Source organism: Synechococcus sp. NOUM97013, from assembly GCF_014279815.1.
Taxonomy (GTDB): domain Bacteria; phylum Cyanobacteriota; class Cyanobacteriia; order PCC-6307; family Cyanobiaceae; genus Synechococcus_C.
On sequence record NZ_CP047941.1, the window covers coordinates 113019 to 225436 of the forward strand.

102 protein-coding genes, 1 tRNA gene, 1 other RNA gene, 1 pseudogene and 1 riboswitch (2 of these 106 cut by a window edge) are annotated in these 112418 nt (G+C 62.1%); of the genes and pseudogenes, 61 read left to right on the forward strand and 44 right to left on the reverse strand.

From position 1 onward, the window contains the following. Together SynNOUM97013_RS00530 and SynNOUM97013_RS00535 are read left to right on the forward strand one after the other, a co-directional pair. A protein-coding gene (locus SynNOUM97013_RS00530) for an ABC transporter ATP-binding protein (protein WP_255442848.1) crosses the window boundary here: on the forward strand, positions 1–601 show its 3' portion. It extends 206 nt beyond the left edge of the window; the window shows 601 of its 807 coding nt (coding positions 207–807); its start codon lies off the left edge, out of view; the stop codon is at positions 599–601. Next, positions 601–1422, forward strand: a complete 822-nt coding sequence (locus SynNOUM97013_RS00535; protein ID WP_186480338.1) for an ABC transporter permease — start codon at positions 601–603, stop codon at positions 1420–1422. Before SynNOUM97013_RS00530 ends, SynNOUM97013_RS00535 begins: the two co-directional genes overlap by 1 nt. Before the next feature lie 45 nt (positions 1423–1467). Here SynNOUM97013_RS00535 and epsC read toward each other — a convergent pair whose 3' ends face one another. After that, positions 1468–2211: a serine O-acetyltransferase EpsC gene (epsC, locus tag SynNOUM97013_RS00540; RefSeq protein WP_186480339.1), complete on the reverse strand. Its 744-nt coding sequence runs from the start codon at positions 2209–2211 to the stop codon at positions 1468–1470. 55 nt (positions 2212–2266) lie between these two features. Beyond that, positions 2267–3256, reverse strand: coding sequence for a GntR family transcriptional regulator (locus tag SynNOUM97013_RS00545; protein ID WP_186480340.1), 990 nt, complete (start codon positions 3254–3256; stop codon positions 2267–2269). A 79-nt stretch (positions 3257–3335) separates the two neighbouring features. Between SynNOUM97013_RS00545 and SynNOUM97013_RS00550 the strand changes: the two genes are divergently transcribed. Further along, positions 3336–4145 carry a dienelactone hydrolase family protein gene (locus SynNOUM97013_RS00550; protein ID WP_186480341.1) on the forward strand — a complete coding sequence of 270 codons (810 nt, stop codon included), beginning with the start codon at positions 3336–3338 and terminating at the stop codon, positions 4143–4145. 8 nt (positions 4146–4153) lie between these two features. On the opposite strand, the gene infC is transcribed toward SynNOUM97013_RS00550, so the two are convergent. Together infC and miaA are read right to left on the reverse strand one after the other, a co-directional pair. Beyond that, positions 4154–4810, reverse strand: a complete 657-nt coding sequence (infC, locus tag SynNOUM97013_RS00555) for a translation initiation factor IF-3 (protein WP_186480342.1) — start codon at positions 4808–4810, stop codon at positions 4154–4156. A 53-nt stretch (positions 4811–4863) separates the two neighbouring features. Then, positions 4864–5796 (reverse strand): tRNA (adenosine(37)-N6)-dimethylallyltransferase MiaA, encoded by a 933-nt coding sequence (miaA, locus tag SynNOUM97013_RS00560; protein ID WP_186480343.1) that lies wholly within the window; start codon positions 5794–5796, stop codon positions 4864–4866. A 116-nt stretch (positions 5797–5912) separates the two neighbouring features. On the opposite strand from miaA, the gene gyrB reads away from it, so the two are divergent. The 4 genes from gyrB to SynNOUM97013_RS00580 are packed head-to-tail and all read left to right on the forward strand — an operon-like array spanning position 5913 to position 9012. After that, a complete protein-coding gene (gyrB, locus tag SynNOUM97013_RS00565; RefSeq protein WP_186480344.1) occupies positions 5913–7880 on the forward strand; it encodes a DNA topoisomerase (ATP-hydrolyzing) subunit B in 1968 nt (655 codons plus the stop codon). Continuing rightward, the gene (locus tag SynNOUM97013_RS00570; protein WP_186480345.1) at positions 7880–8218 is read left to right on the forward strand and encodes an SH3 domain-containing protein; all 339 of its coding nucleotides are present in this window, start codon (positions 7880–7882) and stop codon (positions 8216–8218) included. Before gyrB ends, SynNOUM97013_RS00570 begins: the two co-directional genes overlap by 1 nt. After that, entirely contained in the window at positions 8211–8630 is a 420-nt protein-coding gene (locus SynNOUM97013_RS00575) for a CrcB family protein (RefSeq protein ID WP_186480346.1), read from the forward strand. The genes SynNOUM97013_RS00570 and SynNOUM97013_RS00575 overlap by 8 nt, the downstream gene beginning before the upstream one ends. After that, entirely contained in the window at positions 8623–9012 is a 390-nt protein-coding gene (locus tag SynNOUM97013_RS00580; RefSeq protein WP_186480347.1) for a CrcB family protein, read from the forward strand. Before SynNOUM97013_RS00575 ends, SynNOUM97013_RS00580 begins: the two co-directional genes overlap by 8 nt. Here the strand turns inward: SynNOUM97013_RS00580 and SynNOUM97013_RS00585 are convergent. Continuing rightward, a complete protein-coding gene (locus SynNOUM97013_RS00585; protein WP_186480348.1) occupies positions 9002–9481 on the reverse strand; it encodes a glutathione peroxidase in 480 nt (159 codons plus the stop codon). The two genes, SynNOUM97013_RS00580 and SynNOUM97013_RS00585, sit on opposite strands and share 11 nt — an antisense overlap. A gap of 110 nt (positions 9482–9591) precedes the next feature. Here SynNOUM97013_RS00585 and SynNOUM97013_RS00590 point away from each other — a divergent pair, with 110 nt between their 5' ends. The 3 genes from SynNOUM97013_RS00590 to SynNOUM97013_RS00600 all read left to right on the forward strand — a co-directional run bounded on the left by SynNOUM97013_RS00590 (position 9592) and on the right by SynNOUM97013_RS00600 (position 13455). After that, positions 9592–10668 (forward strand): acyltransferase family protein, encoded by a 1077-nt coding sequence (locus SynNOUM97013_RS00590; protein WP_370586485.1) that lies wholly within the window; start codon positions 9592–9594, stop codon positions 10666–10668. Between the two features lie 188 nt (positions 10669–10856). Beyond that, positions 10857–12302, forward strand: coding sequence for a magnesium transporter (gene mgtE, locus SynNOUM97013_RS00595; RefSeq protein ID WP_186481329.1), 1446 nt, complete (start codon positions 10857–10859; stop codon positions 12300–12302). A 52-nt stretch (positions 12303–12354) separates the two neighbouring features. Continuing rightward, complete coding sequence (locus tag SynNOUM97013_RS00600) at positions 12355–13455, forward strand: RpoD/SigA family RNA polymerase sigma factor (protein ID WP_255442852.1); 1101 nt, start codon at positions 12355–12357, stop codon at positions 13453–13455. A gap of 17 nt (positions 13456–13472) precedes the next feature. Here SynNOUM97013_RS00600 and SynNOUM97013_RS00605 read toward each other — a convergent pair whose 3' ends face one another. Genes SynNOUM97013_RS00605 through SynNOUM97013_RS00615 form a run of 3 tightly spaced genes read right to left on the reverse strand, consistent with a single transcriptional unit; the run spans position 13473 to position 18875 of the window. Continuing rightward, complete coding sequence (locus tag SynNOUM97013_RS00605; RefSeq protein WP_186480350.1) at positions 13473–14471, reverse strand: alpha/beta fold hydrolase; 999 nt, start codon at positions 14469–14471, stop codon at positions 13473–13475. Continuing rightward, a complete protein-coding gene (locus tag SynNOUM97013_RS00610; RefSeq protein ID WP_186480351.1) occupies positions 14434–17724 on the reverse strand; it encodes an efflux RND transporter permease subunit in 3291 nt (1096 codons plus the stop codon). The genes SynNOUM97013_RS00605 and SynNOUM97013_RS00610 overlap by 38 nt, the downstream gene beginning before the upstream one ends. An 8-nt stretch (positions 17725–17732) precedes the next feature. Then, on the reverse strand, positions 17733–18875 hold the full coding sequence (locus tag SynNOUM97013_RS00615; RefSeq protein ID WP_255442853.1) for an efflux RND transporter periplasmic adaptor subunit: 1143 nt from the start codon (positions 18873–18875) through the stop codon (positions 17733–17735). Between the two features lie 384 nt (positions 18876–19259). On the opposite strand from SynNOUM97013_RS00615, the gene SynNOUM97013_RS00620 reads away from it, so the two are divergent. The 3 genes from SynNOUM97013_RS00620 to SynNOUM97013_RS00630 all read left to right on the forward strand — a co-directional run bounded on the left by SynNOUM97013_RS00620 (position 19260) and on the right by SynNOUM97013_RS00630 (position 21860). Next, the gene (locus tag SynNOUM97013_RS00620) at positions 19260–19532 is read left to right on the forward strand and encodes a DUF2811 domain-containing protein (protein WP_370586434.1); all 273 of its coding nucleotides are present in this window, start codon (positions 19260–19262) and stop codon (positions 19530–19532) included. Between the two features lie 50 nt (positions 19533–19582). Continuing rightward, positions 19583–20731: an 8-oxo-dGTP diphosphatase MutT gene (mutT, locus tag SynNOUM97013_RS00625; protein ID WP_255442854.1), complete on the forward strand. Its 1149-nt coding sequence runs from the start codon at positions 19583–19585 to the stop codon at positions 20729–20731. 85 nt (positions 20732–20816) lie between these two features. Beyond that, positions 20817–21860 carry a carbohydrate kinase gene (locus SynNOUM97013_RS00630; RefSeq protein WP_186480354.1) on the forward strand — a complete coding sequence of 348 codons (1044 nt, stop codon included), beginning with the start codon at positions 20817–20819 and terminating at the stop codon, positions 21858–21860. 14 nt (positions 21861–21874) lie between these two features. Here the strand turns inward: SynNOUM97013_RS00630 and SynNOUM97013_RS00635 are convergent, their stop codons facing one another. Then, the gene (locus tag SynNOUM97013_RS00635) at positions 21875–22822 is read right to left on the reverse strand and encodes a carbohydrate kinase family protein (RefSeq protein WP_186480355.1); all 948 of its coding nucleotides are present in this window, start codon (positions 22820–22822) and stop codon (positions 21875–21877) included. Positions 22823–22824: 2 nt separating this feature from the next. Then, positions 22825–23307 carry a tRNA (adenosine(37)-N6)-threonylcarbamoyltransferase complex ATPase subunit type 1 TsaE gene (gene tsaE, locus SynNOUM97013_RS00640; protein ID WP_255442855.1) on the reverse strand — a complete coding sequence of 161 codons (483 nt, stop codon included), beginning with the start codon at positions 23305–23307 and terminating at the stop codon, positions 22825–22827. A gap of 24 nt (positions 23308–23331) precedes the next feature. On the opposite strand from tsaE, the gene ahcY reads away from it, so the two are divergent. The 4 genes from ahcY (at position 23332) to SynNOUM97013_RS00660 (ending at position 26146) form a co-directional block, all read left to right on the forward strand. Next, positions 23332–24762, forward strand: a complete 1431-nt coding sequence (ahcY, locus tag SynNOUM97013_RS00645) for an adenosylhomocysteinase (protein ID WP_186480356.1) — start codon at positions 23332–23334, stop codon at positions 24760–24762. A 64-nt stretch (positions 24763–24826) separates the two neighbouring features. Further along, positions 24827–25129, forward strand: coding sequence for a hypothetical protein (locus tag SynNOUM97013_RS00650; protein WP_186480357.1), 303 nt, complete (start codon positions 24827–24829; stop codon positions 25127–25129). Positions 25130–25131: 2 nt separating this feature from the next. After that, the gene (locus SynNOUM97013_RS00655) at positions 25132–25434 is read left to right on the forward strand and encodes a hypothetical protein (protein WP_186480358.1); all 303 of its coding nucleotides are present in this window, start codon (positions 25132–25134) and stop codon (positions 25432–25434) included. A 52-nt stretch (positions 25435–25486) separates the two neighbouring features. Beyond that, a complete protein-coding gene (locus tag SynNOUM97013_RS00660) occupies positions 25487–26146 on the forward strand; it encodes a DedA family protein (RefSeq protein ID WP_186480359.1) in 660 nt (219 codons plus the stop codon). Positions 26147–26225: 79 nt separating this feature from the next. Here the strand turns inward: SynNOUM97013_RS00660 and SynNOUM97013_RS00665 are convergent, their stop codons facing one another. Continuing rightward, positions 26226–26621: a single-stranded DNA-binding protein gene (locus SynNOUM97013_RS00665; RefSeq protein ID WP_186480360.1), complete on the reverse strand. Its 396-nt coding sequence runs from the start codon at positions 26619–26621 to the stop codon at positions 26226–26228. 153 nt (positions 26622–26774) lie between these two features. Between SynNOUM97013_RS00665 and SynNOUM97013_RS00670 the strand changes: the two genes are divergently transcribed. The 7 genes from SynNOUM97013_RS00670 (at position 26775) to SynNOUM97013_RS00700 (ending at position 33231) form a co-directional block, all read left to right on the forward strand. Continuing rightward, on the forward strand, positions 26775–27827 hold the full coding sequence (locus tag SynNOUM97013_RS00670; RefSeq protein WP_304623136.1) for a rod shape-determining protein: 1053 nt from the start codon (positions 26775–26777) through the stop codon (positions 27825–27827). A gap of 5 nt (positions 27828–27832) precedes the next feature. Then, positions 27833–28576 (forward strand): rod shape-determining protein MreC, encoded by a 744-nt coding sequence (gene mreC, locus SynNOUM97013_RS00675; RefSeq protein WP_186480362.1) that lies wholly within the window; start codon positions 27833–27835, stop codon positions 28574–28576. A gap of 3 nt (positions 28577–28579) precedes the next feature. Continuing rightward, positions 28580–29083, forward strand: a complete 504-nt coding sequence (locus SynNOUM97013_RS00680) for a rod shape-determining protein MreD (RefSeq protein ID WP_186480363.1) — start codon at positions 28580–28582, stop codon at positions 29081–29083. Between the two features lie 10 nt (positions 29084–29093). Further along, positions 29094–30401, forward strand: coding sequence for a sugar ABC transporter substrate-binding protein (locus SynNOUM97013_RS00685; protein ID WP_186480364.1), 1308 nt, complete (start codon positions 29094–29096; stop codon positions 30399–30401). A 123-nt stretch (positions 30402–30524) separates the two neighbouring features. Then, on the forward strand, positions 30525–31331 hold the full coding sequence (gene rpaB, locus SynNOUM97013_RS00690) for a response regulator transcription factor RpaB (protein ID WP_255442857.1): 807 nt from the start codon (positions 30525–30527) through the stop codon (positions 31329–31331). An 88-nt stretch (positions 31332–31419) separates the two neighbouring features. Continuing rightward, positions 31420–32889 carry a lysine--tRNA ligase gene (gene lysS / locus SynNOUM97013_RS00695; protein WP_186480365.1) on the forward strand — a complete coding sequence of 490 codons (1470 nt, stop codon included), beginning with the start codon at positions 31420–31422 and terminating at the stop codon, positions 32887–32889. Between the two features lie 78 nt (positions 32890–32967). Continuing rightward, positions 32968–33231 carry a hypothetical protein gene (locus tag SynNOUM97013_RS00700; RefSeq protein ID WP_006042532.1) on the forward strand — a complete coding sequence of 88 codons (264 nt, stop codon included), beginning with the start codon at positions 32968–32970 and terminating at the stop codon, positions 33229–33231. A gap of 9 nt (positions 33232–33240) precedes the next feature. Here SynNOUM97013_RS00700 and SynNOUM97013_RS00705 read toward each other — a convergent pair whose 3' ends face one another. From SynNOUM97013_RS00705 to egtB, 4 genes are read right to left on the reverse strand one after another with little or no spacing between them, the layout of a single operon-like run. Further along, a complete protein-coding gene (locus SynNOUM97013_RS00705; protein WP_186480366.1) occupies positions 33241–33726 on the reverse strand; it encodes a hercynine metabolism protein in 486 nt (161 codons plus the stop codon). Further along, positions 33726–33968: a hercynine metabolism small protein gene (locus SynNOUM97013_RS00710; RefSeq protein ID WP_186480367.1), complete on the reverse strand. Its 243-nt coding sequence runs from the start codon at positions 33966–33968 to the stop codon at positions 33726–33728. Before SynNOUM97013_RS00710 ends, SynNOUM97013_RS00705 begins: the two co-directional genes overlap by 1 nt. A gap of 25 nt (positions 33969–33993) precedes the next feature. Beyond that, entirely contained in the window at positions 33994–34965 is a 972-nt protein-coding gene (egtD, locus tag SynNOUM97013_RS00715) for an L-histidine N(alpha)-methyltransferase (RefSeq protein WP_255442858.1), read from the reverse strand. 2 nt (positions 34966–34967) lie between these two features. Continuing rightward, positions 34968–36185 carry an ergothioneine biosynthesis protein EgtB gene (gene egtB / locus SynNOUM97013_RS00720; RefSeq protein ID WP_186480368.1) on the reverse strand — a complete coding sequence of 406 codons (1218 nt, stop codon included), beginning with the start codon at positions 36183–36185 and terminating at the stop codon, positions 34968–34970. A gap of 94 nt (positions 36186–36279) precedes the next feature. Here egtB and SynNOUM97013_RS00725 point away from each other — a divergent pair, with 94 nt between their 5' ends. After that, positions 36280–38349: a protein kinase gene (locus tag SynNOUM97013_RS00725; RefSeq protein ID WP_186480369.1), complete on the forward strand. Its 2070-nt coding sequence runs from the start codon at positions 36280–36282 to the stop codon at positions 38347–38349. Positions 38350–38358: 9 nt separating this feature from the next. On the opposite strand, the gene smpB is transcribed toward SynNOUM97013_RS00725, so the two are convergent. Then, positions 38359–38853 (reverse strand): SsrA-binding protein SmpB, encoded by a 495-nt coding sequence (smpB, locus tag SynNOUM97013_RS00730; protein WP_186480370.1) that lies wholly within the window; start codon positions 38851–38853, stop codon positions 38359–38361. Between the two features lie 64 nt (positions 38854–38917). Between smpB and ruvB the strand changes: the two genes are divergently transcribed. The 6 genes from ruvB to thiC all read left to right on the forward strand — a co-directional run bounded on the left by ruvB (position 38918) and on the right by thiC (position 44412). After that, on the forward strand, positions 38918–40000 hold the full coding sequence (gene ruvB / locus SynNOUM97013_RS00735) for a Holliday junction branch migration DNA helicase RuvB (protein WP_186480371.1): 1083 nt from the start codon (positions 38918–38920) through the stop codon (positions 39998–40000). Beyond that, positions 39997–40794 carry a tetratricopeptide repeat protein gene (locus tag SynNOUM97013_RS00740; protein ID WP_186480372.1) on the forward strand — a complete coding sequence of 266 codons (798 nt, stop codon included), beginning with the start codon at positions 39997–39999 and terminating at the stop codon, positions 40792–40794. Before ruvB ends, SynNOUM97013_RS00740 begins: the two co-directional genes overlap by 4 nt. After that, positions 40791–41966, forward strand: a complete 1176-nt coding sequence (locus SynNOUM97013_RS00745) for an amidohydrolase (RefSeq protein ID WP_186480373.1) — start codon at positions 40791–40793, stop codon at positions 41964–41966. The genes SynNOUM97013_RS00740 and SynNOUM97013_RS00745 overlap by 4 nt, the downstream gene beginning before the upstream one ends. After that, the gene (locus SynNOUM97013_RS00750; RefSeq protein WP_186480374.1) at positions 41963–42193 is read left to right on the forward strand and encodes a DUF3188 domain-containing protein; all 231 of its coding nucleotides are present in this window, start codon (positions 41963–41965) and stop codon (positions 42191–42193) included. Before SynNOUM97013_RS00745 ends, SynNOUM97013_RS00750 begins: the two co-directional genes overlap by 4 nt. A 4-nt stretch (positions 42194–42197) precedes the next feature. Then, on the forward strand, positions 42198–42824 hold the full coding sequence (locus tag SynNOUM97013_RS00755; RefSeq protein WP_186480375.1) for a HEAT repeat domain-containing protein: 627 nt from the start codon (positions 42198–42200) through the stop codon (positions 42822–42824). 32 nt (positions 42825–42856) lie between these two features. Beyond that, a riboswitch (TPP riboswitch) is annotated at positions 42857–42965 on the forward strand. 46 nt (positions 42966–43011) lie between these two features. After that, positions 43012–44412 (forward strand): phosphomethylpyrimidine synthase ThiC, encoded by a 1401-nt coding sequence (thiC, locus tag SynNOUM97013_RS00760; RefSeq protein ID WP_186480376.1) that lies wholly within the window; start codon positions 43012–43014, stop codon positions 44410–44412. A gap of 98 nt (positions 44413–44510) precedes the next feature. Here thiC and SynNOUM97013_RS00765 read toward each other — a convergent pair whose 3' ends face one another. The 4 genes from SynNOUM97013_RS00765 to acpP form a co-directional block, all read right to left on the reverse strand. After that, positions 44511–45443 (reverse strand): UDP-glucuronic acid decarboxylase family protein, encoded by a 933-nt coding sequence (locus tag SynNOUM97013_RS00765; RefSeq protein ID WP_186481335.1) that lies wholly within the window; start codon positions 45441–45443, stop codon positions 44511–44513. A 139-nt stretch (positions 45444–45582) separates the two neighbouring features. Then, positions 45583–47592 carry a transketolase gene (gene tkt, locus SynNOUM97013_RS00770; protein WP_186480377.1) on the reverse strand — a complete coding sequence of 670 codons (2010 nt, stop codon included), beginning with the start codon at positions 47590–47592 and terminating at the stop codon, positions 45583–45585. Between the two features lie 86 nt (positions 47593–47678). Further along, positions 47679–48926: a beta-ketoacyl-ACP synthase II gene (gene fabF, locus SynNOUM97013_RS00775; protein WP_186480378.1), complete on the reverse strand. Its 1248-nt coding sequence runs from the start codon at positions 48924–48926 to the stop codon at positions 47679–47681. An 11-nt stretch (positions 48927–48937) separates the two neighbouring features. Next, positions 48938–49180, reverse strand: coding sequence for an acyl carrier protein (gene acpP, locus SynNOUM97013_RS00780; RefSeq protein ID WP_066910276.1), 243 nt, complete (start codon positions 49178–49180; stop codon positions 48938–48940). Between the two features lie 151 nt (positions 49181–49331). Here acpP and psaC point away from each other — a divergent pair, with 151 nt between their 5' ends. Next, positions 49332–49577, forward strand: a complete 246-nt coding sequence (gene psaC, locus SynNOUM97013_RS00785; protein WP_006850103.1) for a photosystem I iron-sulfur center protein PsaC — start codon at positions 49332–49334, stop codon at positions 49575–49577. Between the two features lie 65 nt (positions 49578–49642). After that, entirely contained in the window at positions 49643–51547 is a 1905-nt protein-coding gene (gene glmS / locus SynNOUM97013_RS00790; RefSeq protein ID WP_186480379.1) for a glutamine--fructose-6-phosphate transaminase (isomerizing), read from the forward strand. Here the strand turns inward: glmS and rfbB are convergent. From rfbB to rimM, 6 genes and pseudogenes are all read right to left on the reverse strand, one after another. Further along, entirely contained in the window at positions 51534–52652 is a 1119-nt protein-coding gene (gene rfbB, locus SynNOUM97013_RS00795) for a dTDP-glucose 4,6-dehydratase (protein WP_186480380.1), read from the reverse strand. The genes glmS and rfbB overlap by 14 nt on opposite strands. An 11-nt stretch (positions 52653–52663) precedes the next feature. Beyond that, complete coding sequence (locus SynNOUM97013_RS00800) at positions 52664–54127, reverse strand: mannose-1-phosphate guanylyltransferase/mannose-6-phosphate isomerase (protein WP_186480381.1); 1464 nt, start codon at positions 54125–54127, stop codon at positions 52664–52666. A gap of 65 nt (positions 54128–54192) precedes the next feature. Next, positions 54193–54393 (reverse strand): annotated as a pseudogene (locus SynNOUM97013_RS00805) (PRC-barrel domain-containing protein); the annotation flags it as partial. A 259-nt stretch (positions 54394–54652) separates the two neighbouring features. Then, positions 54653–55666: a GDP-L-fucose synthase gene (locus SynNOUM97013_RS00810; RefSeq protein ID WP_186480382.1), complete on the reverse strand. Its 1014-nt coding sequence runs from the start codon at positions 55664–55666 to the stop codon at positions 54653–54655. A gap of 14 nt (positions 55667–55680) precedes the next feature. Continuing rightward, positions 55681–56769 (reverse strand): GDP-mannose 4,6-dehydratase, encoded by a 1089-nt coding sequence (gmd, locus tag SynNOUM97013_RS00815; protein WP_186480383.1) that lies wholly within the window; start codon positions 56767–56769, stop codon positions 55681–55683. 196 nt (positions 56770–56965) lie between these two features. Then, positions 56966–57526 (reverse strand): ribosome maturation factor RimM, encoded by a 561-nt coding sequence (gene rimM, locus SynNOUM97013_RS00820; protein ID WP_186481336.1) that lies wholly within the window; start codon positions 57524–57526, stop codon positions 56966–56968. A 68-nt stretch (positions 57527–57594) separates the two neighbouring features. Between rimM and SynNOUM97013_RS00825 the strand changes: the two genes are divergently transcribed. Next, the gene (locus SynNOUM97013_RS00825; protein ID WP_186480384.1) at positions 57595–57777 is read left to right on the forward strand and encodes an NAD(P)H dehydrogenase subunit NdhS; all 183 of its coding nucleotides are present in this window, start codon (positions 57595–57597) and stop codon (positions 57775–57777) included. A gap of 5 nt (positions 57778–57782) precedes the next feature. Further along, complete coding sequence (locus SynNOUM97013_RS00830; RefSeq protein ID WP_186480385.1) at positions 57783–58613, forward strand: ion transporter; 831 nt, start codon at positions 57783–57785, stop codon at positions 58611–58613. Here SynNOUM97013_RS00830 and SynNOUM97013_RS00835 read toward each other — a convergent pair. Beyond that, positions 58595–59296 (reverse strand): ribonuclease III family protein, encoded by a 702-nt coding sequence (locus SynNOUM97013_RS00835; RefSeq protein ID WP_186480386.1) that lies wholly within the window; start codon positions 59294–59296, stop codon positions 58595–58597. The two genes, SynNOUM97013_RS00830 and SynNOUM97013_RS00835, sit on opposite strands and share 19 nt — an antisense overlap. Before the next feature lie 99 nt (positions 59297–59395). On the opposite strand from SynNOUM97013_RS00835, the gene SynNOUM97013_RS00840 reads away from it, so the two are divergent. Continuing rightward, complete coding sequence (locus SynNOUM97013_RS00840) at positions 59396–63328, forward strand: M10 family metallopeptidase C-terminal domain-containing protein (protein WP_186480387.1); 3933 nt, start codon at positions 59396–59398, stop codon at positions 63326–63328. 153 nt (positions 63329–63481) lie between these two features. On the opposite strand, the gene rnpB is transcribed toward SynNOUM97013_RS00840, so the two are convergent. Continuing rightward, positions 63482–63867: RNase P RNA component class A (gene rnpB / locus SynNOUM97013_RS00845), an RNA gene on the reverse strand. A gap of 22 nt (positions 63868–63889) precedes the next feature. On the opposite strand from rnpB, the gene SynNOUM97013_RS00850 reads away from it, so the two are divergent. From SynNOUM97013_RS00850 to SynNOUM97013_RS00860, 3 genes are all read left to right on the forward strand, one after another. Beyond that, a tRNA-Arg gene (locus SynNOUM97013_RS00850) sits at positions 63890–63963 on the forward strand. Between the two features lie 95 nt (positions 63964–64058). Further along, complete coding sequence (locus tag SynNOUM97013_RS00855; protein WP_186480388.1) at positions 64059–64415, forward strand: hypothetical protein; 357 nt, start codon at positions 64059–64061, stop codon at positions 64413–64415. A 37-nt stretch (positions 64416–64452) separates the two neighbouring features. After that, positions 64453–64908, forward strand: coding sequence for a hypothetical protein (locus SynNOUM97013_RS00860; protein WP_186480389.1), 456 nt, complete (start codon positions 64453–64455; stop codon positions 64906–64908). 97 nt (positions 64909–65005) lie between these two features. On the opposite strand, the gene SynNOUM97013_RS00865 is transcribed toward SynNOUM97013_RS00860, so the two are convergent. From SynNOUM97013_RS00865 to SynNOUM97013_RS00875, 3 genes are all read right to left on the reverse strand, one after another. Continuing rightward, complete coding sequence (locus SynNOUM97013_RS00865) at positions 65006–67441, reverse strand: phosphoketolase (RefSeq protein ID WP_186480390.1); 2436 nt, start codon at positions 67439–67441, stop codon at positions 65006–65008. Positions 67442–67560: 119 nt separating this feature from the next. Continuing rightward, positions 67561–68613, reverse strand: a complete 1053-nt coding sequence (locus SynNOUM97013_RS00870) for an acetate/propionate family kinase (RefSeq protein ID WP_186480391.1) — start codon at positions 68611–68613, stop codon at positions 67561–67563. Beyond that, a complete protein-coding gene (locus tag SynNOUM97013_RS00875) occupies positions 68613–71135 on the reverse strand; it encodes a glycogen/starch/alpha-glucan phosphorylase (protein ID WP_186480392.1) in 2523 nt (840 codons plus the stop codon). The genes SynNOUM97013_RS00870 and SynNOUM97013_RS00875 overlap by 1 nt, the downstream gene beginning before the upstream one ends. Positions 71136–71395: 260 nt before the next feature. Here SynNOUM97013_RS00875 and SynNOUM97013_RS00880 point away from each other — a divergent pair, with 260 nt between their 5' ends. Next, a complete protein-coding gene (locus tag SynNOUM97013_RS00880; RefSeq protein WP_186480393.1) occupies positions 71396–72790 on the forward strand; it encodes a cation:proton antiporter in 1395 nt (464 codons plus the stop codon). 3 nt (positions 72791–72793) lie between these two features. On the opposite strand, the gene SynNOUM97013_RS00885 is transcribed toward SynNOUM97013_RS00880, so the two are convergent. Continuing rightward, on the reverse strand, positions 72794–73102 hold the full coding sequence (locus SynNOUM97013_RS00885; RefSeq protein WP_186480394.1) for a hypothetical protein: 309 nt from the start codon (positions 73100–73102) through the stop codon (positions 72794–72796). Between the two features lie 70 nt (positions 73103–73172). Between SynNOUM97013_RS00885 and SynNOUM97013_RS00890 the strand changes: the two genes are divergently transcribed. Next, positions 73173–74105 (forward strand): alpha/beta fold hydrolase, encoded by a 933-nt coding sequence (locus SynNOUM97013_RS00890; RefSeq protein ID WP_255442859.1) that lies wholly within the window; start codon positions 73173–73175, stop codon positions 74103–74105. A gap of 36 nt (positions 74106–74141) precedes the next feature. Further along, positions 74142–74999, forward strand: a complete 858-nt coding sequence (locus tag SynNOUM97013_RS00895; RefSeq protein WP_186480396.1) for a galactose mutarotase — start codon at positions 74142–74144, stop codon at positions 74997–74999. Between the two features lie 6 nt (positions 75000–75005). Here the strand turns inward: SynNOUM97013_RS00895 and SynNOUM97013_RS00900 are convergent, their stop codons facing one another. Continuing rightward, positions 75006–76235 (reverse strand): FAD-binding oxidoreductase, encoded by a 1230-nt coding sequence (locus tag SynNOUM97013_RS00900; RefSeq protein ID WP_255442860.1) that lies wholly within the window; start codon positions 76233–76235, stop codon positions 75006–75008. Between the two features lie 14 nt (positions 76236–76249). Between SynNOUM97013_RS00900 and SynNOUM97013_RS00905 the strand changes: the two genes are divergently transcribed. Beyond that, the gene (locus SynNOUM97013_RS00905) at positions 76250–77725 is read left to right on the forward strand and encodes a four-carbon acid sugar kinase family protein (protein WP_186480397.1); all 1476 of its coding nucleotides are present in this window, start codon (positions 76250–76252) and stop codon (positions 77723–77725) included. Positions 77726–77752: 27 nt separating this feature from the next. Here SynNOUM97013_RS00905 and SynNOUM97013_RS00910 read toward each other — a convergent pair whose 3' ends face one another. The 3 genes from SynNOUM97013_RS00910 to SynNOUM97013_RS00920 all read right to left on the reverse strand — a co-directional run bounded on the left by SynNOUM97013_RS00910 (position 77753) and on the right by SynNOUM97013_RS00920 (position 82600). Next, the gene (locus SynNOUM97013_RS00910) at positions 77753–79108 is read right to left on the reverse strand and encodes a (Fe-S)-binding protein (protein WP_186480398.1); all 1356 of its coding nucleotides are present in this window, start codon (positions 79106–79108) and stop codon (positions 77753–77755) included. Positions 79109–79187: 79 nt separating this feature from the next. Continuing rightward, entirely contained in the window at positions 79188–81032 is a 1845-nt protein-coding gene (locus SynNOUM97013_RS00915) for a hypothetical protein (protein WP_186480399.1), read from the reverse strand. Positions 81033–81175: 143 nt separating this feature from the next. Next, on the reverse strand, positions 81176–82600 hold the full coding sequence (locus SynNOUM97013_RS00920; protein WP_186480400.1) for an NADP-dependent isocitrate dehydrogenase: 1425 nt from the start codon (positions 82598–82600) through the stop codon (positions 81176–81178). A gap of 88 nt (positions 82601–82688) precedes the next feature. Between SynNOUM97013_RS00920 and SynNOUM97013_RS00925 the strand changes: the two genes are divergently transcribed. Next, positions 82689–83627, forward strand: coding sequence for a glycosyltransferase family 2 protein (locus SynNOUM97013_RS00925; protein WP_186480401.1), 939 nt, complete (start codon positions 82689–82691; stop codon positions 83625–83627). On the opposite strand, the gene SynNOUM97013_RS00930 is transcribed toward SynNOUM97013_RS00925, so the two are convergent. Continuing rightward, entirely contained in the window at positions 83615–84868 is a 1254-nt protein-coding gene (locus tag SynNOUM97013_RS00930) for a ChbG/HpnK family deacetylase (RefSeq protein WP_186480402.1), read from the reverse strand. The two genes, SynNOUM97013_RS00925 and SynNOUM97013_RS00930, sit on opposite strands and share 13 nt — an antisense overlap. Next, positions 84859–85614 (reverse strand): 5'-methylthioadenosine/adenosylhomocysteine nucleosidase, encoded by a 756-nt coding sequence (locus tag SynNOUM97013_RS00935; RefSeq protein ID WP_186480403.1) that lies wholly within the window; start codon positions 85612–85614, stop codon positions 84859–84861. The genes SynNOUM97013_RS00930 and SynNOUM97013_RS00935 overlap by 10 nt, the downstream gene beginning before the upstream one ends. Before the next feature lie 113 nt (positions 85615–85727). On the opposite strand from SynNOUM97013_RS00935, the gene SynNOUM97013_RS00940 reads away from it, so the two are divergent. From SynNOUM97013_RS00940 to SynNOUM97013_RS00980, 9 genes are all read left to right on the forward strand, one after another. After that, positions 85728–86144, forward strand: coding sequence for a hypothetical protein (locus SynNOUM97013_RS00940; RefSeq protein ID WP_255443047.1), 417 nt, complete (start codon positions 85728–85730; stop codon positions 86142–86144). Between the two features lie 73 nt (positions 86145–86217). After that, complete coding sequence (locus SynNOUM97013_RS00945; protein ID WP_186480405.1) at positions 86218–86931, forward strand: heme oxygenase (biliverdin-producing); 714 nt, start codon at positions 86218–86220, stop codon at positions 86929–86931. Then, the gene (locus SynNOUM97013_RS00950; RefSeq protein ID WP_186480406.1) at positions 86931–88034 is read left to right on the forward strand and encodes a glycosyltransferase; all 1104 of its coding nucleotides are present in this window, start codon (positions 86931–86933) and stop codon (positions 88032–88034) included. The genes SynNOUM97013_RS00945 and SynNOUM97013_RS00950 overlap by 1 nt, the downstream gene beginning before the upstream one ends. Before the next feature lie 80 nt (positions 88035–88114). Then, positions 88115–89932 carry an ABC transporter ATP-binding protein gene (locus SynNOUM97013_RS00955; RefSeq protein WP_186480407.1) on the forward strand — a complete coding sequence of 606 codons (1818 nt, stop codon included), beginning with the start codon at positions 88115–88117 and terminating at the stop codon, positions 89930–89932. Between the two features lie 6 nt (positions 89933–89938). Further along, complete coding sequence (locus SynNOUM97013_RS00960) at positions 89939–92149, forward strand: glycosyltransferase (RefSeq protein WP_186480408.1); 2211 nt, start codon at positions 89939–89941, stop codon at positions 92147–92149. Next, positions 92149–93297, forward strand: coding sequence for a glycosyltransferase (locus SynNOUM97013_RS00965; protein ID WP_186480409.1), 1149 nt, complete (start codon positions 92149–92151; stop codon positions 93295–93297). Before SynNOUM97013_RS00960 ends, SynNOUM97013_RS00965 begins: the two co-directional genes overlap by 1 nt. Next, positions 93290–94597 (forward strand): glycosyltransferase, encoded by a 1308-nt coding sequence (locus SynNOUM97013_RS00970; protein ID WP_186480410.1) that lies wholly within the window; start codon positions 93290–93292, stop codon positions 94595–94597. Before SynNOUM97013_RS00965 ends, SynNOUM97013_RS00970 begins: the two co-directional genes overlap by 8 nt. Next, positions 94594–95775, forward strand: coding sequence for a glycosyltransferase (locus SynNOUM97013_RS00975; RefSeq protein ID WP_186480411.1), 1182 nt, complete (start codon positions 94594–94596; stop codon positions 95773–95775). Before SynNOUM97013_RS00970 ends, SynNOUM97013_RS00975 begins: the two co-directional genes overlap by 4 nt. After that, positions 95775–96632, forward strand: coding sequence for a sulfotransferase (locus tag SynNOUM97013_RS00980; protein WP_186480412.1), 858 nt, complete (start codon positions 95775–95777; stop codon positions 96630–96632). Before SynNOUM97013_RS00975 ends, SynNOUM97013_RS00980 begins: the two co-directional genes overlap by 1 nt. A 14-nt stretch (positions 96633–96646) precedes the next feature. Here SynNOUM97013_RS00980 and kdsA read toward each other — a convergent pair whose 3' ends face one another. Then, the gene (kdsA, locus tag SynNOUM97013_RS00985; protein WP_186480413.1) at positions 96647–97498 is read right to left on the reverse strand and encodes a 3-deoxy-8-phosphooctulonate synthase; all 852 of its coding nucleotides are present in this window, start codon (positions 97496–97498) and stop codon (positions 96647–96649) included. A gap of 78 nt (positions 97499–97576) precedes the next feature. Here kdsA and SynNOUM97013_RS00990 point away from each other — a divergent pair, with 78 nt between their 5' ends. The 3 genes from SynNOUM97013_RS00990 to SynNOUM97013_RS01000 are packed head-to-tail and all read left to right on the forward strand — an operon-like array spanning position 97577 to position 100609. After that, on the forward strand, positions 97577–98293 hold the full coding sequence (locus SynNOUM97013_RS00990; RefSeq protein WP_186480414.1) for a hypothetical protein: 717 nt from the start codon (positions 97577–97579) through the stop codon (positions 98291–98293). A 5-nt stretch (positions 98294–98298) separates the two neighbouring features. Then, the gene (locus SynNOUM97013_RS00995) at positions 98299–99141 is read left to right on the forward strand and encodes a manno-octulosonate cytidylyltransferase (protein WP_186480415.1); all 843 of its coding nucleotides are present in this window, start codon (positions 98299–98301) and stop codon (positions 99139–99141) included. 7 nt (positions 99142–99148) lie between these two features. After that, positions 99149–100609 (forward strand): hypothetical protein, encoded by a 1461-nt coding sequence (locus SynNOUM97013_RS01000; RefSeq protein ID WP_186480416.1) that lies wholly within the window; start codon positions 99149–99151, stop codon positions 100607–100609. Positions 100610–100633: 24 nt separating this feature from the next. Here SynNOUM97013_RS01000 and SynNOUM97013_RS01005 read toward each other — a convergent pair whose 3' ends face one another. Then, the gene (locus tag SynNOUM97013_RS01005) at positions 100634–101515 is read right to left on the reverse strand and encodes a glycosyltransferase family 2 protein (RefSeq protein ID WP_186481338.1); all 882 of its coding nucleotides are present in this window, start codon (positions 101513–101515) and stop codon (positions 100634–100636) included. 31 nt (positions 101516–101546) lie between these two features. Here SynNOUM97013_RS01005 and SynNOUM97013_RS01010 point away from each other — a divergent pair, with 31 nt between their 5' ends. Both SynNOUM97013_RS01010 and SynNOUM97013_RS01015 read left to right on the forward strand, forming a co-directional pair. Continuing rightward, on the forward strand, positions 101547–101753 hold the full coding sequence (locus SynNOUM97013_RS01010) for a hypothetical protein (RefSeq protein ID WP_186480417.1): 207 nt from the start codon (positions 101547–101549) through the stop codon (positions 101751–101753). Continuing rightward, positions 101750–102997 (forward strand): CCA tRNA nucleotidyltransferase, encoded by a 1248-nt coding sequence (locus SynNOUM97013_RS01015; RefSeq protein WP_186480418.1) that lies wholly within the window; start codon positions 101750–101752, stop codon positions 102995–102997. Before SynNOUM97013_RS01010 ends, SynNOUM97013_RS01015 begins: the two co-directional genes overlap by 4 nt. Positions 102998–103007: 10 nt before the next feature. Here SynNOUM97013_RS01015 and SynNOUM97013_RS01020 read toward each other — a convergent pair whose 3' ends face one another. Both SynNOUM97013_RS01020 and SynNOUM97013_RS01025 read right to left on the reverse strand, forming a co-directional pair. Further along, positions 103008–103571, reverse strand: a complete 564-nt coding sequence (locus SynNOUM97013_RS01020) for an HAD family hydrolase (protein WP_186480419.1) — start codon at positions 103569–103571, stop codon at positions 103008–103010. 16 nt (positions 103572–103587) lie between these two features. Then, a complete protein-coding gene (locus tag SynNOUM97013_RS01025) occupies positions 103588–104574 on the reverse strand; it encodes an SIS domain-containing protein (protein ID WP_186480420.1) in 987 nt (328 codons plus the stop codon). A gap of 115 nt (positions 104575–104689) precedes the next feature. On the opposite strand from SynNOUM97013_RS01025, the gene SynNOUM97013_RS01030 reads away from it, so the two are divergent. Next, a complete protein-coding gene (locus SynNOUM97013_RS01030; RefSeq protein ID WP_255442864.1) occupies positions 104690–105883 on the forward strand; it encodes an O-antigen ligase in 1194 nt (397 codons plus the stop codon). Next, on the forward strand, positions 105880–108276 hold the full coding sequence (locus tag SynNOUM97013_RS01035; RefSeq protein ID WP_186480422.1) for a UvrD-helicase domain-containing protein: 2397 nt from the start codon (positions 105880–105882) through the stop codon (positions 108274–108276). Before SynNOUM97013_RS01030 ends, SynNOUM97013_RS01035 begins: the two co-directional genes overlap by 4 nt. 25 nt (positions 108277–108301) lie before the next feature. On the opposite strand, the gene selD is transcribed toward SynNOUM97013_RS01035, so the two are convergent. Together selD and galE are read right to left on the reverse strand one after the other, a co-directional pair. Next, complete coding sequence (selD, locus tag SynNOUM97013_RS01040; RefSeq protein ID WP_186480423.1) at positions 108302–110440, reverse strand: selenide, water dikinase SelD; 2139 nt, start codon at positions 110438–110440, stop codon at positions 108302–108304. Further along, positions 110437–111504, reverse strand: coding sequence for a UDP-glucose 4-epimerase GalE (gene galE, locus SynNOUM97013_RS01045; RefSeq protein WP_186480424.1), 1068 nt, complete (start codon positions 111502–111504; stop codon positions 110437–110439). The genes selD and galE overlap by 4 nt, the downstream gene beginning before the upstream one ends. A gap of 74 nt (positions 111505–111578) precedes the next feature. Here galE and hisS point away from each other — a divergent pair, with 74 nt between their 5' ends. Further along, positions 111579–112418 carry the 5' portion of a histidine--tRNA ligase gene (gene hisS / locus SynNOUM97013_RS01050; protein ID WP_186480425.1) on the forward strand. 471 nt of this gene lie beyond the right edge of the window, so 840 of the gene's 1311 nt are visible here — the first part of the coding sequence; the start codon lies at positions 111579–111581; its stop codon lies off the right edge, out of view.

Sequence of the window (112418 nt, forward strand, 5' to 3'; positions counted from 1 at the left end):
TCTGCAGGACATCAACTGCACCATCCATGAAGGCGAACGCATTGCCTTGATCGGCCATAACGGTGCTGGCAAAAGCACGTTTCTGCGCCTGATTTCAGGGATCTATCAGCCCACGGCGGGCCTGTTTCAGGCTCAGGTGCCGGTGTTCCCGATGATTCACAAGAGTTTCATCACCAGCGACGAACTAAGCGGCCTCCAGGCCATGAAGGCGCATTACCTCCTCATCCATGGCAATTTGCTTGGCTTCGAGGCCTTTCAGGACGATGTCGTTGGCTTTGCCGGTCTGGGTGATTTCATTCATCTGCCCTTGAAGACCTACAGCCAGGGAATGGCGGCAAGGCTGCTGTTTGCGGTGCTCACCAGTGGCAGCCATGAGTGTCTTGCCATGGATGAGGGCTTCGGAGCCGGGGACACGCACTTCTATGACAGGGCTCAGGATCGCCTCGAGCGTTTTCTGGATACAGCGGGAACTCTGCTGCTCGCGTCCCATGCAGAGGCTCTCTTGAGGCGTTTCTGCAGTCGTGGTTTGGTGTTCAGGGAAGGCCGCATCGTCTTCGACGGTCCGCTGAACGACGCCCTGGCTTATTACAACCAACCCTGATGACCCCCTCGCTTCTGCCTGGTTCTGCCAAGCCCGCGCGTTGCAGTGTGCGCAGCACGCTGAGAGAAGCCTGGCGGATGCGTCGCGTGTGGTGGTTCACCGCTTCGGCACGCACGAAAGCGCGTTTTGTGCGCACTTATTTCGGCAGCTTCTGGCTTGGTCTTTCCAATCTGTTTTCGATTGCAGTTCTGGCGGCTGTGTACGGCACTGTGTTCAAAGTGCAAGATTTTCAGACTTATGTGGTGTATCTAGGCTTGGGTCTGGTGGTTTGGAACGCGATTGCTGCCGCGATTTCATCAGCGCCCACTCTGTTTCTGCACAATCATTCGCATGTGCACAACACCAACCTTAATCCGGTGTTTTACACCTTGGAAGAGTGGTCGTTTCAGCTGCAGACCTTCGTGATGTCCTTCTTACTGGTGGTGGCTGTTCTTAGCTGTTTTCAGCTCAGCTTGATTCCTTATCTGTTCGTAGGTTGGCTGCCGATTCTCAATCTGCTGCTGTTCCTTTACTGGTGTCCAGTGCTGATTTGTTTGCTCGGAGCGCGTTATCGCGATCTCTATCAACTCGTGCCAGTGGCCCTTCAGTTGATTTTCCTGTTGTCGCCGATTCTTTTTGAGAAAGAGAATTTGGGTGCAATGCAATGGACGGCAAATTTCAATCCTCTTTATCGCGTGCTCAGCCCGGTGCGTCACACCTTGATGACCGGTGAAGTGATTTGGTCGCAAAATGCAGTTGTTCTGCTGGCCAATGTGGTGGGCCTCTGGCTTGCGATCCGGTTGATCAACCGTGAACGACCCAATCTTCCATTTTTGATTTGATCCAAGTCTGTTCCTTTCGCCACCGACAGCAATTGGCGTCACCCGTCAGTCCCCTAGAAACTCCAAGATTTCCCGGTCTTTGAGGTTCTGGGCTTTGCCGCTGCGCACTTCGCGGAGGGTACTGCCGTTGGCGGCGGCCATGGTTCTGAGGTTGTCCTGGAGGCTGCGCACCTGGCCTTCCAGCTGGTCGATTCGCTCCATCAGGTTGCGGATCACGCTGGCCTCCGCATCAGGTAGCGCCGAATGGGCCAGGGGGTTGATCCGCACGCCGCTCTGGTGGATCACCCGGCCGGGGATGCCCACCACGGTGCAGTCTGCTTCCACATTGCGCACCACCACCGACCCCGCACCGACGCGTGTGTTGGCGCCCACTTCAATCGCACCGAGCACCTTGGCGCCGGCCCCGATCACCACGTTGTTGGCGAGGGTGGGGTGGCGCTTGCCGTGTTCCTTGCCCGTTCCGCCCAGGGTGACGCCCTGATACAGCAGGCAGCGATCGCCCACTTCGGCGGTTTCGCCGATCACCACACCCATGCCGTGGTCGATGAACACCCCATGGCCGATGGTGGCGCCTGGGTGGATCTCCACGCCAGTGAGGCCTCGCCCCAGTTGGCTGAGCAGGCGGGCGGGCAGCTTGAGGGGCAGCCTGGAGCGCCACAGCCGGTGGCTGAGGCGGTGCAGGGTCAACGCCTGAAAGCCCGGGTAGCAGAGCAGTATCTCCAGCGGCCCACGCGCTGCGGGGTCCCGTTCACGGATGATCGCCAGGTCGGCGCGGAGGTGGTTGAGCATGCCTGGGCGCCGCGCTTTCAGCACTGAAGGGCGTCATTGTGGCAGCTGGCAGTGCTCAGCTGGTCTGTAGGCCGATCTCCTTGCGCAGCTGCTCGATCGTGTCGCCACTCAGGTAGCTCTCGGCGCAATGCACCTGGGGCATGCGCATCAGCTGGGAGCGGTTCTGGCGCAAGCTCTGCTCCACCAGGGGCATGCTGGGGCGATCGCACAGCACATGGCTGGAGGCCCGCAGCAGGGCCAGCAGGCGGCTCTGCACATCCGGCGTTGCGGTCATCAGCAGCAGTTCGTTGCCGCGCATCGAGTGGAGGATGACTTCGGCCGCCCGCAGGATGCCCGGGCTGATGCTCACCAGGCCCACGCAGCTTCCCTGCCGCAGCTCCTTCAGCATCGCCAGCTCGCCGCGGAAGTCGTTGAGGTCCACGGCCACGGCCCGCACGCCGTGTTTCTTGGCCAGCTCTTCCACGGGTTGCAGGAAGTAGCGACTGGTCACCACCGTGCCATTACTGGCGCTCTCCAGCACGCTTTCCAGCTCCTCCATCGGCACCACCTCCACGGGCACGTCCAGGCAGGGCTCCAGCTCTTCGGCGATCAGCATCGAGGCGCCGATGTCTTCCCGGGGGGTGCTCACCAGCACGCGGGCGCCGCAGCGCAGGCGCCAGTCGATTTCACGGGTGAGCAGGTCGCGGGTCTGCTGCAGGGTGCAGCCGGCATTCAGCAGCCCATCCACGCATTTGCGCACCTCGCGGTCGATGTCGGTGACCCCGCGGTTGCGCATGGTCATCGGCGAGCGGATTTCCCGCGGCTTCTGCTGGTCGCGCACGTAGATGCCGGAGCCGGCCATGGCTTCCACCACGCCATCGGTTTCCAGCTGGCGGTACACCTTGCTGATCGTGTTGCGGTGCAGGCCGGTCTGCATCGCCAGCTGACGCGTGCTGGGCAGGCGATGACCCGGGGGGTAGTGCCTGGCGGCGATGGCGAAACAGATCTGGTTGTACAGCTGGGTCGACGCGGGGATATCGCTTTCCTGCTGGATGTGGAATCGCACGCCGGTGGGCCGGATCAAGATGCGGCCACCATAAGGAGTGAACGGCTCGGTGACAATTGGCCGGGTGGTCAGTGTCCCTATGCCAGTTCCCGTTGCACCGGAAATCGAGTCCCGCTGGTGCGTGGTGGATGGAGGCCCGGTGCCCCTGCGCTGCTGGTGGTCGCTGCCGGAGCCGCTGAGTGGCGGCCAGGAGGAGGTAGCACGGATCCGTAACCAGAAAGGCTCAGCAACGGAGCGAAAACGTACCGTTTTGGTGCTTCCCGAGGTGTTTGGCGTGAACGCTTGGGTGCGCTCTGTGGCCGATCGCTTCGCATCCATGGGCGTTCCGGCCCTGGCGATACCCCTGTTCGCGCGCACAGCTCCGGAGTTGGATCTCAGTTATGGCGAGATGCAACTTGCGCATGGACGGGAGCACAAAAACGCCACCCATGCCGATGAAATCCTGGCTGATCTGCAGGCGGCGATCGCCTGGCTTCAGCGCAGCCTGGAGGCTACGGATCTGGAGATCATCGTGGTGGGGTTCTGCTTTGGCGGCCATGCCACCTGGCTGGCGGCCACCCTGCCTGGGGTGACCCGCAGCTTCGCGTTTTATGGCGCTGGCGTCGTGCAGGGGCGGCCCGGTGGCGGCGCTCCCACCCTGGAGCTGCTGCCGCAGGTGTCAGGAGCGTTCACCTGTCTGTTCGGCCTCGACGACCCGCTGATTCCCGCCAGTGATCGCGTAGCGATTGCAGCGGCCTTGCAGGCTGCTGATCCCGAGGGGCAACGCTTGCGCGCTGTCAGCTATGCCGGCGCGGATCACGGCTTCATGTGTGATGCCCGCGCTGCCTTTCACGACAAAGCCGCCAGCGCGGGCTGGCGGCTGTTGGAGGACGCGCTTGGGCTGAGCTGATCAGACGATCAGCCGCTGTTGCTGGGTTTGCCCACCGTGCGCACAGCGCGCGGGGGTGCTGTGATCGTGCGCACCGCCTTGTTCACCACTTCCTCTTTGTCGTCCTTTTTCACCAGCGGTGTTTTGCGTGGCGTCAGGAACATGATCATGTTGCGGCCTTCCCGTTTGGGGGGCTGCTGGATCTCGGCCGGTTCCTCGAGGTCTTTGGCCATGCGGCGCAGCAGCGTTTCGGCCAGAGCGGTGTGCTGGATCTCGCGGCCACGGAAGATCACGGTGCACTTCACCTTGTCGCCCGCCTTGAGGAAGCGCTGGGCCTGACCGATCCGCACGTCGTAATCGTGCTGGTCGATCTTGTAGCGCATCTTGACCTCCTTGACTTCGGTCTGGTGCGACTTCTTCTTGGCCTCTTTGGCTTTCTTTTCCTGCTCGAACTTGTATTTGCCGTAGTCCATGATCCGGCACACCGGCGGATCGGCCTTTTCGCTCACCAGCACCAGGTCGAGTTCACGCTCTTTAGCCACAGACAGAGCTTCTTCCCTGTCGATCACCCCGAGTTGGGTGCCGTCGGCATCGACCACCCTCAACTGGGGATAGTTGACGCGCTCGTTGATGTTGGGAAGCTCCCGGACGGGGGCACGGCGGTCAAAACGGGGACGTGGTGGCATTCAGTGAGTGCAGGGGCGGCTCGGCCGCAATCAGCCAAGCAATGTTGTAAGGCTCACCCTAGACCCGCCTCGATCAGCTGGGTGGCTTCCTTAAGGGCATCAGCATCTCCCAGCCAATGCGGCTGGTGCTGACGCCGGAACCAGGTCCGCTGGCGTTTGGCGAATTGCTGGGTGCGTTGGGTGGTCTGACGGATGGCCCGGTCCTGGTTCAGGCGGCAATCCAGCACTTGCAGGGCCTCGCCGTAGCCGATGGTTTGCAGCAACGGCAATGCTGCGCCGTAGCGCTCCTTGAGTTGGCGGGTCTCCTCCAGCAGGCCACCGGCATACAGCTCTTCTGTGCGCTGGCTGATGCGCTGGCGCAGATTGGCCGGGTTCAGGCCCAGTTCCAGCACCCGCCAGGGTGGTGGCTCGGCGCTGGTCTGCTCGCTCATGGGCTGGCCGGTGGCATAGAGCACCTCCAGGGCGCGCTGGGTGCGCACAGCATCTGCCGCGGCGATGCGTTGGCCGGCGGCCGGGTCAGCTCCCTGCAGCAATTGATGGCAGACCGGTTGGCCCAGGTCGTCCAGCTGCTGGCGCAGGGCGGGCTGGGGCGGAACGGCCGGAGGGCGCAGGCCACTGGTGAGGGCTTTCAGATACAAGCCGCTGCCCCCCACCAGGAAGGCCATGCCGCGTGTCTGCAGGCTGCGGTTCACCGCTTTGGTTGCTTCCTGCTGGAACTCCTGCAGGGTGATCGGTTGGTCAGGGCGACGCAGGTCCAGCAAGTGATGGGGCACCCGTGCCTGCTGGGCGGCGGTGGGCTTGGCCGTGCCCACATCCATCTCGGCGTAAAGCTGGCGCGAATCGATGTTGAGGATCTCCAGTTCGAAGCGTTCCGCCAGCTCCAGGCTCAGTGCCGTCTTGCCGCTGGCGGTGGGTCCCAGCAGCACCACCACCAGTGGTGCATCCTGCGCTGCGTTGGGCGCTGCAGGTGGGCTGGAGTCGGGCATCGAGCGGAAAGGGGGTGCACCCCTGCAAAAAATGACGTCTGAGAGGCCTCTGTGAGCGTCTCTGTTGCGCCGGTGGTAAATTCAGCCTGACAGGAAGCCTGGCCGACCGAAAGCGCATGAGCGAAGCCGCGAAAGTACAGGCGGCCTACGGTGCCGAACAGATTCAGGTGCTGGAGGGCCTTGAGCCCGTCCGCAAGCGCCCCGGCATGTATATCGGCACCACGGGGCCGAGGGGCTTGCATCACCTTGTGTATGAGGTGGTGGATAACTCCGTCGATGAAGCGCTGGCGGGGCACTGCAACGAAATCCAGGTGGTGCTGTGTGAGGACGGCTCCGCCTGCATCACCGACAACGGCCGCGGCATTCCTACCGACGTGCACCCGCGCACCGGCAAGAGCGCGCTGGAAACGGTGCTCACCGTCCTGCATGCCGGCGGCAAGTTCGGCGCCGGTGGTTACAAAGTCTCCGGTGGTCTCCACGGCGTCGGCGTCTCGGTGGTCAACGCCCTGAGTGAATGGGTCGAGGTCACCGTTCGCCGGCAGTCGAAGCTGCACCGCCAGCGCTTTGAGCGGGGCGCCCCGATTGGCAACTTGGCCTCGGAAGATCAGCCGGCCGACGAAGGCGGCCGCACCGGCACCAGTGTGCGCTTCAAGCCCGATATCGAGATCTTCACGGGCGGCATCGTTTTTGATTACGCCACCCTGTCGGCCAGGCTGCGGGAGCTGGCCTATCTCAACGGTGGCGTACGCATCGTGTTCCGGGATGAGCGCGAGTCGGCACGCGACGCCGAAGGCAATGCCCACGAGGAGATTTACTTCTACGAAGGCGGCATCAAGGAATACGTCGCTTACATGAATGCGGAGAAGGATGCGCTGCATCCCGAGATCATTTATGTGAATGCCGAAAAGGATGGCGTTTCGGTGGAAGCGGCACTCCAGTGGTGCGTGGATGCCTACTCCGACAGCATCCTTGGCTTTGCCAACAACATCCGCACCGTCGATGGCGGCACCCACATCGAGGGTCTAAAGACCGTGCTCACTCGCACGCTCAATACCTTTGCCCGCAAGCGCGGCAAGCGCAAAGAAGCGGATTCCAATCTCGCTGGCGAGAACATCCGTGAGGGTCTGACGGCTGTGTTGTCGGTCAAGGTGCCGGAGCCTGAATTTGAGGGCCAAACCAAAACCAAGCTCGGCAACACCGAGGTGCGCGGCATCGTCGACAGCCTGGTGGGTGAGGCCTTGAGCCAATACCTGGAATTCAATCCGGGTGTGATCGACATGATCCTGGAGAAGGCCATTCAGGCCTTCAATGCTGCGGAAGCTGCCCGCCGTGCCCGCGAGCTGGTGCGCCGCAAGAGCGTGCTGGAAAGTTCAACCCTGCCGGGCAAGTTGGCCGACTGCAGCACTCGCGATCCATCCGAATCTGAGATCTACATCGTGGAGGGCGACTCCGCTGGTGGATCCGCCAAGCAGGGCCGTGATCGGCGCTTCCAGGCGATTCTTCCATTGCGGGGCAAGATCCTCAACATTGAGAAAACCGACGACGCCAAGATCTACAAAAACACCGAGATCCAGGCATTGATTACAGCTCTCGGTTTGGGCATCAAAGGCGAAGACTTTGATGTGAAAAATCTGCGTTACCACCGCGTCGTGATCATGACCGACGCCGACGTGGATGGCGCGCACATTCGCACCCTGCTGCTCACCTTCTTCTATCGCTATCAGAAGGAGCTTGTGGAAGGTGGCTACATCTATATCGCCTGCCCGCCGCTCTACAAAGTGGAGCGCGGTAAGAAGCACAACTACTGCTACAACGAATCTGAGTTGCAAAAAACCATCGACGGATTCGGCGAGAAAGCCAACTACAACATTCAGCGATTCAAGGGTCTGGGTGAAATGATGCCCCAGCAATTGTGGGAAACCACCATGGATCCCACCACTCGCACCATGAAGCGTGTAGAGATCGAAGATGCCCTGGAAGCTGATCGCATCTTTACGATCCTGATGGGCGACAAGGTCGCTCCCCGTCGTGAGTTCATCGAAACCCACAGCGCTGAGCTCGACATGACAGCGCTCGACATCTGATGAATCGCTCAGCCGCCGCGATGCTGCGCTGGAGCTGGTTGCTTGGCGTGTCGTTGCTCGGCCCTGCCGCCCTGCCGGCGGGTGGTGCCGAACGTCGTTTGCCCCAAGTGCGCCGTTACCAGGGCAGTGGCCCGCTGCTCAGCGGTGATCGCTGCGTTTTGCAGGCCAGCCCACGTGTGGCGGCCCCGTCACTGCGCCGCCTGGAGGTGGGAACGCCCCTGCAGTTGCTGCGCCATTGGCGCAGCGATGACGGCCGTGACTGGATTCAGGTGCAGGTGGCCAGCGGCTCAGCCTTGCCCATGGCTGTTGAAGGTCAGCGGGGCTGGATCCATGGCTGACGTTGCTGCGGCTGATGCCACCCTTCATCAGGCGGTGTTGGTGGGGCTTGGGGCGATTCCCGGCGCCTGGTTGCGTCTGCGGGTGGTCAACCACTTCGATCCGATGGTGCCGCGCAAGCACTGGGGCACGTTGATGGTCAATCTCGCCGCCGCCTTCGCCTTGGGGCTGGTGATGGGTCTTCAGCGCTCCGGCCGCTGCGATCCCTCGGCTGGTGGCACCTCTCCATTGATCCTGCTGATCGGCGTGGGTTTCTTCGGTAGCCTCAGCACCTTCTCCACCTTTGCGGTGGAGGTGCTCAACACCCTGCGTGATCGCCGCTGGGGAGAAGCCCTGTTGCTCGCCGTTGGTTCGGTGCTGGGCGGTTTGCTCGTCGCCGCAGCGGGGTATGGATTGGGGCTGGCTGATGGCTGACAAGACCCTGTCGATGCGCGACGAATTGCAGGAGCTGTTGTTGGTGGCCATTGGAGCGGTGCCGGGGGCGCTGTTGCGCTGGCAGCTCGGTGCTGCGCTGCACGATCGCGACGTGCTGGCCAATGTGCTCGGGGCGCTGATTCTCGGCCTGCTGCTGGGATTGCCCTATCGGCCTCGTCTGCAGCTGCTGATCGGCGTTGGTTTCTGCGGCGCCTTCACCACCTTCAGCAGTTGGATGGTGAACAGCGTCGATCTGCTCAGCTCTGGCCAGCCTTGGGCGGCCGTCGGTTTGATCGGGCTCACCCTGGGGCTGGGCCTTGGCGGCGCAGCCCTCGGGTTGCTGGTGGGTCGAGGGCTGGGTCGCCTCAAGCTCAGGCCTTAAGGGCCGCTTCGATCGCACTGGTGAGCTCGGCGTCTTCCGGCGCGACACCACTCTTGAAGCGGTTGATCACAGTGCCATCCTTGCCCACGAGGAACTTCTCGAAGTTCCAGGCCACATCGCCGGCGGGCTCGGTGGTGTTGAGGGTGGTGTAAGGCTCGGTAGTGCTGCCGCTGGCATGCACCTTGTCGAACAGCTCGAAGCTGGCGCCGTAGGTGGTGGAGCAGAAGCTCTTGATTTCATCCAGGGTGCCAGGCTCCTGGGCACCGAAGTCGTTGCAGGGGAAGCCAAGAACGCACAGGCCTTCAGCTCCGTACTTGTCTTGCAGCGCCTGCAGTCCGGAATACTGCTTAGTGAAACCGCAGCGGCTGGCCACATTCACGATCAGCAGCACCTTGCCGGCGTAGGCGCCGAGGGATTGATCTGATCCCGCAGCGGTTTTCACCACAACGTTGGAGACGTTGACAGACATGCGTAAGTCGGTTTGGAGTGCGACCTTAGCTACGTCGTAGCCTCCATCCAACGACGGATGTTCGTCTGACTGAGTCACCGTCACGAGGAGCCTTTTATGAGGGCGTCGATCTGTTGAGGGCCGGCGCAGTGTTTTTGGTGCTTTGGTCTCATGCAGGAGATCTGCTGCCAGATGTCTTGCGTGCCAGTTCAGGGCTGAATTGGTTTCGTCCGGGGTTTTGGGGCGTCACCATTTTCTTTGCCATCAGTGGCTTTCTGGTGATTGGGCAGTTGCTGGATGTGGTGCTGGGCCAGCGCCAGGAGACTTTGAAGGTGTTTGTGCTGCGGCGCTGGTTGCGCACTGTTCCCACCTACTGGATCCTTTTGGCGTTACTCAGCGGCACTGGTGTTCTGGCTTGGTTGGGCTGGAGCACACTTGCTCTCAATGGATTGTTTTTGCAAGGACCCATGGGACTGGCACCAGTGCTGTTGCCTGTTTCCTGGAGTCTGGTGATTGAAGAATGGAGTTATCTGGCTTTTGCAGCCTTCGCTGCAGTGTTGATGTGTTGTCGCCAGAGGTTTTTGGTTTCGCGGCAGTCGCTCGTGCGCTTATTCCTTGCCGTGCTTCTCGTTGTGCCCGTTGTTGCGGGGTTTGCACGTTTTCATGCGCTTGAGCAGGGTCTTTCTGTGCAAGCTTTAAAGCAAGGTTTGTTGATGCAGACGGATGCTCTCGTCTATGGCGGGCTTCTGGCTTGGTCTTTGCGCCGTTTGCCAAAGCAATTTCATTCGTTTGCGCGGCGGGGCAGTGTGAGCACGCCTGCTGTGATTGGTTTGATCTGTGCCCTTTCTGCGACGGCCCCTGAGCTGTTCAGGGATGTGATGAATCCACTGCCTGAACATGCAAGGGGGTGGATTTCATTTGGTTTTTACCCGCTAGCAGGTGTTTTGGCGGCTGCGTTCGTTGCCGCAAGTTGGCGATTTCAATATCGCTCCTTGCCCACATGGGGAAGCCGTGCTCTTCAGGTTCTCAGTCGCTGTAGCTATTCGGTTTATCTTTTGCACTTGCCAATTGCCTATTTTGTGAGGCAATTAAATCTGCCGGCAGAATTCGGCTTGCTGATTTATTTGGTTGGTTCGATTGTTGTCGGGGATCTTTGTTGGCGGTTGTTTGAGCGTCCTTTTATGGTTTTGAGGAAGCGTCTGGTTTGACTTTTTTGGGTCGTTTTTTATGTGATGTGTTGATATGTGCTTCTTTGATGGTTCTGTGGCTGCTTGAAGCGTCGCTTGCTCTTGGCGCATGCTCTGTTTCGTGCTTCACATCACTATTTCCGGTGACGAGTCTTGGGGAGGCTCGTTGGGCACAATTACACTCGTGATGAGGAATGGGGGCATCGGTGATGGAGCAGGCCCCCGCAGCCTTGGCCGGAGTCGGCTTGGAATCTGAGCAGCTGCTGCAAGAGCTGCAGGCTTTGCTGGAGGTCGGTCACTACGACGCTGCGAAATCGCTGCTTTCGCCCCTCCAAGAGGTTGATATTGCAGAAGCCATCGGTGGTCTGCCCATGACCCTGCAGGCCCTGGCCTTCCGCTTGTTGCCCAAGGATGAGGCGATTGAGGTCTATGAATACCTCGAGCCTCCGGTGCAGCAGAGCCTGCTGGAGCGGCTTCGGTCTGGCGAAGTGCTCGAGATTGTGGAGGAGATGTCGCCGGATGATCGGGTGCGGCTGTTCGATGAGCTTCCCGCCAAGGTGGTGCGCAGGCTTCTCACCGAGCTGAGTCCTGCGGAGCGGCGGGTGACGGCTCAGCTGCTGGGTTACGCCAGTGAGACCGCGGGTCGCCTGATGACGACCGAATACATCGATCTCAAGGAATTTCACAGCGCGGCGCAGGCGCTGGCGATCGTGCGCCGCCGGGCCCGCGACACCGAGACGGTCTACAGCCTGTACGTCACGGACGCCGAGCGCCATCTCACCGGCATCTTGTCGTTGCGGGACCTGGTCACGGCTGATCCTGAGGACCACATCGGTGATGTGATGACCCGTGATGTGGTGAGCATCAACACCGACACCGACCAGGAGGAGGTGGCCCGGGCGATTCAGCGCTACGACTTCTTGGCGGTGCCGGTGGTGGATCGCGAGATGCGTCTGGTGGGCATCGTCACCGTCGATGACGTGATTGATGTGATCGAGCAGGAGGCCACCCGTGACCTCTACGCCGCCGGTGCTGTGGAGGCGGGCGATGAAGACGATTACTTCCAGAGCAATTTGTTTACCGTGGCGCGCCGCCGGGTGGTGTGGCTGTCGGTGCTGGTGGTGGCCAGCCTCGTCACTTCCGAGGTGATCGCCGTCAATGAAGACGTTTTAAAGGAGGTGGTGTTGCTGGCTGCTTTCATTCCGCTGTTGGCGGGAACCGGCGGCAACGTTGGTGCCCAAAGCTCCACGGTGGTCATCCGTGGTCTAAGCACCCAGAGCATTGCCTCCCTGGGGCAGCTCAAGGCCGTGGGCCGTGAGGCGATGGCCGGTTTGCTGCTGGGTTTGTTGATGATGGTGCTGGTGGTGCCCTTCGCTTGGTGGCGGGGTCAGAGCCCGCTGGTGGGCTTGTCCGTGGGCACCAGCCTGCTGGCGATCACCACCCTGGCGGCCACGGCCGGCGCCGGTTTCCCGTTGCTGTTCAACCGCATGGGGCTGGACCCGGCTTTGATGTCGACGCCCTTCATCACCACCTGCACCGATGTGGTGGGCACGCTCATCTATTTAAAGACAGCGCAGTGGTTGCTGGTGCATTGGCCCCAGCTGCTGCAGGGGGCAGGTATTTCTACCCATTTCTTTGCCGCAGCACTTTTCTGAGAGGACGTTTACGTTTCTTAGGAGTACGCTTCACACAACTCAAAGAAGCGTTATGGCTCCTGCTCTCGCCGCTGCTTCCGTTGCGAACGCTGCCAAGATTTCAACCAAGGGTGTGGCATCCACTAAGGCACCCACAGCAAAGGCCACTGCGACCAAGTCGCCGTCCAAAGGCTCGTCCTCTAAAGCTGTTGCCGTCCGCCCATCCGGCACAGATGTCGACCTGGTGCGTTCCTATTTGCGGGACATCGGCCGTGTGCCGCTGCTGAGTCATCAGCAGGAGATCACCCTCGGCCGTCAGGTGCAGGAACTGATGGATCTGGAAGCGCAGGAAGCGGAGCTCAGCGATCAGCGTGGCGGCGAAGCGGTGCCTGCAGCAGAGCTGGCCAAGGCTGCTGGATTGAGCCCAGTACAACTGAAGCGCAAGCTGCATGCGGGCCGCCGCGCTAAGGAGCGGATGGTGGCGGCGAACCTGCGTCTGGTGGTGAGCGTCGCCAAGAAATACACCAAGCGGAATATGGAGCTGCTGGATCTGATCCAGGAGGGAACCATCGGTCTGGTGCGGGGTGTGGAGAAGTTCGACCCGACCCGTGGTTACAAGTTCAGCACCTATGCGTACTGGTGGATTCGTCAGGGGATCACGCGGGCGATTGCGGAGAAGAGCCGCACGATCCGGCTGCCGATTCACATCACCGAGATGCTGAACAAGCTGAAGAAAGGTCAGCGTGAGTTGAGTCAGGAACTGGGCCGCACGCCATCGGTGACGGAACTGGCGGCATTTGTGGAACTGCCAGAAGACGACGTGAAGGACCTGATGTGCCGTGCGCGTCAGCCGGTGAGCCTGGAAATGAAGGTGGGCGACGGTGATGACACCGAGCTTCTGGATCTTCTGGCCGGTGAAGGTGAGCTGCCGAGCGAACAGGTGGAGGGCGAATGCCTGAAGGGCGACCTGCGGGATCTGCTGGGTCAGCTGCCGGAACTGCAGGAGCGTGTGCTGCGGATGCGGTACGGCATGGACGGCGAGGACCCGATGAGCCTCACCGGTATCGGCCGCGTGATCGGCATCAGTCGCGATCGCGTGCGCAACCTGGAGCGCGACGGTCTGGCCGGACTGCGTCGTCTCAGTGATCAGGTGGAGGCCTACGTCGCCTGCTGAGTCAACGTTCTTCAGCTTCAGACCGACTTCGCTTCACCAATGCTTACGAGAAGCTCCAGCAGCCGGGCATTCACCGGCTCTGGAGCTTCGTCATGGGGACAGTGCCCCACCTTCGGGAGCACGAGTAACGACTGGATGCAGCTGAAACGCTCAGCCCAGGCGCGTGCTTCCGCTACCGGTTCCCAGGGATCCCGTTCGCCCCAGATCAGATGCACCGGTTGCTGGAGGGTCTCCAGCAGCACAGGGGCCAGGTGGTCATCAAACAGATTGATGAAGCCGCGAAAGGCTTCCGCTGCTCCCGGTCGTTGCGTCGGTTGATAGAGCAGGTCAACAAGCGCGTCGTCGATGTTGGCGCCACTGGGGTAGGCCTGACCGAGAACGCTGCGGATCACTCGCGGTCGCGCTGCGTTGCGGAACAGGGCGGTGCTCAACCAGCGCTGGCTCACCAGCGTTTTGAGCAGGGGCCGGATCCAGGCCATCCAGGCCGGTTGGGTGGAGAGCTGCTTGTCATCCATCAGCCGTTGGGCGCAGTCGATCAGCACCACTCCCCGGCAGCGTTGCTCCAGCAGCTGCGCCGCCCGCAGAGCCACCACGCCGCCGATGGAGTTGCCCACCAGCAGCACAGGCCCTTGCACCACCTGCTGGCAGAAGTCGGCCACCTGCTGCCCCCAGAGATCGAAGCCGTAGCGCAGGGCGCTGCTGCTGGATGGGGGCTGGGTGGGATCCGATTCCCCCGCCAACAAGGCCTGGGGCTGGCTGCTGGCACCAAAGCCGATCAGGTCGAGCGCGTAGGTGGTCGTGCAGCCTCCCAGCACCGGCAAGGCGTGGCGCCAGTGACCGCTGCTGGCCCCGAAGCCATGCACCAGCACCACCGACGGCAGGGATCGCGATGACTCGGCGGGTGAGCCGTGATGGCCTGCATGGCGCCAGGCGACACTCAGATCACTGCCATCGTCTTGCGCCCAAGTCCAAAAACATTCAGCTGGCACCAGCGATTGCTGCGTCGTCGCTCTCATCCTGCTGGTTTTGACCGAACCACCGCGCCTCCAGCCCCTTGATCACCACATAAAAGGGCGGCACGACTCCCAGGGAAAGCACGGTGGCCACCACCAGACCACCGAAGATCACCGTGCCCAACGATTGCTGGCTTTGGGCACCGGCGCCGTTGGCGACCACAAGGGGCAGAAAGCCAGCCAGGGCGGCGATGGCGGTCATCAGGATGGGGCGCAAGCGCGATTCCGCCGAGGCCACCACCGCATCGGTGGGCGACAGTCCTTCCTCCAGATGTTGTTCGGCCACTTCCACGATCAGGATGCCGTTCTTGGCGGCCAGGCCGATCAGTGTCACCAGCCCCACCTGGGCGTAGATGTTCAGGTCGATCGAGCGGATGGCCAGGAACGCCAGGGCACCGAGCATGGCCAGGGGCACGGTGGCAAGAATGATCACCGGCGTGATGTAGCTCTCGTACTGGGCCGACAGCACCAGATACACGATCACGATGCCCAGGCCAAACACCAGCACGCTGGCATTGCCTGCCGACAGCTGCAGCAACGCCAAACCGGTGAAGGCTGAGCCGATGTTGTTGAACGACTGCTGGCTGAACAGCGACTGGATCGTCTGCAGTGCTTGCCCGGAGCTCTTGCCAACGGCTTGGGCGCCCTGGATCAGCACCGTTCGGTAGAGGTTGAAGTGGCTGATGATCGGTGGTGCGCTGGACAGCTCCACCTGCGCGAACTGTGACACCTGCACCAGTTCGCCATCGCGGCTTGTGACGTAATAGCTGAGGATGTCGTTCACGTCGGCCCGTTGCTCGGCGCCAGCCTGCAGGTAGACGTTGCGGACCTGGCCGTTTTCGTAGGTCAGCCCCGTGTAGCTGCCACCAGCCAGGCTGGCGACGGTGGTCATCGCTTCCTTGTAGTCGACATTCAGGGCACCCATCACGGCGCGATTGATCGTGAGTTCGAAGGCCGGCGCGCTGGGAATGAACTGGGTGTAGAGGGTGGAGAACATGCCGCTCTCACGCCCCGCCTTGATCAGTTTCTGGGCTTCGTCATTGAGCTCGTTGAAGCTGTAACTGCCGGTGAGGTCATTGAACTGGAAGTAGAAGCCCCCTTGGGCTGAGAAGCCCGGCACCGCCGGGGGCTGTCCCACCACCGCCATGCCGCTGCTGAGCTGGGAGAGCTGGGCATTCAGCCGGTCGGCGATGGCGAAGGAGCTGTTCTTGCGTCCGGGCCGTTCACTCAACGGCTTCAGGCCGATCAGGATCGTGCCCTGGTCGGGGCTTGAGCCGTTGAAGCCGTAGCCGCTGATCACATTGGAGTTGAGGATGTCGTCTTCCTGTTTGAGGATGGCGGCGATCTCCGCCCCCATCGCCTCGGTCTGGTTCAAGGAGGCGCCGTTCTGCAGCTGATAGATCCCTGCGAGATAGCCCTGGTCTTCATCGGGAATGAAGGCGGAGGGGAGGGCGGAGAAGGCCAACGCGGTGATCACAATGCCGCTGCCCAGGGCCACCATCACCCAGCGCCGGGTGCGGATCAGGGTTGCGATCAAGCGGGCATAGGTGCTTTGAAGGCGACCGAACTGGTGGTTGAACACTCGGAAGATCAAAGGCAGATTGGCGCCGGCCAGACCTCCCACCACGACGCCGAGCAGGTAGGTCCAGCTGCCGAAGGAGGCGGCGCTGAAGCGTCCGAAGGCCAGGCCCACGATCACGCCGGTCACCGGCCACACCCAGCCTTTGGGTGTCGGTGCTTCGCCACTCTTGAGGATCAGGCCCGAGAGCATCGGCGAGAAGGTGAGCGCATTGAAGGCCGAGATGGCGATCGAAAAGGCGATCGTCAGCGCGAATTGCTGATAGATGATGCCGATGCTGCCGGGGTAGAAGGCCACCGGCACAAACACGGCCATCAGTACCAGCGCCGTGGCCACCAGGGCGCCGAACAGTTCACCCATGCAGGCCAGCGCCGCCTGCCGGGGCTTCATGCCCGCTTCGATGTTCTTGGACACGGCCTCGATCACCACGATGGCGTCGTCCACCACCAGGCCCGTGGCCAGCACCAGCCCCAGCAGGGTGAGTTGATTGATCGAAAAGCCGAACACCTTGATGAAGGCGAAGGTGCCCACCAGTGAGATCGGAATGGCCAGGCTGGGCACCACGGTGGCGCGCCAGTTCTGCAGGAACAGGAACAGGATCAGCAGCACCAGCACGATGGCCAGGCCCAGGGCATCGATCACGCCATCCACCGAGGATTCGATGAACTGGCCGATGTTGTACACCTGCTTCACGGTCACGCCGGGTGGGACGTTCGCCGCGAACGACTCCAGCTGTTGCACCACAGCGTCGGCCACATCCAGCGCATTGCTGTCTGGTGTCTGGAACACGGCGACGGAGATGGTGTCGTGGTTCGATTCGTCGACAGCGGAGCTGGTGTAGTTGTTGAAGCCGTAGCGAACTTCACCCACATCCTTCAGCAGCAGCAGGTTGCCGGTTTCGCTGCGGCCGACGATCAGGTTGTTGAACGCCTCGATCGAGAGCAGGTTGCCGTTGTCCTCCACCAGCAAGGGGTAGGTGTAGGCCTGATGGCCTGCAGCGGGGGGGCCGCCCACCAGGCCACCGATGGAGGTGCTGTTCTGGGCTTGCACGGCGTCCACCACTTCACTGGCGGTGAGTTGATTGGCCGCCAGTTTGTCGGGGTCGACGAACAGCCAGTAGGCGGGGGTGCTGCCGCCCAGGATGTTCACATTGGCGACTCCAGGCACCCGTTCCAAGGGGTAATAAAGCTCTTCGTAGACAAGTCCATTCAGATAGGCGGCGTCGTATTGGCCTTCGGTTGACGACACCTGGTATGCGAGCAGGATCGACGGTGTCGACTGCTGCACTGACACGCCGGTGTTGGACACCTGGGGTGGTAGCTGTGGCATCGCCAGGGACACGCGGTTCTGCACGTTCACCTGGTTGATGTCGATGTCGGTGGTCTCGTCGAAGTAGACCTGAATGATGCTCTGCCCCTCCATGTTGCTGGTGGAGGCGATGTAGGACGCGCCCGGCACGCCGTTGATCTGCTCTTCGATCGGGTTGGTGACCGCTTGCTCGGTGACCAGGGAATTGGCGCCGCTGTAGTTCGCCGTCACCGAAATCAGCGGTGGCGCGATGTTGGGCAGATTGGCGATCGGCAGGGTGGGGATGGCAATCACCCCCATCAGCACGATCAGGATGCTGCAGACCGTGGTGAGCACCGGCCGCTTGATGAAGTTGTCGGAAAACGCCATGCCTGCCCTCAGTTGCTGGCGCCCTTGGCGGATCCCGTGGCGATCTTCACCGGAACGCCATTGCTAAGCAGTGCGGTGTTGCTCACCACCACCCGTTCACCCCGTTTCAACCCCGACTGGATTGGATAAAGGTTGTTCTGCAGGTCCCCCAGGGTCACGGCCCGCTGCACCACGATCGGTGTGGTGGCGGGCAGTTTGGCCAGCTTTCGCTTCTGGGCTTCGGGGACGGCAGCCGACGCCTTGATCTTGGGCAGGGCACGGCTCAATGGCACCGTCACATACACGAAGGGTTGCTGGGCCTGCATAAAAACCGCCTGTACCGGCACCGCTAGGGCCTGCTTTTCGCCGATCACGATTTCACTTTTCACAAACTGACCGGTTTTCAGTTGGCCGCTGAGGTTGGGGAAGGTGGCCTTCACCATCAACGTGTTCGGCGACTGGTTGTTCCCACTGATGCCGAAGTAGGGAGAGATGAAACTCACGGTGCCTTCACCTGTCACCGGCGGGTTTGTCTGGGAGGCCACCTTCACGGTCTGGCCGATGGCCACATCACTGGCGCGGGTGGCGGGCACCTGCATCAGGGTCCAGAGGGTGGAGTTGTTGACGATGCCCGTGATCGCCTGGCCGACTTCCACGTAGTCACCCAGCTTCACCGTGTCGAGATCGCCGATGACGCCATCGATGGGTGAGCGCACAAATTTGTAGCCGAGGTTCGCCGCGGCGGTGCGGGCCTGATCGCGGGAAGCGATGGCCTGGGTGGCGTACTGGTCTCGTTGCTTTGCGGAAGCGGCGCCGTTTTCGTAGAGAAACTGATAGCGCTCCGCGTTGAGTTTGTCGGTGCGGGCCTGTGCCAGTGCCGAATCCAGTGCTGCGCTCAGCTGCACGTTGTCGAGCACCAGAATGGGTTGGCCGGCCTTGACCCGCTGCCCATCCTTGGCCAGCACTTTCACCACGCGGCCGTCGGTTTCTGGTCTCAGCGACACCGTGGTGGTCGACTCCAGCAGGCTGATGGCCTGGATGCTGGGCTGGAAGGTGGCGTCACGGATCGTGGCGGTCTGCACCGTCATGATTTTCTGCGCTGCTTTGGGTGTCCCGCAGCTGGTGAGTAGGGCTGTGGCGGCCAGGACGGAAAGCAGGAGCGGTCGCCGCACGTAAGCCCAGCAAGAAGGCCGGACGTTACCGGGTTTTTCAGGGCGCAACCGGCACGGTGGTGGTTCTGTCGCAGGGGCCATTGGTTGGAAGTGCTGATGGTGCCGTTGGGCGACTGATCAGCAGCGGTGAACAGCGCTTCAATCCACGTTGATCGCTGCGTTTTTCACAGGTTTTCCACAAGTTGGTGATCTCGGATCCCATCGTTGATCGGGGCTTTGGCTAAGGCGCGGGGAAAAGTGGTTCTCCCCTTGACGGCGAGGCTACGGGTTGTTGCCCATTGCGAACTGGCCTCCAATGCGTCGCCCAGAAACCTGGCAGGCACAGGGTTTTTGTTTTTAGCGGCTTGCTAAGCGGAGTGACTCCGTTTTTTGACACCGCCTCGGTTGTCATGGCCTGATGGAGGCGTTGACAGCGAGTGGCTTGAGTTGCGCGAGACGCCTGATGGGATTCCCATCCATGTGAGTGTGGAAAATCAGATGCCGGAAGACCTCCACCGCGCCATGGCGGCGTTCATTGCCGAGCATCCCCAGTGGGATCAGTACCGGCTGGTGCAATCTGCGATCGCTGGTTTTCTGTTTCAGCAGGGATGCAAGGACCCTGCGGTGATTCGTCACTATCTGGGCGGATTGTTCCGCCGAGAGTCGTGCTCCATCTGATGCCGTGATTCACTGCGGCGGAGGGTTGCTCGTTGCGGTTGTCGTCGTCAGTGCCTGAAACCGCAGCGTCGCTGCTGCTCGATTGGTGGCAGCGCTTTGGCCGGCGGGAGCCCGCCTTGAAGCCCTGGATGTTCACGCCCGAGGGTGTATGGCCGTTGCCGGAGGTGTTGCTGGATCCCTACGGCATCTGGATCGCGGAGGTGATGCTCCAGCAGACCCAGCTGCAGGTGGTGTTGCCTTACTGGCAGCGATGGATGCAAGCCTTCCCGACGCTCGCGGCCCTGGCTGAAGCCGATGAGCAGTCTGTGCTGTTGCGCTGGCAAGGCCTTGGCTATTACTCGCGCGCACGTCGTCTGCATGCCACGGCACGATTGCTGTTGGCTCTGATCGACGCTGATCCCGCGGAGCTGGCCCTCTGGCCCCAGGATCTCGACAGCTGGCTGGCCTTCCCGGGGATTGGTCGCAGTACTGCAGGCGGCATCTTGTCGTCGGCGTTCAACAGTCCGCTGGCGATTCTTGATGGCAATGTCCGTCGCGTGCTGGCGCGCTTGATGGCCCATCCGCGGCCGCCCATGCGTGATCAGGTGTTGTTCTGGACCTGGAGTGAGGCGCTGATTGCGGCCATTCCCCAGCGCAGTCGTGATCTCAACCAGGCCCTGATGGATCTGGGCGCCACCCTGTGCACGCCGCGCAATCCCTCCTGCCACTGTTGTCCCTGGCAGGCCAGCTGCGCTGCTTACGCTGCGAGCACTCCTGAGCTCTATCCCGTGAAAGAGGCGCCCCGCAGCATTCCCTTCCAGGTGATCGGTGTCGGCGTGGTGCTCAATGGGGAGGGTGAGGTGTTGATCGATCAGCGGCTCAATGAAGGCTTGCTGGGTGGTATGTGGGAATTTCCTGGGGGGAAGCAGGAGCCTGGTGAGGCCATTGCTGACACCATCCGCCGCGAGTTACGGGAGGAGTTGGCGATTGATGTGGAGGTGGAGCAGGAACTGATCACCGTGGAGCATGCCTACAGCCACAAAAAGCTGCGCTTTGTGGTGCATCGCTGCCGATGGCTTTCAGGCGAACCCCAGCCCCTGGCCAGTCAGCAGGTGCGCTGGGTGAAGCCTGAGGAGCTTGGCAACTTTCCCTTTCCTGCGGCCAATGGCCGGATGATTGCAGCGCTGATGGATCACCTTGGGCTGCCGTCGACCCTCTAGAGCTCGAGGCCTGATTGCTTGAGTGGTTTCCCTGGTTGGCAGTTCTGGTGCCGCTGGCCACGCTGCAAACAGTTGACCCTGTCGGATGGCCATGCGTGCTGGCGGTGCTCCCCAGGTGCTTTGTCTGGGTGAGGCTCTGGTGGATCGATTGGGTCCCCTGGGCGGTGACCCCGCCACGGCTGCGCCGGCGGACTGCGACGACCGCTTGGGGGGAGCTCCAGCCAATGTGGCCTGTGCCCTGGCGCGGCTCGGAACGCCGGTGGGCTTCATCGGTCGCCTGGGGCTTGATGGCATCGGCGACAGTTTCCGCGAGCTCCTCGCCAATCGCGGCGTGGACCTGCGCGGCTTGCAAAGTGACGCTCACCGGCCCAGCCGCGTGGTGTTGGTAAGAAGAGACGCCTCCGGTGAACGGGTGTTTCAGGGCTTCACCGGCGATGCGGGCGAGTGCTTCGCGGATCAGGCCCTTGATGCCCAGAGCCTCGGGCTGGTGTGGTCTGCCCTGGTGGATCAGGCGTTGTGGCTGCTGATCGGCACGATTCCCCTGGCCACCGAGGCCTCAGCCCAGACTCTCGAGGCGGCGGTGCAGCAGGCTGCGGCATCGGGGGTGCGTCTCGCGCTGGATGTGAACTGGCGCCCCACCTTCTGGGATGCCGCTGCCGATCCCGCTGCGGGTCCCGGGCCTGATCAGCTGGCGCGGATGCGCCCACTGCTGGAGCAGGCGGCTCTGATCAAGCTGGCGCGCGAGGAAGCCGAGTGGTTGTTCAGCAGCAGCGATCCGGAGGTGATCAGTGGGGGTCTGCCGCAGAAGCCCGATGTGCTGGTCACCGATGGTGGTCAGCCGGTGCGTTGGTGCATGGCCGGCCATCGCGGTTCGATGCCGGTGTTGCCACCGCCACGGGTGGTGGACACCACGGGAGCCGGTGATGCTTTCACGGCTGGGCTGCTGCATCAGCTGGTGGCACTGACGCCTTCGGCCGGGCAGCCGCTGCGGCTCAGCGAAGCGGTGGTGAAACAGGTGGTGCGTTACGCGGCGGCCTGTGGTGCTTTGGTTTGCGCGGGTCCCGGAGGCATTGATCCCCAGCCCTTGCCCAGCCGGGTGATGCAGTTTCTCGAGCAGCTCGACGACTGAAACGCGGCTTCGTTTCAAAACGCTTCCACCGCAAGTGGGTGACTGGCGATGAACTGCAGCGCCTCGTCACGGCTGAACACGCTGCCGGTGGCTGAGCTGCTGCGCACGCAGCTGGCTCCCAGGGCGCTGCCCCAGCACAGGCAGGTGGGCAGGTCTTGGTCGTCCAGGAGCGCTGCGATGAAGCCGGCAGCGAAGGCATCGCCCGCACCGGTGCTGCCGACAAAGTCCGTGTTGTAGGCACCGATGTGCAAGCGCGTGTTGTCACTCACTAGGTGGGCGCCTCGCTGTCCTGACGTGATCACCACCGTGTGAGCGCCTGCGGCTCGGAAGGCATCGGCTTGCTCCCAGGGGTGGCGGCAGCCCGTCAGCGCAGCAGCTTCGTCGTTGTTGGGCAGAAACACGTCTACGAAAGGAAGGATGGCCCTGAGCCGGGCCATGGCGTTCGCATCCGCCACTTGCACCACATCGAGCACGATGCGCGTGCCGGCTGATCGGGCCTGCGCCAGTCGCCGCAGCATCTCCGGGCTCTCAAGGCCATCCAGCATCAGGAATCCGCCGATGTAGAGCACGGCAGCCGATTCGATCAGACCCTCCGGGACCATGGCGGGTGTCAACAGTCGGTTGGCGCCAGCGTGGGCGATGAAGCGGCGGTCCTCTTTGCGCACGTTGATCACGGCTGCGCTGGCGCTGGAGGCGTCCGTTGCGTGCACTAAGCCGGCGGTGTCGATACCCGCTGCCTCAAGCGTCTGACGAATGAAAGCACCGAAGAAATCCTCTCCAATGCAGGCGGCGATGCCCGTGCGCACACCCAATCGGGCCAGATTGACGGCGGTGTTGGCGGCGCAGCCGCCGAGGCTGAGCTCCATTCCGTCGGTTTCGATTAGCTGCCCCTGCGCCGGTAACGCCGAAATCGGCTGGCAGACCAGATCAGTGCAGACGCCGCCAAGGCAGAGGCATTCCATCGTCAGCGCATCAACGTGGCGCGCCGCCCCCCATCGCTGTGATGGGCCAGCGTCAACGTCCAGGCGTCCGCCAACGTCAGGCTGAGCCGTTCCGGCCACTCCACCACCAATAGGGCTCCCATGCCAAGCGCTTCCTCTTCCTCCTGCAGAAACAGATCGTTGGCGGCCGCCGAGTGTTCCAGCCGGTACAGATCCAGATGCACCAGCGGCGGCGAACCCTGCGGGTAGTGCTGGGACAACGCGAAGGTGGGGCTGGTGATCGGTTCATCAATGTCCAGCGCTGCGGCGATGCCTTGGACGAGCGAGGTTTTGCCGGCGCCGAGAGGACCTTTCAGCAACAGCAGGGACGGTCGATCCGGCTGTTCCACCAGCCAGCGGCCCAGCGCGCGGGTGGCCTCCAGGTCCTCTAAGTCCCAGGACCGATCAGTAGATTGAATCGCAAGCGAGCCCGAAGCCTCGGCGTCTCTGCAGATATTCAACTCCACGTTTTCTTAGGGAGCACCGAAACCATGGTGGCAGCGCCCACGTCCGCGGCTGAGCTGAAGCTCGGCGTCGATTGCGTCATCGCAGATATCAACCAGGCCGACTTCGGCCGCAAAGAGCTCGACATTGCCGAGACCGAAATGCCCGGTCTGATGGCGCTGCGTGAGAAGTACGGCAGCGAGAAGCCCCTGAAGGGTGCCCGCATCGCCGGCTCCCTGCACATGACGATTCAGACCGCCGTTCTTATCGAAACCCTGGTGGAGCTGGGCGCTGAAGTGCGCTGGGCCTCCTGCAACATCTTCTCCACCCAGGACCACGCCGCTGCAGCCATCGCAGCTCGCAACATCCCGGTCTTCGCGGTGAAGGGCGAGACCCTGGAGGAGTACTGGGAGTACACCCACCGCATCCTCGAGTGGGGTGACGGTGGCTCCCCCAACATGATTCTGGATGACGGTGGCGATGCCACCGGCCTGGTGATGCTGGGTAGCAAGGCCGAGCAGGACATCACCGTTCTGGATAACCCCGGCAACGAAGAGGAGACCTTCCTGTTCGCCTCGATCAAGAAGAAGCTGGCCCAGGACCCCAGCTTTTACTCGCGCACCAAGGCTCAGATTCAGGGTGTGACTGAGGAGACCACCACGGGTGTGGCGCGTCTCTACAAGATGCAGAAGAGCGGTGAGCTGCCCTTCCCCGCCATCAACGTCAACGACTCGGTCACCAAGAGCAAGTTCGACAACCTCTACGGCTGCCGCGAGTCCCTGGTGGACAGCATCAAGCGCGCCACCGATGTGATGGTGGCCGGCAAGCAGGCCCTGGTGATCGGCTATGGCGATGTGGGTAAGGGTTCGGCCCAGTCCCTGCGTGGTCTTGGTGCCACCGTCTGCATTGCGGAAGTGGATCCCATCTGCGCCCTGCAGGCCGCCATGGAGGGCTACCGCGTCGTCCGTCTCGAAGATGTGGTCGAGGAGATGGACATCTTCGTGACCGCCACCGGCAACTACCAGGTGATTCGCAACGAGCACCTGGTGAAGATGAAGGATGAGGCGATCGTCTGCAACATCGGTCACTTCGACAACGAGATCGATGTCGCCTCTCTCAAAAACTACGAGTGGGAGAACATCAAGCCGCAGGTCGATCACATCACCCTGCCCAGCGGTAACCGGATCATCCTGCTGGCGGAAGGCCGTCTGGTGAACCTGGGCTGCGCCACCGGCCACCCCAGCTTCGTGATGAGCAACTCCTTCACCAACCAGGTGCTGGCTCAGATCGAGCTGTTCACCAAGGGCGACGAGTACGGCAAAGAGGTGTACGTGCTGCCCAAGCACCTCGATGAGATGGTGGCCCGCCTCCACCTTGGTCGCATCGGCGCCAAGCTCACCGAGCTCAGCAAGGATCAGGCCGACTACATCAACGTGCCGGTGGAAGGTCCCTACAAGCCCGATCACTACCGCTACTGATCGGTTGACGTTCAGCCAGGTCGCTTCCGCGGCCTGGCTTTTTTGATGTCCATTTTTGGCAGCAATGGCACAGCGTTCGATGGTTCAGCCGGTGGTGGATCTGGTCAGGGATCCTGTGATCCAACGCCAGTGGTGGGCTGCGTTTGGTTCCGGCTTCATCGCCCTGCTGCCGTTGATGTTGTCCGTCGATCTCTATATCGATGATCTAGTGCGGGCCATGGATGGCGCCTCCGATTGGGTGCGGGTGGGCCGCCCACTAGCTGATGCCCTGGTCGAGTGGGTCAGTTTCAGTCGCCCGCTCACCGCTGTGGCGCCGCTCTACATCCTGGTGGCCATTGCGCTGCTGTCCATTCCGCAACATCTCTGAAGGTGGAAGGCACCATTTCCGGCTCTCCGGTGGTGCAGAACACAGTGCGTCAGTTCCCCCTAATTGACCGTCTGATCCCGCCGTTGCTGGATGGGGATCAGAGTTTTTCCTTTGTTCAGCTGCGGCTCCATGGCCTGGATCTGAAAAGGCATCGATCCAGCAATTCTCATGATTCCCTCCCGCGCAGCTGTGTGCCATCTACAGACGCGATCTGCACCAGCGAGTTTTCGCTTCAGCGTTTCGACGCTGACACGCTGTTGTTGCGCCTCTCCGATGATCCGGCCAGCCGGCGTCCTCGCACCTGAGCGTCCATCACGTGCTCTTCATGGAAGACTTGCCCGGTCTTCCAGTGCACGCATGGGGCTCACCGAATTTGTCACTCAACTGCCGGAGTGGATCGGTCAGGCGGTTGAAGCCAATCCCTGGGCTGGGTATGCCGCAATCTTCGCGGCGATGTTTCTAGAAAATCTGTTCCCGCCTATCCCTTCAGAGCTGATCATGCCCCTGGGGGGCTTCTACGTGCAGCAGGGACAGCTGCAGTTGATTCCCGTTGTTCTGGCTGGCTTGCTGGGCACCGTGCTGGGGGCGCTGCCCTGGTACGGCATCGGTCGCTTAATCAACGAGGAGCGCATTGAGCATTGGCTCGGTCGTCATGGGCGTTGGATCGGCATCAGCCCGGAAGAACTGGGACGCAGCCGTCGCTGGTTCAACCGCTATGGCACGGCTCTTGTGTTCTGGGGTCGGCTTGTGCCCGGCATCCGCACCCTGATCTCCGTGCCGGCGGGCATTGAGCTGATGCCGATCACCCCGTTCCTGATCTGGACCACGGCCGGCAGCCTGATCTGGACCTTGCTGCTCACTGTGGCCGGCATGGTCCTGGGTGAGGGTTACAGCAATGTGGAAACCCTGATCGACCCGATCAGCAAAGGAATCAAGGTGGTGCTGGTGATCGCAGTGCTCGCCGGGGGCATCTGGCTTGGCTTGCGCATCTGGCGTCGTCGCAACGCCGCTGATTGATGCGTTGAATGCTCTGTCAGGACGTCGGCGTTGCCGGATGGCAACGCCAGCGCCTTACGGCTGATCAGATTGCGACTGATCAGAAGGGCACTTCCTCTTCGCTGGGGCCGCCACCACCGAAGTTCCCGCCACCGAAATTCCCGGAGGCGGCTTCGTTGTCGCGCTTGGATCCCAGCAGTTCCAGGCGATCCACCCGCACCACCGGCTTGCTGCGCTCTTCGCCGCTGTTGCGGTCGGTCCAGCGATCCAGCTTGAAGCTGCCGATGATTCCCAACATCGAGCCCTTTTTCACGTAGTCGGCGGCGACCTGCGCCTGCTTGCCCCAGATCTCGAGGTTGAACCAGTCGGGCTCGTCATCGCGGCTGCGTCGGTTCACGGCGATGGTGAGGTTGGCCACCATGCTTCCGGATTCGAAGTAGCGCACTTCGGGGTCTCGGCCTGCCCGGCCGACGAGGGTCACGGAATTAACTCCCATTGAATTTCTCCTGTTTGTTGGGTCAATGATGCGCCACGGTTGCCGGAATTGACCGTTGTCGTGGCTGCTTTCAAGGAGTTCCCCCATCGAGGTCAGACGTAACAGATGGGTCTGGAAACTGCTCCTATGATTCGCCGAAATGTGGTTTCGCCAGTGCTCTTCCGTCGCTTCCAGCTGTCCCGCGACATCGGCATTGACCTGGGCACGGCCAACACTTTGATCTACGTCTCCGGCAAGGGGATTGTGTTGCAGGAGCCCTCGGTGGTTGCCCTCGATCTCGAGCGTGGCGTCACCATGGCGGTGGGTGATGAAGCCAAACTGATGCTGGGCCGCACGCCCGGCAACATTCGTGCGGTGCGTCCTTTGCGCGATGGCGTGATCGCTGATTTCGACGCCGCCGAGCAGATGCTCAAGACTTTCATCCAGAAGGGCAATGAGGGCCGCGGCATCGTTGCCCCCAGGCTGGTCGTCGGCATCCCCAGCGGTGTGACCGGTGTGGAACGTCGGGCCGTGCGTGAAGCAGGTCTAGCGGGTGCCCGTGAGGTGCACCTGATCGATGAGCCTGTGGCCGCCGCCATCGGTGCAGGTCTGCCGGTGACTGAGCCGGTTGGAACGATGATTGTGGATATCGGTGGCGGCACCACGGAGGTGGCCGTGCTCAGCCTGGGCGGCACGGTGCTCAGCGAGTCGGTGCGAGTGGCTGGCGATGAAATCAGCGACTCCATTGGTGTGTATCTCAAGAAGGTGCACAACCTGGTGGTGGGTGAGCGCACCGCAGAGGAGATCAAGATCCGCATCGGCTCTGCCTTCCCCGACAACGAGTTCGACCAGACCGTGATGGATGTGCGCGGTCTGCACCTGTTGTCTGGTCTGCCTCGCACCATTCAGCTGCAGGCCGGCGACCTCCGGGAGGCCATCGCCGAGCCGCTCAACGTGATTGTGGAAGCGGTGAAGCGCACCCTGGAACGCACGCCGCCCGAACTGGCCGCCGACATCGTCGATCGCGGCATCATGCTGGCCGGAGGCGGTGCTCTGGTTCGGGGCATCAGCGATCTGATCAGCCACGAGACCGGCATCTTCACGCACATCGCTGAAGAGCCGCTGCTCTGTGTGGTCAAGGGTTGCGGCCAGGTGCTGGAGGACTACAAGCGTCTGCAGCGGGTGCTCGACACCCCTGAATTCGTTCGCGCCGCCGCTGCCGTCTGACCGTCATGGGTTCCTCCCAGTGGCCGCAGGGCTCGCGGCTGCGATCGGTTCAACGCCTTTGGCCCTGGTTGCTGCTGTTGATGGCGCTTGGCTTGGTGCGGTTCAGTAAAGGCGCCGGTTTTGCTGATGCCTTCGCGCTGATCAGCCGCCCGTTTTGGCCCGGCACGGCGCAGCGGGAATGGGTTCGGTCTGCCACCAGGAAGGAAGAGGCTGCGCGCCTGTTGCTGCTTGAGGAAGACAATTCCCGCCTGCGAGGCCTGTTGGAACTGAACCAGCAGGCCTCTGGCGACTGGCTTCAGGCCGCTGTGATTTCGCGCACCGCGTCCGGTTGGTGGCAGCAGCTGGAGCTCGGCAAGGGATCGATCCAGGGTGTGGCCAAAGACGATGCGGTGGTGGGCCCCGGTGGTCTGGTGGGTCGTGTGCAGAGCGTGACGCCCACCACCAGCCGCGTGCGCTTGCTCACGGCCCTTGGCAGTCGGATCGGCGTCTGGTTGCCGCGCACCCGTCAGCATGGTCTGCTGTTGGGACTGGGCACGGCCAGGCCCCAGCTGCAGTTCCTCGACAAGGACGTCCAGGTGAAGGAGGGGGATCTAGTCAGCACCTCTCCCGCCAGCACCCTGTTGCCCCCCAATCTTCCGGTGGCTGTGGTGCAGTCGATGAACCTGCGGGCCGTGCCGGCTCCCACGGCTCTGGTGCAGCTGATCGCTGCTCCCGATGCCATCGATTGGGTGCAGGTGAGGGTGCGCTGATCCATGACCCCACTGCATCGTCAGCCCATCTGTGTGGCCTCCGTGTTGCTGGTGCCCTTGCTGCAGCTGTCCGCACCGTCCTGGCTCACCCTGGAGGGCATTCCACCCAGTTGGGCCATCCTTTGGTTGCTGCCCTGGTCGCTGGTGGATGGACCCGTCGCCGGTGTGATTGCCGGTGCTGGCCTGGGGATGGTGTTGGACGGGCTCAGCTTGGGCGATGCCAGTCAGGTGCCGGCGCTGATGTTGATGGGCTGGTGGTGGGGGCGACTGGGGCGTCGCGGCCAACCGATTCAGCGCAGCCTCAATCTCGGTTTGCTGGCCTGGATCGGCACGGTGGTGCTGGGCTTGAGTCTCTGGCTGCAGTGGCTGTTGCTGGGGGCACCGGAAGCGATGATCCAGGCCTGGGCACTGCACACCACCGTGGCGCAGTCACTGATCACTGCACTGCTGGCTCCGATGGTCGGATCCTGGCAGCTGCTCCTCTGGCGACGCCGGGCTCCCGCATGACTGCCTCTACATGACTGTGTTGAAACGACGGCGTCTGTTCCTGGTGGGCCTGGCAATGGCGGGCCTGGCGACCATCGGCTGGGGCTGCCGGCAAGCGTCGATGCCAGCCGGCACGTTGCAGTTGTGGACGCTGCAGCTCGCGCCCAAATTCAACCCTTATATGGAAGCGGTGCTCGGCAGCTGGGAGCAGGATCATCCCGACGCGCCGGTGCGCTGGACAGACCTGCCCTGGGGATCGGTGGAGCGCAAGCTGCTGGCGGCGGTGTTCGCCCGCACGGCACCGGATGTGGTGAACCTCAACCCTCCGTTTGCGGCCAATCTGGCTAGCAAGGGTGGTCTGACCGACCTCACGCCATTGCTGCCGCCTGATGCGGCAAGTCGGTATCTGCCTTCCGTATGGGCTGCAGCGCGCGATCCGCAGGCGGGACAGATCGCCATTCCTTGGTATCTGACTGTGCGCCTCAGCCTGGTGAATGGTGATCTGCTGCGCCAGGCCGGCATCAGTGAACCCCCCCGGCGTTGGCAGGACGTGCCCGCCTATGCCCAGCGCGTGCGTGAGCGCACTGGCCGCTATGGCCTGTTTGTGACGGTGGTGCCGGACGACTCCGCTGAGTTGCTGGAGTCGTTGGTCCAGATGGGTGTGACCCTGTTGGATGACCGCCAGCGGGCTGCGTTCAACACGCCCGAGGGTCGAAAAGCCTTTGCGTTCTGGACGGATCTCTACCGGGACGGGTTGCTGCCGCGGGAGGTGGTCAGCCAAGGTCAGCGCCGGGCGATTGAGCTTTACCAGAGCGGAGAGTTGGCTTTGCTGGCCAGTGGTGCCGAGTTTCTGCGCAGCATCCAGACCAATGCGCCCCGCGTGGCGGCGGTGACCACCGCCGAGCCGCCGCTCACCGGTGCGGACGGCACCGCCAACGTGGCTTTGATGACCCTGGCCGTGCCCCGTCAAAGCGATCAGGCCGCCGATGCGGTGAAGCTGGCTTTGTTTCTCACCAACGGCGACAATCAGGCCCGCTTTGCGCGTGAGGCGCGGGTGCTGCCCTCGTCGATGCAGGCCTTGGCGGCGGTGCGGGCGGAGTTGGAGGCGGAGCGTCCCTCGGATCCAGGTGCAGCCCAGATTCGCGCGGCACGGTTGCTGTCGGCTGAAACTCTGGAGCGGGCACGGGTGCTGGTGCCCGCCACCCCAGGCGTCAAGCGGCTTCAGAGCATCATCTACACCCAATTGCAGCGGGCGATGTTGGGGCAGATCAGCAGTGATCAGGCCGTGCTTGAGGCCGAAGAGCAGTGGAACCGCTATGCCCGCTCACGCTGGCCTTGACGGGTTTGGATTGAGCCGCATCGAATCCTTAAGAGAAGGCGAAGCCTGAGCTCATTAGCCGATCAAAAGTCTCGATGTGCTCACCCCGAACGGTAGGGTTGCGATTCTTCAAGTAGTGAGCGCATGCACGAAGGGCCATCCCAAACCAATGGCGATGGGCCGCTTCAGCTGGCTCCGGAGTCCCACAAGGCCACCTTGTTGGTGGTGGATGACGAGCCCGCCGTTCGACGCGTCTTGGTGATGCGGCTTCAGTTGGCGGGTTATCGCGTGGTCTGTGCCGAAGACGGTGAACAGGCTTTAGAGATGTTCCACAGCGAGTCTCCTGACTTGGTGGTGCTCGACGTGATGTTGCCCAAGCTCGACGGCTTCGCGGTCTGCCGTCGACTGCGGGCTGAGTCGTGTGTACCAATCATTTTTCTTTCTGCGCTGGAAGCCATCTCCGAGCGCGTGGCCGGCCTTGACCTCGGCGCCGATGACTATCTCCCCAAGCCCTTCAGCCCGAAGGAACTGGAGGCCCGCATTGCCACCATTCTTCGCCGGGTTGGCCGCGGCTCTGCCACTGCAGAACCTAAGGAGCTTCCGACCGGTCAGGGGGTAGTCCGCGTCGGTGACCTGGTGGTGGATACCAACCGTCGTCAGGTGACGCGCGGCAGTGAGCGAATTTCGCTCACCTACACGGAATTCAGCCTGTTGGAGCTGCTGTTCCGCGAACCTGGTCGGGTGGTGCCTCGCGCGGAAATCTTGGAACAGCTCTGGGGTTATCCGCCGCGCCGTGCCGCTGATTTGCGCGTCGTTGATGTGTACGTGGCCCGCTTGCGCGGCAAGCTGGAGCCCGATCCCCGCAATCCTGAGTTAATTCTCACCGTGCGTGGCATCGGTTACTCCTCCCAGCGCATGGGCGATGGCGCGCCTGCCGCTGCAGCGGGTTAATCCTTTGCGGCCTCGCATTTAACGGTTGAGGGTCGCCTTCGGGTCCCGTCGACCGGCAGAGTGGCGCCCGACTGCATCCCGCACACCTGTGTCTGAACTGCGTGAGACCCGCCTCGAGAAGGCGAATGCACTCAGAGAGCAGGGCCGTGAGCCTTACGCCCTGCTGTTCGAGCCCACCCATCGGATGGCTGCGCTGCAGGCGGATCATGCTGATCTGCCCAAGGGTGAGGAGCGGGACTGCGCTGTGGCCGTTGCCGGCCGGGTGATGACCCGCCGGGTGATGGGCAAGCTCGCCTTCTTCACCCTGGCGGATGAAACCGGCACGATTCAGTTGTTTCTCGAGAAAGCGGCCCTGGGGGAGGCTTTTGCCCAGATCACGTCCCTGGTGGATGCGGGGGATTTGATCGGGGTCCAGGGCATCCTGCGCCGCACCGACCGCGGCGAACTGTCGGTGAAGGTGAGCGAGTGGACGATGCTCACCAAGGCGTTGCAGCCCTTGCCGGACAAGTGGCATGGCCTGGCGGACGTTGAAAAGCGTTACCGCCAGCGCTACCTCGATTTGATCGTGACGCCCCAGTCCCGTGAGACCTTCCGGCGCCGGGCGCACACGGTGAGTGCAATTCGCCGCTGGTTGGATGACCGTGCGTTTCTGGAGATCGAGACTCCGGTGCTCCAGAGCCAGCCTGGTGGTGCCGATGCCCGTCCCTTCGAGACTCATCACAACGCGTTGGATCTGCCGTTGACGTTGCGGATCGCCACCGAGCTGCACCTCAAGCGTTTGGTAGTCGGGGGATTTGAACGCGTTTACGAGCTGGGGCGCATCTTCCGCAACGAAGGTGTCAGCACCCGCCACAACCCCGAATTCACCTCGGTGGAGATTTACCAGGCCTACAGCGACTACATCGGGATGATGGAGCTCACCGAGCAGATGGTGAGCTCGGTGTGTCAGGAGGTCTGCGGCACCACCACCCTCACCTATCAGGGCACCGAGATTGATTTGGCCCCGCCCTGGCGTCGCGCCACCATGCATGAACTGGTGCAGGACGCCACCGGCCTGGATTTCAACAGCTTCGCCAGCCGCGATGAAGCAGCGGCGGCCATGCAGGCGAAAGGCCTGCACGCCCCTGAGCTGGCCGATTCGGTGGGGCGCCTGCTCAACGAAGCCTTTGAGCAGGCGGTGGAGTCGACGTTGATCCAGCCCACCTTCGTGATCGACTACCCGGTGGAGATTTCACCGCTGGCGCGCCCCCATCGCAGCAAACCGGGTCTGGTGGAACGCTTTGAGCTGTTCATCGTGGGGCGTGAGCACGCCAACGCCTTCAGTGAGCTCACCGATCCTGTGGATCAACGTCAGCGCCTGGAAGCGCAGCAGGAGCGCAAGGCCGCCGGCGATCTCGAGGCCCAGGGTCTGGATGAGGATTTCGTCACAGCTCTGGAAGTGGGCATGCCGCCCACGGGGGGGCTTGGCATTGGCATTGATCGGCTGGTGATGCTGCTCACCGACAGCCCTTCGATCCGTGATGTGATCGCCTTTCCGCTGCTGCGTCCCGACGCCTGAAGCAGCACTTCAAGCCGGAATTGGCCATCGTGAACCCTCAGGGTGGATAATGGTGCACAGTGGCATGGTCCCTTTCCCATGAGTGGTGAGCGCGTAGGTTTCCGCTTCAAGCACGCCGATGCGGTGGTCAAGCGCAATCCCCAGGGGCGCTCCCGTCGCGGCTGGGTGATGGAGCCGGTGGAGCAGACCACGAGTCGGGGTACCAAGATGCCGGCTTATCGCATTCGCTGGCGTGACAGCGAGCGTCCCGAGATCGTGCTGCAGCACATGCTGATCGCGGATCCTGACCCCACGCCTCCGCCCGAGAACGTGAGCCTCGAGCCCCCCGCTCCCAAGGCCTGAGGGTTGTGTTTAGCTGAGGCCCTGACGGCGCCTCAGCTCCTCCAGCTCCTGGTGGGCCTCGAACAGGGCCCAGTCTTCATCCAGGCTGCGTTGTCCCGATTGTCGACTGGCCTGCTGGTTGAGGTCAGAGATCTGACGGTCGAGGTCTTTGAAGCTCTGTCCGAGCTGATCCAGCTCTGCCCAGAGATCTCTGCCTTGATTCATCAAGGTGGTGATGTGTTTCTCTGCCCGCTGCGCCAGGTCATCGGCACCGGCGTCGCGGGCTTTGCTGCTACGTGCACCCCAGGCCTGCACCTGTTCCGCCAGTGACAGCAACTGGCGCCGCAGGTCCCGGGCTTGCAGTTGCATCTGATCGCGTCTCCGGCCGAGATCGCGTTGCCGGTCCTGCAGGTGCTGCTCCTGGAGCAGCCGGTCTTGATCGGGATTGGAGCGCAGAAATGCGTCCAGGCGCTCCTCCAGGTTGCGCTCCAGTTGATCCAGCCAGGTGGGGGCCATCAGTTGGCCTGGCCGGCCTGGTCCGGTGCTCGGGTGATCAACGGTGCTTCGATTTCCTCTTGCAGCGGTGTGATCGCCGCTTCGCGGGAACGCAGCATCAGCTGCGTCAGTCGTGCCACCGCGCCTTCCCCCATTTCCAGCTGGCCGATCCGCTCGAACGCACCCATGTAGATCGCCTCCAGTTCGCTGATCAGTTGTTCACGCTGGGCCTTGATCGTCTGACGTCGTTCCTCAAGTCCCATGGCTGTCCATCAGCGGCTCTGATGCTCAGTCTGCCGCCTCTAGCCAGTGCAGGGAGAGGTCGTCGGCGGGGTCGTGCCAGCGGCGACACCAGCGCCAGCCTGCGGCTTCAGCCAGCTCACGGGCCATCTCAGGCGAATACTTGACGCTGTATTCCGTCACTAGCGGTTCATCGGCGGCAAAGTGCCAGGGGCTGGAGCCGATGCAGACGGTCTGCGCGCAGTCGCTCACCAGGGCCATCCGCACGCGGCTTTGCTCTGCTTGCCATTGCGCTTGATAGCGGAACCGTTGGGGCTGGAAATCGGCGTTCAGGTCCCGGTTCAGACGCTGCAGCAGATTGCGGGCGAAGGCGGCGGAGATGCCTGCAGCATCGTCGTAGGCGGCTTCCAGCCTCGCCTGCGATTTGGGCTGATCCAGACCGAGCAGCAGGGGCCCGCCATCCAGCAGCAGGCGGAAGCGCCGCAACAGCTGAACTGCTTCCTCCTGAGTGAAGTTGCCGAGGGAGCTGCCGGGAAAGAAGCCCAGGCGTCGCTGTCCTTGCAGCAGTGTGTGGTCGGGCAGGGCCTCCAGCCGGCTGTGGTCGCAGCAGATGCCCAGCATTGGCACGGCGGGATACGCGCTTTGCAGCGCGGCTGTGGCCTGCTGGAGATGGGCCGCACTGATGTCGAGTGCCACGTAGGCCGAGGGTTGCATCGCCTCCAGCAAAGGCCCCACCTTGCGGGCGCTGCCGGCACCGAATTCGACGATCACCCCGGAGCCCATGGCGGTGGCGATCTCCTGGGCTGACTGCTCCAGCAGGGCAATTTCCGTGCGGGTGAGGCTGTATTCCGGTTGTTGGCAGATCTGATCGAACAGTTGCGAGCCCTCGGCGTCGTAGAGGAACCAGGCGGGAAGCTGTCGGGGTGCTCGCTGCAGGCCCTCTTGCACCAGTCGCCGCATGTCCGCTGCTGGCGGATGCAGGTCAATCAACGCCGGTCGGGTGGGTGTGGTTGCTGTCATGGTCATCGCGCTAGGCGCAGACCGGCGGCCATCCATCGACTCGCCGGGGGGAAGAAGTTTCTGTAGGTGTCACGGGCATGCCCAGGGGGGGTGAGACGGCTGCTGCCACGGAGCACGAACTGGGAGGTCATGAATTTGCCGTTGTATTCACCGACGGCGCCGGCCGCGGGCTGAAACCCGGGATAGGGCCGATAGGGGCTGGCGGTCCATTGCCACAGCTGGCCATGGCTCTGGAGCAACGCCTCTCCATGCTGAACCCTGGCCAGCTCCCATTCCGCTTCGCTGGGCAGACGTGCCCCGGCCCAGCGGGCATAGGCATCGGCTTCGAACCAGCTGAGGTGACGCACCGGCCGGTGATCTTCCAGCGGGCGGCGGCCTCCCAGGCTGAATTCCCAGCGCCAGGGTCCCTCTCCATCGTGATCTTGACGCCAGTAGCGGGGTGCCTGCCAGCCCCAGCGTTGGCAGGTTGCCCAGCCCTCGCTCATCCACAGCTCCGGGCGGCGGTAACCCCCGTCGTCGATGAAGCGGCGATAAGCCCCGTTGGTCACCAGTCGATCGGCGATGGCAAAGGGGTCGAGCCAGGTGCGATGACGCGGACTTTCGTTGTCGAAGTGGAAGCCATTCCCCTGGTGGCCCACATCCACCAGGCCTCCCTGGCTGTGAAGCCAGGGTCCATGGGGATCGTCGGCGCCGGTCGGCCCGCTGGCAGGCAGATCCTCATCCCGCTCACACCAGTCGTCGCGATAGGCGGGCTCCAGCGGTTGCCGGTTGAAGCCATCAAGTAGATCCATCAGCATCAACTCCTGGTGCTGCTGCTCGTGCTGCAGTCCCAGCTCCACCAGATCCCACCAGGGGCCATCGGCGTGATCCGTCAGCAGGGTCTCCAGGGCCTGGTTCACCCGATGTCTCCAAGCCTCGACGTCCGCCATCGGTGGCCGGCTGAGCAAGCCGCGCTGCGGCCGCGGCTGGCGAGGCCCGACCGTGTCGTAATAGGAATTGAACAGGAAGCCCCAGCGGGGATCCGCTGGGATGTAGCCCGGCTGATAGGGCTTCAGCACGAAGGTTTCGAAGAACCAGGTGGTGTGGGCCAGGTGCCATTTGGGCGGGCTGGCATCGGCCATGCCCTGCAGGTTGAGATCCTCCGCTTCCAGGGGCGCGATCAAGGCTTCGCTGGCATGACGCACCTCCATCAGTCGATCCAGGAGGGAGCCAGCGGCCATGGGATGGAGTCGTGTCGGGGAGACCCTAGGGAGATCCCCAGCGGCTGTCGGTGAGACACTGCCCTTAGCATCGGCCAACTCTGCAGCCCCATTCGTGATCGGCACGTTGCTGGCTGAGCGGTATCGCCTGGACCGTTGTTGCTCCGCTGATCCTGATCAGTCGGACGCTGTGCTCTGGCGTGCTGCCGATCAGATGGCCGGTGATGCAGCGGTGGCGCTCAGGCAGCTGAAGGGCGACGCGGTTCAGGAGCGTTTTCGCCTGTTGTGGCCAGCGATCCAGTCGGTGCTGCATCCCCAGATTCCCCGCTTCGGCGGGCTGATCGAGTCCAACGACAGCCTCTGGCTGGTGCGTGAGTGGCAGGAGGGGGCCACCCTCCAGCAGATCCAGGACCAGCGGCTGCAGCGTCAGCTGGTGTTCGGTGCGGGTGAGGTGCTGCTGCTGATGCGGCAGATGCTGTCACCGCTGGCGGTGCTGCACGGCCTTGAACTGGTGCATGGCGACATCAATCCCCGCAACCTTCTGCGCCGCGATCAGGACGGACTGCCGGTGCTGATTGATTTCGGGCTGTTGCAGCGCGCTGGATCCCAGCCTCTGGAGGGTGCTTCGCCGGCCTATGCCCCACGTGCGCAGGGCCGGCGGGAGCCGGCGGCGGCCTGGATGGATCTGCATGGGCTCGGTGTGACGGCGCTCACCCTTCTCTCCGGCCGGCCGCCGGAACAGTTGCTGGATGCCGAAGGCCTCCGGTGGTGCGTGCCCGCTGAGCTTGAGCTGGAGGTCCCCTATCGGCAGGTGCTGGAGCGTCTGCTGTCGGAGCAGCCCGACCAGCGCTTTGATCAAGCCGCCGAAGCCCTGCGGGCTTTGCAGGCGGTGACGATGCCGGAATCCACGGGACCGCAGACCCGCGCCGATCGCACCTTGGTGCTGGCCCCCGTGATGGCTGCAGATTCGGAGCCTGAATCCACCGCCGCTGCTTCGCCGGATCTGCCCCCGTTCACTCCACCGGCCAGGCAGGCTTTGCGGCGCCGTCCACGGGCGGATGAACGTCAACAGGCGGCGGAAGGACGCCTCTGGCCGGTGGTGGCGGCCTTGCTGGTGTCAGCCGTGTTGGGAACGGCCATTGGCTGGTTCCTGCTCAGCAGGGGCAAGACACCGGCCCAGGCCCCCTCCACCGATCGTGATCTGATCGGTCGCTCGGCCACCAGCCTTCCCCCCGCGGAGGTGGATCAACGTCAGCAGTTGCTCAGTCGTCTGCGGGCTCTGCAGGTGGATCGCAGTTGGTTCCTGCAACTGGTGGACGCCAGCCTGATGGCCCGTTTCCCCGAGCGCGGTGGTCGCCTGCCCAGTGATTCCCTCGACGATGCCCCCCTGCGGCGGGTCTGGAATGACCTGGCCGATGAGTGGCTGGCACGGGTGGAACAACTGCCGCCTGGTCTGCGCAGTCGCCTCGGTCAGCTCAAACCCTCCGATTGGAGGAGCCAGCGCCAGGCCCTGGTGGATCAGGGGGTGAACGCCAGGGTTGTGGAGCAACTCGTGAGCGCTTCAGCCCAGGCGCTGTTGCCGGGGGCTCAGGCCGGGGTCAAACCGCCGGAGCCCTACCGGCAGCTCTGGATTGCTGCGGCGTTGCGCAGTCTTGAGGATGTGCAGATTGAAACGGTCAAGGCCCGGCAGCTCACGCCCACGGTGCTCACCAGCCGGGTGCCGGCAGGTGGCGCACGGCTGATTTCGATTGCGGTGCCGGCCGGCCGCCGACTGGTGCTGGGCATCAATGGCACACCCTTGATGCAGATGACGGTTTTCTCGGCCGATGGTGCGGTGGTGTCGGAGCGTGGGCCGCTTCGGGTGGTCACCTTGCCGGTGCAGGCGGGATCACCGGTACAGGTGCTGGTCACCAACGACGGGGTGTCGTCGGGGTTGCTGACGTTGTCCTGTCGCGCTGATCTGCCCGGATCACAGCCCTTGCCGGAGGTGGACTTGGATCCGATTCCAGATCCGGCCACCGGTGTGCAGGGCCCGGTCGAGGCGCTTCCGGAACCGCCCGGTCCCAGGCCGGCGGGTGTGGAGCCGCCTGCGGCCCAATCCGATGCATCCAGCGAAGCGGCGGAGCCCAGTGCTCCTCAGTCGCCGCCGGCACCCGCAGGCATCGCGCCACCGCCGCCGCCCTAGGAGGCTGGCTCAGTAACGGGCGATGGCAGCTCGGGTCTCTTTCTTGATCTGCTTGTCTTTTTCAGCGGCGCGCTTGTCGTGCAGTTTGCGGCCTTTACCCAATCCGATGGTCAGCTTGATCCAGGAGCCCTGGAGGTGCATGTTGAGCGGGATCAGCGTTAATCCCTTCGTATCCAGCTGCCCGCGCAGCTTGTCGATCTCCCGGCGATGGGCCAGCAGCCGCCGCACGCGCAAGGGGTCGTGGTTGTAGTAGCCGCTGGCGTGGGTGTGCGGGGAGATGTGCACGTTGTGCAATTGCAGCTGGCCATTGCGGATCAGGCAGAAGCCATCGCGCAGGTTGGCCTGACCAGCACGGATCGACTTCACCTCCGTCCCCACTAGTTCGATGCCGGTTTCCAGGGTTTCGAGGATGTCGTACTGGTGCCGGGCCAGCCGGTTGTCCGCCAGCAGGCGATTGGCAGCAGCCCGCGCTGCGGCGTTTTTTTTGCCTCCACCTTTGGCCATGGACCGATCGGCTCCCCAGCCGCTTGACCCCCCGACCCTATCCAGAGCTCGGTACCCTTCCAACATGGCGATCGTTTCCTCCAACGCCGCAGCCCCACGTCCCCGGCCAGAGCGGCCGACCAATCGGATGGTGGATGGCTCTCGGCAAGCCGGAGATGATCTGGATCCATCAACGGCGCCCGGTCGCGATGACGGTCTCAGACCGCGCCGTTTGGACGATTACATCGGTCAGCGCGAGCTCAAGCAGGTGCTCGGCATCGCCGTGCAGGCTGCCCTTGGCCGCGGCGATGCCCTTGACCACGTGCTGCTCTACGGACCGCCTGGTTTGGGCAAAACCACCATGGCAATGGTGCTGGCCGAAGAGTTGGGGGTGAACTGCCGCATTACCAGCGCTCCCGCTCTGGAACGCCCTCGCGACATCGTTGGTTTGTTGGTGAATCTGCAGCCTCGGGAGCTGTTGTTCATCGATGAGATTCACCGGCTCAGCCGGGTTGCGGAAGAACTGCTTTATCCCGCCATGGAAGATCGGCGCTTGGATCTCACCGTGGGCAAGGGCAGCACCGCCCGCACCCGGGCCCTGGAGTTGCCGCCGTTCACGTTGGTGGGAGCCACCACCCGTGCCGGGGCGCTCAGCTCGCCGCTGCGGGATCGTTTCGGTTTGATCCAGCGGCTGGAGTTCTACGGCTTGGACGATCTGCAAGCGATCGTGGAGCGAGCTGCTGGGCTCTTAGAGCTGGAGCTCAGTCCTGAGGCCTGTGCCGAGATCGCCCGTCGCTGTCGGGGCACACCGCGAATTGCCAACCGGTTGCTGCGCCGGGTGCGCGATGTGGCCTGTGTGCGCGATTGCACTGGCTGCATCGACCGCGACCTAGTGGATGAGGCCCTCACACTGCATCGGGTGGATGGACGGGGTCTGGATGCCAGTGACCGCAGGGTGCTCGAGTTGCTGCTCCAGTCTCACGGCGGTGGCCCCGCTGGTTTGGACACGCTGGCGGCAGCCCTTGGTGAAGACCCAACCACGCTGGAATCCGTCGTGGAGCCTTATCTGCTGCAGCTCGGCTTTCTGCAACGCACGCCGCGCGGACGGGTGGTGACAGATGCGGGGCGCGCGCACCTGGGTTGGCCGGATCAGGAGGCGGCAGCATGAACTGGCGGCGACAGCTGATCGCATGGCTCCTGCCGGTGTTGCTGCTGGTGTCCTGCCCCCCATCTGCGGCTTGGGCTGTGGCTACAGACGATCTGCCGGCCTTGTTCGATCGTGCCTTGGCCCTTAGCCGTCAAGGCGATCCCGTGCAGGCGCTGCCGATCTGGGATCAGGTGCTTGATCTGGCTCCCCGTGATGCGGCGGCCTGGAGCAACCGCGGCAACGTGCGTTTGATGCTCGGCGACCCCGAAGGAGCGATTGCAGACCAGACCCGCTCGATCGAGCTGGCCCCCGACGATGCTGATCCGCATCTGAACCGCGGGACCGCGGAAGAAGCGCTGCAGCGCTGGCCGGAGGCCGCGGCGGACTACGACTGGATTCTCGATCGCGATCCCAGCGATGCATCGGCGCTCTACAACCTTGGCAATGTGCGTGGTTCCGAAGGCGACTGGCAGGAAGCGCAGCGGCTTTACCGCTTGGCGGCTGATGCCAGGCCTGGTTTTGCCATGGCCCGTTCCAGTGATGCCCTGGCCCTCTATCAGCTGGAGGATCTTCAGGAAGCCGAACGCCAGCTGCGCAATCTGATTCGGCGTTATCCCCTGTTTGCTGACGCCCGCGCTGCTCTCAGTGCCCTGCTGTGGCGCGTGGGGTCTCGCGGTGAAGCCGAGAGCCACTGGGCGGCAGCTGCTGGACTGGACCCCAGCTATCGCGATGCCGCCTGGTTGGCGCAGGTACGCCGCTGGCCGCCAGGCCCGATTGCGGATCTTGAGCGCTTCCTCGCGTTGGAGGTGGCATGACGACCCTCGCGCGTTCCTGGTCCGAGCGCCTCAACCAACTGCTGCCGCAGTTGGTTGAATTCAGGCGTCATCTGCATGCTCATCCGGAATTGAGCGGTGAGGAACATCAGACGGCGGCGCTGATTGCCGGTGAGTTGCGCGAGGCCGGTTGGCGTGTACGCGAGGGGGTGGGGCGCACCGGTGTTGTGGCGGAGCTGGGGCCTGTGCAGGGGCCGACCCTCGGCCTGCGGGTCGATATGGATGCCTTGCCGATTGAGGAACGCACGAATCTCCCCTATGCCTCTGTCCGCCAGGGCGTGATGCATGCCTGTGGTCACGATCTGCACAGCACCGTCGGCATCGGTGTAGCGCGGCTGCTCGCGGCTGAAGCGTCGTTGCCCTTTGGCGTTCGCCTGCTGTTTCAACCGGCGGAAGAGATCGCCCAGGGTGCACGCTGGATGCGTGAAGCTGGCGCCGCGGATGGTCTGGCCGGACTGTTCGGCCTGCACGTCTTCCCCTCCTTGCCGGTGGGCAGCATTGGCGTGCGCAGCGGCAGCCTCACCGCCGCTGCCGGTGAGCTGGAGATTGAGGTGATCGGTCAGGGCGGCCACGGGGCGCGACCGCATCAGTCGGTGGATGCGATCTGGATCGCCTCCCGGGTGGTGACCGGTTTGCAGGAGGCGATCAGCCGCCGCCTGGATGCCCTGGATCCGGTGGTGGTGAGCTTCGGGAAGATTGAAGGTGGCAAGGCGTTCAATGTGATCGCCGAGCGCGTCACCCTGCTCGGCACCGTGCGCTGTCTCTGCAGCGATGTGCACGATCGCTTGCCCGGCTGGATCGAAGACACGGTGCAGGCCATCTGCTCTGGATTCGGTGCCACGGCCACGGTGCGTTACCGCTGCATTGCACCGCCTGTGCACAACGACCCCCGGCTGACGGCGCTGTTGGAGCGGTGTGCGATGGAGCAGCTCGGCTCGGATCAGGTGCTGCGCCTGGAGCAGCCGTCGCTCGGAGCTGAAGACTTCGCGGAGCTGATCCGCGATGTGCCGGGAATGATGTTTCGTTTGGGGGTGGCGGGTCCCGACGGGTGTGCCCCGTTGCACAACGGTCAATTCCTGCCGGATGAGCGTTGCCTGGAGACCGGCATCCGGGTGTTGACCGCCGCGATTCTGGCCTGGGAGCCGGCGCCATGACCCCCCCGTCGCGTCAGCCCCTGCATGTGTTGCTGTCGCTGGCGGCGCCGCTGCTGGTGCTGCTGGGTTTGGTCGGTCTGGCGCAAAGGGAGGGGACCGATCGCTGGCAGGCCGTTCCTGCCATCCTGGTGGGTTCTGGCCTGGTGATCCATGCGGTATTGGGTCGCCGGCGCCGGCGCCACAAGCTGCTGGTGGCTCTGCGCAGCAGTCGATTGGAGGAGGACTGAGTCCATGGCATCGACACCGCCATCGCCTGCGGATGAGGCTCCGGATCTCGACGCGTTGCGTGCGGCGATCGGTTCCGGCGATCCCACCCTGGCGATGCCAGCGCTCACTCAGCTGCGCTTCTGCACCGACGAAGAGGCGGTGCCGCTGCTGGTGCTGGGCAGTGAGCAGGAGGCTTTCCTTGTGCGTTCCCTGAGTTGCAGCGGCCTGGGTTACAAGCGCACGGAGCAGGGTTGGACGGTGCTGGAGACGCTCCTGCGCAATGATGGTGATAGCAACGTGCGGGCTGAGGCCGCCAATTCGTTGGCCAGTTATGGCGTGGAGCGGGCCTGGCCGCTGCTGAAGGCGGCGTTCCTGGCCGATGACGCCTGGTTGGTGCGCTGCAGCATCCTTTCGGCCCTGGCAGAGCAACCTCAGATCGATCTGGGGTGGTTGCTGGAGCTCGCCTCCGCCGCCATCACCGATGCCGATGGCACGGTGCGGGTCAGTGGCGCCGAAATCCTGGGCCGGATTGTGCGCGAGGGCAGGGATCAACCGATCGGTGAGCAGGCGCGGGCGTTGTTGCGGCCTTTGCAGCAGGACGGCGACCACCGGGTGGTGGCGGCGGCGCTGAACGGCTTGCAGGCGGCCTGACCCCTCCACTGTCGGAACGCTTGCTACGGTTCCGGCACCACTAGGGGTGCCTGAGGCCGTTCGCGGCCGCAAGGGCTGAGATCACACCCTCCGAACCTGATCCGGGTCATGCCGGCGCCAGGGAAGTGACCACATGTGATCCGCGGCCGATCGGCCGGCTCCTGGCAGTCCATTCGCTGAACGGATCATGCGTGCTTCCTGGGTTGAGTCCCGTCGCGGACAAGCCAACGTGTCGCAGATGCACTTCGCCCGGCAGGGTGTGGTGACCGAGGAAATGGCCTTTGTGGCCCAACGGGAGAACCTGCCCGAATCGCTGGTGATGGAGGAGGTCGCCCGGGGCCGGATGGTGATCCCCGCCAACATCAACCACGGCAATCTGGAGCCCATGGCGATCGGCATCGCCAGCAAGTGCAAGGTGAACGCCAACATCGGTGCCTCACCCAATGCCTCCGACGCCGAGGAGGAGGTGAAGAAGCTGAAGTTGGCGGTGAAATACGGTGCCGACACGGTGATGGATCTCTCCACCGGTGGCGTGAATCTGGATGAGGTACGCACCGCGATCATCAACGCCTCACCGGTGCCCATTGGCACCGTGCCCGTTTATCAGGCACTCGAGAGCGTGCATGGTTCGATCGAACGCCTCTCGGAAGACGACTTCCTGCACATCATCGAGAAGCATTGCCAGCAGGGCGTCGATTACCAGACCATCCACGCTGGTCTGCTGATTGAGCACCTGCCCAAGGTGAAGGGCCGGATCACCGGCATCGTCAGCCGTGGTGGCGGCATCCTGGCTCAGTGGATGCTGTACCACCACAAGCAGAACCCGCTCTACACCCGCTTCGACGACATCTGCGAGATCTTCAAGCGCTACGACTGCACCTTCTCGCTGGGCGATTCGCTGCGTCCTGGCTGTCAGCACGATGCCTCTGATGCGGCACAGCTGGCGGAGCTGCACACCCTGGGTGAGCTGACGCGCCGCGCTTGGAAGCACGATGTGCAGGTGATGGTGGAGGGTCCCGGCCATGTGCCCATGGACCAGATCGAGTTCAACGTGAAAAAGCAGATGGAGGAGTGCAGCGAAGCGCCCTTCTATGTGCTCGGCCCTCTGGTCACCGACATCGCACCTGGTTACGACCACATCACCTCCGCCATCGGTGCCGCCATGGCCGGCTGGCATGGCACGGCGATGCTCTGCTACGTGACGCCCAAGGAGCACCTGGGTCTGCCCAATGCCGATGATGTGCGCGAAGGCCTGATCGCTTACAAAATCGCTGCTCACGCTGCTGATATCGCCCGTCATCGCCCCGGTGCCCGCGATCGCGACGATGAGCTCAGTCGTGCCCGCTATGCCTTCGACTGGAACAAGCAATTCGAGTTGTCTTTGGATCCCGAGCGGGCCAAGGAATATCACGACGAAACGCTGCCGGCCGACATCTACAAGCAGGCGGAGTTCTGCTCGATGTGCGGTCCCAAGCACTGCCCGATGCAGACCAAGATCACTGATGAGGATCTTGAAGGTCTGGAGAAGGTGCTGGAGGCCAAGGGTGGTGCCGAGCTCGCCGGCGTGAAGATGGACAAGGCTGACTGATCAGCCGCGGCCTTTGTTGCGGGACTGACTCCTGAAGTGAAAAGTGAAGCCAACTGGCTTCACTTTTTTATGCCGATTGATGCCTCAGTTTGCGTTCATCACGCGTCAAGTGCTGATTTGAACCAGTCGATGGTGGGCTGAAGACCTTCCTGAAGAGAGATTCGGGGTTCCCATCCCAGTTGTTCTCTTGCCAGGTCGATGACCGGTTGCCGTTGCATCGGGTCGTCTTGAGGCAGCGGTTTGGTGATCAGTTCAAGCTTCGGATTGATGCGTTCGCGCACCAATTCAGCGAGCTGGCGGATAGTGAACTCTCCGGGATTGCCGATGTTGATGGGACCGGTGTGGTCACCATTCATCAGGCGAATCATGCCCTCGATTAAGTCATCCACATAGCAGAAGGATCGTGTTTGGCTGCCGTCTCCATAGAGGGTTAATGCTTCACCCTTCAGGGCCTGCACGATGAAGTTGCTGACGACCCGTCCATCATCGGGAAGCATGCGTGGGCCATAAGTGTTGAAAATTCGCATGACACGCACTTCGGTGTTGTGCATCCGGCGGTAGTCAAAACACAAGGTTTCGGCAATGCGCTTGCCTTCGTCGTAGCAACTGCGGAGCCCGATCGTGTTCACGGAGCCGCGATAGTTTTCCGGTTGAGGATGCACTTCTGGATCGCCGTAAATTTCACTGGTGCTCGCCAGTAGCAAGCGGGCCCCAACGCGGCGGGCGAGGCCGAGCATGTTGTAGGTGCCAAGAAAACTGGTTTTGGCGGTTTTGATGGGATTGAACTGGTAGTGCACGGGTGATGCCGGGCAAGCCAGATGCCAGATCCGATCAACTTCCAGTTGGATGGGTTCTGTGACGTCGTGACGGATCAACTCAAAACGAGGATGGCCAATCCATTGACCAATATTGCTCTTACGACCGGTGAAATAGTTGTCGAGACAGATCACTTCTTCGCCAGCATCCATCAGCCGGTCACACAGATGTGAGCCGAGGAATCCAGCCCCACCGGTGATCAAGTTGCGGATCATTGCCAAGACGCAATCAATGCTCACCTCATCGTATGGGGTGAGTCATCAGCGCAATCAAAAAATCCCCTGAGGCCGAATAGCCCCAGGGGATTGAAGGTTGATGATGACTGTCCTGATTGAATTGAGATCAGGAGGGGTTTCAGTCGAGCAGTGCTTTGGACTTGGCAACAACGTTCTCGACGGTGAAACCAAACTCCTTCAGGCAAGTGCCGCCAGGAGCGGAGGCGCCGAAGCGGTTCATGGTGACGCTGTCGCCATCGAGGCCGATGAAGCGGTGCCAGCCGAAGGATTCAGCGGCTTCCACCACGAGGCGCTTGCGCACGGCATTGGGGAGCACTTCTTCCTTGTAGGCGTCGCTCTGTTCGTCGAACAGTTCCACGCAGGGCATGGAGACCACGCGCACCTTCTTGCCTTCAGCGGTCAGCTGCTTGGCAGCCTGGACGCAGAGGTCAAGTTCGGTACCGGTGCCGATCAGGATCAGCTCAGGGGTGCCCTCGCAGTCTTCGAGCACGTAGCCGCCGAGGGCCACCTTGTCGATGGAGGAGTTGGCCTGGTTGGCCATTCCCTGACGGCTGAGGCAGAGGGAGCTGGGGCGCTTGCGGTTCTGGATGGCCAGCTTGTAAGCACCGCTGGTCTCGTTACCGTCGCCAGGGCGGAACACCAGCATGTTCGGCATTGCCCGCAGGGAGGGGATGGTCTCGATCGGCTGGTGAGTCGGGCCGTCCTCGCCCACACCGATGGAGTCGTGGGTGAGCACGTAGATCACACCCAGCTCACTCAGGGCCGAGAGGCGCATGGAGCCGCGCATGTAGTCGGCAAACACCAGGAAGGTGCCGCCGTAAGGGATCAAACCACTGTTGTGGTAAGCGATGCCGTTGAGAATCGCCGCCATGGCGTGCTCGCGCACACCGAAGTGCAGGTAGCGCTTTTCGGGGCTGCTGGCCTGATAAGAGCCGGTTTCGCCCTTGATGTCGGTGTAGTTGGAGTGGGTGAGGTCGGCGGAGCCGCCGATCAGTTCAGGCAGGTTGGGGCCCAGGGCACCCAGGCAGATCTGGGAGTGCTTGCGGGTAGCCAGGCCACCGTCTTCGGCGCTGTAGGTGGGCAGACCCTTATCCCAGCCCTCGGGCAGCTCACCGCGCAGCATCCGCTCGAATTCAGCGGCTTCGCTGGGGTACTTGGTGCGATAGGCGGCGAGGGTCTGGTTCCACTCGGCTTCGAGGCTGGCACCACGCTCAATCGCCTGGCGGAACTGGTCATAGGCCTCCTGAGGCACCTCGAAGGGGCCGTAGTTCCAGTTCAGTTGCTGACGGGTTAGCGCGGCTTCCTCTTCACCCAGAGCAGCACCGTGCACACCGGCAGTGTCGGCCTTGTTGGGGGAGCCATAGCCGATGGTGGTGGTCACCTTGATGATCGACGGCTTGTCGGTAACAGCCTTGGCCGCTTCTATCGCCTTGGCGATGGCATCCACATCGGTGTTGCCTTCGGCCACATGCTGGACGTGCCAGCCGTAGGCCTCGTAGCGCTTCAGTACGTCCTCGGTGAAGGACACATCGGTGCGGCCGTCGATGGTGATGCTGTTGTCGTCGTAGAGGGCGATCAATTTGCCCAGCTTCAGGTGACCCGCCAGGGATGCAGCCTCGGAGGACACGCCCTCCTGATTGCAGCCGTCACCCATCACCACATAGGTGTAGTGATCAACCACGGTGGCGTCGGCCTTGTTGAACTTGGCGGCCAGGTGGGATTCGGCGATGGCCAGGCCCACAGCGTTGGAGATACCAGCGCCGAGGGGGCCGGTGGTCACTTCAACGCCAGGGGTTTCGAAGGTTTCGGGGTGACCTGGAGTCTTGGAGCCCCACTGACGGAACTGCTTGATGTCGTCGATGGTCACCGAGTCGTAACCGGTGAGGTGCAGCAGCGCGTACAGCAGCATGCAGCCGTGACCGGCTGACAGCACGAAGCGGTCGCGGTTGAACCACTTGGGATTCTTGGGGTTGTGCTTCAGGAACTTGTCCCACAGCGCGTAACCCATCGGGGCGCAGCCCATCGGCAGGCCGGGGTGGCCACTGTTGGATTTGTTGATGGCATCAACCGCCAGCATGCGGATGCTGTTGATGCAAAGGGTGTCGACAGAAGCGGGCGCAGCGACCATGACGTGGGAGTTGTAAATCGGTAAGGAGTACGAGCAGTCTGAAACAACGGGTCAAGGGCACCGCAGAACGGGCCAGACCGATGGATTCAGCTCATGCGTCGGAAGGCGAGGCAGACGTTATGGCCGCCGAAGCCGAAGGAGTTGGACAACACCGTGCCCAGCTTGAGCTCACGGGCGGTGTTGGGCACGACATCCAGATCACATTCGGGATCGGGATTGGCGTGATTGATCGTGGGAGGCACCACGTGATGCTGGAGCGCCAGCACACAGGCCACCGCTTCAATGCCGCCGGAACCACCCAGCAGGTGACCGGTCATCGACTTGGTGGAGCTCACCGGAATCTGGTGGGCCCGACTGCCGAGAGCGCTTTTGATCGCCGCGGTCTCGTTGCTGTCATTGGCAGGGGTGCTGGTGCCGTGCGCATTGACGTAGTCGATGCTGTCGGCGCTCAGACCACCGTCTTCCAGAGCGAGTCGCATGGCTGCGGCTCCGCCCACGCCACCGGGGGTCGGTGAGGTGATGTGGTGGGCATCGCATGTGGTGCCGTAGCCCACCATTTCGGCCAGGATCGTGGCGCCGCGTGCTTCAGCGTGCTCAAGGGTTTCCAGCACCAGCACACCGGCACCCTCGCCGATCACGAAGCCATCACGCTCCTTGTCGAAGGGGCGACTGGCGGTGGCGGGATCGTCGTTGCGGAAGGACAGGGCCTTGGCGCTGGCAAAACCGGCCACGCCCAGCGGGGTGATGGCGGATTCCGCGCCGCCGCAAACCATGGCGTCGGCCTTGCCCATCTGCAGCAGACGGAAGGCATCGCCAATGGCATTGGATCCCGCGGCACAGGCAGTGGCCACCGCGGAGCTGGGACCTTTGGCGCCTAGAGCGATCGCCGCCAGGCCAGTGGCCATGTTGGGGATCATCATCGGCACAGTGAACGGGCTGACACGGCCGGGGCCTTTGCCCTCCAGCACGTGGGCCTGGGTCTCCATGGTGAGCAGGCCGCCCACGCCGGAGCCAATGCTGACGCCGATGCGATCGGCGTTGGCTTCGGTGATTGCGAGGCCAGCGTCAGCGAGGGCCTGTTTGGCGGCGACGACACCGAATTTGCAGAACCGATCCCAGCGCTTGGCCTCCTTGGGTTCAAGGAAGCCTGTGGGATCGAAGTCCTTCACCTCGGCGGCAAAACGACAGGCGTGCTTTTCAGCATCGAACAGAGTGATCGACGCCACGCCATTGCGGCCTGAGGTGAGGCCAGACCAATACTCGGCAACGCTGTTGCCGATCGGTGTCACCGCGCCGAGGCCAGTGACCACGACGCGTTGGAGACCCTCCACCATGCTGCCGATCCTCAGGCCTGCTTGTCTTCGATGTACTTGACGGCGTCGCCGACGGTGGCGATGCCTTCAGCTGCTTCGTCGGGAATTTCGATGTCGAAGGCTTCCTCCAGGGCCATCACCAGCTCGACTGTGTCAAGCGAGTCAGCGCCGAGATCGTTCTGGAAATTCGACTCCGGCTTCACTTCGCCGGCGTCAACGCTGAGTTGCTCCGCCACGATCGAACGGACTTTTTCGAGGATCGCTTCCTGGGACATGGCCGTGAAGACGGGACGCCGCATCTTACGGGCTGGCCTCGGCCCCACCCTCGCTCGTCGTTAACAACAGTGACGGCAGAGCGCGAGCTTGGCCTCAGGAGCATTCACCCCGGGTACGTTGACCGCAAGTCCTCTGCACCGAGACGGGTACATGTCCCACGCCGTCAAGATCTACGACACCTGCATCGGCTGCACCCAGTGTGTGCGCGCTTGTCCTCTCGACGTTCTCGAGATGGTTCCCTGGGACGGTTGCAAAGCCGGCCAGATTGCTTCTTCCCCTCGCACCGAAGATTGCGTGGGTTGCAAGCGCTGTGAAACCGCTTGCCCCACGGACTTCCTCAGCATTCGCGTCTACCTGGGTGACGAGACCACCCGCAGCATGGGTCTGGCGTACTGATCACTCCGATCGGTTTTTTGTTCAACAACTCATAAGCTCCGCCCGGCATTGCCGGGCTTTTTTGTATGTGCGGAATCGTTGCGGTGATTGGCTCCCGGGAGGCGGCGCCGCTGCTGTTGGAAGGCCTGCGTCAGCTGGAATACCGCGGCTACGACTCCGCAGGTATCGCCACGATTGATGTTTCCGGGGCCGAGGCGGCAAGCGCGCTTCATTGCGTGCGCGCCAAGGGCAAGCTGGTGAATCTCACCGCACGGGTGGATCAGGAGGGGGCTCCAGGCTTCTGCGGCATCGGCCACACCCGCTGGGCCACCCATGGCAAGCCGGAAGAGCACAACGCCCATCCCCACCGCGACGGCAGCGGCCGCGTGGCAGTGGTGCAGAACGGCATCATCGAAAACCACCGGTTGCTCCGCGATGAGCTCACGGCGGCCGGGGTCACGTTTCGCTCCGACACCGACACCGAGGTGATTCCGCATCTGGTGTCGGCCGAGCTGGAGCGGCGCAGTGCCGCTGGTGAGCCTGCGAATGGCAGCACACTGTTGGCGGCTGTGCAGGCGGTGTTGCCGCGCTTGCAGGGGGCCTATGCCTTGGCGGTGCTCTGGGCTGAGGTGCCCGGAGCGCTGGTGGTGGCGCGTAAGGCAGCCCCGCTGCTGATCGGTCTCGGCGAAGGTGAGTTTCTCTGCGCCAGCGACACCCCCGCCTTGGCCGGCTTCACCCGCACCATCCTGCCGATGGAGGACGGCGAAGTGGCGCTGTTGAGTCCTCTGGGAATCGAGCTCTACAACGCCGAGGGTGAGCGCCAGCAGCGCAGTCCCACCCTGCTGAGCGGCCAGGAGCACGTGGCCGACAAGCGGGAGTTCCGTCACTTCATGCTCAAGGAGATCCATGAGCAGCCCGACACGGCACGGTTGTGGGTGGAACGCCACCTGCCGCAGGGCCTGCCGGCAAACAATCCCGTGGCGCTGCCCTTCGACGATGACTTCTACGCCGGCATCGATCGCATCCAGATCCTGGCCTGTGGCACCAGTCGCCATGCGGCCCAAGTGGGTGCCTACCTGCTCGAGCAATTCGCCGGTGTGCCCACCAGCGTGGATTACGCCAGTGAATTCCGTTACGCCCCGCCGCCGCTGGCCCCCAACACGCTCACCATCGGCGTCACTCAGTCGGGTGAAACCGCCGACACGCTGGCGGCTCTGGCCATGGATGCCGAACGGCGCCGGGCCCAAGGGGAACCTGCTTATGCCCCCCGTCAGCTGGGGGTGACCAACCGTCCGGAAAGCTCTCTGGCACGGCAAGTGACGCACCTGCTCGACATCGGCGCCGGCATCGAGGTGGGTGTGGCCGCCACCAAGACCTTCCTGGGCCAATTGTTGGCCTTCTATGCGCTGGCTCTGGCCTTCGCCGCGCGCCGCGGCTCCCGCAGCGAGGCCGAGATCGCCGCTTTAGTGACGGAGCTGCGCGGCTTGCCTAAGGAGCTCAGCGCCCTGGTGCAGCAGCACGATCAGCGCTCGGAGGCCATGGCCCATCGCTTCGCGGAAACCCAGGATGTGATCTTCCTGGGGCGGGGCATCAACTACCCCATCGCCCTGGAAGGAGCGCTAAAGCTCAAGGAGATCAGCTACATCCATGCCGAGGGCTATCCCGCCGGTGAGATGAAGCACGGGCCGATCGCTCTGCTCGATACCCACGTGCCGGTGATTTCGATCGCGGTGCCGGGCGTGGTGTTCGAGAAGGTGCTGAGCAATGCCCAGGAGGCGAAAGCTCGCGATGCCCAGTTGATCGGTGTGGCACCGATCTGTGCTGACACTGAGCTGTTCGACGAACTGCTGCCGGTGCCTGAAGTGAGCGAGTGGATCAGCCCGCTGCTCACCGTGGTGCCGATGCAATTGCTCAGCTATCACATCGCTGCCCACCGGGGACTGGATGTGGATCAGCCCCGCAATCTCGCCAAGAGCGTCACTGTGGAGTGAGGCCTAAGCGTTCGCCGGAATAGCTGGCGCGCGCTCGAACCTGTTGGCACCAGTCCTGATGGTCGATGTACCAACGAACTGTGGCGGCAAGACCCTCTTCCACGCTGTGTCGCGGCTGCCACCCCAGTTCGCTGCTGATGCGGGACGGATCAATGGCGTAGCGCCGGTCATGGCCTGGTCGGTCGGTCACCGGTGTGATCAGGTCGGCGTGGGGCGCGTTGTTGGCATTGAGTTGGTCGAGCTCAGCACAGATGCGATTGACAACCTGTTTGTTGGTGGCTTCGCCGTGTCCGCCGACGCAGTAGCTGCGGCCGGGTTCTCCCTGACAAGCGGCGAGCAGCAGCGCATCCACATGATCTTCGACGTAGAGCCAGTCGCGCACATTGAGGCCGTCTCCATACAAGGGGATGGGCTCTCGGGCTGCTGCTTTCAGCGTGACCACAGGGATCAGTTTCTCTGGAAATTGCCAGGGGCCGTAATTGTTTGAGCAGTTGGTCAGAACCACGGGCAGCCCGTAGGTGTGGTGCCATGCCTGGACGAGATGATCGCTTGCGGCCTTGCTGGCTGAATACGGACTGCGTGGGTCATAGGGCGTGGTTTCCGAGAAGCGCCCTTCGGCACCCAGAGAGCCGAACACCTCGTCCGTGCTGATGTGATGCAGCCGGAAATCCTCTTGGCGCGATCCGCTCAAGCGCTCGTAATGCGCCCTCACGGCCTGGAGCAGGTTGTACGTGCCGGTGACGTTGCTCTCGATGAAGACGCCAGGGCCGGAGATCGAGCGGTCGACGTGACTCTCTGCGGCCAGGTGCATCACCAAATCAGGGTCGGCTTCGCGGACCGCTGCCTCCACCGCCGCCGCATCACTGAGGTCCACGCGCTGAAGATGATGGCGCCCGACCCCCTCATTGGGCAGTTCGCTCAGAACGGCCTCAATGGAGGTGAGATCACTGGCGTACCCCATTTTGTCGAGGTTGAACACGATGGCGTCGCTGTCGCTCAACAGTCGGCGCACCACAGCGCCGCCGATGAAACCCGCCCCGCCGGTCACCAGAATGCGCTGGCGATGCCCAAGAAGCGAGGAGGCGTTCGGGGTGGCAGGCGACATTGGAGTCGTCATCAGGCGACGTTCAAGGTGGGGTCCATGATGCTCTGGCGCCCGTAGCCATCCTCAAAGCGCACAATGTCGTCTTCGCCGAGGTAGGCACCGCTTTGCACCTCGATCAGTTCCACCGGAATGCGCCCGGGGTTGCTGAGCCGGTGCTTGCAGCCAAGGGGAATAAAGGTGCTTTCGTTTTCACCGATCAGCTCCGACTCTCCATCGCGTTCCACCAACGCAGTGCCTTTGACGACAATCCAGTGCTCGGCGCGGTGATGGTGCATCTGCAGTGAAAGGCTGGCGCCGGGTTTGACGGAGATGCGCTTCACCTGCCAGCGGCTGTCTTCCACGACGCCTGTGTAGTGGCCCCAGGGGCGGTAGATCTTGCGGTGGGCCTTGCCTTCAGGGCTGCCGTCGGCTTCCAGCTGCTTCACCACCGTTTTCACGTTCTGTGCCTGGCTGCGGTCGGCGATCAGCACGGCATCGTCGGTTTCCACCACCACCAGGTTTTCCACGCCCAGACCCACCACCAGACGGTGCTCGCTGCGCAGGTAGCAGTTGCGGCTGTCCTCGCTGATCACGCGGCCACGCAGGACGTTGCCGTCGTCATCACGATCGGCCGTCTCCCAGAGGGCACTCCAGCTGCCCACATCGCTCCAGCCGGCTGAAAGCGGCAAGACGGAGCCCAGCTGGGTTTGTTCCATCACGGCCACGTCGATGGCCACGTTGGGGCACTTGGCAAAGGCTTCTCGCTCCAGCCGCAGGAAATCGAGATCAGCCACCTCCTGCTCCAGGGCGGCGCGGCAGCAGCTGACCACTTCCGGGGCCAGGCGTTCCAGTTCCGACAGCATGGCGCTGGCTTTGAACAGGAACATGCCGCTGTTCCAGGTGAAGCGGCCGCTTTCCAGGAACTGCTCGGCAGTAGCGCGATCGGGCTTCTCCACAAACCGGGCGATCGGCACTGGCGTGAGCGCTCCGGCCTCCAGGGGTTCGGCGGCTTCGATGTAGCCGTAGCCGGTTTCCGGTGCGGTGGGCACGATGCCGAAGGTCACTAGGCGCCCGGCTTCAGCGGCGCTGCGCCCGGCATCGATGGCGGCGCGGAACTGCGCACCCTCACGGATCACATGGTCGGCGGCCAGCACCAGCAGCAGCGGATCCTCCCCGCGGGCTGTGGCCTGCAGGGCGGCCACGGCGACCGCAGGCGCGGTGTTGCGTCCCATGGGCTCCAGCAGGATGGCGCCTGGCTCCACGCCGATCTGGCGCATCTGCTCGGCCACGATGAAACGGTGGTCGTCGTTGCAGATCAGTAGCGGCGCTCCCAGGGCTTCAATGCCCTCCAGGCGCTGCTGGGTCTGCTGCAGCAGGGTGTCTTCCCCGTTGCCGCCCAGGGGCCAGTACTGCTTGGGGTAGCTGGCGCGGGAGAGGGGCCAGAGGCGTGTGCCGGTGCCGCCGCAGAGAATCACCGGAATCAGAGGGCTGGTCACGGCACGCGCTGGGTGAGGTGCCCGCCATTCTCTCGCAATAAAACTCTGGCGGCCATGGGAGGGAGTCAGAGCTCCAGCAACCCCGGCGGTGGGGTGAGCAGCAGCCAGCCGTCGTTGAGGTGCACTTCCGGCACGATCGCCTCCACGAACGGCACCATCAGGGTGCGGCCGTCGGGGGTTTTGATCTCCAGCAGTTCGTTGCCGCCGCTGATCAAATCACTCACGCTGCCGATCGCTTCCCCGTCGGCGCTGAGCCTGGCCTCCAATGAGCCTGGCCTCCAACCCCACCAGATACAGACAGGCCTGCCTGCTCAGGTCACGTCAGCAGGAACATTCGCAAAGTCCTCGCGCTTGAAAATGTTATTGGAATTCTGGTCAATCTACAGCTCTGAATACGGCGAATTATGATCAAATTCTGTTTGGTATAAATGTTTGTATGTCTCATCAATTAAATTGCTTGGCTGTTGGCTGGCTTCGGTATTGAGTGAATCGCAAATTGGAAATAAATGATCTTTTTTAAACCTATTACTGTCTTAGTTGGTCGTTCGTGAGCCGCAGTTCAAAATCTTGAACTGCCAGAGGCAGACCCTCTGCCAGGGGGATGCGAGCGCACCAGCCAAGGGCGGCCATGCGGCTCACATTGAGCTGTTTTTTTGGGGTGCCGTCGGGTTTGCTGGTGTCCCAATGAATGGTTCCGTCGTATGCAACCGCTTCGGATATCTGCTCGGCGAGTTCGCGGATGCTGAGGTCGATGCCTGTGCCTACATTGAGGAAGGCAAGTGGTGCGCCCTGATCATCTTTGGGTGCATCAGGGGCCAGAGCTGACCAGTGCTCGAGGGCAAACACGCAGGCTTCTCCCAGATCATCGGCGTGGAGGAATTCACGCAACGGCGTGCCGCTGCCCCAGCAGGTCACGGATGGGGCGTTTGATTCTTTGGCTTCATAAAAGCGGCGAATCAAGGCGGGCAGCACATGGCTGCCGGTGGGGTGATAGTTGTCGCCGGGCCCGTAGAGATTGGTGGGCATCAGGCTTATGGCATCAAAGCCGTGCTGGCGGCGCAGCGCCTCCGCGAGCTTGATTCCCGCGATTTTGGCGATGGCGTACCACTCATTAGTGGGCTCCAGAGTGCCGGTGAGCAGTGCTTCCTCGCGGATCGGTTGCTCAGCAAATTTGGGGTAGATGCAACTGCTGCCAAGAAACAGCAGCCGCCTTACTCCAGATCGCCAGGCTGCTTCCATCACGTGGGTCTGGAGGCTGAGGTTCTGCAGCAGGAAATCGGCGGGTCGGCTGCGGTTGGCCTCAATGCCACCGACGGTGGCGGCCGCCAACACCACTACATCGGGTTTGTTCGCCTGCATCCAGTGCCTTACGGCCTGGCCATCGAGCAGATCGAGCTGCTGCCGTGTGGGGGTGAGCATTGCGCCACCCTGGGCTGGATTGCCATATCCCTTGCGCATCAGGGCGCGGCTGATGGCGCTGCCGGCCATGCCGCGGGCACCGGCAATGAAGATGCTGTCGCTGGGGTGGAGGAGAGACATGGCGGAAGCGTCTGTTATTCCCGTGTTCCCACCACTTGGAAGCCGTTTGCTTGCAGATAGGCCTCTTTGCGGGCTTCCTCCTGGTCGACAGCGATCATCTCTTTGACCAGTTCTTCCAGGGTGGTAGTGGGCGTCCAGCCCAATTTCTCGCGGGCGTTGGTGGGATCTCCGAGCAGGGTCTCTACTTCCGCGGGGCGGAAATAACGGGGATCGATGCGCACCACGATGGTGCCGGTGTCGCTGCGGCGGCCGGTTTCCTCGAGCCCTGATCCTTCCCATTGGAGCTGGCCCCAACCGAGGGCCTGGGCGGCGAGCTCAATGAAGCGGCGCACTGATTCCTGGCGGCCGGTGGCGATCACAAAGTCTTCTGGGGTGTCCTGTTGGAGCATCCGCCACTGCATTTCGACGTAGTCGCGGGCGTGGCCCCAGTCGCGCAGGGAATCGAGGTTGCCCATGTAAAGGCACTGGTCGAGGCCGGCATCAATGCGGGCCAGGCCGCGGGTGATCTTGCGGGTCACGAAGGTTTCACCGCGCCTGGGGCTCTCGTGATTGAACAGCAGGCCATTGCAGGCAAACATGCCGTAGGCCTCGCGGTAATTGATGGTGATCCAGTACGCGTAAAGCTTGGCCACGCCGTAGGGACTGCGGGGGTGAAAGGGGGTGGATTCCTTTTGCGGGACCTCCTGCACGAGGCCATAGAGCTCGGAGGTGGAAGCTTGGTAGATGCGCGTTTTTGCTGTGAGGCCGCAGATGCGCACGGCCTCGAGGATGCGCAGGGTGCCGAGGGCGTCGACGTTGGCGGTGTATTCAGGGGCCTCGAAACTCACGGCCACATGGCTCTGGGCGCCGAGGTTGTAGATCTCATCGGGCTGCACCTGCTCGATGATGCGCTGAAGGTTGCTGCCGTCGGAGAGATCGCCGTAATGGAGGGTGAGGCGCGGATCTAGTTCGTGCGGATCTTGGTAAAGGTGATCGATGCGGGTGGTGTTGAAGGAGGATGCACGGCGCTTGATGCCGTGGACGGCGTAGCCCTTTTTCAGGAGCAGCTCAGCGAGATAGGAGCCGTCCTGTCCAGTAATCCCAGTGATGAGAGCCTTTTTCATGAAAGTGAATTTATGCCCGACTCAGTCATCTGCAGACATCGTGACGAGAGAAGTGGTCTATGCATGCAGAGCTCGTATCTCCAAAAACGATTGTGATGGAATCCGCTTTCGCGATAGCCGCCTGGTCAGCCACCAACTTTTTGGCCACCCTGGACATGTGGGATCTTTGCGTCGATGGCAGCCGAGTTCCGATCTCTTAGCCCAGCTCCAGCAACCCTGGTGGTGGGGTGACCAACAGCCAGCCGTCGTTGAGGTGCACTTCCGGCACGATCGCCTCCACGAACGGCACCATCAGGGTGCGGCCGTCGGGGGTTTTGATCTCCAGCAGTTCGTTGCCGCCGCTGATCAGATCACTCACGCTGCCGATCGCTTCCCCCTCGGCGCTGAGGCGCGCCTCTAAGCCCACCAAGTCGAGCAGGTGAAACTCGCCCTCCTCCAGTTCGGGGCGATCGTCCGCCGGCACCATCAAGGTTTGGCCCACTAAAGCTTCTGCCGCGTCGCGGCTGTCGACCCCCGCAAAGCGCACCACAAACACGCTCTTGCCCGGCAGCTGGCGGCCACTTTTAAGCTCGATTTCTCGTGGGGCCTTGCCCCGGGCTTTCAGCCAGCGGGTGCCGGGCTCGGTGAAGCGCTCGGGAAATTCACTGGCGGGGTTGATGCGCAGCTCGCCTTTGAGCCCCTGCACGGCTACTACCTTGCCCACCGGCAGCCAGTCGTCAGCGGACGTGGGAGCCGCAGAGGTGCTGGCGTTGGTCATGGCCGCAAGAGCAGTCGCCACCTCATCATCCTTCCGCGCGATACTGGGGGTCTGACCGATCCTTTGCCATGGCTTCCGCCGCTCCAATCCTGCCTGGTGCCACGGTGAAGGTGGTGGATCCCCGCTCCATTTACAACGGCTACACCGGCTTTGTGCAGCGCATCAGCGACGACCGCGCCGCTGTGCTGTTTGAAGGCGGCAACTGGGACAAGCTCGTGACCCTGCGCCTGCGCGATCTCAGCGCCGACTGAGGCCCATGGCGGAATCCCTGCGCCTGCAGCTCCGGCGCGTGGTGCTGGAGTCCGGCACCCCAGCCGGGCGGGTCTACAACCTGGTGATCTTTGGGACGATCCTGCTCAGCGTGGTCGGCCTGCTGGTGGAACCGCATCCGATGCGGGTTGCAGCACCCGGTGAGATCCCCCTTTGGGTGGGGGAGCTGGAGAGGGCCTGCCTGCTGGTGTTCATGGCCGACTACCTGCTGCATTTGTGGGTGTCCCCGAAGCCGCTGGCCTACGCGCGCAGCTTCTTTGGTCTGATCGACCTCTCGGCGGTGCTGTTCTTCTTTGTGCCCCAGATCAACAGCGGCCTGATCCTCTGGATCTTCAAGTTCGGCCGGGTGCTGCGCGTGTTCAAGCTGTTGCGCTTCATGGATGAAGCCCAGATGCTCGGCAGAGCCTTGCGGGCCAGCGCCCGCCGCATCGGCGTGTTCCTGTTCTTTGTGGTGATGGCTCAGGTGGTGCTGGGCTATCTGATGGTGGCCTTTGAAAGCAGCCACCCCGACACCCAGTTCCAGACCGTGGGGCAAGGGGTCTACTGGGCGATCGTCACGATGACCACCGTGGGTTACGGCGACTTCGTGCCCCAGACGGTGCAGGGGCAGTTACTGGCAGCGGTGGTGATGCTGCTGGGTTTCGGGATCATCGCCATCCCCACCGGCATCGTCACCGTGGAATCGATCCAGCAAGCCCGTCAGGATCGGCTGCGCGTCTGCAGCCAGTGCGGCCACCAGGAACACCGCCGCGGGGCGCTGCACTGCGATCAGTGTGGAGCGCCCTTGCCGGCCTTGCCTCAGTCGCCTGTCAGCTGAGCAAGGGCGGTGCGGGCCGCCTTTTGTTCGGCTTCTCGGCGGGAACCGCCCCAGCCTTCAGCCTTGAGGTCGGGCGGCAGGGTCACCGTGCAGTGGAAGCGGCGCGGGTCGCCGTGCTGCTGGCTGATCTCTTGGCTGCTGTAGGTCGGCAGGCCAAGGCTTTTCCCCTGGCTCCACTCCTGCAGGGCAGATTTGCTGTTGCCGCGGTGGGGATCCGCCAGCACTGCTTCAGCGCTGCGGCTCCAGTGGGGCGTCAGCCATTGCTGTACCGCATCGGTGCCAGCAATGCGATATACCGCACCTATCAGCGCTTCGCTCAGCTCGGCGCGGATGGTGGCGGCCGCTGTGTTGTCGCCGCTGGCCTTGGGGCCGATGCGCCACCAGCGGTCGATCTCCAGGCTGGCGCCCAGCTCCGCCAGCCAGCGATCACTGACCAGCTGGGCCCTGAGGCTGGAGCGGTCACCTACAGGCATCGCTGGGTAGAGGGCGGCAATGAATTCGCTGGCGGTAAGCCGCAGCACCGCATCCCCTAAGAACTCCAGCTGCTCGTGGTGGGGATTCAGTCCGCTGGAGGTGTGGGTGACGGCCTCCTGCAGCCATGCCTGCTGCGCAGCGTCCAACGCGTTGGGTTTCAGAGCCAGCTCTTGCCAAAGCGTCGCAACCGGTTCGGGGGATGGAGGCATGCCGGCTGGATCTGAGCTGTTTCTGTTGGTTTGATGCTTATTCATAACTGAGTCACATCTGAGAGTTATCTATGGAGTGACTGAGAGCACTTCGCTTGCATGACCCTCGAGCCTGCGATTGGCAGCGATCTGACTCAGGTTGACGCGATCGCACCAGAGGGTGCAGAGGTTCTTGCCAGTTCGGTCAGCGCTGATCTGGTCGCTGTCAGTACAGCGGAGTTTGAGCTGGAGCAGATCGAGTCTTCCCAGCCGGCTGAGGTTTCCGGCGCTGTGGACCTGAAGCCTGTTGATAGTGCACCCGATCAGGCCTCGCCAGTGGAGGCAGGGCCGAGTGCATTGGCAGACCATGCTGCTGTTGAGCAGGTTCTGCCCGAGGCCGTGCTTGCGGAGCCGGGCCAGCCTGATCCTGTTGAGCGCGTGTTGCATTCGGCTGGTTGTGGTTGCGCCGCATGTAGTGGCGGAAGTTCACAGTCGCAACAGGGATCGGGCGCGAATGCGTTGGCGGCTGCCTCGTTGGGAACCCTCGATCAACTGGCGGATTATCTAGAAACGCAATTTTGGACTGATTCGAATACGACGAACCGCAATTTCAATCTGTCGGAGTCAGGAACGTATGCCAAATCTGGTGAGCTGACATACAACACCAGTGGAAATTGGTTCGATGCCAATGGCCTGTCATCTGGTCGCGCCAATATGGTGGATGAGGCCTTCAAGATTTTTGAGGCCACTCTTGGAATTGATTTTCAGGAAACAAGTGCTTTAGACGCAGATTTCGATTTTAGTGATAACCGCTCTGGCGCCTTTGCTACATCCGATCTTTCAGGCAGTGCCATCAATTATTCTTGGATTAACGTTGCGTCAAGCTGGTTTTACAGCAGTGAAGTTTTCGGCGATTACGCCTTTCAAACAGTTCTGCATGAGATAGGCCACGGCCTCGGTTTAGGGCATCAAGGCCTCTACAACGGCACGGGCAGTTATGCCACAGATGCTGATTTCACGAACGATTCGTGGCAGGCCTCGATGATGTCGTATTTCGATCAATCGTCGAATACATCGATCGATGCCAGTTTTGCTTATCTGAGCACCCCGATGGTGGTGGATTGGATTGCATTGGACGATCTCTATGGGCCACAGGGCTACGGCATCAGCAATGCCTTCCTGGGAGACACCACCTTCGGCTTCAACACCACCATCACGGCCAGCACCAGTCAGGTGTTCAATCAGCTCAAGGATTGGATTCCCACGACCGCCTTCACTGTGGTGGATGGAGGTGGTAGCGACACGCTGGATTTCAGTGGTTTTTCAGCCACGCAGCTGATTGATCTTCGGCCATCTGATGCGTCGGCTACCAATGTGTATGCCTCCAATATCGGTGGCAAAACCGGCAACCTCACCTTCGCTCCTGGAACGCTGATTGAAACGGCCATTGGCGGTTCTGGCGCCGATAGCTTTCGCGGCAACAGTCAAGACAACAGCTTCGATGGTGGCCTTGGGACGGACACCCTGTTGGTGAGCGGCGACCTCAGTGATTACCTGCTCACCCTCTCAGGCAGCAGTCTCGTGCTTCGGGACCTGCGTAACGGCAGTCCCGATGGCACTGACACACTCACCAACATTGAGTTTGTGGATTTCAACGGCGAAACCCTTGGTTGGTCGTCCTTGCTGGGGTTGGTGGACACCACCGCTCCCACGCTGAGTGGCCCATCAGGTAGTGCCGGTGATGCCACGTCTGCGGTGTCTGTGGATGAAAACAGCACGTCGGTGACGACATTGACAGCGAATGAAAGCGTGACCTGGTCGATTTCTGGAGGAGCAGATCAGGCGCTGTTCAGTCTTAATAGTTCGAGTGGTGCGTTGGCGTTTTCTAGCGCTCCGGATTATGAGTCGCCGCAGGATGCTGATGGAAATAACAGCTATGTGGTGAAGGTTCGTGCCACGGACGCGGCAGGGAATACAGCTGATCAGACACTCACGGTGAGTGTGCAGGATGTGGATGAGGCAGCGCCTTTGATTGCAGGCCCATCAGGCAGTGCCGGTGATGCCACGTCTGTGGTGTCTGTGGATGAAAACAGCACGTCGGTGACGACATTGACAGCGGATGAAAGCGTGACCTGGTCGATTTCTGGAGGAGCAGATCAGGCGCTGTTCAGTCTTAATAGTTCGAGTGGTGCGTTGGCATTTTCTAGTGCTCCGGATTACGAGTCGCCGCAGGATGCTGATGGAAATAACAGCTATGTGGTGAAGGTCCGTGCCACGGACGCGGCAGGGAATACAGCTGATCAGATACTCACGGTGAGTGTGCAGGATGTGGATGAGGATGCGCCTTTGATTGCAGGCCCATCAGGCAGTGCCGGTGATGCCACGTCTGCGGTGTCTGTGGATGAAAACAGCACGTCGGTGACGACATTGACAGCGAATGAAAGCGTGACCTGGTCGATTTCTGGAGGAGCAGATCAGGCGCTGTTCAGTCTTAATAGTTCGAGTGGTGCGTTGGCGTTTTCTAGCGCTCCGGATTATGAGTCGCCGCAGGATGCTGATGGAAATAACAGCTATGTGGTGAAGGTTCGTGCCACGGACGCGGCAGGGAATACAGCTGATCAGACACTCACGGTGAGTGTGCAGGATGTGGATGAGGCAGCGCCTTTGATTGCAGGCCCATCAGGCAGTGCCGGTGATGCCACGTCTGTGGTGTCTGTGGATGAAAACAGCACGTCGGTGACGACATTGACAGCGGATGAAAGCGTGACCTGGTCGATTTCTGGAGGAGCAGATCAGGCGCTGTTCAGTCTTAATAGTTCGAGTGGTGCGTTGGCGTTTTCTAGCGCTCCGGATTATGAGTCGCCGCAGGATGCTGATGGAAATAACAGCTATGTGGTGAAGGTTCGTGCCACGGACGCGGCAGGGAATACAGCTGATCAGACACTCACGGTGAGTGTGCAGGATGTGGATGAGGATGCGCCTTTGATTGCAGGCCCATCAGGTAGTGCCGGTGATGCCACGTCTGCGGTGTCTGTGGATGAAAACAGCACGTCGGTGACGACATTGACAGCGAATGAAAGCGTGACCTGGTCGATTTCTGGAGGAGCAGATCAGGCGCTGTTCAGTCTTAATAGTTCGAGTGGTGCGTTGGCGTTTTCTAGCGCTCCGGATTATGAGTCGCCGCAGGATGCTGATGGAAATAACAGCTATGTGGTGAAGGTTCGTGCCACGGACGCGGCAGGGAATACAGCTGATCAGACACTCACGGTGAGTGTGCAGGATGTGGATGAAATAGAAGCCAGCGGTTTGGGTGGCGGAGGAAGCTCCACCAGTTCAGGTGGCGGCTCTGCTAGTGGCGGTGGGGGAAGTTCCGGCGGAGGCGGTGGTGCCGGGGGTGGTGGCGGCTCCGGTGGGGGAGGAGGTTCTGGCGGTGCTGCTGGTGGAGGACTGAGTCCTGTTGCCAGTGGCGCGGCCAGCTCTGTGCAATCCATTGAAAATACTGTCGTCAATGGACGCCAATATTTATCGAATGGCGCGGAAACTTTGCTTGGTCAGTCAGCGATTAATATTGGAATGTTAGGTGGAAATGATTTCCTCGAAGTTGTTGGCGGTGAGAATAATTTTGCCAATGGCAATAATGGCGAGGATCACATCGTTTTGAGAGGTGGGCATGGTCGCTATCTCGGAGGTGGTGATAACGACAGGATTGAGGTCTTCAGTTCAGGTGCTGGATCTTGGGTGAATGGCAATAACGGCACGGATGTCGTCATCGGCGCTGTCGATGGCATGGTCTATCGGGGAGGCGCACACAACGATCAACTTCTCGTCAGTGCTGGATTGGTGTGGGGTGATAAGGGTGCGGATACGTTCCATGCCATTGCTGGTGCAGGAATCGCGCAAGTGCAGGACTACACAATCGGAGAAGATGTGATTCGCGGCATTGCTGGAGGTGGTTTCATCCAGACGGATCGGGGTTTGTCCTATGGAGCTGGTGGCGATCAAATGTTGTTGCTTTTGGGCGTTTTCGACCCCTCGCAAGTGGCTTTCGTTTGACTCAATCATTTGCCTTGCCCGACTCTTTCGTCTGGCAGTGTCTTCCCTTTACACAGTCACTGTGCAAATTCGTAAGGAAATCGACTTTCTTATGGCTTCTTAGTGAAGCGGTTCCAATGCTTGTTTTCGTGTATCAGTCATTTGTTTTTAAAGGGTTGAAAGCAGGACATAAGCCGGGTTCTGTTCTCCCTCCCGAGGGAGGGGGGTGATCATCTATCTGGGACCACCGTTACCGGTGGCCTCGAGCGGCTCACAAAGGCGGAACGGGGCAGATGGCCAACCGTCGTTCCTGGGCCTTGCTCCCGGCCGGGGTTTACCGAGCCAGCACCTCTCGATGCTGCTGGTGCGCTCTTACCGCACCCTTGCACCCTTGCCTGTGCCGGCAAACCGGCCATCGGCGGTGTGTTTCTGTGGCACTCTCCTCACGGTCACCCGCACTGGGCGTTACCCAGCAAGCCTGGCCATCGGGGAGCCCGGACTTTCCTCAACCGACGCCGACACGAAGACGGCATGCGATCGCGATCACCTCGCCTACTTTCAAACCCCATAATGACGTTTAAAGGGGCTGTAGCTCAGCTGGATAGAGCGACGGTTTCCTAAACCGTAGGTCGTGGGTTCGAGTCCCGCCAGCCCCGTACCAACCAAGACGTTAGCCGGTATCCACTACTACATTTAGTGGGGTGGTCAGGCGCCACGCTCTCGCTAGCGTTGCTGTAGTGAAACCGGCGCCATGACCCAGCTTCACGATCTCCGGTTACGCCTTCTTGTTCAGCAGGAAAGCGAGCGCATCGCTGACTCCCAGCCCGCCGAACTTGACCTCTCCGTCGTTCAGGCCCGATGCCTTTGCTGGTTGGCCCTCTTGGCCGAAGCGCACGAAGACCAGGCCAGTGACGCTGAGCGCCGCGGTGACACTGAACAGGCGATGGGCTGGTTCGCTGATTCCATGCGCCTCCGCGATGTGATCCAAGTGGTCACGTCCATTGAAATTCCCCTTCCTGCAGTCACCGACAGCGAAGACGACGATCGCAACAATGAGGGTGGCAATGGCGATGGGGGGATTTCCCCCGAGCCTCCGCTCGCCGCCTGATCGGATGTCATGATGGGAGCTGAGCTACGGGTTGCCGGTGCCAGAAGAGCCTTGTCAGTGTCCTGACTGTCAACGCTTCTATCGGGAGCACGATCGGCTGATCCGTGAGAACCCAACTCTGCGGCAGCAGCAGGAGTTGAGTTGGGCTGCGCTCCAATCCTTCCGGACTTTGTCGGGCCGGGTGCTGGAGGATCTGCAGAAGCAGCATGGTCCTCGTGCCGCTGAAGGTCAGGTGCATGCCACTCCTGGCGGTGGTGTGGATGAACCGGCGGATGCCATTCAGCAGGCCATGGCCGATCTGGAAAACATCAACGCACACCTGTTTTCCATCGAAGCGCTGATGGAACGCATCTTTGACGTGCGGGTGCCGGAAGACATCGAGCAGAAATTTCGCGAGCTTGCTGGCGAGCTGGCACCCGATCCTCTCAACGCTGATCGCCTGCGCTTGAACCGTCTGCTACATCAGACCCCCGATCTGCCTGATCGCAGCTGAGCGTTCTAGACAAATTCATCAAAGTCATCCAAAAAGCCCCGGTGGATGCCACCAGGGCTTTGTTATGGCTGCTGCGGTGATTCAGTCTCTGAACTGTTCAGCTGCGGGGCATCCCGTGGCCGTGCGTCCAGCGCCAGTTGTTGATGTCCGGAGAGTCCGTGCCGTGGGTGTGGGCGTACTCGCGGTGCTTGTGGATTTCGTCCTTCATCCGCTCCTTGATGTGAGCGGCGCGGGAGCCGAGGCTCTCCACCCGGTTGATCACATCAATCACCAGGTTGAACCGGTCGATCTGGTTGCTGATGGCCAGTTCCAGCGGCGTGTTGATGTTGCCGTTTTCCTTGTAACCGCGAACGTGGAAGTTGGCATGGTTGGTTCGGCTGTAGGTGAGTCGGTGAATCAGCCACGGGTAACCGTGGAAATTGAAGATCACCGGCTTGTTGGGTGTGAACAGGCTGGTGAAGTCCTTCTCCTTCAGACCATGGGGGTGCTCGCCTGCAGGCGCTAGCGAGAACAGCTTCACCACGTTCACGTAGCGCACTTTCAGCTGGGGGATTTGCTCCCTGAGGATTTCGATCGCCGCCAGGCATTCCTTGGTGGGAATGTCACCGGCGGAGGCCAGCACCACATCCGGTTCATCCAGGTCGGTGCCGCAGTCGTCATTGCAGGCCCAGTCCCAGATGCCGATGCCTTTCGCCACATGGCGACGGGCCTGCTCCAGAGTCAGGTATTGCAAGTGCTTCTGCTTGTCGGAAACGATGATGTTGGAGACGTTGGTCTCTATTAAGGCCTGTTCGGCAACGGCGAGCAGGCTGTTGGCATCGGCCGGCAGATACACCCGGGTGATCGATCCTTTCTTGTTACCCGCCAAGTCCATGAAGCCGGGATCCTGGTGGGTGAAGCCGTTGTGGTCCTGCCGCCAGACGGTGGAGGAGATCAGGCAGTTCCAGGGACCGATGGGTGCGCGCCAGGGAATCTCCTCGCAGTGCTCCAGCCATTTGCAGTGCTGGTTGTACATCGAGCTGATCACGTGGGCGAAGGCTTCGTAGGTGTGGAAGAAGGCGTTGCGTCCGGTGAGCAGATAGCCCTCCATCATTCCGACGAGGGTGTGCTCCGAGAGCATCTCGATCACTGAGCCATCGCGGGAGAGCTCGCTGCCGTTGAGATCTTCGGGAAGAAAATTGGCCATCCACACTTTTTTGGTGGTCTCGTAGACCGCCTGCAGCCGGTTGGAGTGGGTTTCATCGGGCCCGAAGAGCCGGTAGCCGCCAGGGTTCTCTCGGATCAGATCGCGGATCACCTCCCCAAGGGGATAGGTGTTCTCCACTTCGATAATCCCGGGGCTCTGCACGTCAACGGCGTAGTTCTCAATGGCGGGGAAGAGCAGGTCTCGCCGCAGCGTGCCGCCGTTGGTGTGGGGGTTGCTGCCCATGCGCCGCTTCCCCTTGGGTGCGAGGGCTCGGATGTGCTCCTGCACAGCGCCGTTCTCGTCGAACAGCTCCCAGGGGCGGTAGCTCTTCATCCAGTCTTCGAGCAGCCGCAGGTGGCTCTCGTTGGTCTTCACATCTGCGACAGGAACCTGGTGCGAACGCCAGAAGTTCTCCAGTTTTTTGCCGTCGATCTCGTCGGGTCCGGTCCAGCCTTTGGGGGAGCGCAGCACGATCATCGGCCAGCGAGGGCGGAAGGCTTCCCCGCTGCTGCGGGCCTGCTCCTGCACGGCTTTGATGTCGAGCACGGCTTGCTCGAAAGCCACCGCCATCTCTCGGTGCATCGTGTGCGGATCGGATCCCTCCACAAAGATCGGCGTCCAGCCGTATCCCTTGAACAGGTTCTCCAGCTCCTCGTGATCGATCCGGCTGAGGATCGTGGGGTTGGCGATCTTGTAGCCGTTCAGGTGCAAGATCGGCAGAACGGCTCCGTCGCGGATCGGGTTGATGAACTTGTTGATGTGCCAGCTGGTGGCCAGAGGACCGGTTTCCGCTTCGCCATCGCCCACGCAGGCAACGGTGATCAGCTCGGGATTGTCGAGGATGGAGCCACAGGCATGGGAGAGCACGTACCCGAGTTCGCCGCCCTCATGGATCGAGCCAGGCATTTCGGCGGTGCAGTGGCTGCCGATGTGACCGGGGAAGGAGAACATCTTGAAGAACTTCTTGAGTCCATCGGCATCCAGGGATTTGTCGGGATAGCGCTCGCTGTAGCTGCCGTCGATGTACACCGGACCGCGGGCTCCCGGAGCACCGTGACCAGGGCCGGACATGTAGATCATGTCCAGGTCGTATTTGTTGATCAGCCGGTTGGCATGGGTCCAGATGAAGGCCTGGCCAGGGCTTGAGCCCCAGTGCCCTAGCAGCCTGTTTTTGATGTGCTCAGGCTGGAGCGGCTCTCTCAACAGCGGGTTGTCCTGCAGGTAAATCATCCCCACGGCCAGGTAGTTGGCCGTGCGCCAGTAGGCGTCCAGCAGATGCAACTCCTCGTCGCTCGGTGTGGTCACCGGCATCAGCGCCGTTGTGGTGCGGTGGGGGGCAGTGGTCATGGGTGTTCAGCGTGCGACGGAACGACACATCACCGTCAGGCGCTGGCAGCGCTGCCAGCCGGCCTTCTCGGGTTGTTTGGACCGTAGCCATCGCGGCTGAACCTGACCGCGCCACCGCACTACCCGGTTTGCCGACGGCACAAGCGCGCAATCATGCCTTCCTCATCAGCCGGCACAACGACGATCTCAATGTCTCCCCACCAGTGCAGGGCCTGCTGGAGTTCTTCCTGCAGATGCCGGTCGTGCTCGCCGATCCCGCCAGTGAGGGCCAGCACATCCACCCCGCGCAGGCTGGCGGCCATGGCCCCGAGTGATTGGATCAGGCGGTGACGGAACACGTCCAGGGCCTGGATCGCCTCCCTGTGACCGCTTGCAGCTGCAGTCCGGAGGTCCCGCATGTCGCCGCTCAGTCCCGAAAGCCCTTTCAGTCCGGACTCTTTCTGCAGGATGTTGTCGAGGGTGTCCGCGTCAAACCCCTGGCGCATCAGTGCCAGCAGCAGGCCGGGATCGACGGAACCGGAGCGGGTGGCCATCACCAGCCCCTCCAGGGGGGTGAAGCCCATGGTGGTGTCGATGCAAATTCCGCCTTTGATCGCCGCCAGGGAGGCTCCGGCCCCCAGGTGCGCACTGATCAGGCGCAGATTTTTGGGGTCTCGGCCCTGTTGCTGCCACTGGGATGCCACGGTTTCGGCCACATGCTGGTGGTTGATCCCGTGAAACCCGAAGCGCCGGAATCCCTTGGCCGTTAAGGCTTGGGGGATGGCATAGGTGCTGGCGGCTGCCGGCAGGCTGCTGTGGAAGGCCGTGTCGAAGCAGGCCCACTGGGGGCATTCCGGGGTCCGTAGGCGTGCCCAGGCGAGGCCTTTCAAGGCCGGTGGGTTGTGCAGAGGGGCCAGAGGGATCAGTTCGGTGAGGCGGCGTTCCACCTCGGCTGTGATCAACGTCGGCGCCGTGAACCGTTCGCCTCCATGGACCACCCGATGACCGATGCGCTCCAGCCGCTGCTGGTGGGGCGCGATCGCCGGCATCAGCCAGCTGTCGAGCACTGTCTCCAGCACGTCCTCCTTGGACAGGCTGCGTCCCTCATGCCAAACAAAAGCCCCGGTGGAATCCACCAGGGCCGCTTTGAGGCTGGAACTGCCCAGGTTGATCACCAGGCAGAGGTCGCCCATCAGCGCACGTCGCAGGTGATCTCCACGGGCATCGGCGCCACGTCCCAGATGTCGCGGCAGTAGTCGCGGATCGAGCGGTCGGAGGAGAAGAAGCCGGTGCGGGCCACGTTCAGCAGGCTCATGCGGTTCCAGTGCATGCGATCGGTCCAGGCGCGGCTCACCGCATCCTGTGCACGCACGTAGTCGGCGAAGTCAGCCATCACGAAGAAGGGATCGTTGCCGGTGAGGTTGTCGAGCAGAGGCCTGAACAGTTCGCCGTCGCCGTTGCTGAAATGCCCCATTTCAATGAGCCGGATCGCTTCCGCCAGCTCCGGCATCGCTGTGATCAGCTCCCATGGCCGGTAGCCGCCCTGTTTGAGGGCCGCGATCTCTTCCACGGTCTTGCCGAACAGGAAGAAGTTCTCGGCACCCACCCGCTCGCGGATCTCCACGTTGGCGCCATCGAGGGTGCCGATCGTGAGCGCACCGTTCATGGCGAATTTCATGTTGCCGGTGCCGGAGGCTTCCTTGCCCGCGGTGGAGATCTGCTCGGAGAGATCCGACGCCGGATACACCTGCTCGCCCAGCTTCACGTTGTAGTCCGGCAGGAACACCACCCGCAGTCGCCCGTCCATGTCGGGATCGGCGTTCACCGTTTCAGCGATGCCGTTGAGGAAGCGGATGATCAGTTTGGCCATGTAGTAGCCAGGCGCGGCCTTGCCCCCGAAAATCACCGTGCGCGGTGCCAGGCCATCGGCCTTGCCGTTCTTGATCCGCAGGTACTGGGTAATCACCTGCAGGGCATTTAGGTGCTGGCGCTTGTATTCGTGAATCCGCTTCACCTGCACGTCGAACAGGCTGGAGGGATCCACCAGCACACCGGTGTTGCGGTGGATGTAGCTGGACAGCTTGCGCTTCACCGACAGCTTGGTGTTGCCCCAGTGCTCCAGGAAGCCGTTGTCGTGCTGACGCTCCTCCAGGCCGCGGAGCTGGTCCATGTTGGTGATCCAGCCCGGACCCACGTGCTCATCCAGCAGGGTGGCCAGTTCGGGGTTGGACAGGGCCACCCAGCGGCGGGGGGTGACGCCGTTGGTGACGTTGGTGAATTTCTCGGGCCAAAGTTCCGCGAACTCCGGCATCAACTGCTGTTTCACCAGGTCGGAGTGCAGCGCTGCCACGCCGTTCACGTGGTGGGCGCCGATGGTGGCCAGGTGGGCCATGCGCACTGCTTTGCCGCCATCTTCATCAATGATCGAAAGCTTGCGCTGGATGGCGTCATTGCCGGGGTAGCGCAGTCGCACCTGCTGCAGGAAGCGACGGTTGATCTCGTAGATCAGTTCCAGGTGGCGGGGCAGCAGGCTGCTGAACAGCTTCAGGTCCCATTTCTCTAGCGCTTCCGGCAGCAGGGTGTGGTTGGTGTAAGCCACCGAGCGGCTGGTGATGTCCCAGGCCTTCTCCCACTCCAGGTGCCGGTCGTCGATCAGCAGACGCATCAGTTCCGCCACGGCGATGGCGGGGTGGGTGTCGTTCAACTGCACGGTCCAGTGCAGGGGGAAGTCCTCCACCGACAGGCCGCGCTCATCGAGGCTGCGCAGCATGTCCTGCAAGGAGCAGCTCACGAAGAAGTGCTGCTGCTTGAGGCGCAGGCGTCGGCCTTCATCGGTGCCGTCATTGGGGTACAGCACCTTGGAGAGGGTCTCGCTGCCCACCTTCTCCTCCACGGCGCCGTAGTAGTCGCCGATGTTGAAGGCGTAGAAGTCGAAGCTCTCGGTGGCATCGGCGCGCCACAGGCGCAGCCGGTCGCAGGTGTTGACGCGATAGCCGAGCACCGGGACGTCATGGGGTACGCCGATCGCGTGTTCCGAGGGGATCCAGCGCGAGCGGTAGTTGCCCTTGTCGTCGATGTAGCTCTCGGTCCGGCCGCCGAAGCCCACGAAGCAGGCCTGGTCGGGCTGGGGCAGTTCCCAGGGCCATCCGCCTTTCAGCCACTTGTCGGTGACCTCCACCTGCCAGCCGTCGCGGATCAGCTGATCGAAGATGCCGAACTCGTAGCGGATGCCGTAGCCGGTGGCCGGGACCTCCAAGCTCGCCAGCGATTCCATGTAACAAGCCGCCAGGCGACCGAGGCCGCCGTTGCCCAGGCCCGGCTCTTCTTCCACTTCCAGGATCTGCTGCAGCGACTCAATGCCAAAACGCTTCAGCGCTTCTTCGGCTTCCTCTTGAATCCCCAGATTCAGCAGGTTGTTGGCCAGCTGAGGACCGATCAGAAATTCCGCCGACAGGTAGGCCACGGTTTTCTGCGGTCGGGCCCTGATGGCTTCCCGGCTGGCCAGAAAGCGGGTCATCAGCCGGTCGCGCACCGCATAACTGAGCGCCATGTACAGGTCATGACGACTGGCGGAAGACGCCAATTTGCCCAATGTGAAGAACAGGTGCTCCGTCATGCCGTCGAACACGGCATCGGCATCGAGGCCTGCGCGTTCCGGGTCGATAGAGCACCCGGGGGTGGGCAAACGCAGGTCGAGGGGCTCGGAGGTGCTCATCGCGTTCCTGGAGATGGTTTGAGGTTGGCTCGGATTGGGCAATCCGGAGCACTCCTTGTGGGTTTCCGGTCAGACCGACCAGTCCTGAACTGGAAGGAATACCCGGAACGTAGCCATCACATCGAGGTCTGAACCGTCTGTCGCCATCGATTCAAAACAAAGGCTCCAGCGGTGGCGCGAGGCGCTGTCCGAAGCGTCCTGGTGAGCAGTGCGGGAACCCGTTTGCCGATAAGGTCCCGCGAGAGGACCCGAAGTTTGTAATGCTCGCTGCCGCGATGCCGCCGCTACTCACGCCGTTGCTGGCTGAGATTTCGGCCCACGATTTCGAGATGGCGGAAACCCTGATCGGGGTGGCTCGTTTCGTGTTGATCTTCGTGGCGGCCCGGGCGCTGGCTGAGGTGTTGGTGCGGCTCCAGCTGCCCACGATTCTTGGGGAACTGTTGGCGGGCGTGATTATCGGTGCCTCAGGCCTGCACCTGCTGGTGCCCCCGGACACCCATGCGCAGCTCAGCGAGGGCTTCGTGACCTTGGTGAGTGGACTGGTGAGCATCCCTCCCGACTCCGTTGCCGAGATCTACAACGAGAGTTTTCCCTCGCTGGAAGCCGTCGCTCAACTCGGCCTCTACGCCTTGTTGTTCCTCGTCGGTCTGGAGACGGAGTTGGAGGAACTCGTCGCCGTGGGCGCTCAGGCCTTCACCGTCGCTGTCGCGGGTGTGGTGCTGCCCTTCGCGCTGGGCACCTGGGGCTTGATGGCTCTCTTCCACGTGGATGCGATCCCGGCGATCTTCGCGGGTGCGTCGATGACCGCGACAAGCATCGGTATCACCGCCAGTGTGTTCAGTGAGCTGGGCTACCTCAAAACCCGCGAAGGCCAGATTGTGATCGGCGCAGCCGTGCTCGACGACATTCTTGGCATCGTGATCCTGGCGGTGGTGGTGTCCCTCGCGTCCGGCGGTTCCCTGGACATCGCTCCGATTGTGAAGCTGGTGGCTGCTGCGGCCGTGTTCGTGGTGGCGGCCATCGGCTTGAGCCGCACCGCAGCACCGGCTTTCGACTGGCTGATCGACAAGTTCAAGGCCCCCGGGGAAGTGCTGGTGGCCTCTTTCGTGCTCCTGGCGCTGAGCTGCTTCACCGCCACCGCCATTGGTCTGGAGGCGGCTCTGGGTGCCTTCGCTGCTGGTCTGATCCTCAGCAGTTCCAAGCACAACCACGCCATTCAGCAGGCGGTGCTGCCGATCGTGACCCTGTTCGCCACGATTTTCTTCGTGCTGGTGGGTGCCGGCATGGATCTGTCGGTGATCAATCCCTCCGATCCTTCGAGTGGCTCGGCGTTGATCGTGGCTGGCTTCCTGTTGGTGGTGGCGATCATCGGCAAGATCGCTGCTGGCTGGGCCTTTGTCAGCAAGGAAAAAACCCGTCGCCTGGTGGTGGGGCTGGGAATGATGCCCCGCGGTGAAGTGGGCCTGATCTTCCTGGGTCTGGGCACCAGCGCCCAACTGTTGTCGCCGTCACTCGAGGCGGCGATTCTGCTGATGGTGATCGGCACCACCTTCTTGGCGCCGGTGCTGCTGCGTCTGGTGATCGGTGGCGATAAGCCCGACGACGGCGACAAGGTGGATGACGAGGTGGCCGCCAACCCGGTGGGTCTGCTCTGAGGCTTACCGCTTCTGGGCCAGGGTGAGAAACAGGCTCCAGCCGATGGTGATCAGTGCCAGGCTCGATGCCCAACCGGGGCCGAGGGCCCAGCCCAGCAGCAGCTGAATCACCAATCCCACCGCTAGGGCCAGCAGCAGGCTGCTGATCACCAGGGCGATCTGACGCCAGGTTTCGTTCAGCGGTCCACTCTCGAGGCTGGCTTCAAAGCGGCCGAGTGGTGCACTCAGCGGCAGATACAGGGCAATGGCCCAGAACAACCCACCGCTGAGTGTCGCTCCCTGCAGCAGCAGGCCTGGGGTCTCATCGAACATCGCAGCGCTGGTGGCCCGGCAGGGCGAAAGGAGGTTGAGCTGCCTAGCATCGCGCCCCCAAGCAGCAGTTGTGGTGAGCGAGGCTCAGCAGTCCTGGTGGCAGTTCCAAGGTCATGCGGTGCATGGGCTCTGCGAAACGCCTGAGACCGGCCATCTGCAGCGTCCCGCGTTGCTGTTGGTGCATGGTTTCGGGGCCTCTACTGATCACTGGCGGCACAACATTCCCGTGCTGGCACGCACCCACGAGGTGCACGCCATCGATCTGCTCGGATTCGGGCGCAGTGCTAAACCCGCAGGTCTGGCCTACGGCGGAGCGCTCTGGCGTGACCAGCTGGTGACCTATGTGCGCGAATGCATCGGACGCCCCACGGTGATCGCCGGCAACTCCCTGGGGGGCTTTGCAGCCCTGGCGGCGGGGGCGGCTCTGGGGGATCACGCTGCTGGTGTTGTGCTGCTCAATGCTGCAGGTCCCTTCAGCGACGAGCAGTCGGCAACGCCGGAGGGCTGGGGGGCGATCGCTCGCCGGACCATTGGCACTGCGCTGCTCAAAAGCCCCGTGCTGCAGCGGCTTCTGTTTGAGAACCTGCGCCGTCCTGCCACGATCCGGCGCACGCTCAATCAGGTGTATATCGATAAAACCAACGTGGACGACTGGTTGGTGGAGTCGATCCGACGTCCTTCGCTCGACCCCGGTGCCTTCGGCGTGTTCCGCACCGTGTTCGACATTCCCCGGGGGCAGCCCCTCGATGAGCTGTTCGCTGGCCTCTCCGCACCGCTGCTATTGCTTTGGGGCATCCGCGATCCATGGATCAACGCCGCGGGGCGCCGCTCCAGCTTCCAGCGTCATGCACCGGAAGCCACCACGGAAGTGGTGCTGGAGGCTGGCCACTGTCCCCATGACGAGGTGCCTGAGCAAGTGAATGCTGCCTTGGCGTCCTGGCTGGAGTCCCTGGAGGCCTCGCCCGTCAGCCCGAACACATCCAACCTGGAGCCTTCCCTGTAATTTCTGGCCAGTCTTGGGGTTGCCGGTCCTGTGGCCATGACCTTCCGTCAGCAGTCAGCTCCCTATGCCCACTGGGAGTTTGTGCACCCCACCAGTGGTGATCGCCTGCGGGTGGTGCCCGAGCGTGGTGGCCTGGTAACGGAGTGGCGCTGCAACGAACGCGAGATTCTTTACCTCGACCAGGAGCGCTTCGCCGATCCCAGCAAGAGCGTTCGCGGTGGCATCCCCGTGCTGTTCCCGATCTGCGGCAACCTGCCCGGCGATCGTTTGCCGCTGGCCAGTGGCGATGTCACCCTCAAGCAGCACGGGTTTGCTCGTGACTTGCCATGGAGCATCGCCTTGCTCGACGACCAGAGCGGTGTTCAGCTCACGCTGAAGGCCAGCGCGGAGACGCTGGCGGCCTACCCCTTTCACTTTGAGGTGGTGATGGCCATTCGCCCCCAAAGCGATGCTCTTGAGATCGTCACCACCATCCACAACCAGTCCGAGGCCGGTCGTGAGCCGATGCCCTTCAGCTTCGGCTTGCATCCCTATTTCAATGTGTCGGACCTGGGCCGGACCCGCTTTGAGGGGCTGGCCCCCCGTTGCCTGAACCATCTGGAGATGGCTGAAGCAGACACCGCTGATCAGCTGGGCCGCTTGCCGGAGGGCGTGGACTTCCTCACCCGCCCCGCCGGTCCGGTGACCCTGGTGGATGAACTTGCCGGCACCCGCCTGCAGCTGGACCATCAAGCGCCCATGGATCTCACCGTGGTGTGGACCGAGCCGCCGCGCGCCATGGTCTGTCTGGAGCCCTGGACCGGGCCGCGCCAGGCCTTGATCAGTGGTGATCGCAAATTGGAGCTGGCCGCCGGCCAGAGCACCACGCTGCGTTGCCACTATCGGGTGAGCTGAGGGCTCTCAGCCCAAGGGGGCTGCGACGCCGGGCAGGCGACCACGGGCCAGCTGATGCTGGGGATCGAACTGGCGTTTGACCGCTGCGATCACAGCTTTCGATGGGGCATCCAGCCACGCCGGCAGCTGTTCGTTGTCTGGCGTGGGGGCTGGTTGTTTCAGCACGGTCATCTCACCGCCCAGCTCGAGCACCCGTTGGCGCAGGGCCTGCACCTGGGCAGCGGAACTGACCGCCTCGCCGCTCTGCCAGGCTTCACCGCTGCCACGGCCCGCCGCCAGCCGCCAGTGCCACCCCTGTAACTGCTGGCAGGCCTCACTGGTGAGCAGCTCGGCGCAGCGCGCCGGGGGTAGGCAGAGGCGCAGCAGCCATGTTGTGGGTGGGTCGATGCTGATTGGGTCGGGGATGGCCTCAGCCCAGCTCTGTGGCCTGGTTGTCAGACCAGCTTCGGCGGCCAGGCGAGCGATCGGATCGAGCTGATCCTGCACCGCCGCATCGCTAATGCTGGCCACCCCCAGTTGCAAGCAGCAGTCGCCTGTGTCAGTGCGTTCCCAGTCGATCCAGTCGGGGGTGAAACCGCTGCCCACCACCGTGGCGCGCACCGATTCGAGCTGATGGGCTGTGCCGCGGATCAACAGCGCACGGCGGTGATGGCGCAACGGCTGCACCCGCAGGGTGACCTCCGTGATCAGCGCCAGGCTGCCCCAGCTGCCGCAGAGCAGGCGCATCAGGTCGTAGCCCGCCACGTTCTTCACCACCCGGCCGCCGGCATGGGCGGCGACGCCGTCGCCCCGCAGCAGGCCGATGCCGATCAGCTGATCGCGCACACCCATGTGCCGCTGCCGCAGGCTTCCGGACAGTCCACGGGCCACCAGCCCGCCCACCGTGCCTCCACTGGTGGGTGTCTGGATGCAGCTTCCCCAGGGCCAGTCCACCGGCAGCCACTGCTGCTGTTCCGCCAGCAGGCGCTGCAGCTCCATCAGCGGCAGGCCGGCTTGCACCGTGATCGTCAGGTCATCCACCGCATGGTCGATCACCCCCTTGAGGTGTTGCACGCTGAGGCTCGGACCCGCGTTCTGCAGGGGGGCACTCCAGTCCAGGCGCGTGGCCAGTCCTGCCGGGGTCCAGGCTTGGCCGTCGCTGTGCAGCTGTCGCACCAACGTCCTCAGCTCGGCGTCAGTGTCCGGCAGCAACAGCGTTTCGGCGCGGGCGTCAGCGATGGTGGGCAGGGGATGCACGGGATGATCGTGCCATGACCATTGTTGTGATCGACGACGATCCCACCGGTTCGCAGACGGTGCACAGCTGCCCGTTGCTGCTGTGTTGGGATGTGGACACGCTGCGGCGGGGGTTGCGCCACCCCTCGCCGCTGCTGTTTGTGCTTGCTAACACCCGGGCCCTGCCGCCAGAGGCCGCTGCTGCCCGCAATCGCGAGATTGTGGCGGCTCTGGAGCAGGCGCTTCAGCACGAGGGCCTCGACCCCAGAGATCTGGTGCTGGTGAGTCGGGGTGATTCCACCCTGCGGGGCCATGGCGTGCTGGAGCCGCAGGTGCTGGCGCAGGAACTGGCCGGTCGCTTCGGGCCTGTGCAGGCCACGTTGCATGTGCCGGCGTTTCTCTCCGGCGGCCGCACCACCGTTGATGGCGAGCATCGGCTCCACGGCCAACCGGTGCACACCACCCCCTTCGCTCGCGATGGCAGTTTCGGCTTCAGCACCAGTCAGCTGGATGCCTGGCTGGAGGAGAAAAGCGCAGGGGCGATTCCGGCTGATTCAGTACTGCGACTGACGGGAGAGCAGCTTTCGTGCGCCGCTGCGGCACGGCACCAGGATGCGGCGGCGGCGGAGCCTTTTCAGGCGTTGGTGGCCTGGCTGCAGGCACTGGATGGCAATCAACCGGTGGTGGTGGATGCGGAGCACCAGGAGCAGCTGGATGCCCTGGGGGCTGCCGTGTCGGCGTTGCAGGGACAGCGACGGTTTCTGTTTCGTTCCGCTGCGAGCCTGATCAATGGCCTGGTGGATGGTGGGGGCGAACCCCTGGGTCCGCAGCCCCTGGATGCTGAAGGTCTGGCGGCCCTGCGGCGCTGTGATCCTGCAGGGCAGCCTCTCCCCGGTTTGGTGCTGGTGGGATCCCATGTGCCCTTGGCCGATCAACAGCTGGAGACGTTGCTGTCGGATCCCCGCTGCGAGGGGCTGGAGCTGCCCGTGGCCCGCATCGCTCGGGTGCTGGAGGGCGGCACTCCGGATCTGCTGCTGGCCGATTTGGAGCGTGAATGGCAGGCGCGCCTGCGGCAGCTGCTGGCCGATGGCCGGACGCCGGTGCTGTTCACCAGTCGCGGCGAGCTGCGCTTTGGAGAGGGAGCCCAAGCCGATCGGCGTCGTCTGGCCTTTGGCATGGATTTGGCTCGACTGATGGCACGGCTCGCCGCCGCTTGCGTGCCGCAGCTCGGCTACCTGATCAGCAAAGGGGGAATCACCACCGGCACCCTGCTGGCGGAGGGGCTTGGCCTGGGCGCGGTGCAGCTGGAGGGGCAGCTGCTGCCGGGGTTGTCCCTGGTGCGGCCGTTGCTGTCTGGGGAGATGTCTGGGGAGTTATCCGCTGATTCCGCTCCGCTGTCGGATGTGCTGGCAGCGGATCTCGCGGGGCTGCCAATCCTCACCTTCCCGGGGAATCTCGGCGATGCCTCCACCTTGGCGCAGGCCTGGCGTCTGATGGATCGCGGCGTCTGATGGCGTTGTGCCTGGGTTGGATGCGGCCTAGGCCGAGATCAGTTGGGCGCTGTGGGCCAGCAGTTCCATCGGGTGACGCACCGTTGCCGCCACTTGGCTGTCCTCCAGATGCCGGCGCAGCTGCAGGGTGCAACCGATGTTGGCGCTGGCGATCAGCTCGGCTCCGGTGCCGCTGAGGTCGTCGACCTTGATGCGCCCCAGTTCCCCTGCTTCCTCTGGTTGCACCAGGTTGTAGATGCCGGCACTGCCGCAGCAGACCCCTGCCTCGGTGGCTTCGCGCAGCTGCAGATGGGGAATGGCCTGGAGCAGTTGCCGCGGCTGACCGGTGATGCCCTGGCCATGAATCATGTGACAGGCATCGTGATACGCCACCGTCAGGGGGCGAGCGGCTGAGGCTGGGCTGCCATCGGCATGCTGGAGCGGCTGCAGAGAGGCCTGGAAGTCTGGATTTAAGCCCTGCTCCGCCAGGAATTCGTGCACGTCCTGCACGGGGCAGACGAAGGAATTGGTTCTGTCGCCAAGGATTTCGCCATAGGCCTTGAGGGTGTGGCCGCAGCCGGAGGCTGCCACCAGCACGGCATCGAGTGGTTCTGCGCCGCCGGCGTGCTCGAAGCGTTGCACCAGGTCCGCCGCTAGCTCCCGGGTCTGCTCCATCTGCCCCTGGTGATGGCTTGCGGCTCCGCAGCAGCCCTGCTCCTTGGGAATCACCACCTCGAAGCCGTTGGCCTGCAGCACTGCCAGCGTGGCGGCATTCACCGCCGGGTCAAAACAGCGTTGCACGCAGCCGAGCACCAGCCCCACCCGGCCGCGGCGTGCACCGACAGCCGGGTTCACAGGGGCGAAGCGATCGGCGAATCCTTCTCCTGCAAGCGGTGGTAGCAGTGCCTCCATCGCCTCCAGCTGGGGGCCGAGCAGCTTCAGGGCACCGCTGTTGCGGGCCAGCTTCTGCAGTGGTGTGCCGGCGTAGGCGCGCAGGGGGGTGAGCAGGGCACGCAGCCGTCTGGGATAGGGCAACACCGTCAGCAGCAGCTTGCGGAAGCTGGTCTGCCAGGGAGTGCGCAGTTCTGGCTGATTGAGACGGGGCCGGGTGGCTTCGATCAGCTGGTCGTAACGCACGCCGGAGGGGCAGGCGCTCACGCAGGCAAAGCAGCCCAGGCAGCTGTCGAAATGCCCCGCCACCGTGGCGTTCATCTCCAGCTCACCGGCTGCGATGGCCTTGAGGGTGTGGATGCGGCCACGGGGGGAATCCATCTCTGTGCCCAGCACGCGGTAGCTGGCACAGGTGGGCAGGCAGAAGCCGCAGTGCACGCAGGGATCGGTGACCCCCTCCGGCAGGCCAGGGAGCGTAGTGGTTGCGGGCTCGGCGCTACGGGGCTTGCTCATCATCTGAGTCTGGCTCTGTCAGCCCATTGCCGGCTGGACTGAACAAGCAATCGTTGTTGGTTGAGATGTCGAATGAATCTCACTCCTGAAGGGCTGTGATTCTTCGGATGATCCCGGTGCGATCGCTCGAGTTGTGCCGATAGATCAACTCCGTCTTGTAGTTGTGCAGGATGGGCTCGATGAGATCAATGCTTTTATCAAGGTTTGCGATGAGATCGCCTACTTTTGGTGTGTAAATTGAATCTTTTTTTGCGCCTCTAGCTACGGTGAATTTTTTGCTAATAGGGTTGTATTCAATGAGTGATTTGTAGGGTATTTGATCTAGGTTGTCCTTGTGATTCGAAAATCTTGACTTTTTGCTGATAATAATATTGACATCATCGCCTGATTCGCGTATTTCAGTGCTGACTTGCCGGAGTTTTTCGTAGGTTGATTGAATGTAGCTTTGCTCTTGTTTTTGTTCAACGGCCATGCTTGTAAAAGTATTTTTAGAAGTCATATGATCTGCGCTGATTACAGCTGCAGAGGCGAGAATTGCGTAAATTGTCTTCTTTCTGTTTGTGAGTTCTTGTTGTTTGCCTTTCTCGACGAGTTCAATCCATGCCCAGGCAATGTTGATGGTGATAATGAGTTGAGCTGGGAGCGCAAGATAGCTGCCTGCATCAAATTCATAGGTTGCTGCAAGGGCGCTGATGTAGCCCAGCGCTGAGAGGTTAATCGCGTCAAGAAGGCAGAATCGAATCTTTCCTTTTGCGATCGCAATGGTGCGTGCTATCGCAATGAGCGCAAAGATATAAGTGCGAAGATCAAAAAAGATTTTGTGCTCGGCGTCGATATTGTAAGCCCCTTCTAATCTGTAACTGCTTGGAATTAGAGCTAGGATGATGTAGCTGGTGATGAATAATAGTGAGAGGCTGCAAAGCCAATGTTCGAGTCGATGGCTTCGGTCGCTTGGTAAAGAGGCTTTAGGTTTGTTCTGTGACCGAAGACGATGGTTGATCTTGTCTGCGGTCCAAAGGCTTGCTGGCGGGATAATAAAGAGCAGAATGGCAATATCTTTGATAAAGATCCCGATCAGTGCCCAAAGGAGGGTTTCGTAAAATGATGATGGACTATGCGTTTTGAGATGTCGCAGGTACGCATTGACGTACAGAATGAAGATTAGGCATAGCAAGCGCTCGCAATAAATGACATGAAAAAAAGCAGTTCCCGTTGAAGGGTGTATAAGTAGCAGCGCTGTGAGCAAAAGCACGGTTGAAGACTTTGCCTTGTGCTGCTCTCCTAGATTGTTGAGGAACTGCACGCTAAGTAGCACGATCCCGATCAGCTCTGCCGCGCTGAATAGCATCCACGTTTTAATGTAAATGGTGAACCAGCTCAGGATGTGAAGGTCTTGATGGGCAAGAGGGAAGAAACGATAGTCAGTCCGACGCATTGTCTCTGCGATGAAGTTTCCTCGTAGTGAGAAGTTGTCAAGAAAATTTCCTCGCATCACGTCTGGATACCAACCAAACATATCTTTGTAGAAATATGTTGTTCCTGAAATCATCGCCACTGTGTAAGCAGCGAATAGGGCTGTGGTGATTGGATTGTTGCGTATGAACTCCAGGCAGGATTTCACGGGGCCTGGAGAAGTGTGTTCGGTTTCTCGTGCCTCTAGTTGCCTGCTGATGAAAATTTTGCTGATCAGGTAACCCACTGCGATCAACAGCAAAATCAGCCAGATGTCATGGGTTAGTCCTTGGTATTGATAGCGAAGAGCTCTTCCTGATTTTGAATCTGGTGTGGGGAGAAAAGCTCTGTTCTGTTGCAACCATCCCCAGAGGGTCATGCCGATCGTGCTGACGAGGGTCAGTACGACCAGCAGTCTTCTTAGTGCAGGTGTCCTGCCGAGGCTTGTGCCAGCATCGAATTGATCACGCATGGCTCATTGGCGCCTAATTTATTTTGCTGTGCATGAAGCAACGAAGTCACGGCACTTTGAACCTCAAGACCGATGCAAATTTGATCGGTCTTTTGAGCTGCTAGGCGTAAACATCGTCGTCTCGGGCTGCTGTTGTTGCCTGATCAGAAGCGCTGAATGATGGCCTCGGCGAAACCGCTGCAGCTCACCGGCTCCACCTTCGGCTCCATCAGACGGGCCAGGTCGTAGGTGACCTGCTTGTCGGCAATCGCAGCGCTCAGACCCTTGGTTACCAGGTCGGCGGCCTCCTGCCAGCCCAGAAACTCCAGCATCATCACGCCGCTGAGGATCACCGAACCGGGGTTGATCCGGTCGAGGCCAGCGTGTTTCGGGGCGGTGCCGTGGGTGGCTTCGAAGATGGCCGCACTTTCGCCGATGTTGGCGCCGGGGGCCATGCCCAAACCGCCCACCATGGCGGCTGCGGCATCGGAGATGTAGTCGCCGTTGAGGTTGAGGGTGGCCAGGATCGAATACTCCTGGGGCCGGGTCTGGATCTGCTGGAAGATGCTGTCGGCGATGCGGTCATCCACAAGCACCATGCTTTTCCAGTTGCCGCCGCCGTGGCTGCTGCCGATGGCGTCGATCACCGCTTGCACTTCGGCGTCAATGTCGGCCTTTTTCTCAGGGGTGAGGCTGTCGTAGCCCGGTTCAATCATGCGGGCGTTGGCCTGCACGCTCAGATTGGGATCCTTCTCAAGATTGCCGAGGATCCAGCTTTCCCGCTCAGTGATGCACACGTCGCGGAATTCGGTGGTGGCTAGCTCATAGCCCCAGTCTCGGAAGGCACCTTCCGTGAACTTCATGATGTTGCCCTTGTGCACCAGGGTCACGTGACGCTTGTCTCCCTCCAGGCGCAGGGCGTGCTGGATCGCCTTGCGGATGTGGCGCTGGCTGCCGTGCTTGCTCACGGGTTTGATGCCGATGCCGGATCCCTCAGGAATCTGGCGCTTGCCCAGCTTGCCATTGGCGGGGATCACCACCTCGTTGAGGTGCTTGCGCAGCTCTTGGCCGACGGCGTCATCGGCTTCCCATTCCACACCCATATAAATGTCTTCGGTGTTCTCCCGGTAAACGATCACGTCCAGATCCTGGGGACGCTTGTGGGGGCTGGGGGTGCCTTCGTAGTAGCGGCAGGGACGCACGCAGGAATACAGATCAAAGATTTGGCGCAGGGCCACGTTCAGCGAACGGATACCGCCGCCCACAGGGGTGGTGAGGGGACCTTTGATGGCGACGCCATAGGCGCGAATCGCCTCGAGGGTGTCCTCCGGCAGATATTGATAGGTGCCGTAGAGGTCGCAGGCCTCATCGCCGGCGTAGACCTTGAACCATTCGATGGTCTTGCTGCCGCCGTAGGCCTTGGCCACGGCCGCATCCAACACCTTTTGGGTGGCGGGCCAGATGTCCACGCCCGTGCCGTCCCCGCGGATGAAGGGAATGATCGGGTTGTCGGCTACCACGGGCTGACCGTTCTCGAAGCGGATCGGTGTTCCCTGACTGGGGACGGTGAGCTTCTCGAACTGAGCCATTTCAGGGTTGCCGCTGAACGGAATCACGTTTTGCGAGCCTATGACTCAATGGGGGATCCTTAAAGGCAATCTGCTCTTTGCCTGACCCATGCCCAATCCCGAAGGTGTGTGGGTCGTGGCCGCCTGCTTCAACGAGCAGGATGTGATTGAGCGTTTCATTGACCGGACCTTGGTGGTGCCCGGTGTGGATCATCTGGTGTTGATCGATGACGGATCTGCCGATGCCACGGTTCAGCGGATCAAGGCCTGGATGGAGGCCCACCCCGGCGCGCAGCTGACACTTCTCGAGTTGACGCGCAACTTCGGCAAGGAGGCGGCGATGCTGGCCGGTCTTGACCAAGTCAACGGCCGCTGTGCGGCAGCGGTGCTGATTGATTCCGATTTACAGCATCCGCCTGAGCTGATCGAAGCGATGGTGCGCGAGTGGCAAGCCGGTGCCGAAGTGGTCACTGCCGTGCGCGATGACCAAGACCAGGAATCCCGCCTGAAGGTTGCCAGTGCCCACTGGTTTTATCGCGTCTTCAACAAGCTGGTGGACTCCATTGAGCTCCGGGAGGGCGCCGGCGATTTCCGCTTGCTGGATGCGACGGTGCTCGATGCCGTGACGCAGCTCCGCGAGTCGAGTCGCTTCTCCAAAGGGCTGCTGCCTTGGACGGGCTATCGCAGCGTGGATCTGCCCTACCAGCGTGTCAGCAGAGTGGGAGGGCGGACCTCTTGGAGCCCTCTGCAGCTGTTCGGCTACGCCTTTGATGGCATTTTTTCCTTCTCAGTGCTGCCGCTCAAGGTTTGGACTGGCATCGGGGTGATGGTCTCGTCCCTCAGCCTTCTCTATGCCCTCGTGGTGATTCTGCGCACGGTGCTGTTCGGCGTGGATGTGGAGGGCTATGCCTCTTTGATGGTGGCTGTGCTGTTCCTGGGGGGGATCCAGCTCATCGGCATCGGTGTGCTCGGCGAATACGTCGGTCGGATTTATGTGGAGTCGAAGTCACGACCCCACTACTTCATTCGCCGCGTTCACAACGCCTGAAGCGCTTGCCATTCCTTCTGTCTCCACGGTGAGGCGGCAAACGGCTGCGACACAGCGAAACCGGCCTGGGCCAGATCGGTGTCGAGGGGTGCACCGGGATGGGCCAGCAGCAGTGGTGGGGTGCAGAACCCATCGTTGGCGCTACTGCGCAGGGTGGACCATGCCGCGTGCAGGGGGGCTCCGGCCATGCGACCGGTGAACAGCACGCCGGCGAAGCTCTGATTGCTGGTGATGCCATGGAGGCGCATGGCGGGATGGGCCCGTCGGCTGAGCACTTGGAGCACCATCCACTTGAGCAGGCCCGCATCCCGAATCGCTCGCCACCAGTCGGCCATCGGCAGCCCCGTCGGCAGAGGCTCATCGGTGCGACGCAGCCAGGTGATCTGTTGCGTTGCTGCTCGCTTCAGCACTGCATCGAGCACCACAGGCACTAAATGGATGTGTTGATGCCCGTCCAGGTGGATCGGTCCATCACCGCGGAGCTTCCGGAATTGCCTGATCTGGGCCTCCACCTCCAGTCCCAGCTGCCGTTCCAGTCGGCGCCGCGACGGATGCCTGGCTGGCCTGAGCGAGAGCAGCAGCCATTGCCCGAAAGAGCGACGGAGGTGCCCCCTGGCATCGACCAGATCCGGCACCAGCTCAGGTGGAGCGCAGCAGGGCCCTTCGGTGAGGCAGAGGTGGAGCACCAGTTGCAGGTGCGGTTGAGCGGCTGCCAGGGCGGTCCAGGCCGTGACGCCTTCGGCTGCCACGGGCCCGTTCACCAGCACGCTTGTGCCATCGAGCTGGCCACTGGCGGCCAGCGTGAGGATGGCCTGGTTGGTGGCCGGGCTCAGACCCAGGTCATCGGCGTGGCGCAGGGGGGTGATGGTCTCGCCTCTGCGACGCTGGCTGAAACGTGCAGCCCGTGACCAGATCAGGGCATTGAGCACCGTGGGGGTGAACACCAGCACCAGCGTCGGGGCCTTGAGCAGTGGCAGCAGGGCACAGACACTGAGGTTGACGACGTACTGAAGCAGCAGCCAGCGCCTGGCGAACTGTTGCCCGCCAGTCTCTTCCCGGAAGGTGAGCAGGGCGTGGCCGAGATAGCCCGCCACCGAAGCGGCCAGGAAGGCGATCGGGTTGGCCAGGCTCAGGCTCATCCACTGGCCCAGCAGAAGCAGGACGCCGATGTGGACGGCCGCGGCGGTACCCCCCACAACGCCATAGCGCAGCACGCGGTTGAGCAAGGGCTTCATGCGCATCGTTGGGGGGCGTCGTTGCAGCGTTGCAGCAGGGCCTCAATCAAGCGCCAGGCCTGCTGTTCATAGCGTTTGAGGAAGTCTTCGAAGCTCTGGGCTGCCGCCGCATCGGCACCATCGGAAATTACCCGCAGCACCAGCCAGGGGATCCCCTCCTGCTCAGCCACCTGCGCCACGGCGGCCCCTTCCATCTCCACTGCCCGTAGTCCGGGAAGGTCTTCCCGCAGCGTCTGCAGCACCCTGGTATCGCCGATGAAGCGGTCCCCCGTGGCGATCAGGCCGCTGCTGGGTCTTGCGAAGCCGTCCAGAGTCCCCGCGTCATGGGCCTCCAGCAGCGCGGTTTTGGCCCAGTCAAACCAAGCCTGAGGGGGGTGCAGGCGGTCTCGGTTGAGGGCTGGCAGCGTGAAGCGTGGGAATAGAGGCCGGGCATCCATGTCGTGCTGCACCACCGCATCGGCCAACACCACATCCCATTGACGCAGGCTCGGATCCGCTGCGCCAGCGACACCGGTGAACACCAGCAGATCGATGCTGGGATCGCTGGCGAGCAGGCGTGTGGTCGCCCGAGCAGCGCTCACCTTGCCCCAGCCGCTCCAAGCCAGAGTGAGCCGAACCGTGTCGCTCAGGGATCCCTTGTGAAGTGTGAGATCTCCGTGGGTGCTGCAGCTCAGATCCTGGAGGTGGCCGAGATCCGAGCCGATTTCCTCGGGCATGGCGCCCAGCAGGCCGACGTGCAGCGGTCGCGACATGGTTTTGTGAAACTGGGGCAACCGTAACGGCGACGTCCTGCCTCTCCCATCACACTGAATGGGATGGGGAGGTTGCAGTGAACGCGGGCGAATCAGTCCACAGCGTGGCCCGGATGCGAGCCGTGGCCTCTACGATCACGCTGGTGCGTCGCCAGTTTCCCGCTGCACAGGCCAGTCTCAGTCCCTGGCGTGACGATCCTCAGACGAGGCGGTGGAAGGAGGCCGAAAGCCTTGACCTCGCCTTCCATTTCCCCGGCTGGAGTCCGCGGCTTGAGTGCCGCAGTTTGTTGCTGCAGTTGCGTCTGAAACCCCAGGCGGCTGGTGATGTCGCTGCCGCTCCAGAGCTTCTGGGCGTGTTGATGCGCGGCATGACCTTCGATGGTGAGCGCTGGCGCCTGGCCACGATGGGCGACTGGCAGCCGGAAGGCACGCATCTCCCTCAGCCCGCACAGGCTGAGCAGCTGCGGGGCATCTGCAGAGACCTGTTCGATCTGTTCGCGGGTCCCGCAGCAACGGATACAGCGGCGTAACCCTTCGCAACCCTTTGGGCGCGCAGCATGAGATCGAATTTATGGTTGCTCTCATCGATTACGCGTCCGTTCCATGTCCGTCGCTTTGGCCGCTCAGCTCCGCGAAGGCACCAAAAAGGCTCACACCATGGCCGAGAACACCGGCTTCGTCAGCTGCTTCCTGAAGGGCGTCGTCGACAAGTCCAGTTATCGCAAGCTGGTGGCTGACCTCTATTTCGTGTATTCCGCCATGGAAGACGAAATGGGCCAACTGACCGATCACCCCGTGGTGGGTCCGGTGAGCATGGAGCAGCTCAACCGCCGTGAGTCCCTGGAGCAGGATCTGGCCTACTACTTCGGTGACAACTGGAAGGATCAGATCCAGCCGTCCCCGTCCGCTGCCGCTTACGTGGAGCGAATTCATGCCCTGGCGAAGGAGTCACCTGAGCTGCTGGTGGGCCATCACTACACCCGTTACATGGGTGATCTCTCCGGTGGACAGATCCTCAAGAACATCGCCCAGAAAGCGATGAATATGGATGGTGATGACGGTTTGCGCTTCTATGTCTTCGATGACATCGCCGACGAAAAGGCCTTCAAGACCACCTATCGCTCCACCATGGATGAGCTGCCGATCGATCAGGCCACGGCTGATCGCATCGTTGAAGAGGCCAACAATGCCTTCCACCTGAACATGAATATGTTTAAGGAGCTAGAGGGCAATCTCGTGGCTGCGATCGGCAAGGTGCTCTTCGGTTTCCTCACCCGCCGTCAGCGTGCGGGCAGCACTGAAGCGGCGGCTGCTTGATGACAGCAACGGAGTCCTCCTCCGGGAGGTTCAATCCCGTTCGGGTTCTGGTGCCTGGCACCGGAACCCGTTTTCGTTGTGGTGGTCTCAGCGTGGCGCTGCAGACCGCTCGCTTGCTGTCCACGCTGCGGCCTACGCAGGTGGTCACCTATCGGGAACGCAGTGACCGTCATCCTTTCCTCGATGATCTGCTGGGCGCTGAGTCGGCGCCCGGTGAAGCCCTTTGGATCGTGAGCTGGGGGTTTGATGTGCCCCGCTCCCTGGAGCGTTTGCGCGGACGCCCCGTGGTCTATCAGGCCCATAGCAGTGGCTATGGCTTTGACCTCCCGCCCGGGGTGCCGGTGGTTGCGGTCAGTCGAAACACCCTTGGGTACTGGGCGGATCGTGCACCCCGCAATCCCTTGTTTCTGGTGCCAAATGCCCTTGAGCCCCAGTGGATCGAGCGAGGGTTGCGCGCAGGTTCTGCTGCGCGAAGCGCTCGATCTGAGTGTCCGATCGATGTGCTGGTTCAGCGGCGTAAAAGCAGTCCCTATGTGCTGAATTACTTGGTGCCGGCCTTGCAGGCGCATGGATTGCGGGTGGAGGTTCAGAGCGGCTGGGTCGACGACCTGGTGGCGTTGTTCAACAAATCCAAGGTTTATCTCTACGACTCGGCCGAGTATTGGCGTGGTCGTGGGGTGAGTGAGGGTTTTGGTTTGCCGCCGCTGGAGGCGCTGGCCTGCGGCTGTGTGGTGTTCAGCAGTTTCAATCACGCGCTGGCGGACATGCTCACGCCAGGGGTCACGGCTCATCAGATCGGTCAGGGCACGCTGGCGAATGATCAAGCGCGCATCGCGGCGGCGGTGGCGAACCCTGATGGATGGTTGCCGGATGCGGCCACGCTCGACGGTCTCTTCGCGGAGGTGGCGGAGCAGCGCTGGTGTGAGCGTTGGGCGCAGGTGCTGACACGGCTGGAGGATCTCCGTGGCCATGGCGCCATGGGCTTGTCAGACGATGCGCTCTTGCGCTCGCCCTCCACGCGCCGCTTGCGTTGGATGCAGCGATGGGATCGCCTGCAGAGCAAGGTGGCCAATCGGTTGCCCGGCTGGCTGCCATCCCCCTGACCACGCGGGCTTGCGGTCTTTAATAAGCATTATCAGGACTGGTGTTTGGCACCGAAGCACTGGCACCAGAACCTTCGTCCATGCAACTGAAAAGCCAGACCTGGAATGAACTGAAGCTGCTGCTGCAGGAACTGTCTCCCAGGCGTCTGCGCTTCCTCGGCCTGGTGCTGATGGCCTCGTTTGTTCAGGGCCTGATCGATATTTTGCTGGTGGGCTTGCTAGCCCGTTTGGTGGGTCTGCTGGCAGGCGCCAAGCTCGGTGATCAAATTCCCGGAATCCGCTTTTTCGGTGGCGGACTGCTGGATCAAGCGGGGTGGATTGTTGCGCTGCTGATCGCTGCCTATTGGATGGCGTCGGGTATTCGCTTCGGTGTGGCTTTGCTGGAGTCTTTGCTTACTGCAGAAATCTGGTCGGATCTGGTTAATAAGGTCTACCGAAATCTGATGCTGCAGCGGTATGAGTTTTTCATGCACAAGCGCACATCAGTGTTGTCGGAGCGCTTCAATCGCATTCTCAGTCGGGTCACAGGTGCAGTGATCACACCGATGATTGCCATTGCCGGCAGTCTGCTGTCGGTGATGGCCTTGATCATCGGCGTGATCATTGTTCTGGGTAGCTCGTCGCTGCTGATCTTCTCGTTGATGCTGGCGGCATATGCCTTGTCTTCGAAGATCATCATTCCTTACTTGAGGCTGGCTGTCCGTCAGAAAAATCGCTACTCAAGGCGGCTGAAAATCATATTTTCGGAATCGCTGCAATCGATGCGCGATGTGCAGTTGTATTCCTCTCATAATTATTTTGTCGAGCGTTTTTCGCGAGAAGGTGTTCTCGCCAAGCGCAACGATCGTCTGTCTAGTCTGTTGCCCAATGTGCCGCGCTTTGTGATCGAACCGGCGGGAATCACGATTCTGTTTGCCATTGGATTGGCACCGGCACTGGTGAGTGGTGATGGTGAGCGGCTACGTGAAGCGCTGCCGGAGCTGGCCACGATTCTGGTGGTGCTGTTGCGCATCGCGGGCCCCCTGCAATCGGTGTTTCGCAGCATCAACAAATTGCGCGGTGGCCTGCCTGAGGTGAAGGATGCGCTGGAGCTGCTGCGTATGCGCCCCGAGCGCTTGTCCCTTGGTGATCCCGGCGTCCCATCCCCTGAAGGGGTGATGCCGCGGCGGTTGATCGAGCTGAACAACGTCAGCTTCAGCTATTTCCGAAGCGACACCACCGTTCTGGATTCCATCGACCTGTCCATTCCCGTGGGCTCACGCATCGCCCTGGTCGGTCGCACCGGCAGCGGCAAAACCACCTTGGCGCACCTGCTCTTGGGGCTCTACACCCCAACCCAGGGTGAACTGCTGCTGGATGGCGTTCCCGTGTCGGATGAAGACATGCCCGCCTGGCAGGCGAACTGCGCTTTCGTTCCGCAAAACATTCGTCTGCTTGATGCCAGTGTTCGCGAAAACGTGGCCTTCTGCGAAGACCCCGACAGCATTGATGACGCTCAGGTCTGGGCTGCTCTGGAAGCAGCGCAGTTTTCCGAATTCGTCGCCCAGATGCCGTACGGCCTGTTCACCATGTGTGGTGAGAACGGCATGAAGCTCTCCGGTGGTCAACGGCAGAGGCTGTCACTGGCCAGGGCGTTTTACAGACGGGCCCGCCTGATGGTGCTGGATGAGGCCACCAGTGCCCTCGACAACAAAACCGAGCACGACGTGATGCAGGCGTTGGACCTGGTGGGACGTCGCTGCACCATGGTGGTGATCGCGCATCGCCTGTCGACCGTGAAGAAGTGCGATCGCATTTATGAAGTCGATCAGGGGCGGATCATTGCTTCGGGAGATTTCCAGACCCTGACGGAGACATCCGCCAGTTTCCGCGAGATGACCATGTTGGATGCGGTCTAGGTAGCCATGGCCGACATCGTTCTTCTGGCCACCTCAGACTGGGATCATCCGCTCTGGACCAACAAGCAGCATGTGGCCTGCGCGCTGGCTGAGTTGGGCCATCGGGTGCTGTATGTGGATTCCCTGGGGGTCCGCGGTCCCCGTGTGGATCGTTCCGACTCGGGCCGCATCCTGAGGCGATTGCGTCGGGGATTGCGTGGTCCGCGCAAGGTGAGGCCAGGGGTGTGGGTGCTGTCGCCTCTGGTGCTGCCGGGCCAGACCCGCGGCTGGGCTGGATTTCTCAACCGCTGGAGTCTCAATCTCAGCCTGTTGGTAGCCGATTGGCTGCTGGACCTGCGCCGTCCGCTGCTCTGGACGTTCAATCCCCAGACCCGCGCCTATCTGCGCCTGAGCCGGTTCCATGCCGTGGTGTATTGCTGCGTGGATCGCATTCAGGCTCAGCCGGGCATGCCCGTGCAGGCTCTGGAGGCGGCGGAGCGTGATCTCTGCTCCGTCGCCAATGCCTTGTTCACCACGTCGCCGCAGCTTCAGGCGTCGCTCGGGCCGCTGAATGCCGGCAGCCATGGCTTCGGCAACGTGGCGGACGCGACCCATTTCGGTCAGGCCCTGCAAGCCGATCTGCCCCGACCGGCGGATTGGCCCGCCACCGAGGGGCCAGTGCTCATCTTCATCGGTGCGATTGATGCCTACAAGCTCGATCTCGTCATGCTCGAGGCCTTGATGGAGCGCACCCCTCACTGCACCTATCTGTTCATCGGTCCGGTGGGGGAGACCGATCCCAGCACCGATGTGAGCAGCTGGAAGCGCTTCCCGCATGTGCATCTGCTGGGCCCCAGGCCCTACGCCAGCCTCCCGGCCTATCTCGCCCATGCGGATGTGGCCTTGTTGCCGCTGCAGATCAACGACTACACCCGTCACATGTACCCGATGAAATTCTTCGAGTACCTGGCGGCCGGTCGTCCGGTGGTGGCCACGGCGATCCCCTCCTTGCGTGATCAGGGGGATGTGGCACTGCTTTGTGAGCCTGCGGTGTCTGCCTTTGAAGCGGCGATTCAGCAGGCCTTAGCTGGAGAGGGGCCGGCCCTGGAGCGCCGGCTTGCCCGTGCCCAGCGCCACACCTATCGGACGCGCACGCAGGCCATGCTCGACTGCCTCAGTGATCACGGCCTGATGCCGGATGAGCCCTTGGCTCCCCAGGCGCCCCGCTACCACCACATCCGCACCCAGTGGAGTCGGCCCCACGTTTCAGCCCAGCTGCGCCTCGCTCTGTTGGGCGTGTTGGAGCGGCTGGGTCAACCGGCCAGGGCTGAACGTTGGCTGCGTCGCTGGCTGGAGCGGGAGCCCTCCAACATCACCCTGCTGAGTGATCTGGCCCGGCGCCGATTGGCCCAGGGTGACAACCGCGAGGGCTGTCGCCTGATTGAGCGGGTCTGGCAGCAAGACGGTGAAGCCGAAATCCTGCACCAGCTGCTGTTCCGCCGCGGGTCTCGACCGGGTAGTCGCATCGATCAGTTGGCGATGTTCGATGCGCTGGCGTCCAGTACGGCCTTGCCGATGCATTACGCCGGCTACTGCCGGGTGGTGCGCACTTATCGGGCCATCGATGCGAAGGATGGGGCGGCGTTGCGCCGCGGTGTGGATGGGCTCGCAGCGATCCTGGCGGAGCTGGAGGCGGATCCCGACACCTATCGCTGCCTCAAGCCCAACCGGGAGAACCGGGCCAAGCTGCTGATCTCCGCACAACTCACGCGTCTTCGGGCCTTGATGGCCTTGAAGGACACCGCGGCGCTGGAGCGGGCCTCCCGCGAACTGCTGGACAGCGCCCGGCGCTACGACCCGTTCGCCATCGATCTCACCACAGCCACGCGCATGACCCGCAACATCATGCGCAGTCTCACCATTGCCGCGGTGATGGCCTGGCATGCCGACGATCCGCAGCGTTTCGATGCCGTGGTCGCTGAGATGGAGCGTCTGCGCAATGCCTGCCATTCCGACCGCTTCGACGTGATTTCGGGCGAAACCCACGAAGATCACCGTTGGTTCGCCGATGCCGTGGTGGCCATGCTTCAGGCCTGTCGCTGGCCGGCATCAGACGCCAGCGCGCGGCCGTCCATGCAGCAGTTGGTGGACCCCGTTCTGCTGGTGTATTTTCCGGATCTGCGCCGCGAACGTTCCGAGAAGGCCGAGCGCTTTCTGCAATCGCTCGGGTCGCGCTGATGGCCGCGTTGCGGGTGGTGTTCACCATTGATTCGCTCAAGCTCGGTGGCGCCGAGCGGGTGTTGCTGCGCTGGGCCGGCTGGTGCCGTGAGGAAGGCTGGCAGGTGTTGGTGATCACGCGGCAGGGACCGCAGCGTGATGCGTACCCCGTTCCGGAAGGGGTGGAACGTTGGGTGGAGCCCCGGCTGTCGCCGCCCCTGGAGCGGCTGGGCTGGTTTGCTTTCCCCTTTCGGCTGCTGGCCTTGCGCCAGCTGTTGCGTCGTTACCGCAGTGACGTGGTGGTGGGTGTGACCACCCTGCCCGCGGTGAAACTGCTGCTGGCCAGTGCAGGACTGCCGTTGAGCACCGTGGTCTCTGAACGAAACTACCCGCCGGCCAAGCCTCCATCTCTGCCCTGGCGATGGTTGCGGCGCTTCACCTATCCCAGGGCCGATCTGCATCTGGTTCAGACCGTGCCCGCGGGGGTCTGGCTGCGTGACCACTGCGCGGTGACGCGCCAGCGGTTGCTGCCCAACCCAGTCAGCTGGCCATTGCCGGACCGGGAGCCCGTGGTGTTGCCCGAGGACTGGCTGGCAGCCGACCATCCCCTGATCCTTGCGGCGGGAACGAAGGCGCATCAGAAAGGCTTTGACCGTTTGATGCCGGTGTTCGCTGAGCTGGGGCGGCGTTCTCCCAACCTGCATCTGGCCTTGCTGGGACTCGCGCCGGGTCGTTATCACGGTCGTGATCAGCAGGCTGAGCTGCGCTCGGCTCTCGTTGACAGCCCTGATCTGCAGCAGCGGTTGCTGTTGCCGGGAGTGAGCGGCAGCATGGCCCGCTGGTATGCGCGGGCCACGGTGTTTGTGTTGCCATCACGCTACGAGGGATTCCCCAATGTGCTGCTGGAGGCGATGGCGGCCGGGTGTGCCTGCATTGCCAGCGACTGCCTCACGGGGCCGTCCGATCTGATTCGCCATGGCGAGAACGGTCTGTTGCTGCCGCCCCAGGCCACAACCGAGGCCTGGGTGGACGCGATCGAGACCTTGTTGATTGATCCGGACTACCGCCGCCAGCTGGGTGCTCGCGCTGCAACGGTGCGGGAGCGATATGCGCCGGAACGCCTACGGCGTGATTTTCTAGAGGCGTTGCGCCCGTTGCGCCATGGATGATCTCTGGGTTGTGCTGCCCCACATCGGCGCTGGCGGTGCCCAGAAAGTGGGTCTGCTTGCTGCGGAGCATTTCGCAGCTCAGGGGTTCAAGGTGCGGGTGCTGTCGCTGCGCCATGGGCATCCGATCAAGCACGCGATCCCCGAGGGCGTGGAGCTGTTTGATCTGGGGCCCGATGATGACTTCAGTCTTCATCCCTGGTTGCAGGACGGCTGGAATCGTTCGCTGTTGGCCCGCGGCCGTCGCTTCACCATCGCCCAGTGCATCAAGCTCCGGCGGTTTCTGATCCGAGCCACGATGGCCCTGGTGTTGCGTGGTCTCCAGCTCACCTGGCGCTGGTGTGAGCCGAAAGTCCAGCCTGGTTCCGATGCATGGGTGACTCGCCTGCTGGGCTGGTGCATGCAGGGCATCGGCGGCCTGCGCTACCGGCGTTTGCGCGAGCTGTTGCAGCAGCAGCGGCCCAAGCGGGTGTTGGCCCTGCTCACCAAAACCAACATCCTCTGCTCGGCGGCGGTTTGGGATCTGCCCATCCATCTGGTGGTGTCGGAGCGCAATGACCCCCGCCTGCAGCAGCTCGATCGTTTGTGGAGTCGTCTTCGCTGCGTTTACTACCGCCGTGCCGAGGTGGTGACCGCAAACACCGAGGGTGTGCTCGAAGCCCTGCAAGAGATGGGGCCATGGCAACGGTTGGCGCTGTTGCCCAATCCCCTACCGGGTGGATTGAGTTTGCAGGATTCCCAGCCATCGCCTGTTCAGCGCCAGCTGGAGGTGCTGGCGGTGGCTCGTCTGGTGCGCCAGAAGGGCCTGGATGTATTGATTCGTGCCTTCGCGTCTCTGCCGCCGTCGGTTCGGGAGGGTTGGCACGTCACCCTGGTCGGCGATGGACCGGAGCGCCAGGCGCTGGAAGTACTAGCTAGCGGTGCGGGGCTCGGGGATTCGATTCGCTTCGAGGGGTTCCGCTCGGATCCCTTGGTGTTCATGCGCCGCGCTTCGATCTTTGCGCTTCCATCGCGCTTTGAAGGCATGCCCAATGCCTTGCTTGAGGCCATGGCCGCAGGGCTGCCATCGGTGGTGAGTGATGCTTCCCCTGGTCCGCTGGAGATGGTGACTGATGGCCGGCAGGGGCTGGTGGTGCCCTGTGACGACGTGAGCGCGTTCGCGATGGCTCTGCAGCAGCTGATGCGCGATGGCGATCTGCGCGATCGCTACGGCGATGCGGCCCGCACCACCCTGCGCGCACTCGACTGGGATGTGGTGGAGCCCCACTGGCGTTCGGTGCTGGCCCTGCCAGCGCAGCCATGAGCCGAGTTGTTTCCGGTCGCAGCGACGGCCGTGAGCGGGTGCTGGTGCTGGCCCCCACAGCCCGCGCCGCCAGTGAAACCTTCATTCGCGCCAATCTCAGTGGGTTGTCGTTGACCTTGACGGCCTACTTCGGTGACGAACGACCGCTGAAATACCCCTGGCGCCTGGCCTACGGCAGTTCGATCCTGTTCAGCAAGCTGTTCACGCGTCTGCATTGGCTGCGTTTGGCAGGGTTGCCGGCAGCCTGCGTGGCTTTGGCCCTGATCCGTCGCCATCAACCGGATGTGGTGATGGTGGAGTTCGGTTTTGAAGCGGTGCGGGTGATGGAGGCTTGCGCCTGGTCCGGCGTGCCCCTGGTGGTGCATTTCCGCGGTTCCGATGCCTCGGCTGAGAGTCGCTTGGGTCTGCTGAAGGGGCGTTACCGGCGTCTGCTGGCGATGGCCGCCGGCGTGATCGTTAAATCCAGACCGATGGCCGACACCCTTTTGGCGCTGGGCGCACCGGCGGATCGCCTGCTGATCAGTCCCTCCGGGGCTAATGCCGCTTTGTTTCAGGGCAGCGACCCGGCCGCGGCGCCACCGGTGCTGTTGGCGGTGGGTCGTTTTGTGGCCAAGAAGGGCCCGCTGCAGACGCTGCGAGCCTTTGCTTTGCTCTGCCGTGAGCCCGCTGTGGCCAGGCTGCAGCCCGAGCTGTGGATGGTGGGAGAGGGCCCGCTGCTGGCCTCTGCACGGTCGTTGGTGGTGGCGCTTGGCCTCCAGGAGCAGGTGCGATTCCTGGGCGTGCGTTCCCAGGACCGGGTGGCTCAGCTGATGCGCGAGGTGCGGGGGTTCGTGCAGCACTCGATGGTGGCCCCGGATGGTGACAGCGAGGGCAATCCTGTGGCGGTGATGGAAGCCCAACTCAGTGGTCTGCCGGTGGTGGCAACCCGTCATGCCGGTATCCCTGAGGTGGTGCTGGAGGGACAGACAGGGCTGCTGGTGGAGGAAGGTGACGAAGCCGCCATGGCGCGGGCGATGGCACGTCTGCTGATGGAGCCGGATCTGGCGGCACGTCTGGGAGACTGCGGGCGCCGGCGCATTCAGGAGCGGTTCACCATCGAGCATCACCTCCGGCAGGTTGAGCAGCTGCTGCGTCAGGTCATCGGCGACCGTCAGGCACACCGCAGGGAACGGTCGTGATGAGGGATGCTTCGCCGGCCAGGCGCAGGCTTCTGCTGATCAGGGGCCTCGGCCACAGCGGCACTACGATTCTGGATATGGCTTTAGGAGCACATCCTCTGCTCGTGGGCCTTGGAGAAGCCGCCCGAATTTTGGAACGGCCTGACGCGGGAGAAGAACACCGCGGACCTGCTCAGCTGCGCCATGGTCTGCGCTTTGAGCGCCGTTGCACCTGTGGCGCCGTGGCGGCCGAGTGCCCCGTGTGGGGTCCGCTGTTGGAGTGGCTCCCAGGCCATGACGACCGCCCTCTGGCCGAGAAGACCCTGCGGCTGCTGGACGCCGTGCAGCGCATCCACCCAGAGGCGCAGTGGGCGGTGGATTCCTATCAGGACGACATGGTGTTGCCGTTACTCGATGACCCTGAACTGGACATTCGCATCGTGCATCTCACCCGTGATGTGCGCAGTTGGGTGCATTCCCGCTCCCGTGATGGCCAGCGTCGTGGCCAGTGGTTGCCAGGTCTGAAGCCGCTGTTGCGTTGGTGCCGGGTGAATGCACGCCAGGGATACAGGCTGCAAGCCAGTGGCCGGCCGATCTATCGCCTGGGTTATGAGCAGTTGGCCCTCGATCCGGAGAGAAGTCTGCAGCGACTCTGCGACTGGTTGGAGGTCCCGTTTGATCGCAAGATGCTGGAGCCTGCGCAGCACTCAAGCAGCCACATCCTCTCGGGAAATCGCATGCGTTTTGATGCCAAGCGAGGGGCATCGATTCGCTACGACGGCGCCTGGTTGTATCAGCCCGCTGGGCTGGCCCAGATGGCTCTGCTGCTGCCGTGGGTGGCGCGTTTGAACCGCAGGTTGGTGTATTCGGACGATTGAGGTTTGATGCCCAATCATTGAATGTTCAGCGCCGGCAGTGACTTCACCAAGGTGTCCACGGCCTTTAACTGCGTCAGGAAGGGCTCCAACGCATCCAGCGGCAGTGCGCTCGGACCATCGCAGCGCGCCTGATCCGGATCGGGATGTGATTCAAGGAACAGTCCCGCCAGGCCGACGGCCATGCCGGCCCGCGCCAGATCCACCACTTGGCTGCGACGACCGCCTGATGCGGCTCCCCCGGGGTCACGACACTGAAGCGCGTGGGTGACATCGAAGATCAGCGGCAGCTGATCACAGCAGCGCTTCATGACGCCGAAGCCCAGCATGTCCACCACCAGGTTGTCGTAGCCGAAGTTGCTGCCCCGCTCACAGATCAGCAGTTGATCGTTGCCGCATTCCCGGAATTTCTCCACCACATTGCGCATCTGAGATGGACTCAGAAACTGCGGTTTTTTGATATTGATCACCGAGCCTGTGCGCGCCATCGCTTCCACCAGATCGGTTTGACGGGCAAGAAAGGCAGGCAATTGAATGATGTCGCAGACGGCTGCCGCTGGTGCAGCTTGCTCCGGTGTGTGCACATCGGTGATCACCGGAATGTTGTAGGTGTCTTTCACCGCTTGCAGGATCGTTAGGCCCTCGTCCAGTCCTGGCCCGCGATAGGAATGAATCGATGAGCGATTGGCCTTGTCGAAGGAGGCCTTGAACACCAGCGGGATGTTGAGCCGCTTGCAGACGTCGCTGTAATGCCCAGCGGCATCCAGAGCAAACTGGCGCGATTCCAGCACATTGACGCCACCGATCAACACGAAGGGAGCGTCATTGGCGAAGGAGATCGATCCCAGGGAGACCTGTCGCGCGCTCATGCTGTGACTGCTTTGGGGCGAAAGCTTAAGGCTGATGTCTGAACTGGCCGTAATCTGCGCTCCAGCAGAGGTGACGCCGTGGTGACTGTGAGTCCGATTCCGATTTTCATCGGCTACGACCCACGGGAGCGGGCCGCAACCAATGTGCTGATTGACAGCCTTTATCAGCACAGTAGTGCGCCCTTGGCGATCACCCCGCTGGTGACGCCTCAATTAGAAGCCCAGGGGCTGTATCGCCGTGAACGTGATCCGAAGCAGAGCACAGCCTTCTCGTTCACACGTTTCCTCGTGCCCCATCTGATGGGTTACGAGGGCTGGGCGCTGTTCATGGACTGCGACATGCTCTGCCGAGGAGATATCAACCTGCTGTGGCAGCAGCGGGATGACCGCTATGGGGCGATGTGCGTTCAGCACGAGCATGTGCCCGGTGAAACGGTGAAATTTCTGGGGGAAGTGCAGAGCGCCTATCCCAAGAAGAACTGGAGCTCCTTGATGCTGCTCAATTGCAATCGCTGCAGCAAGCTCACGGTCGACTACGTGAACACGGCCACCGGGTTGGAGTTGCACCGCTTCCACTGGCTTGAAGGCGACCATGAAATTGGTGCCTTGGATGCCGGTTGGAATCATCTGGTTGACGTGCAGGATGCCCCGACGGCATCAGCAGAGGAGGGCGGTCCGCCGTTGCTGCACTGGACTCTGGGGGGACCCTGGTTCCGTGAGCAGCGCACCATGGGAGGGGTGCTGGCTGCTGAATGGTTCGGCGCCCGCGATGACGCCATGAAGCTCTGGGATTGACACGCATGACCGCTTCGACCCCTCAGCCATCGGCGATTCAGCGTTCTGTGGTGGCTGTGCCTGCGCGCCTGGCCTCATCACGGCTGCCCGACAAGGTTCTGGCCGACATCGGCGGTCAGCCCATGATTCAACGTGTGTTGAATCGCTGTGCTGAGGCTGAAGGGCCGGCGTCTGTGGTGCTGTGCACCGACAGTGAACGCTTGCTGGAGCTGGCATCGGCTTGGGGCTTTCCCGTGTTGATGACGGCCGAGACCTGCAGTTCCGGCAGTGAGCGCATTGCCTCTGTGGCCGATCAACTGGTGGCGTTGGCCTGGGGAGAGGCAGCGGATGCCTGGGATGCCGCACAACGGCAGCAACGGTTGCTGAGCACCGCCGTGATCAATGTGCAGGGAGATCAGCCGTTTCTGGATTCCGCTGTGGTGACCCAGATGGTGTCGGAGTTCGGCAAGCGGGATCCGGTGCCGGCGGTGGTGACGCCTGTGTATCGACTGTCTGCGGCCACCATTCACAACCCAGCGGTGGTGAAAACATTGCTGGCCCGTGACGGCAGAGCTCTGTATTTCTCCCGTTCCGCCATTCCCCATGTGCGCGATGTGGATCCGAAGGACTGGCATGAACACGCTCCCTATTGGGGGCATGTGGGGATGTATGGCTTCCGGGGAGACGTGCTTGCCGGTTGGGATCAGTTGCCCGCGTCACCGCTGGAAGATCTGGAGCGGTTGGAGCAACTGCGTTTGATTGAAGCGGGGCACACGATCGCCACCTTCAGCGTGGAAGGAACATCCCTCTCCGTCGATACGCCAGAACAGTTAGAGGAAGCACGTCGTTTGGCAGATTCTTCCGTCTGAGATCGGCATGGCATCGACGCAACTCCGACGTCTGACCACTGTTGCAGCAGCAGCTGTTGTGTTGTTGATCCTTTGGATGTTGATCCAGGATTTTCATGCCATCAGCGCCAGTTCGTTAGGTGGTGATGCCTCTCAGAATGTTCGCTCCAGTGTCAATCTGGCGAAGTATGGGATTTACAGCAATCAGGCGATTTCGCCGGATGTCACTCCCGGTTTTCGACGCGAGCCTCTGCCCAACTTCTTGTTGGCGTTTTATCTGAGGTTGGTTGATCTTTGGTCTCCTGGTTTGCTCGATCAAACGGGACAACCTTTCACAGATGCCTTTCTGGTCTTCATTAAACAGATCAATCTTGTTTGGGCTGCCGCTCTTTTTGGGGGTCTTTGGTTGACGTCGCAACTGGTGTTTACTCCCTTGCTGGCTGCCCATGGGCTGGCTGTGATCCAGATCGTCGCGGTCAACCGTTTCTTTGTGCTCAAGGCGGTCAATGGAATGAGTACAGAGTTGATTGCTGGCATGGTGCTGGTTTGGCTGGGTGTCGTGTTGTTGATGGCATCGCGTTGGAGGTCTTGGCAATGGCTGTTGGTTTCCGGCGTGGCCTTTGGATTGCTGGCTTTGACGAAAGCGACAGGTGCCTATGTGGCCTTGCTTGTTTTGCCGCTGATCGCCTTTGCCATCGCGGGGTTCAGCAAGCGCTACTGGATTTCGTTTCTGGCAATCTCGTTTGGGTTTTTGATCACTGTGACGCCCTGGTTAGTGCGGAATCAACTTTATTTTTCTAAGCCTGTGATTGCTCAGGGAGGGGGTGATGTGCTGTTGATTCGCTCGACTTTTAATCAGATGAATCGGCAGCAATTTGGTGATGCTTTCTATGCCTATGCGCCCAGAGATTTACGCCGTGACTTCCTGGGTCCATGGATGGGGCTCTCGGAAGACGACTTTTCCTGTGAGGGCAGGTTATCGGTGTATACGCGGAATCTTGAGTGCGACCGACAGGCTCTGGAGGACAAGCGCTACGACGATGTTCAGTCGTTTTATCAGCGTGGTAAGCGCGCCATTCCTCGAGCCTTGGCGCTGAGGGGTGATAAGAAAAAAGATTTCGCGATGCAGGAATTCCGCCGCCACCCCCTGAAAGTACTGGTCACGACTTTTCCAATTGGCTGGCGAGGCTTCTGGGGTTTTCGTGAGAGGGTATGGAACTACATTGTCTTGAATGCTGCAGCGTATTCCGCCTTGTTATTGGCACCTTTGCTGGCATGGATCGAGCGGAAGCCTTCCTGGTTGATGGTTTCGATCGTTCCGGTATCATTCTTTATGTTCTACAGCTTTTTAAGCCATTTTCTTCCGCGTTATTCAACTCCATTTATCCCGGCTTCGCTTGTCTGTCTGTCCATGTTGGTTGTGGACGGTTTTGCAAGGCTTGATGGACGAATTAGGCCAGGGCGATTGGCGTTCATCAGGTTGGTGTGAAGCTAGTTTCGTGCTGAATGATCCTTACCTCGATCGCTTGTCGATCATGTCGGCAAGAAGCGCAAACATAAACACATTTAGGCTTGCAAAGCCAAGCAGGACTGTTTTGTCCGTGAGGTTGTTCAGCACGGTTAAGTCATAAAGTCCACTCGCCGTGAAAAGGGCTGCGAGGCTAACGATCAGCGGAGAAAGAAGCCGTAGTGGGGCGAAATACATCCCCGTGCGTAGAATGAGTTGTGTGAATCGGAGTGTGTCGCGGATTGGCTTAATGTGGCTTTTGCCGATGCGTTTGGCGTAGCTGATCGGCGTGAATTCAACGGCGTAGCGGTTGCGTAGTAAGCAGATGGTGATGGTGGTTGTAAAGCTGAAACCGTCCGGTAGCAGTTTGAGGAAATCGAGTGACCGATCGCGTCTGAAAATTCTTAGGCCTGAGTTCATGTCAGGGACGTCGGTGCCGCAAAGAAAAGACACCCATGGCACCAGAATCATCTTGGGGATGGAGCGGATCTTGGAGTAATCAACGTTGGGGCCGATTCGAGCGCCCACCACCATGTCGAGATCTTTGCTGGTGATCTGTACGATCAGGTCAGGAATCCGCTCGTTGGGGTAGGTGCCATCTGCGTCGGTGATGCAGATGTAATCACTCTGGCTTCTTCGGATGCCTGTTTTAAGGGCGGCTCCGTAGCCCTGATTGCGCTTGTGATGCACTACGAGCAGATTGCCGTTCTCGCTTTCAGAAGCCAGGGCGTTCAGAACATGCTCAGATCCATCGGTGGATCCATCGTTCACGGCAATAATCTCAATGTCGTTGAGCTTCGATTCACGAATCACCGAGTCAATGCATTCGATCGTCTCGCGAATGGCATTTTTTTCGTTGTAGCAAGGAATGATGATTGATGTCTTCATAGCTTGCACATTCTTGGTTTCAGCTTAATTCATGGTCTTGGCATCGTTGGTTGGATTACTTCTGCAGGCTTGCCGCTTGATGCGTGCGGAAGTGTTGGATGCAAGGCGCGAATCGCCCGCCCAAGGGTGGGTATTGCTCGGGCTGTGGTCTGACGGGTTGTTGTCTGCTGTGATGCCGTTGCGTGATCATTCAGTGGTGCATGCCGATGGCGTGGTGCCTGTGTTGCTCTTGCCATGACGGCCGATCTCCCCATCGACACTTCAGGACTTCCCGGGCCGCTTATTGCTGACCTGGTGGAACAGGCCCAGTGTGCGGGTGCCGGTCGCCTTGCTCTGGTGGGTGGTGCTGTTCGGGACCTCATGCTCCATCAGGTGCATGGCGATCCCTGGCGGGACCTCCCGGATCTTGATCTTGTGCTGGAGAGCTCATGCGTTGCTTTTTTGCATGATTTCCGCCAACGGCTGGGGTCTGAGCGTGTCTCGGAGATGCATTTGCATGAGCAGTTCGGCACCGCTGAGGCGACGGTCGATGGTGTGCTGCTTGATCTGGCCTGTGCCCGCACGGAGACCTATCCCGCTCCTGGGGAGAACCCGCAGGTTGTGGAGGGGACTATCGAGCAGGATCTTGCGCGCCGTGACTTCACGGTGAATGCCATGGCGTTGGTGCTGCGCCGCGAGGGCTCGCAGCAGTTGCTCGATCCCCATCGCGGTCGGGAGCATCTGGCCAAGCGGCAGCTCGCTTTTCTCCATAAAGCCAGCGTCACCGACGACCCCACGCGCATTCTTCGCGGTGCCCGTTATGGCGCTCGTCTGGGTTTTCGTCTGGCGCCGGAGGCTTTGGCACAGATTCAATCCACACTGACGCGTTGGCCTTGGGCCTGGCGGGTTGGAGATCCGTTGGATGCGGTGCCGCCAGCCCTGGGGACACGACTGCGGATGGAACTGGAGCTGCTGCTCGATCGCGAACCATGGCGCGAGGCCCTCAGGCTCCTCCAGCAGTGGTCAGCCATGCCGTTGCTCGATGGTCAGTTGCAACAGGATCTCCGCCTCAGCCGACGGCTGGTTCAGGGGGTGCGTCTTGGCTTGCCTGCCCTCGCGGTGTTGGTGGCTGCGGCAGCCGATCCGCTGTCGCTGGCTTCACGTCTGCAAATTCCCCACCAGCAGCAGATCTGGCTCGGTGAGTTGATCGCTTGCCGTGATTGGCTGGACCGTGAAGTGAGTCTGGAAGCCTGGACCGGCTGGGATGCGTTCGATTGGACGCAGCGTCTGGAGCAGCAGCGCTGGTCGCCTGAGGCCGTGGCGCTTGCGGTGCTCGACAACACCTCATTCCGGCGACCGTTGCTGCGTTGGTGGGGGCGCTGGCGCCATGTGACCTCACCGGTGAGTGCACGAGAACTGATGGCGCAGGGCATGCGTCCGGGTCCGGCCTTGGGCGCTGCGCTGCGCAGAGAGCGTGAACAGGTGCTTCGGCAGATGCGCTGAAGCGGGAGGGTCAGTCGTTGCGGTCGCGCCAGCCCTGCTGTGCCAGGCCCCGCCAGTCTCCACGGGCTTTGAGGATTCGCTCGGCCAGTTCGCGCACAGCGCCATGGCCTCCCTTGCGATTCAGCACGGCATCGGCTTGTCGACGCAGCGGCCTGCAGCCATCCCGCGGCGCGATCAGCAGCTGCACACTGCGGCGGACGGCAAGATCGTTTAGGTCATCGCCCAGATAACCGGTGTGTTGCGGTGTCACTCCCACACGCTCTTGCAGGGCTTTCAGTGCGGGTGGTTTGTCCTTGATTCCCACCAGGCAGTGGTCAATTCCCAGTTGGCGTGCTCGCACGTCCGTGGCGCCGCCATGGCCACCGCTGAGAAAGGCCAGTTGGATCCCTTGCTCCTGCAGCAGTTTCAGACCCAGGCCGTCGCGAACATCAAAGCGTTTCTGCAGCCGGCCTTCCGCATCCAGCCAGAGGCCCCCATCCGTCAGCACGCCATCCACATCCAGCACCAGAAGCTTGAGCTCGGCCAGGGGAGATTTCAGTCGTTGCCAACGCCATTCACGCAGCAGTCGTCGCATTCGATCAGTCCTCCCTTTAGGCCAGCCCGGCTTGGACGAGATCATGCAGGCGCAGCAACCCATGGAGTTGTCCGTTGTCATCCACCACTGGCAGGACGGAGATCGGTTTGCGTCGGTTGTGTTCCATGCGTTGGATGGCCTCAACAGCCAACAGGTCGGCCTGGATGGTGATCGGGTCTGGAGTCATTAACTCGTTCGCCGTCAGCGTTGGCCAGCGCTCAGGGCCGTGTGCACGGAGCGCCCGGCGCAGATCTCCATCGGTGATCAGACCCAGCAACTGACCAGGACTGGCTGGGTTTTCAACCCAGCTGCTGCCGATGGCACCCTGGGTGAGGGTGCTGATCACATCCGGTAGAGGGGTTTGCGGGTGGATCGCTTGCAGGTGGGCCGCTGGAACCATCAGGTCGGCCACGGTCATCGTCAGCTGCTTGCCAAGGGAGCCCGCCGGATGATTCAGGGCGAAATCGGCCGGAGAGATGCCTCGCCGTTCCATCCAGACGGCTGCCAGTGCATCACCAATGGCCATGGCCACAGCCGTACTCGCTGTCGGCGCCAGGTTGAGCGGGCAGACCTCGCGGTCAACGGAGGCTTCCAGCACCACGTCACTGCCATGGGCGAGCGAGGAATCGGCGCGGCCGACCAAGGCGATCCGGGCGGTTCCGCGGCGTGTGAGGTGGGGAAGGATGGCCAGCAGTTCGCTGGTTTCGCCGCTGTTGGAGAGCAGCAGGCAGACATCGTCGGGGGCCACAACGCCCAGGTCGCCGTGCAGTGCATCCAGGGGGTTCAGAAACAGGGCCATCAGGCCGATGGACGAAAAGGTGGCGGCGATCTTGCGGGCCACGATGCCGCTCTTGCCCACCCCCGTGATCACCAGCTTGGCTTTGCGGTCAGCACAACGTTCAAGCAGGGTCAGGGCTCCCTCTACCTGCTCGCTGCTGAGTCGTTCCGCCGCCGCGGCAATGGCGGCCGCTTCCTCCTGCAGGCAGCGGGTGAGTGCGGACACGCGCGATCAATCACAACTGGAAGCCATTCTCGTCCACGCCAAACGCTTCGTTGATTTGGTTCTGGCAGGCTGATGACCCTTTCTCCGGCGTCCCTTGGCAGGTTTGATCCGTCCGTTGAAATCTGCTTGGGTAGATCTCCTGCTTCCGCTCTCGCTGCTGGGGTTGGTTTGGGAGCGCAGTGGCAACCCAGCCGGGATGGTCTGGATCCTGGCGATCTGGTGTGGCCTCAAGTTTCTGCGATGGCTCCCTGCGCAACCGGTGTATGGCGTGCTGATCGGCGTGCTCGTCGTGATTCTCAGCGCGGTGATTCATCCCGTGAGCGGATCGGCGCCCACAGATCTGCTGCTGGTGTTGCTGGCTTTCGCAGCGGGTCTTCAGCAAACCAAGGATCAGTGGCGGATCGGGCTGTGGCTGGTGCTGGCAACGGTGCTTGTTTCGCTGCCGTTCGTGGAGTTTGATCGATACAACAGCAATCTCGATGCCATCCCCTGGTCAGTGGTGCGTGATGCCCTGCCTCAGGAAGCCGTTCGAATCCAGAAGATCACCCTTAATCGCTCCGGGTATCTCTACGGGCTTTTCGCCTTGGTCGGTTACGGACTCTTTCGCGCCGAGGTCCGGCCTTGGCTCGCTCGGACGGCTGCGGTGGTCGGCTTGCTCAGTGTTGTCTTGGCGCTGGGGACTGCATCGCGTGCCGCGGTTGTGTTTCCGATCGCAGTCCTGATCGTGAGCGAACTGTGCTGGCGCTATCGCCATTGGGTGGCTCAGCGAGCGCGGTCCCTGTCAGTTTTGGTGGTGTTGTTTTCGTTGGTCTTCAACCTTGTTCTGTATTGGCCTTCCAGCCCTGTCGCAGCTGGTGATCCGGCCGATGTGGGTCGAGCCAAGATCGCGCAGTGTTTCGTCGGGCAGGCCGTGCGCTCCTTGCCAGATTTGGTGACTGGACAGGGCTATGACCGGGTGTCCGATCACTGTGCGGCCAGGGTGTTTCTTCCCGGTCGCAGCAAGGGCATTCCCCATGCCCACAACGTCTTTTTGCATGCGCTGGCCGACCAGGGCTTGGTGACCTTGCTGCTGATGGTGATTGCTCTGGCTGTGACGTTGCAGCGGTTGTTGGTGGGCCTGGTCGGTGATGCCGGACCCCTTTGCTTCACAGGCCTGGCCTGTGCCCTCTTCATCTTGGCCTCCTCTCTGGTGGAGTCGACGCTGCTTAAAACATCTCTGCAGCAGGTGGTCAGCGGCTATCTGCTGGCCATCGCCTGGGTGGTTTCACCGGCGCCGACGCAGGAGAACTCCCGTACCATCAGCCCATGAGCTTTCTTGCCGGTCTCAACGACGCCCAGCGCCGGGCGGTGGATCACCATGAAGGGCCGTTGCTGGTGGTGGCGGGGGCTGGAAGTGGCAAGACCCGAGCTCTCACCCATCGCATCGCCCATCTGATTGGTGAGCACGGTGCAGATCCCGCACAGATTTTGGCGGTGACCTTCACCAATAAGGCTGCGCGCGAGATGAAGGAGCGGCTGGAACTGCTTCTGGCTCAGCGGCTGGCGCAGAGTCAGTACGGCCAGCCCTGGAGCACCCTGCCGCCCGTGGAGCAGCGGCAGTTGCGATCGCGCATCTATCGGGAAGTCACCAAAGAGCTTTGGATCGGCACCTTTCACGCGTTGTTTGCGCGAATGCTCCGCTACGACGTCGACAAGTTCAAGGATGCCGAAGGCCTGACCTGGACCAAGCAATTTTCGATCTACGACGAGGCCGATGCCCAGAGCCTCGTGAAGGAGATCGTCACCCAGGAACTCCAACTCGATCCCAAGCGGTTTGAGCCCAAGAAGGTGCGCTGGGCCATCAGCAACGCCAAAAACCAGGGCTGGTTGCCGGAGCAGCTGGAGGCGAATGCGGAGGGGCAACGCGGCAAGCTCACCGCCGATGTCTATCGCCGTTATCGCAAGGCGCTGGCCGCCAATAACGCTCTCGATTTTGATGATCTGCTACTGCTGCCGGTGCAGTTGCTGCAGCAGAACGAACAGGTGCGTGGCTACTGGCACCGCCGATTCGCGCACGTGTTGGTGGATGAATACCAAGACACCAACCGCACTCAGTACGAGCTGATCAAGCTGCTGGTGACCGATGGCAAGGATCCCCAGCACTACGACAACTGGTCAGGCCGTTCGGTGTTTGTGGTGGGCGATGCCGACCAGAGCATCTACAGCTTCCGGGCCGCCGACTTCACGATCCTGATGGGTTTTCAGGACGACTTCGGGGACCAAGCCCCCGACGACGCCACCCGCACCATGGTGAAGCTGGAGGAGAACTACCGCTCCACCGCCACGATTTTGGAGGCGGCTAACGCGTTGATCGCCAACAACAGTGAGCGGATCGACAAGGTGTTGCGCCCCACCCGCGGTGAGGGTGAACTGATCTCTCTGACGCGGTGTGACGACGAAATCGCGGAAGCCGAAGCCGTGGTGCACAGGCTGCGGATGATGGAAGCCGCCAACCCTGAGCTGAGCTGGGGGGATATGGCGTGCTTGTACCGCACCAATGCCCAGTCACGTGCGATTGAGGAGTCCCTGGTGCGTTGGCGTATCCCTTACGTCGTGGTGGGTGGTCTGCGCTTTTACGACCGGCGTGAGATCAAGGATGTGCTCGGCTATTTGCGTCTGCTGATCAATCCCGCCGACACCGTCAGCCTGTTGCGCGTGATCAATGTGCCCAAGCGGGGCATCGGCAAGACCACCATTCAGCGGCTCACTGATGCTGCCAATCAATTGGGGATTCCGCTCTGGGATGTGGTGTGCGATCCGGAAGCGGTGCGTTCTCTTGGAGGACGTTCCGCCAAAGGTCTGCTGCAGTTCTGTGAACTGATCAACGGTCTGCGGGAGGGGCTGCATGACACGCCGCCTTCCGAGCTGATCCAGCAGGTGATGGAGAAGAGCGGTTACGTCAGTGAGTTGATCACCGAAGGCACGGATGAGGCCGAGGAGCGGCGTCGCAACCTGCAGGAGCTGGTCAACGCCGGTTTGCAGTACCAGGAGGAGAACGATGAGGGAGACCTGGAAGGGTTTCTAGCCTCGGCGGCGCTCGCCAGTGATGCCGACAGCAAAGACACCGCTGCTGATCGCGTCACCCTGATGACTCTGCACAGCAGCAAGGGTCTGGAGTTCCCGGTGGTCTGTTTGGTGGGGATGGAGCAGGGACTGTTCCCCAGTTATCGCTCCCTGGATGATCCGGCCTCGCTGGAGGAGGAGCGCCGCCTCTGTTATGTAGGCATCACCAGGGCCAAAGAGCGTCTGTTCCTCTCCCATGCCAGTGAACGGCGTCTCTGGGGCGGGATGCGTGAACCAGCTGTGCCCAGCGTGTTCCTGTCAGAACTGCCGGAAGCCTTGGTGCAGGGCGATATTCCTCGCTCCGGAGGCGCCGCGATTCGCCGTGAGCAGCGCCTTGAGCGACTCACCCGCATTGATCGCGATCAACCCAATTCGTCTGCAGGGGCGCCGGCGAATGCCGTGCGTCGCCGCCAGGCCGGTCCGGCCCCCGGCAAGAGCTGGGCCGTGGGTGATCGGGTGATGCACAGCAATTTCGGGGAGGGTCAAGTCACCCACACTTTTGGGAGTGGCGAAAAGGTGTCGATTGCTGTGAAATTCGCCGGCATGGGGCCCAAGATCCTGGATCCGCGTCTGGCTCCGATTGAGCCCCTCGACAGCTGACAACGTCTGTTGAACCAGATCTGCTTCAGCGCGGTGTCACCCAGCCGATCTCCGTCCAGGCGGTGGCGTCTTCGTTCAGCAAGACCTTGGCGATGTCCTTCGTAACGCTGATCAGCAGTGGCCCGCAGGTCTGAGGATCCACTAACAGCTCCAGCAGGGCCTGGTGCCGCGGGCTTCCGCTGCGGATCCCGCTCAGGTTCAGATCGACGCTGCCGTCATCCAGTTGCGCCCAGGCGCGCCGGTTGGCAGGGGCCAACGTGCTGGCCTGACCGCTCTCCAGCAAGGCGAGGGCTTGGGGTAAAGCGGGAATGGCCAGGCCGTCGAGCACCACGCGCAGCGATCGGTTGCGCTGCATTTCTCCCAGATGGCCCAGCAGTCCGAAGCCGGTGATGTCGGTGGCGGCGTGAACCAAGCCAGGCCGCTGGCTGTCGTGGGCTTGCAGCGCCTCCACCAATGGATGCTGACTGGTGGCCATCTGATCGAGGGCTGTATCGAGAGCCGCGGGCAGGACCGCGCCGCGCATGGCCGCGGCGAACAGCACGCCGGTTCCCAGGGGGCGGCTGAGCAGCAAGCGGTCTCCCGCCTGCAGTCCCGCTTTGGGCCAGGGCGCATGGCTGGGTTGCCCGCTCACGTTCAGGATCACCTGCACCGCCCGGCTGAGTGGCGGGGGAGCAGTGCCATCACGGCTTTCCAGGGTGTGTCCTCCGATCAGCTGGGCGCCTTGAGGCGTGAGGGCTGAGCGAATGCCGGCCAGGGTCTGCGCCAGCAGCATTTCCTGGGTGTCAGGTGCGGTTTCTGGAAGCGTGATCACGGCCTGCGCCGCCGTGACCAGAGCCCCGCAGGCCCATAGATCGGAGCAGGCGTGCAGGGCTGTGAGACGTCCGTTCAGCCAGGGATCACTGATCAGGGCGGGAAACCCATCCACGCTTTGCAGCACAGGCGCCATGACACCGGCAGTGCGCACAGGCAACACCGCCGCATCTTCCGGTTCAGCGCCGAGGTTGCCGATCCCAGCCTGTTGCAGGGCTCTCTCCAATGGCGCCGCAGGCAATTTGGCTGCACAACCCCGGCAGGCCATCTCCGCGGCGTCATCCATTCCCCCGTTGCGCTCGAACATGGCCATGAAGCGGGCGTCAATCGAGCGTTTCCAGCGCCACAGCAGTGGGTGGGGACCGAAGAGATGGCCCCCCCGCAGGCCCCACGCCGTTGGCTGCCCGTTTTGGAAGCCCCCCAGCAGTTGCAGGGCCTGGCGCTGCGGCGTCCACGGCTGCAGCGGCTCACCTTTGAGCGCCGCCTCCAGATTGCGTGCAAGCGGCACAGCGGCCCGGACGGCCCAGACCCCCGATGGCGCGCGGGGATGGGCGTCCAGTACGGCGCAGTCTCCTGCGGCGAACACATGGGTCTGTCCAAGCACCTGAAGGGTGTCGCTTGTGCGCAGGCGGCCACTGCTGGGGCAGCAGGCCAGTCCACTCTCGGCAAGCCAAGCCGGCGCCTGGCTGCCGGTGCAGAGCAGGCCCGCTTCTGCTTGGCTCTGCGGGGGCGTTTGCTTGTTGGGTTGGTCAACCAGTTCAATCGCGGCCTGGCGGAGCGCTCTCTGGAACGTTGTTGGCAAGCGATCGCTGATGGCTTGGAGTTTCAAAGGGCGTTCCGGCCAGCGCTGTCGCAGGGCCAGGACCGTTTCCACTGCTGCCAGGCCACTGCCCACCACCCAGAAGGGTGTGTTCGCTACCGCTGGAGAGGTCATGGCGAGGTCCTGTTGCTGCAGGAATGCCAGTGTTGTTTCCAGGGGTTTGATGGGTATCAGGCCATCAGACTTGGTCGGTGTGGTTCGCGTGACGGCGCCCAGGTTGAGGCTAAGCCGGTCGTAAGGCAGGTCAGGACGTCCGCGTAGCTGCAGGTATCTGGCGGCGATGTCGAGTCCGGTGATTTCTGCGATCACCAGTGCCAACCCGGCCTGGTCAGCCAGATCCCGGAGGTCGACTTCTACTTGCTCCCGTTGATAAAGACCGGCGATCAGCCCCGGCACCATGCCCGAATACAGCGCCGTGCTGGATCGGCTCACCAGGGTGATCAGGCCCTGGGGGCGTTTGTGGGGACGCATGGACCAGCGGCGCAGCAGCAGGGCGTGGCTGTGGCCTCCTCCCGCTAGCAACAGACCACTCATCCGCGCTGGCCATAGCCCGCTGGATTGGCGGATTGCCAGGCCCAGCCGTCACGGCAGATGTCATCCAGGGAACGCCGGGTGCTCCAGCCCAGTCGCCGCAGTGCCTCTGATGGGTCGGCGACGGTGATGGCGGCATCACCTGGCCTGCGATCAACGATCGTGTGGGGAACTGGTTGCCCGCAGGCTTGGCCGAAGGCGTTCACCACCTCCAGCACCGAGATGCCCCGGCCGCTGCCGAGGTTGAGGGTGAGCAACTGGGGCGCTTCCGTCAGCAGGCAGTCGAGGGCCGCCTTGTGCCCTTCCGCCAGATCCATCACATGGATGTAATCACGCACGCAGGTGCCATCAGGGGTGGACCAGTCGCCTCCAAAGATCTGAAGACGCTCGCGTCGTCCCACGGCCACTTGGCTCACAAACGGGAAAAGGTTGTTCGGAATTCCTAGGGGGTCTTCACCGATCCGGCCGCTGGCATGGGCGCCGACGGGGTTGAAATAACGCAGACAGGCGATGCGCCATTGACCGGGAGCGCTTGCTGCCAAGTCATTTAAAAGTCGTTCAACAGCTGCCTTGCTGTGCCCATAGGGGTTGATGGGCTGGATTGGAGCCGTTTCAGGGATGGGAACCTGATCGGGATAGCCATAGAGCGTGGCGCTGCTGCTGAAGACAAGGGTGTGACAAGAGAATGCAGCCATCACGTTGATGAGGCTGATGCTGCCTCCCACATTCACGTGCCAATAGCGCAGCGGATCAGCCACGGATTCGCCCACGGCCTTCAACCCTGCGAAGTGGATCACGCCCTCAATGGGTTGACCTGTCTCTATCGCTTCTCGGAAAACTTTTTCGAGGACAAGGCTGTTGTTGATGGACCCTGGCACGGTCACGAGCCGTTTCGCGCTGGATTCACTTGGGGTGATCCCAGCGAGCGCAATGACGCGATCAAGCGCTCGACTTGAACTGTTGCTGAAGTCGTCCAAGACGACCAAGTCATAACCGGCTTCCAGCAAGACCACACAGGTGTGGCTGCCGATGAATCCTGCACCTCCAGTGATGAGCAGCTTCGCCATGGCCCGACCCTATGGCAGACCCTTGAGGCGGGCATCCTCAGAGGGGCAGACTGGTTAGCGGTCTCGAGAATTGCGTGAGTCAGCTGCAGTCCCTGCGCGGCATGGTGGATCTGCTGCCCGTCCAGACAAACCGCTGGCAGGCGGTGGAAGCGGTGGCGAGGTCACACTTTGGTCGCTCTGGATTCGAAGAAATCCGTACGCCGCTGCTCGAGGTCACCGAACTGTTCGCGCGCGGTATCGGTGAGGCCACCGACGTCGTCGGCAAGGAGATGTACAGCTTTCAGGACCGTGGTGATCGCTCCTGCACGCTGCGTCCTGAAGGAACGGCGTCGGTGGTTCGATCCGCTGTTCAGCATGGTCTCCTCAGTCAAGGGGCTCAGAAGCTTTGGTATGGCGGGCCGATGTTCCGCTACGAACGGCCCCAGGCAGGCCGTCAGCGCCAGTTTCATCAGATCGGCGTCGAGTGGCTGGGGGTCAGTTCTGCCCGCAGTGACGCGGAGGTGATCGCTCTGGCTTGGGATCTGCTCGATGCTCTCGGTGTCTGCGGCTTGGAACTGCAAATCAACAGTCTCGGCACGCCCGACGATCGCCAGCGCTATCGCGATCAGTTGGTGTCTTGGCTCGAGGCACGATTCGAGCAGCTGGATTCTGATTCCCAGCAACGTCTGACGACCAACCCCTTGCGCATCCTCGACAGCAAGAACGCGACGACTCAGGAGCTGTTGCGCAACGCTCCCACCCTGCTGGATGCCCTGAGTGATGAGAGTGCAGCGCGGTTCGAGGCCGTGCAGGGCTTCCTCACAGCACTGGGAATTCCTTATCGGGTGAACACCCGCCTTGTGAGGGGACTCGACTACTACGGCCATACCGCGTTTGAAATCACCAGCGATCAGCTGGGTGCGCAGGCCACTGTC

Coding starts and splice junctions, on each gene's coding strand:
- SynNOUM97013_RS00535 (WP_186480338.1), top strand. CDS start 601: ATGACCCCCTCGCTTCTGCCTGGTTCTGCCAAGCCCGCGCGTTGCAGT.
- epsC (WP_186480339.1), bottom strand. CDS start 2,211: ATGCTCAACCACCTCCGCGCCGACCTGGCGATCATCCGTGAACGGGAC.
- SynNOUM97013_RS00550 (WP_186480341.1), top strand. CDS start 3,336: ATGCCAGTTCCCGTTGCACCGGAAATCGAGTCCCGCTGGTGCGTGGTG.
- infC (WP_186480342.1), bottom strand. CDS start 4,810: ATGCCACCACGTCCCCGTTTTGACCGCCGTGCCCCCGTCCGGGAGCTT.
- miaA (WP_186480343.1), bottom strand. CDS start 5,796: ATGCCCGACTCCAGCCCACCTGCAGCGCCCAACGCAGCGCAGGATGCA.
- gyrB (WP_186480344.1), top strand. CDS start 5,913: ATGAGCGAAGCCGCGAAAGTACAGGCGGCCTACGGTGCCGAACAGATT.
- SynNOUM97013_RS00570 (WP_186480345.1), top strand. CDS start 7,880: ATGAATCGCTCAGCCGCCGCGATGCTGCGCTGGAGCTGGTTGCTTGGC.
- SynNOUM97013_RS00575 (WP_186480346.1), top strand. CDS start 8,211: ATGGCTGACGTTGCTGCGGCTGATGCCACCCTTCATCAGGCGGTGTTG.
- SynNOUM97013_RS00580 (WP_186480347.1), top strand. CDS start 8,623: ATGGCTGACAAGACCCTGTCGATGCGCGACGAATTGCAGGAGCTGTTG.
- SynNOUM97013_RS00585 (WP_186480348.1), bottom strand. CDS start 9,481: ATGTCTGTCAACGTCTCCAACGTTGTGGTGAAAACCGCTGCGGGATCA.
- mgtE (WP_186481329.1), top strand. CDS start 10,857: ATGGAGCAGGCCCCCGCAGCCTTGGCCGGAGTCGGCTTGGAATCTGAG.
- SynNOUM97013_RS00600 (WP_255442852.1), top strand. CDS start 12,355: ATGGCTCCTGCTCTCGCCGCTGCTTCCGTTGCGAACGCTGCCAAGATT.
- SynNOUM97013_RS00605 (WP_186480350.1), bottom strand. CDS start 14,471: ATGAGAGCGACGACGCAGCAATCGCTGGTGCCAGCTGAATGTTTTTGG.
- SynNOUM97013_RS00610 (WP_186480351.1), bottom strand. CDS start 17,724: ATGGCGTTTTCCGACAACTTCATCAAGCGGCCGGTGCTCACCACGGTC.
- SynNOUM97013_RS00630 (WP_186480354.1), top strand. CDS start 20,817: ATGGCCATGCGTGCTGGCGGTGCTCCCCAGGTGCTTTGTCTGGGTGAG.
- SynNOUM97013_RS00635 (WP_186480355.1), bottom strand. CDS start 22,822: ATGGAATGCCTCTGCCTTGGCGGCGTCTGCACTGATCTGGTCTGCCAG.
- ahcY (WP_186480356.1), top strand. CDS start 23,332: ATGGTGGCAGCGCCCACGTCCGCGGCTGAGCTGAAGCTCGGCGTCGAT.
- SynNOUM97013_RS00650 (WP_186480357.1), top strand. CDS start 24,827: ATGGCACAGCGTTCGATGGTTCAGCCGGTGGTGGATCTGGTCAGGGAT.
- SynNOUM97013_RS00660 (WP_186480359.1), top strand. CDS start 25,487: ATGGGGCTCACCGAATTTGTCACTCAACTGCCGGAGTGGATCGGTCAG.
- SynNOUM97013_RS00665 (WP_186480360.1), bottom strand. CDS start 26,621: ATGGGAGTTAATTCCGTGACCCTCGTCGGCCGGGCAGGCCGAGACCCC.
- mreC (WP_186480362.1), top strand. CDS start 27,833: ATGGGTTCCTCCCAGTGGCCGCAGGGCTCGCGGCTGCGATCGGTTCAA.
- SynNOUM97013_RS00680 (WP_186480363.1), top strand. CDS start 28,580: ATGACCCCACTGCATCGTCAGCCCATCTGTGTGGCCTCCGTGTTGCTG.
- SynNOUM97013_RS00685 (WP_186480364.1), top strand. CDS start 29,094: ATGACTGTGTTGAAACGACGGCGTCTGTTCCTGGTGGGCCTGGCAATG.
- rpaB (WP_255442857.1), top strand. CDS start 30,525: ATGCACGAAGGGCCATCCCAAACCAATGGCGATGGGCCGCTTCAGCTG.
- SynNOUM97013_RS00700 (WP_006042532.1), top strand. CDS start 32,968: ATGAGTGGTGAGCGCGTAGGTTTCCGCTTCAAGCACGCCGATGCGGTG.
- SynNOUM97013_RS00705 (WP_186480366.1), bottom strand. CDS start 33,726: ATGGCCCCCACCTGGCTGGATCAACTGGAGCGCAACCTGGAGGAGCGC.
- SynNOUM97013_RS00710 (WP_186480367.1), bottom strand. CDS start 33,968: ATGGGACTTGAGGAACGACGTCAGACGATCAAGGCCCAGCGTGAACAA.
- egtD (WP_255442858.1), bottom strand. CDS start 34,965: ATGACAGCAACCACACCCACCCGACCGGCGTTGATTGACCTGCATCCG.
- egtB (WP_186480368.1), bottom strand. CDS start 36,185: ATGGCCGCTGGCTCCCTCCTGGATCGACTGATGGAGGTGCGTCATGCC.
- smpB (WP_186480370.1), bottom strand. CDS start 38,853: ATGGCCAAAGGTGGAGGCAAAAAAAACGCCGCAGCGCGGGCTGCTGCC.
- ruvB (WP_186480371.1), top strand. CDS start 38,918: ATGGCGATCGTTTCCTCCAACGCCGCAGCCCCACGTCCCCGGCCAGAG.
- SynNOUM97013_RS00740 (WP_186480372.1), top strand. CDS start 39,997: ATGAACTGGCGGCGACAGCTGATCGCATGGCTCCTGCCGGTGTTGCTG.
- SynNOUM97013_RS00745 (WP_186480373.1), top strand. CDS start 40,791: ATGACGACCCTCGCGCGTTCCTGGTCCGAGCGCCTCAACCAACTGCTG.
- SynNOUM97013_RS00750 (WP_186480374.1), top strand. CDS start 41,963: ATGACCCCCCCGTCGCGTCAGCCCCTGCATGTGTTGCTGTCGCTGGCG.
- SynNOUM97013_RS00755 (WP_186480375.1), top strand. CDS start 42,198: ATGGCATCGACACCGCCATCGCCTGCGGATGAGGCTCCGGATCTCGAC.
- thiC (WP_186480376.1), top strand. CDS start 43,012: ATGCGTGCTTCCTGGGTTGAGTCCCGTCGCGGACAAGCCAACGTGTCG.
- SynNOUM97013_RS00765 (WP_186481335.1), bottom strand. CDS start 45,443: ATGATCCGCAACTTGATCACCGGTGGGGCTGGATTCCTCGGCTCACAT.
- tkt (WP_186480377.1), bottom strand. CDS start 47,592: ATGGTCGCTGCGCCCGCTTCTGTCGACACCCTTTGCATCAACAGCATC.
- fabF (WP_186480378.1), bottom strand. CDS start 48,926: ATGGTGGAGGGTCTCCAACGCGTCGTGGTCACTGGCCTCGGCGCGGTG.
- acpP (WP_066910276.1), bottom strand. CDS start 49,180: ATGTCCCAGGAAGCGATCCTCGAAAAAGTCCGTTCGATCGTGGCGGAG.
- psaC (WP_006850103.1), top strand. CDS start 49,332: ATGTCCCACGCCGTCAAGATCTACGACACCTGCATCGGCTGCACCCAG.
- glmS (WP_186480379.1), top strand. CDS start 49,643: ATGTGCGGAATCGTTGCGGTGATTGGCTCCCGGGAGGCGGCGCCGCTG.
- rfbB (WP_186480380.1), bottom strand. CDS start 52,652: ATGTCGCCTGCCACCCCGAACGCCTCCTCGCTTCTTGGGCATCGCCAG.
- SynNOUM97013_RS00810 (WP_186480382.1), bottom strand. CDS start 55,666: ATGTCTCTCCTCCACCCCAGCGACAGCATCTTCATTGCCGGTGCCCGC.
- gmd (WP_186480383.1), bottom strand. CDS start 56,769: ATGAAAAAGGCTCTCATCACTGGGATTACTGGACAGGACGGCTCCTAT.
- rimM (WP_186481336.1), bottom strand. CDS start 57,526: ATGACCAACGCCAGCACCTCTGCGGCTCCCACGTCCGCTGACGACTGG.
- SynNOUM97013_RS00825 (WP_186480384.1), top strand. CDS start 57,595: ATGGCTTCCGCCGCTCCAATCCTGCCTGGTGCCACGGTGAAGGTGGTG.
- SynNOUM97013_RS00830 (WP_186480385.1), top strand. CDS start 57,783: ATGGCGGAATCCCTGCGCCTGCAGCTCCGGCGCGTGGTGCTGGAGTCC.
- SynNOUM97013_RS00835 (WP_186480386.1), bottom strand. CDS start 59,296: ATGCCTCCATCCCCCGAACCGGTTGCGACGCTTTGGCAAGAGCTGGCT.
- SynNOUM97013_RS00840 (WP_186480387.1), top strand. CDS start 59,396: ATGACCCTCGAGCCTGCGATTGGCAGCGATCTGACTCAGGTTGACGCG.
- SynNOUM97013_RS00855 (WP_186480388.1), top strand. CDS start 64,059: ATGACCCAGCTTCACGATCTCCGGTTACGCCTTCTTGTTCAGCAGGAA.
- SynNOUM97013_RS00865 (WP_186480390.1), bottom strand. CDS start 67,441: ATGACCACTGCCCCCCACCGCACCACAACGGCGCTGATGCCGGTGACC.
- SynNOUM97013_RS00870 (WP_186480391.1), bottom strand. CDS start 68,613: ATGGGCGACCTCTGCCTGGTGATCAACCTGGGCAGTTCCAGCCTCAAA.
- SynNOUM97013_RS00875 (WP_186480392.1), bottom strand. CDS start 71,135: ATGAGCACCTCCGAGCCCCTCGACCTGCGTTTGCCCACCCCCGGGTGC.
- SynNOUM97013_RS00880 (WP_186480393.1), top strand. CDS start 71,396: ATGCTCGCTGCCGCGATGCCGCCGCTACTCACGCCGTTGCTGGCTGAG.
- SynNOUM97013_RS00885 (WP_186480394.1), bottom strand. CDS start 73,102: ATGTTCGATGAGACCCCAGGCCTGCTGCTGCAGGGAGCGACACTCAGC.
- SynNOUM97013_RS00895 (WP_186480396.1), top strand. CDS start 74,142: ATGACCTTCCGTCAGCAGTCAGCTCCCTATGCCCACTGGGAGTTTGTG.
- SynNOUM97013_RS00905 (WP_186480397.1), top strand. CDS start 76,250: ATGACCATTGTTGTGATCGACGACGATCCCACCGGTTCGCAGACGGTG.
- SynNOUM97013_RS00910 (WP_186480398.1), bottom strand. CDS start 79,108: ATGAGCAAGCCCCGTAGCGCCGAGCCCGCAACCACTACGCTCCCTGGC.
- SynNOUM97013_RS00915 (WP_186480399.1), bottom strand. CDS start 81,032: ATGCGTGATCAATTCGATGCTGGCACAAGCCTCGGCAGGACACCTGCA.
- SynNOUM97013_RS00920 (WP_186480400.1), bottom strand. CDS start 82,600: ATGGCTCAGTTCGAGAAGCTCACCGTCCCCAGTCAGGGAACACCGATC.
- SynNOUM97013_RS00925 (WP_186480401.1), top strand. CDS start 82,689: ATGCCCAATCCCGAAGGTGTGTGGGTCGTGGCCGCCTGCTTCAACGAG.
- SynNOUM97013_RS00930 (WP_186480402.1), bottom strand. CDS start 84,868: ATGCGCATGAAGCCCTTGCTCAACCGCGTGCTGCGCTATGGCGTTGTG.
- SynNOUM97013_RS00935 (WP_186480403.1), bottom strand. CDS start 85,614: ATGTCGCGACCGCTGCACGTCGGCCTGCTGGGCGCCATGCCCGAGGAA.
- SynNOUM97013_RS00940 (WP_255443047.1), top strand. CDS start 85,728: ATGCGAGCCGTGGCCTCTACGATCACGCTGGTGCGTCGCCAGTTTCCC.
- SynNOUM97013_RS00945 (WP_186480405.1), top strand. CDS start 86,218: ATGTCCGTCGCTTTGGCCGCTCAGCTCCGCGAAGGCACCAAAAAGGCT.
- SynNOUM97013_RS00950 (WP_186480406.1), top strand. CDS start 86,931: ATGACAGCAACGGAGTCCTCCTCCGGGAGGTTCAATCCCGTTCGGGTT.
- SynNOUM97013_RS00955 (WP_186480407.1), top strand. CDS start 88,115: ATGCAACTGAAAAGCCAGACCTGGAATGAACTGAAGCTGCTGCTGCAG.
- SynNOUM97013_RS00960 (WP_186480408.1), top strand. CDS start 89,939: ATGGCCGACATCGTTCTTCTGGCCACCTCAGACTGGGATCATCCGCTC.
- SynNOUM97013_RS00965 (WP_186480409.1), top strand. CDS start 92,149: ATGGCCGCGTTGCGGGTGGTGTTCACCATTGATTCGCTCAAGCTCGGT.
- SynNOUM97013_RS00970 (WP_186480410.1), top strand. CDS start 93,290: ATGGATGATCTCTGGGTTGTGCTGCCCCACATCGGCGCTGGCGGTGCC.
- SynNOUM97013_RS00975 (WP_186480411.1), top strand. CDS start 94,594: ATGAGCCGAGTTGTTTCCGGTCGCAGCGACGGCCGTGAGCGGGTGCTG.
- SynNOUM97013_RS00980 (WP_186480412.1), top strand. CDS start 95,775: ATGAGGGATGCTTCGCCGGCCAGGCGCAGGCTTCTGCTGATCAGGGGC.
- kdsA (WP_186480413.1), bottom strand. CDS start 97,498: ATGAGCGCGCGACAGGTCTCCCTGGGATCGATCTCCTTCGCCAATGAC.
- SynNOUM97013_RS00995 (WP_186480415.1), top strand. CDS start 98,299: ATGACCGCTTCGACCCCTCAGCCATCGGCGATTCAGCGTTCTGTGGTG.
- SynNOUM97013_RS01000 (WP_186480416.1), top strand. CDS start 99,149: ATGGCATCGACGCAACTCCGACGTCTGACCACTGTTGCAGCAGCAGCT.
- SynNOUM97013_RS01005 (WP_186481338.1), bottom strand. CDS start 101,515: ATGAAGACATCAATCATCATTCCTTGCTACAACGAAAAAAATGCCATT.
- SynNOUM97013_RS01010 (WP_186480417.1), top strand. CDS start 101,547: ATGGTCTTGGCATCGTTGGTTGGATTACTTCTGCAGGCTTGCCGCTTG.
- SynNOUM97013_RS01015 (WP_186480418.1), top strand. CDS start 101,750: ATGACGGCCGATCTCCCCATCGACACTTCAGGACTTCCCGGGCCGCTT.
- SynNOUM97013_RS01020 (WP_186480419.1), bottom strand. CDS start 103,571: ATGCGACGACTGCTGCGTGAATGGCGTTGGCAACGACTGAAATCTCCC.
- SynNOUM97013_RS01035 (WP_186480422.1), top strand. CDS start 105,880: ATGAGCTTTCTTGCCGGTCTCAACGACGCCCAGCGCCGGGCGGTGGAT.
- selD (WP_186480423.1), bottom strand. CDS start 110,440: ATGAGTGGTCTGTTGCTAGCGGGAGGAGGCCACAGCCACGCCCTGCTG.
- galE (WP_186480424.1), bottom strand. CDS start 111,504: ATGGCGAAGCTGCTCATCACTGGAGGTGCAGGATTCATCGGCAGCCAC.